A 101,577-nucleotide genomic window follows, 5' to 3' on the forward strand; every position below is an offset into this window, starting at 1 on the left:
GACCAGATAATTATGCGGCGTGGTAGCCGTCGCCTCGCGAAATGCCCGGCTGAAGCTGCGTGAGGAATACCCGAAACGCTGCGCGACACTTTCCAGGTCGATATCCTCGGTGCAATTGTGCCTGAGATAGTTCAGCACATGGCCAAGTCGTGCCGCATTCGGCAGGCCTTTGGCATCGGTCGCGAATTGCGAGCGCGACAGGATGATCGAGAGCTGGTTGAACAGCGCTTCCGACATTGCATCCGAAAGCGGATCGGACCGACGAGCCTCGTTCTCCAGGGCTTCGACGAGCGGCTTTACCTGTGCCAGCACATCCTCCGTCAGCTGCCAGTGGCGTCGCGTCCCCTGCTCACTGTCTGCCGAACACCGCATGATATCGAGAAAGTCATGGCGTCCCGAGGCTCTGTCTGGCCGAAAGAGGATGTTGGTGAGGTAGAGGTCATCGACCTGCTCATAGGCGTGGTGATCTTCGGCCTTGATATAGAAAAGCTCGCCGCAGGTTATGAAATGCGGCTCGTCGTTCAACATATGCCAGCCGTTGCCGGAGAGGACGATCATGATCTCGTGAAAATCATGGTCGTGCATCGGAAACGGTGTCTGAGGAGACCGCTGCTCGACGATGACCGTTTGAGCATCCGAACGGAAAAATTCCTTGGCCAAGAGCTTCATCGAATCAACACCGCATAATCACGCACGGAAAATCAGATAGCGCATCTGAAATCACCGATCTCGGATCTGCATCAATGCGGCGTTCATTCCTCCACCAATACAGCGCGTCACAAGAGTTCAGAAGCGCTGCCATCATCTTCGAATAATGACGCGTATCAGTAAATCTCGTGTCCGCTTCTTCAAGGCGCCGGCCCCGCGGCTACGGCTAAGGTGCTGCAAACGAAGAAGAGAACATGTATGAAAATGCCGGGAAAAATCGCCGCCGTCGATATCGGTGCCAGTAGTGGTCGGGTCATCCTGAGTGAACTCAAGGATGGCGTTTTGTCGCTGACGGAGGCCCACCGTTTTGAGAACACGCTGCGCAATGACGATCCTTCCGGACATCAATGCTGGGATCTCGATTTCCTTGAAGCCGAAATGCGCAAAGGTCTCGCCATCGCCAGCAAGCAGGGGTCTCTGGCAAGCGTCGGGGTGGATACCTGGGGCGTGGACTATGTGCTGCTGGATGAGAAGCTCGAACGGATAGGCCCGGCCGTATCCTACCGCGATCACCGCACCGATGCGATGATGGAGGAGGTTTTCGCGGAGCTACCTCGTGCGGAAATCTATCGTCGAACCGGCATCCAGTTCCTGCAGTTCAACTCACTCTATCAACTGGCGGCAACAGTTCGTCAGCATCCCGAATGGCTGGCTCGCGCCCGCCATTTCCTGATGATCCCGGATTATCTTCACTTCCGGCTCAGCGGCGTACTCTCCAACGAATATACCAATGCGACCACGACGCAACTCTTCAATCTGGATCAGGACGATTGGGATGCGGATCTGCTTGGGGTGGCGGGCCTGTCGAAAGAGGTAATGATGCGGCCGGTCGAGGCCGGCACCATTCTTGGTGAAATGCCATGCCCTCATGGCAGAGACGCGATCAAGGTGATCGCGCCTGCCACACATGATACCGGTTCGGCGGTTGCGGCAGCACCGCTCGCGACCGAGGATGAAGCCTTCATCAGTTCAGGCACATGGTCGCTGATGGGTATCGAAAGCAAAGCCCCCTTTGCCGATGCGCAGGCGCTGGCCGCGAATGTTTCGAACGAGGGTGGTGTCGAGCGGCGTTACCGTATCCTGAAGAACATCATGGGGTTCTGGCTGATCCAGAGGGTCCGGAAGGAACTAGGTTCGCCTGATCATGCAAGGCTCGTGATGGCAGCAGGTGATTGCTCGCCCTGGCAAAGCCTGATCGATCCCCAGGACGCCCGTTTCCTTAATCCTGATAATATGACCGCAGAAATTCAGGCATTCTGCAAAGAGACGGGACAAGCTGTACCGGAAAGTGCAGGCGCACTTTCCCGCTGCATTTTCGACAGCCTGGCACTGTCCTATCGCCGCGTGAAGGAGGAGCTTGAGGCTTTGCGCGGACGACCGGTCAATCGCATCCGTGTCGTCGGTGGCGGCAGCCAGAATGATCTCGTCAATCAACTCTGCGCTGACGCCTGCGGTATTCCGGTGACAGCCGGCCCGATCGAGACGACGGCGCTTGGAAATGTCTGCGTGCAGATGATCGCGCTCGGCCAGCTTTCCGGCCTCGATGAAGCGCGCGCGCTTGTGCGCCATTCATTCCCTCTAACCGAATATGTTCCCCACCAGCGTGTACCCCAATCCGTCTGGGATCGTTTCCAGTCGTTTAGCGCGCTATCAGTTGCAGAAGGACAAGCTTGATGAGCCGATCAGAAACAGTCGAAGCCGCTTATGCCATAGCGCGTGATGTCTTCGCCGCTACCGGTATCGATACGGAGGCGGCTCTCAACCGCCTCGACACCATTCCGATCTCGATGCATTGCTGGCAGGGCGATGACGTTCGCGGCTTTGAAAACCCGGCCGGGCAGCTTACCGGCGGCATTCAGGTCAGCGGCAATTATCCTGGTCGCGCAAGCACGCCTGGCGAGTTGCGTGCCGATCTCGATTTCGCGATGGCGCAGATCCCGGGCCAGAAGCGGCTTAACCTTCACGCCATCTATCTCGAAAGCGACAAGTCGGTTGAGCGTGATGCGATCGAACCCCATCATTTCCAGAACTGGGTCGAATGGGCACAGAAGACTGGCATCGGCCTAGATTTCAACCCGACCTGCTTCTCGCATCGCTTGAGCGAAGATGGGCTGACGCTCAGCCATCCCGACAAGGCGGTGCGCGATTTCTGGATCGCCCATTGCCAGGCAAGTCGCAAGGTCAGCGAATATTTCGGCAAGGAGCTGGGCACGCCGTCGGTGATGAACATCTGGGTGCCGGATGGCATGAAGGATCTTCCCGCCGACCGGTTCGCGCCGCGTGAGCGTCTCGCACAGTCGCTGGATGCGATCATTGCCGAAAAGATCTCGCGCGAATTCCACAAGGATGCAGTCGAAAGCAAGCTGTTCGGCATCGGTGCCGAAAGCTACACGGTCGGCTCCAGCGAGTTCTGCATGGGCTATGCCACGAGCCGCAAAACGCTGCTTTGCCTTGATGCCGGCCACTTCCATCCGACCGAAGTCATCTCCGACAAACTGTCCTCCGTGCTGCAATTCGTCGATGAAGTTCTCCTGCATGTTTCGCGCCCGGTCCGCTGGGACAGCGACCATGTCGTGCTGTTCGACGATGAACTTCAGGCAATCGCCCACGAGCTGATCCGCGGCGACATTCTCGACAAGGTCAATATCGGCCTCGATTTCTTCGATGCCAGCATCAATCGCGTGGCCGCATGGGTGATCGGCACGCGCAATACCCGCAAGGCGCTTCTGCGCGCTCTGCTTGAGCCAGTTGCGACGCTGAAACAGGCGGAAGGAGAACGGGACTTCACGACACGATTGGCGATGATGGAAGAAGCCAAATCAATGCCGTGGTCGGCGGTTTGGGATTTCTATTGCCTCAGCAGAAACGTGCCGGTCGGCATCGCCTGGCTGGACGAAGTCAAAAATTATGAACGCAACGTGCTGAGCAAACGAAAGGCCGCATGATCATGACACTGCATACTGCAAATTCCTGGTTCGTAACCGCCATGGTCAAGGCGACCTCGGACATGTGGCTGAAGGGGTGGGACGAGCGCAATGGCGGCAATGTCAGCCTGCGCCTGCTGCCGGAGGATGTTGCTCCCTATCTGGCACAGTGGCCGGCAAACCGCAGCGCGCCGATCAGCGACCCGCTGCCGGAACTGGCAGGCCAGTATTATATCGTCACCGGTACGGGCAAATATTTCCGCAACGTTCAGCTCGATCCGGCTGCCAACATGGGTGTCGTCCAGGTGGCGCCGGACGGTGCATCGGTGAAGATCCTGTGGGGTTTCACCGATGGCGGTGCGCCGACATCCGAGCTTGCCTCGCACCTGAAGTCTCACGGCGTCCGCCAGAAGGTCAGCAACGGCCGCGACCGCGTCATCATGCATTGCCATGCGACCAATCTTCTGGCGCTGACCTATGTGTTGGACCTCGATTCGGCCAATGTTACCCGCGCTCTGTGGGAGAGCAGCACCGAATGCCTAGTCGTCTTTCCTCAAGGGGTCGGCACGATGGGCTGGCTGGTTCCGGGCACCGACACGATCGGCGATGCGACCGCTAAAGAAATGGCCGATCACACGCTGGTCATGTGGCCCTTCCACGGCATTTTCGGCACGGGCGATACGCTCGATGAAGCCTTCGGCCTGATCGATACGGCCGAAAAAGCAGCCGAAGTCCTCGTCAAGGTCATTTCCATGGGCGGAGCTCGCCAGACCATCACGTCCCAGAACCTGATCGATCTTGGTGCCCGCTTCGGCGTCGTGCCGATGGCGGAAGCGATGGCGGTCGAAAACTGGCGACTGGCCGGGAAATAAGGGAGAAAAGCCATGGTCGCAGTGGAAACGAAGATCCGGAAGGCATTCGTCATGCAGGTCTTTGCCGACAAGCATGACGAATACAAGCGTCGCCATGACGAGATCTGGCCGAAGCTTGCAGAGACGCTGAAGGACCATGGCGCATCCTCTTACGCCATCTATCTCGACGAGGCGCGGAGCCTGCTTTTCGCCTCTGTCGAGATCGTGTCGGAAGAACGCTGGGCTGCCGTCGCAGACACCGCGATCTGCAAGGAATGGTGGGCTTTCATGACCGAAGTCATGCCCAGCAATCCCGACAACAGCCCCGTCTCGCAGGAGTTGAAGGAAGTCTTCTATCTGCCGTGAGCTGACTTAGAGACGGATTTTCGGCGTTTCGCGAAGCCGCGGCGGGTCGGAAGATGAATTACACTCACGTGATTTCGCCCGCCGCGCTGAGATGGCGGGCGAAACCATAATATGGGTGACGTTCGATGCGTCAGTTGACCGGGATCGTGTGAAGCCAGCCGTGGCTGTCCGCAAGCGCCTGGGTCTGGATGCCGACCAGCTTGTTTCGGAGCAGGGTCGTGACCGCTCCCGTCTCGCTGGTGCCGATGGTGAGCGAGCCGCCGCGATGCTTCAGTTCTCCGATACCGGCAACGACAGCCGCCGTACCACAGGCAAAGGCTTCAACCAGACGACCGGAGGCAGCATCCGCCTGCAGCTCGTCAAAGGCATAGGGACGTTCCTCGACCGCGATATTGTTGTCCTTCGCAAGCGTCAGGATCGAGTTGCGGGTAATGCCGGGCAGGATGGTGCCGAGCGGCGGCGTGACCATCGATCCGTCGTTGAAGACGAAGAAGATGTTCATGCCACCGAGTTCCTCGATCCATTTGCGCTCGGCGGCATCGAGGAACAGAACCTGGTCGCAGCCGTGCTTTCCTGCTTCGGCCTGGGCAATCAGGCTTGCTGCATAATTGCCGCCGCATTTGGCAGCGCCGGTGCCGCCAACGGCCGCACGGGTATAGTCTTCGGAAACCCAGATCTTCACCGGCTTGGCGCCGCCCTTGAAATAGGGACCGACCGGCGAAGCGATGACGCAGAAGATGTATTCCTTCGACGGACGGACGCCGAGGAAGGACTCGTTGGCAAACATGAACGGGCGAAGATAGAGGCTGCCGCCATTGCCTTCCGGCACCCATTTTCTATCCACGGCGACCAGCTTTTCGATGGCGGCGAGAAAATCCTCTTCCGGCAGTTCCGGCATGGCGAGCCGGCGCGCCGAGGCGTTGAAGCGTTTTGCGTTCTGATCCGGGCGAAACAGCACAACCTTGCCATCGGCAGCTCGGTAAGCCTTCATGCCTTCGAAAATTTCCTGAGCATAGTGAAGCACGCTGCTGGCCGGATCGAGAGCAAAGGGTGCACGGGCGGTTACCTTGGCAGAATGCCAGCCCTTGTCGGCGCTCCAGTGAATGACGGCCATGTGATCGCTGAACAGCGTTCCGAAACCGAGGTTCTGGAAGGCGAGGGCGCGATCTGCCTCTGCCATCGGGTTGGCGTTTGGGATGATTTCGAATTCCAGCATGGGTCACCTAGAGATATGGATCGGCCGCTCAAACGCGGCTTTGTCGGCGTTGTTGAATCACGGAGACTGTTTTTCGGCAAGCCCCAGCAATCGCCTTGCCTGCTTCAAATGCGGTTTATCGATCATCCGGCCGGCAAAACTGAGGACACCTTGCCCAGGATTGGCGGAAAATGCATCGACGATCGCCTGCGCTTGCGCCAGTTCCTCGGCTGTCGGGGTGAGCGCCGCATTGATGACTGGCAGTTGGCCAGGATGGATCGCCATCATGCCGGTAAAGCCGTCCCGTCTTGCGCGCCGGGCATAGGCGGACAGCCCGTCGAGATCACGAAATGCCGGATAGACCGTTTCGATTGCCTCCACGCCTGCGGCATGGGCGCCGAAGAGCGTGAGCGAGCGGAGCATCTCATAGGGCGGCGTGTAGCGCCCGTCCTCTTCACGTGAACTGATGGCGCCGATTGCGGCCGGCAGGTCTTCGGCGCCCCAGGTGAGGCCAAGGATCAGATGCCGGACGCTGCGATAACTGCCAAGTTCGAAGACTGCCGCCGGTGTTTCAGTGGCAATCGGCAGCACGGGAATGGCCGGTGCGCGTACCGCCAGCGCCTCGACGCTTGCTCCCCCCTCGGCTTTCGGCAGCACGAACGCATCGGGGGCCACGTCTTTTAACGCTTCGAGATCATCTCCCAGAAGGCCGCTGTCGAGCGGATTGAGACGGACGAATAGCTTTTGGCGGCGCTTGGCGGAACGGAGGAATTCGGCCGTCATTTTCCTGGCCGTCGCCTTTGCCTCGAGCGCGACGGAATCCTCAAGGTCGAGGATCAGTGCATCGGCATCGAGCCTGAGCGCCTTTTCCATCCGGTCCGGCCGGTCACCGGGGACGAAGAGCAGCGAGCGCAATGTCATTGCGGCCTCCGGTGAAGAAGGGCGCTGCGCAGGCATTGGCAGACGATTTCGTTGCGCTGGTTGATGAGCTCATGGCGGAACGTGACGATACCGGCCGTTGGTCGCGAGCGGCTTTCCTTCAGCTCGACCACTTCGGTCTCAGCCCGCATCGTGTCGCCGATAAAGACCGGGTTGGGCATGGTGAGCTTGTCGTAGCCGAGATTGGCAACCAGTGTTCCGAGCGTCGTGTCGCTGACCGAAAGCCCCACCATCAGCGCGAAGGTGAACGTGCCGTTGACGATGATCCGGCCGAATTCGCTCGCCTTCGCCGCCTCGATATCCAGATGCAGCGGCTGCGGATTATGGGTCATGGTGGAGAAGAGGAGGTTGTCGGTTTCCGTCACGGTGCGGCGGATCTCGTGGGCGATCCGGTTGCCGATGGTCCAGTCCTCGAAATAGCGCCCGGCCATTATTTGTCTCCTTCGATGCACACGAGCAGGCTGCCTTCCGAGATCTGCGCGCCGGACATGGCCTTGAGTTCGACAACGGTGCCATCGAAAGGCGCGCTCAGCGTCTGTTCCATCTTCATTGCCTCGATCACCACGAGTGGCTGGCCGCAGACGACCCTGTCGCCTTGCGCGACCGATACGGCGATCACGGTCCCGGGCATGGGGGCGATGATCGCGCCATCCGCAATGCTTTGTCCGCCGCCGGCATGATCGGCGCGAGGCGAGCTGAAAGGCCATGCCGCGCCATCGACAAAGACGACATCTTCGGGGCCATTATCACTTCTGCGCCGGGAATGGTCCAAGGTCACGAGATGGGGGCGGCCGTCTACTTGCACGCTCACCAGCCGATAGGTTTCCGCATTCAAGCGGAAGCCGGTAAGCGCGGTCCATGGCTCCTGTGCGCCGGTCGGCAGGAGCGCCGCGGCAGCGGCCTGCAACACGCGCTCGTCGGGTTCTGTCGATGGAACAAGATCGGCAAGATGGCGGGCGATGAAGCCGGTATCGACGGATGCCGCGAGAAAATCCGGATGTCTCAACGTGCGTGCCAGAAAGGCGGCATTGGTGCGAACGGGCCAGATCTCGACGCTCGCCATGGCATGGGCAAGTTTGTTGGCAGCCTGTCGTCGGTCTGGGGCATAGCTGATCAGCTTGGCGATCATCGGGTCGTAATGGGCGGTCACCTCGTCGCCGTGCTCGACGCCGCTATCTACGCGAACGCTTGCCGGAAGATGCAGATGCTCCAACCGGCCGGTGGAGGGAAGGAAATTTTTGGACGGGTTTTCGGCGTAAAGCCGTGCCTCCATCGCCCAGCCATTGATGGAAAGCTCGTCCTGCCGCAAAGGCAGTTGCTCGCCTGAAGCGACCCGGATCTGCCACTCCACCAGATCCTGCCCGGTGATTGCTTCGGTCACGGGGTGTTCCACCTGCAGCCGGGTGTTCATTTCCATGAACCAGATGCGGTCGGCACGTAGCCCTTCGGAGGCGTCGGCGATGAATTCCACCGTTCCGGCCCCGACGTAATCCACCGCTTTGGCGGCTTGGACGGCGGCATTGCAGACGGCTTGGCGTGTGGCTTCGTCCATCCCCGGTGCAGGCGCTTCCTCGATCACCTTCTGATGACGGCGTTGCAGCGAGCAGTCGCGCTCGAAGAGATGGACGACATCGCCGAACATATCGCCAAAAACCTGAACTTCGATATGCCGGGGCGACAGGATGTATTTCTCGATCAGAACCCGGTCGTCGCCGAAGGAGGAAGCGGCCTCGCGCCGGCAACTTTCGAGTGCTGCGAGAAAATCCGAAGCCGTATCGACCTTGCGCATGCCCTTGCCGCCGCCGCCTGCGACGGCCTTGATCAGCACCGGATAACCGATCGCATCGGCCTCCCGCTGCAGCCGGGAGGGATCCTGGTCCTCGCCGAGATAACCCGGTGTGACCGGCACGTTTGCGGCAATCATCCGCTGCTTGGCGGCGTCCTTCAGCCCCATAGCACGGATGGCGGCTGGCGGAGCGCCCACCCATGTCAGCCCATTCGCGATAACAGCCTCTGCAAATTCGGCATTTTCCGACAGAAAACCGTAGCCGGGATGGATCGCCTGCGCTCCGGTCTGGCGCGCGGCATCAAGAATACTGTCATGCCTTAGATAGCTTTCGCGCGTCGGTGCCGGCCCGATGCGGATCGCTTCATCCGCCTCACGCACAAAGGGCATTTCGATGTCTGCGTCGGAATGAACGGCAATGGTGCGGATGCCGAGCCGTCGTGCGGTGCGGATGATGCGGCGGGCGATTTCTCCGCGATTGGCGATCAGCAGGCTTTCAATCACCGGTCATCCTCCTCACATCCTGAACAGGCCGAACTGCGCGCGTTCGGGGATCGGCGCGTTCAGCACTGCGGAAAAGGAAAGGCCCAGCACATCGCGGGTCTGGGCGGGATCGATCACGCCGTCGTCCCACATTCGAGCCGTCGCGTAATAGGGATTGCCCTCATCTTCGTATTTCTGCCGGATCGGAGTTTTGAAGGCTTCCGCTTCCGCCGCACTCCAAGTCTCGGCGTCGCGATGGACGGAGGCGAGGACGGATGCAGCCTGCTCGCCGCCCATCACGGAAATCCGTGCATTCGGCCAGGAAAAAAGAAACCGTGGCTGGTAGGCGCGACCGCACATGCCGTAATTGCCAGCTCCGAAACTGCCGCCGATCAGCACGGTGATCTTTGGAACGGAGGCGGTTGCGACCGCCGTCACCAGCTTGGCGCCGTTCTTGGCTATGCCTTCCGCCTCATATCTGCCGCCGACCATGAAGCCGGAAATATTCTGCAGGAACAGCAGCGGAATTCTGCGCTGGCAGGCAAGTTCGATGAAATGCGCGCCCTTCAAGGCGCTTTCCGAAAACAGCACGCCATTGTTTGCCAGGATGGCAACCGGAACGCCCCAGATGCGTGCGAAACCGCAGACGAGCGTCGATCCATAGAGCGGCTTGAACTCCTGCAGTTCCGATCCGTCGACAATACGGGCGATCACCTCGCGTACATCATAGGGCGTGCGCACATCCTGCGGCACGACACCGTAAAGCTCTGAAGCTTCGAGCAGGGGAGGGCGCGGCGTGGCGATCTCGATATCCAACGTCTTCGGGCGATTGAGGGTCGCGACGATATCCCGGACGATCAGCAGCGCGTGCTCGTCATTCTCGGCGACATGATCGACGACCCCGGATTTTCTTCCATGGGTTTCGGCACCGCCCAGTTCCTCGGCCGAAATCACCTCGCCAGTTGCGGCCTTCACCAGTGGCGGGCCAGCGAGGAAGATCGTGCCCTGACCGCGCACGATCACCGTCTCGTCCGACATGGCCGGCACATAGGCGCCACCCGCCGTGCAGCTTCCCATCACGCAAGCAATCTGAGCGATACCCGCCGCCGACATCTGTGCCTGATTGTAGAAAATCCGACCGAAATGATCGCGGTCCGGAAATACCTCTGCCTGATGCGGCAGGTTGGCGCCGCCCGAATCGACCAGATAGATGCAGGGCAGACGGTTTTCAGAGGCGATCTCCTGCGCCCTTAAATGCTTCTTCACCGTCATCGGGAAATAGGCGCCGCCCTTCACCGTCGGGTCATGGGCGACAATCATGCATTCGCGGCCCGACACCCTTCCGATGCCGGCGATCATCCCAGCCCCCGGTGCTTCATCGCCATACATGCCGCCTGCTGCAAGCTGGCCGATTTCCAGAAGCGGCGAGCCAGGATCGAGCAACCGCTGCACCCGGTCGCGCGGCAACAATTTTCCGCGTGCGACATGGCGTTCGCGATGGCTTTCCGATCCGCCAAGCGCAGCAATCGCAACTTTCTCCCGCAGTTCCCCTGCAAGCGCCTGGTTATGCGCCTCATTTGCCTTGAAGCCTTCGGAGTTGCTATCGAGCGTGGTGCGAATCTGAGGCATCAGCCGTTGCCCCCCGCACCAATCACTTCCCGGCCGATCAGCATGCGGCGCACTTCGTTGGTGCCGGCGCCGATATCGAGCAGCTTGGCGTCGCGCCAGAAACGCTCCACCGGCCAATCCTTCGTATAACCCGCGCCGCCAAGCGCCTGGATTGCCTGTTCGGCAACCTTCACGGCGCTTTCGGAGGCATAGAGGATCGCACCGGCGGCATCCTGCCTTGTCGTGCTACCGGCATCGCAGGCGCGGGCGACGGCGTAGACATAGGCGCGGGCGGAATTCAGCGCCACGACCATATCGGCGACCTTGGCCTGCATCAGCTGGAAACTGCCGATCGGCACTCCGAACTGTTTTCGCTCCCGCAGGTAGGGCAACACGACATCAAGGCAGGCCTGCATGATGCCGAGCTGGATGCCGGACAGCACGACCCGCTCGTAATCGAGGCCGGACATCAGCACTTTTGCGCCGCCGTTCAGCGGTCCCATGAGATTTTCCTGCGGCACGAAGCAGTCGTCGAAAACGAGTTCGGCGGTCGGTGAGCCGCGCATGCCGACCTTGTCGATCTTCTGGCCGATGGAAAAACCGGCAAAACCTTTCTCGATCAGGAAGGCGGTGATGCCCTTGGATCCGGCATCGGGTTCCGTCTTGGCATAGACGACGAGGGTCTGCGCGTAAGGCGCGTTGGTGATCCAGAATTTCGTGCCGTTGAGGCGAAACCCGCCATCGACCCTGTCGGCCCGCAATCGCATGGAAACGACATCCGACCCGGCACCTGTTTCGGACATGGCGAGGCTGCCGACATGGTCTCCGGAAATCAGGCCGGGGAGATATTTCGCCTTCTGCTCAGGCGTTGCCCAGCGTGCAATCTGGTTGATGCAGAGGTTGGAATGCGCCCCGTAGGACAGGCCGACCGATGCCGAGGCACGGCTCACCTCCTCGCAGGCGATGACATGTTCCAGATAACCCAGTCCAAGCCCGCCATCTTCTTCCGCAACCGTAATGCCATGCAGCCCGAGTGCGCCCATTTCCGGCCAAAGCTCGATGGGAAAGCAATCCTTCGCATCGATCTCGGCTGCGATCAGCCTAATGCGCTCGCGCGCAAAACGCTGCGTCGTCTCACGGATCGAAAGGGCGATGTCGCTTAAGCCAAAATCCATCTCGGTCATCAGGCCTCCTCCCAGACAGCCTTTGTTTTTATATATGCAGGGCGTGCCCCATCGCCTTGAGCGCCGCCTCCTGCAGGGCTTCGCTTCGCGTCGGATGGGCGTGGATCGTAGCAGCGATATCCTCCAGCCTTGTCCCCATCTCGATCGCCAGCGAAAATGCCGCCGAAAGCTCGGACACGCCTGATCCGACAGCCTGCAGCCCGAGTACGAGATTGGTATCGGCTCTCGCCACGACACGGACAAAACCGTCTTCGTCCAGCATCGTCATCGCCCTTCCATTGGCGGTGAAGGGGAACTGCCCGACCTTCACCTCATAGCCTTGAGCGCGTGCCTCTGAGGGTGACAGACCGGCGCTGACAATTTCCGGGTCTGTAAAGCAGATCGAGGGGATGCACCGCTTGTCCCAGGCGCGCTTTTTCCCCGCAACAATTTCCGCCACCATCTCGCCCTGCGCAATGGCGCGATGTGCGAGCATCGGCTCGCCGGTGACATCGCCGATCGCATAGACGCCACGCATCGAGGTGCGGCAGCGATCGTCGATACGCAGATATGGACCGGATCGATCGAGATCGAGGTCTTCAAGCCCGGACCCGACGCTGCGCGGCCGGCGGCCGACGGCAACGAGGATATGATCAGCCGGCAGTTCCTGCTGCCCATCCGGTCCTTCGACATTCAGCGCATCGCCGGTCTCGGAAAGCCCGATCGCTTTGGTGTTGGTGAAAACTCTGATGCCGCGGTCCGCCAGCCTGCGTGTCACCGGCTTGACCAGATCGGCATCGTAGATCGGCAGAACCTGCGCCGTCGCCTCCACAACGGTCACGTTAGATCCAAGCTTGGCGAAAGCTGTACCGAGTTCCAGACCGATATAACCACCGCCAACTACAATGAGCCTGTTCGGCACCTCTCTAAGCGACAAAGCTTCGGTCGAGGAGATGACGCGTTCACCGAAGGGCAGGGCGGGAAGTTCGACTGGGTCGGAACCGGTGGCGATCACCACGGTTTCCGCGCGAACGATCTGCTGGCCGGTTTCGGTGTTCACCTCCACCGTCTTGCCGTCGCGAAAACGGGTGCGGCCGGATACGATTTTTACGCGCGCCTTCTGCAAAAGGCCGGAGACGCCGCTGGTCAATCGGCCGACAATGCCGTCTTTCCAGGCCATGGTCCCGGCAAGATCGATCGACGGCGGATCGACGCGAATGCCCATGGCTGCGCGCCCACCTGCCATCTGTCGTGTTGCATCAAAGACCTCCGCCGCATGGATCAGCGCCTTGGAAGGGATGCAGCCGATGGTGAGGCAGGTGCCGCCAGGTTTGGAGGCCTCGACGATGACCGTATCGATGCCGAGCTGGCCGGCGCGGATGGCGCAGGCATAACCGCCGGGGCCGGCGCCGATGACGAGAAGCTTGCAGGAAATCTCTTTCATGGCTCACCCCTCGATGAAGATCAGGGCTGGAGTTTCAAGCAGGGTGCGCAGGCGCTGGACGAAGGTAGCCGCGTCAAAACCATCGATGATGCGGTGGTCGAAGCTGGAGGAGAGGTTCATCATCTTGCGTGGCACGAATTGCACGCCATCCCAGAGCGGGCGGGTGGCGATCTTGTTGACGCCGACGATCGCCACTTCGGGATGATTGATGACCGGCGTCGAGACGATGCCGCCGAGCGCGCCGAGCGAACTGATGGTGATGGTCGAACCGGTCAGCTCGTCACGCGTGGCGGTACCGGACCGGGCGGCCTCCGCCAGCCGGCTCATTTCCGCCGCGCAATCCCAGATGCTGCGCGCTTCTGCGTGCCTGACGACCGGCACCGTGAGGCCTGAAGGGGTCTGGGTGGCGATGCCGATATTCACCGCGCCGGACCGGGTGAGGATGCCTGCATCGTCGTCGAATGTGGCGTTGATATCGGGTTGATCGGTTACCGCCTTGACCATCGCCCGCATCAGGAAAGGCAGCAGCGTGAGCTTCGGCTGATCGGTTTTGCGCGCGCTGTTCATCGTGGCCCGCAACTCCTCCAGCGCGGTCACGTCGACCTCTTCCACATAGGTGATATGAGGGATGCGCGAGGTGGAGAGCGTCATCTTCTCGGCGATACGGCGGCGAAGGCCGGTGAGCTTGATCTCCTCTTTCGAGGTCCTCCTGGCGAAACCCTGTTGCGGGGCCGGGGCGTCCTTGCCGTGGACAAGAAACTGCTCGACATCCTCGCGCAGAATGCGCCCGGCCGGACCCGTTCCGTGTAACTGGCGAAGGTCTACGCCGCTGTCGCGCGCCAGGAGTCGCACCGATGGAGCGGCAAGCGGCTTGTCCATCTCGGGTGAGGGGCGAGGGGTGAGGGCCGGTGCCGGTGAGGCTACAGGCGTGGCGGGCTTTGCTGGTTTTTCAGCAGGCTCAGCATGCTCGGGCTTGGTATCTTCAGCCTTTGCCGGCTCAGGAACGGTGACCTCGTTGCTGCCACCTTCCGTCTCTATCCGGATCAGCGGCGCTCGGACCGCGATCGTGTCTCCGATCTCGCCGCCGAGCCAGATCACGGTTCCGCTGACGGGGGTTGGAATTTCCACCGTCGCCTTGTCGGTCATCACGGCGGCGACCGTCATGTCCTCGCGCACCGGGTCGCCGATCTTCACCAGCCATTCGACAAGCTCGGCCTCGGCAACACCTTCCCCGACATCCGGCATCTTGATGGTGAATTCGCCCATGGCTCAGGCCTCCATGACATCGGTCAGTGCGCGCCCGACACGGGCGGGGCCGGGAAAATAGTCCCATTCCTGCGCATGCGGATAAGGCGTATCCCAGCCGGCGACACGCATGACCGGGGCTTCGAGATGATAGAAGCAATGTTCCTGCACCAGCGCCGCGATCTCTCCGCCGAAACCGGAGGTAAGCGTCGCCTCGTGCACGACGACGCAGCGCCCGGTCTTTGAGACCGACTTTACGATCGCATCGAGATCGAGAGGGAGAAGGCTTCTGAGGTCGATCACTTCGGCATCGATGCTGGTATCTTCTGCGGCGGCGAGCGCCACATGCACCATCGTGCCATAGGCGATCACCGTGACGGCCGAACCTTGCCGGCGCACTTCCGCCTTGCCGATCGGGATCGAATAATAGTCATCCGGCACATCGCCGAGCGTGTGTTTCGACCATGGCGTGACCGGTCGCTCGTGATGGCCGTCGAAGGGGCCGTTATAGAGCCGCTTCGGTTCGAGGAACATCACCGGGTCGGGGTCTTCGATCGCGGCAATCAGCAGGCCCTTGGCGTCATAGGGATTGGAGGGCACGACGACCTTGAGGCCGCAGACATGGGTGAACAGCGCCTCCGGGCTCTGGCTGTGCGTCTGGCCGCCAAAAATGCCGCCCCCGGTCGGCATGCGCACGACGATCGGGCAGGTGAAATCGCCGTTGGAGCGATAGCGGATGCGCGCCGCCTCCTGCGTCAGCTGGTCATAGGCCGGGTACATGTAGTCGGCGAACTGGATCTCGACACAGGGTTTCAGCCCATAGGCGGCCATGCCGATGGCGGTGCCGACGATGCCGGATTCGTTGATCGGCGTGTCGAAGCAGCGGGTCTTGCCGTATTTCGCCTGCAGCCCTTGCGTGCAGCGGAAAACTCCGCCGAAATAGCCGACATCCTCGCCGAAGACGACGACATCCTCATCCCGCCCCATGGCGACATCCATGGCGCTTCTCACCGCCTCGATCATCGTCATCCGGGCCATGTCAGTATCCCGCCTTTTGCCGCTGGCGGCGCAGATGCGGGGGCATCTCGGCATAGACGCCTTCAAAGATATCACGCACCGAGGGCCTGCCGCCGGCATGCATCGTGCCGTGTTCCTCGGCCTTGCGCTGTGCGGCAATCACCTCGTCCGCGATTTCCGCTTCCGCCTGCACATGCCGTTCTTCTGACCAGAGGCCGCGCAGGATGAGATGTTTCTTCAATCGCAGCACCGGATCACCGAGCGGCCAGGCTTCGGATTCCGTCTTCGGCCGATAGGCGCTCGGGTCGTCGGAGGTGGAATGGGCGCCGACGCGGTAGGTCACGTATTCGATCAGCGTCGGCCCGAGATTGCGCCTTGCCCGCTCCGCCGCCCAGCAGGCGACGGCATGCACGGCGAGATAATCATTGCCATCGACCCTCAGCGCCGGAATTCCGAAACCGAGGCCGCGGGCGGCAAAGGTGCCGGAACCGCCGCGGGCGATACCCTGGAATGTCGAGATTGCCCACTGGTTGTTGACGACATTGAGGATGACCGGGGCGCGGTAGGTGGAGGCGAAGACCAGCGCCGAATGAAAATCCGATTCCGCCGTCGAGCCGTCACCGATCCAGGCGGCGGCGATGCGGCTGTCGTTCTTGATTGCGGACGCCATGGCCCAGCCGACGGCCTGCACATATTGTGTGGCGAGATTGCCGGAAATGGTGAAAAAGCCATGCTCCTTCGACGAATACATGATCGGCAACTGCCGACCGCGCAAGGGATCGCTTTCGTTCGAGTAGATCTGGTTCATCATCTCGACCATCGGATAGTCGTCGGCAATCAGGAGGCCTGCCTGCCGGTAGGTCGGGAAATTCATGTCGCCCTTGTTCAACGCCTTGCGAAAGGCGCAACTGACGGCTTCCTCGCCCAGGTGCTGCATGTAGAAGGAGGTCTTGCCCTGCCGCTGCGCCATCAGCATGCGCGCATCGAAGGCACGCAATGTCATCATGTGGCGCAGGCCGGTTCTCAGATCGTCATCGGACAGGAGACCCGCCCAGGGGCCGACGGCTTCGCCGTCCCGGTTCAGCACGCGGATGATCGAATAGGCGAGATCGCGAATGTCCTCGGCTGCCGCATCCACGTTCGGGCGCGGTACGGCACCGGCTCTCGCAATCTTCACGTTGGAAAAATCGGGCTGTCCGCCCGGACGCACTGCAGGCTCCGGCACGTGCAGGCTCAGATGACCTTGCTTTACCATATTTCCTCCCGATCGACCTGCCTCTCCTCAAAGGCGTGTCGATTAGAAAAGAATGGTATTCGCAGCGCCAATGGCAAGCCATGACAGAACTGCTGTGATTATTCGGCCAGTTTTGCCATAGACGAGCCGGCTACAGGCTCATCTGACTTTTTCGAAAGGCTTCGGGGCTTTGCCCCATCCATTTCCTGAATGCCCGGTAGAAGGCGCTCGGTTCGGAATAACCGAGACGAGTGGCGATCTCACTGACGGTCTCAGCCGTATTGGTCAGCATTCCGCAAGCGAGGTCGCGGCGGATCTCGTCCTTGATGCCGGCGTAGCTCTGGCCTTCGTCATGCAGGCGATGGCGAAGCGTCGAAGACGACATGCGCATGTCGTTGGCGAGCGTCGCAAAGCTTGCCCAGTCGGCGGGGCCATTTTGGGTGAGCCGCCGCCTGACCGCCGCGGCCGTTCCGGCGTCATATCGATAACGCAACAGAATGTTTGCCGGCGCTCCACGCAAAAACTGCCGCAATTGCTGCTCGTTGCGCGAGATCGGCAGGGCCAGCATGGCGGCGTCGAACCCAAGCCGGCTGACCGATTGCGAAAAACGGATGGGTGCGCCGAAGAAGAGCCGATGATCGGCGCTCTGTTCCGGCTCGGCGCAGCGGAAATCGACAAGCCGGATCGGGATGCGCCGCCCGACCAGCCAGCAGATAAGTCCATGCAGGATGATCCAGTAGCTGCGATAGGCAAAGGCGGATCGCGGCTCTCCGTCGTCGCTCAGCTGGACTTCTGCGATCCCGTCATGGACCACAAGCCGGCCCGTTGGTTCACCGAGAACGAGGTTGAGAAAGCGCAGCGCCCGCCGCAATGCCCGCTCCAGCGTCGGGGCATGCAGCACACAGTGGCAGAGAAGGGTAAAACTGCCGCGCTGCATCGGCCGGGCGCCGAGGCCGAAACATTCGTCGTCCAGTTCGGCGGCGATCGCCAGCCACAACTGCCCGAATGTCTGTGCCGAAACCGGTTCGGTGACGACGGGTGGCAGACCGAGCTCCTTGAGCAACGGCTCGGTTGGACGCCCGCTACGCCTCAGGCTGTCGAGGGCTTCCTCGACAAAGCTCGGGGCGATCATATGTCGTTCGGACTCGGCCATCACTTCAGCCTATGTGGCAAAACTGGCCAAAATTATGGATCACTTCCGTCATCGCTTGCAACAGTGAAAGCTTATAAAGTGCGATCTGCCATGCGGGTTGAGGAGCGTGCAGGCAAGGGAGGAATGATAAATGCTGATCCGCGATGTCGGGTTCATCGTTACCGGCGGCTGTTCCGGTCTTGGCGCCGCGACAGTGCGCATGCTGGCCGAGGCTGGTGGGCGCGTGATGATCGCCGACCTCGACCGTGACAAGGGTGACGGGATCGCTGAGGAGTTTGCTGGTCGCGTGTCTTTCGTCCGCACCGACGTCACCAGCGCTGGGGATGGCGAAGCGGCTGTGGCTGCGGCGCTGGAAACCTTCGGTAATCTGCGCGGGCTGGTCAATTGTGCCGGCATTGCACCGGCGCAGAAGGTGATCGGCCGCGAAGGGCCGCATGAACTCGAAAATTTTGCTCGGGCGATCAATGTCAATCTGGTCGGCTCCTTCAACCTGCTCAGGCTTGCGGCCAATGCGATAAAAGATGGCGAACCCGATGCCGAGGGCGAGCGCGGCGTGATCGTCAATACGGCGTCGATCGCGGCCTTCGACGGGCAGGTCGGGCAGGCTGCCTATGCGGCCTCCAAGGGCGGCATTGCGGCGATGACGCTGCCGATCGCCCGTGAACTGGCGCGTTACGGCATTCGCGTCATGACCATAGCGCCGGGCGTTTTCGAAACGCCGATGATGGCGGCCATGCCGGAGGAAGTGCGTAATGCGCTCGGTAGCTGCGTGCCGTTTCCACCGCGGCTCGGGAAGCCGTCCGAGTTTGCGGCGCTGGTTCGCCAAATTCTCGAAAACACCATGCTGAACGGCGAAGTCATTCGCCTCGACGGCGCAATCCGGATGGGTGGGCGCTGATTGGCGCACATAGGAGGAAAGATGCGATTGCAGGATCCCGTCGTCATCGTCGGTTCGGCCCGCACGCCGATAGGCGGCTTTCAGGGCGAATTGAAGGACGCGACCGCAGCAGATCTCGGTGCGGCATCCATTCGCGCCGCCGTTGAACGAAGCGGCGTACAGGCGGATGCGGTTGACGAAGTCGTCTTTGGCTGCGTGCTTCCAGCGGGGCAAGGGCAGGCGCCGGCGCGGCAGGCGGCGATCCATGCCGGCCTTCCCTTTGCTGCGGGTGCGACGACGGTCAACAAGATGTGCGGCTCGGGCATGAAGGCGGTGATGATCAGCCATGACCTGATCGCTGCCAGCAGTGCCGCGGTCGCGGTCGCCGGCGGCATGGAGAGCATGAGCAATGCGCCATATCTTCTGGACCGGGCGCGGGGCGGATACAGGCTGGGGCATGGCCGCGTGCTCGACCATATGTTTCTCGATGGGCTAGAGGATGCCTATGACAAGGGGCGGCTGATGGGCACCTTTGCCGAGGACTGTGCCGAGGCATACCAGTTTACCCGCGAGGCGCAGGACGAATATGCCGTCACCTCCCTCATGCGGGCGCAGAAAGCGATCGCGGAAGGCTGGTTCGACGGGGAGGTCGTTCCGGTCCCGGTCAAATCCGGTAGAACCCAGCAGGTGGCGCATCGGGATGAACAGCCCGGCAAGGCCAAACCCGACAAGATCCCGATGTTGAAACCTGCCTTCCGCGACGGTGGTACGGTGACGGCTGCCAATTCCAGCTCGATCTCGGATGGCGCGGCGGCGCTGGTGTTGATGCGGCGTTCGGAGGCTGTACGCCGGGGGCTTGCGCCGCGCGCGACGATTATCGGCCACGCCACGCACTCGCAGGAACCGGCGCTCTTTGCCACAGCACCCATTGGCGCCTTGCAGAAACTCTCCGACCGGACGGGCCTGCCGCTTTCCGATGTCGACCTGTTCGAGATCAACGAGGCCTTTGCGGTCGTCGCCATGGCGGCGATGCGAGATCTCGACTTGCCGCATGACAGGGTCAATGTGCATGGCGGCGCCTGTGCGCTTGGCCATCCGATCGGCGCCTCCGGCGCGCGTATTCTGGTGACGCTGATTGCGGCGCTGGAGCGCTATGACCTGAAGCGCGGCATGGCCGCGCTTTGCATCGGCGGCGGCGAAGCGACGGCCATCGCCATCGAACGGTCCTGAGGGGAGGACGACCGATGATCCTTTCGGAGCTTCAGCAGCAGATCCGCGAAATGGCCCGCAGTTTTGCCCGCGAGCGGTTGGCGCCGGGTGCTGCGGAACGGGACCGCAAACACCGGTTTCCGCGCGAGGAATTGCAGGAAATGGGTGCGCTCGGACTGCTCGGCATGCTGGTGCCGGAAGCTTATGGCGGATCGGATACCGGTGTGCTCGCCTATGCGGCGGCTGTCGAAGAGATCGCGGCTGGCGACGGACCTTGCTCGACGATCATGAGTGTCCACAGTTCGGTCGGCTGCGTGCCGATCCTCAAATTCGGGACCGAAGAACAGAAGGAGCGCTTTCTGCCGCGTCTTGCGTCCGGCGAATGGATCGGCGGTTTTGCACTGACCGAGCCGCAAGCCGGTTCCGATGCCTCGAACCTCAAGACACGTGCGCGGCGCGACGGCGATCATTACGTGATCGACGGCGCAAAGCAGTTTATCACTTCGGGCAAGAACGGGCAGATGATCATCGTCTTTGCAGTCACCGATCCCGATGCAGGCAAGAAGGGCATAACCGCTTTCATTGTTCCGACAGATACGCCCGGCTACGAGGTGATCCGCGTCGAGGAGAAACTCGGCCTTCATTCATCCGACACCTGCCAGATCGCCTTTAACGAGATGCGCATCCCTGCGGACTTGAGGCTCGGCGAAGAGGGAGAGGGTTACCGGATCGCGCTTGCCAATCTGGAGGGGGGCAGGATCGGAATTGCGGCGCAATCGGTCGGCATGGCGCAGGCGGCCTTCGAGGCGGCACGCGATTACGCCCGCGAGAGAAAGGCTTTCGGCAAACCGATCTTCGATCACCAGGCCGTCGCCTTCCGGCTGGCCGACATGGCAACGCAGATAGAAGCGGCCCGGCAGCTCGTCTGGCACGCGGCTGCATTGCGGGAGGCCGGAATGCCGTGTCTATCCGAGGCCTCTATGGCGAAGCTCTTTGCATCGGAAATCGTCGAACGCGTCTGCTCCGATGCGATCCAGATCCATGGCGGCTACGGTTACATGAGCGACTACCCCGTCGAGCGGATCTACCGCGATGCCCGCATCTGCCAGATCTACGAGGGGACCAGCGACGTGCAGCGCCTGGTCATCGCCCGCAACTTGTGATGATGCCTGCCTATTGATTGAAGGCTAAGGCGTTTTCGCTTCACTCGGCATTCGCGGGATGCTTGCCAACAGGGTGCGTGTATAGGGATGGCCGGGGTTGGCCAGAACTGCCTGCGTCTTGCCGCTCTCGACGATGCGGCCGCGTTCCAGAATGATCACATCCTCGCAAAGGGACGATACCAGGCTCAGATCGTGCGATACCAGCACGAAGGTCGTCGTTTTCGACAGTTCCTTCAGCAGCCCGACGATGCGGATGCGCGTCGAGAGATCCAGTGCGCTGACCACTTCGTCTGCAAGGATCACATCCGGCCGGGATACGATCGCACGGGCGATCGCGATACGCTGCCTTTGGCCGCCTGAAAATTCATGCGGATAGCGCTCCGCGGCATCGGCGCTCAATCCTACGGCTGACAGGGCCTGCAGGATGGCTGCCTTTCTGTCCGCCTCAATTCCTAATGAACGGAGAGGTTCTGCGATGATGTCGAAAACGCGCTGGCGTGGATCCAGTGACGAATAAGGATCCTGAAAAACGGCCTGTACGCCGGAGCGGAAGCGCCGCATGAACTCCCGGTTCTTGAGGTTGAGCCGGCTACCTTCAAAGCTGACTTCTCCAGCCGTCGGCTGATTGAGGCCGAGCAGAATGCGCAGCAGCGTCGTCTTGCCGGAGCCGGATTCACCGACGATGCCGAGATTGCGACCTCTCTCGAGAGCGAGGTTCACGTCGTGAAGGGTCTTGTGGTGTCGGGTGTAGGAAAAGGATACATTCCTGACGTCGATGAGGCTCATTCGGCGATCTCCAATGCGTCATCGAATGCACGTGCTGCCGCGACGAGACTTTGCGTATAGGGATGGTTCGGCTGGTTGAACACATCGCCCACCAGGCCGGTCTCGACGATATGGCCATGCTGCATCACCACAAGCCGGTCCACTGCTCCAGCGACGACCGGCAGATCGTGGCTGATGAACAGCAGCGCCATGTCCCGTTCGCTGACAAGGCGCGCCAGCAATGCAAGGATTTCGGCCTGCGTCGTCACATCCAGCGCGGTTGTCGGCTCGTCGGCGATCAGCAGCTTGGGCTTGCAGGCAAGCGCCATCGCGATTGCTGCACGCTGGCGCTGTCCGCCGGAGATCTCGTGCGGCCAGGCATTGATGATACGATCGGGATCCGGCAATGCGACCTGATCGAGCAAGGCTCGCACTTTGCGTGTGATGCTCGCCTTGTCGGTCGCTCCTCGGTCACGTGTTGCGCGACGTTTGACCGCCTCACCGACCTGTCGACCGATCTTCATCAAGGGATCGAGCGCGGTAAGCGGTTCCTGAAATACGACAGCGGCGGCGGTCCCCCTCAGAGGCACCAGATCACGATCGCGCGCGCCAATCACCTGTCGGCCATCAAGCCGAACCGATCCCGAGGCCTTCAGCGCATCCGGCAAAAGGCCGATCGCTGCAAGGGCTGTCAGCGATTTTCCGGAGCCGGATTCACCGATGAGGCCGAGGCGCTCGCCGGGTGAGAGGGAAAAGGAGAGATCCGTGACCAAGGATTTTTCGCCGGTTCGGATTGAAAGGCCATGAATGTCAAGCAGCGGGGTCATCGGCGGCTCCTGCGGGTCGGATCGGCGAGATCGCGCAGGCCGTCCGCGAGAAGGTTGATGCCAATCACCAGGGACACGAGCGCGATACCCGGCGCGATGGCCCCGATCGGGGCCGTGTAAACTGTTGCCTGGGCTTCCTGTAGCAGCCTGCCCCAGGACGCGTTCGGCGGCGGCGCGCCCAAGCCGAGATAGGAAAGCGAGGCCTCGGCAATAACCGCGAGGCCGAATTGAAGGGCCAGATTGACGAGCAGGGTCGGCCATATGTTGGGCAGAATGTGAATCCGGATGACACCGATCCATGAGGTGCCCGATATCCGCGAAGCGGTGATATAGTCCATTGCGAGTACGCGCTTGGTGAGGATCCGTGTCAGCCGCGCGACGATAGCGGAATTGGCGACGCCGATTGCGACGATCGCGGTTTGCAGGCTGGCGCCATCGCTTGCGGCGACGATCAGCATGGCGAGCAGCAGCGTCGGAAAGGCGATTAGGATATCGAGGCCTGCCGCCAGCACATCATCCAGCGTCTTCGACGCAAAGGCAGCAAGCAATCCGATCGTCATGCCGATCAAACCGCCGATAACGATCGCGCCGGTGCCGACGGTCAAGGCTATGCGCGAGCCGGTCATGATCAGCGAAAAGAGATCGCGGCCGAGCCTGTCGGTTCCCGCGAGATGCAGGAATGACACGGCTTCCAAACGCCCGCCCGACAGGGCGGCGGGATCGTAAGGCGTCCAGACCAGTGTCATGAGACCGATTGCGAGATGCAGGCCAACGATGATGGCACCGATCGTGAATGTCCAGGAACGGCGTTTTCGACCTTCCGATGACGCAATGATGGTGTTGGTATCGCTCATCGCGCCGCTCCTCCGCTACGGTCTCTCAGGCGCGGATCGATCAATCGCTGAGCCAGATCGGCGAAGAAGCCGACAAGGAGGACAAGCAGGGTGGAGACGAACAACACGCCTTGGACATTGGGATAGTCACGCTGTTCTATGCCAAGAAGCAGCATCGAGCCGAGACCGGGCAGTGAAAACACGCGTTCGACCACGACCGCACCGAGAAGGGTCGAGGCGAGCTCTATGCCGAGGATGGAGATGACTGGCACGGACGCGTTGCGGATACCATGGCGGATCAGTGCCCCGGTGAAGCTCGCGCCAAGTGCGCGGGCGGTCCGCAGGTAATCGCTGCCCAGCACATCCTGGGTGGCGGAGCGTACATAGCGGATCAGCGATGCAGACATGACGATGGCAATGGTGATGACAGGAAGGACAAGAGCGTCAAACGCTGCCTCGGGTCGCAGCCAACCACGTGGAGGGAAGCCGCCGGATGGGAACAGCCTGAGGTTGACTGCGAAGATTGTGACCAGAAGGATGCCGATCCAGAACACCGGCACTGCAATGCCGAACTGAGAGATCACCGATATCAGCGAGCCATACCAGCGGTTTGACTTGACCGCTGCAATGATGCCGAGCGGCAGTGCGATCGCAATCGCCAGAAGGAAGGCCATCAGCGTCAACGGTACAGTTACGGCCAGTCGCTTGCCGATCTCCGGCAGGACGGGCGTGTGGCTGACGAAGGACGTGCCGAGATCGAAGCGGGCGAGACTGGAGACGAAGCGAATGAATTGCTCGGAAAGCGGCAGGTCTGAGCCCACCTGGCGGCGTGCAGCCTCGATCTGTTCGGGGTCGGCGCCGACGGATACCAGCGCGTTGGCAGGATCACCCGGCAGCAGGCGCAAGAGAACGAACAGGACGGCCGCCGCGATTACGATGGAGACGAGCAGGATAGCCAGACGGCGTAAGAGATAGGAGAGAATGACCCGCGCCTTTCATGGGGAAAGCCGCCCGGAGAGCCGGGCGGCCAGCCTTGTAATGCTGATTGTCGATTGGCCGAGGGCAGGCCGAAGGTCAATCGGCCTTTTTGATGTGGCCCGCGAAAAACTGTGCGTTCAGGCCGTTGAGCGGGTAACCGGTGACGGATTTTGCCGCAACCACGATCTGCGGATAGAGATAGAGCCAGTTGCTCGCCGCATCTTCCGCGATAATCGTGTTGGCTTCCTTCAGCTTGGCCGTCTGCTCATCGGTGGTTGCGCTGGCTTCAGCCTGCTTGATCAGATCCACGACCTTTGGATTGTTGTAGCCCCAGTAGAAATCGGGATTGCCGTAAAAGACGATGTCGCGATGGTTCACATGTTCCTGCAGCGTCGCCTGGAAATCATGCGCCTTGTAGATCTTCGAATACCACTCGTTGGCGGTGATGACGTTGATGTTCACCTTCACGCCGATCTTGGCTAGTTCGGTCTGGAGGAACTGTGCAGCAATCGGGTGCGGGTCGTAGTTCGGCGTGTCGATGGTGAAGGAGAACCCATCCGGATAGCCGGCCTCGGCCAGAAGCGCCTTGGCCCTTTCGACGTCATAGGCGTCGGTCTTGGTCAGGTCGACAAACCATGGATCGGTCGGCGGTACCATGGATCCGATCAGCGTTCCGTAATCGCCCCAGACGGCTTTCAGCAGCTTGGCGTCGTCCACTGCCCGGGCCAGCGCCTTACGAACCTTGACATTGTCGAAGGGAGCGACCCGGTCGTTATAGGCAAGCAGCAGTTTGGTGGTGGATTGACCTTCGGCGACCGTGAAGTCTGCATTGTCCTTGAACTGCGCAAGCGAATCCGGGCTCTGCACGGAAGTGATGATATCGACGGATCCGGTCAGAAGGGCATTGTTGAGGGCCGTCGCTTCCGTGAAATACTGGAAGACGACGTCACCATTATCCGGCTTCTGGCCCCAGTAATCGTCAAACCGGGTCAGTGCCAGCGACGACCCGCGGCGCCAGTCCGCCAGCTCGTAAGGCCCTGTGCCGTCTTCAGTAGAAGTCAGGTTGGTCGCCGTATCGTTGATGATCCAGACATAGCTGAGATTGTAGGGAAGAGAGATGGAGCGGGACGAGAGCTTGATGACGACAGTTGCGTCATCCGGGGTCTCGATGCTGGCAATTGGCTTCAGGCTGTTCTTGCGCGAGCTTTTCGATTCTGCAGAGGTGACCCGTTCGATCGAGAATTTCACGTCCTTGGATGTCAGCGGATCGCCGGAATGGAATTTCACGTTCGGCTGCAGGGTGAATGTGTAGGTGAGGCCACCATCACTTACCTTGAAATCCTTGGCCAATACCGGCTCCACGGCGCCTGAATCAGCCAGACGGAAAAGTCCTTCATAGACGTTGTTGTTGAAGGCCTCGTTGATCCCTTGGCCGGCCCCTGCCGTATTGTCGAGGTTCTGCGGCTCGTAAAGCGAACCGATATTGATCGTGGCGTCCGCGTCGAAGTCGGCGGCCTGCGCAGATCCTGCCGCCAGGGCGGAAAGAAGGATCGCTGCAATGGCGCTGCGCGCACTCGTCTGTCTGTTCTTCAGGGGGGAGCCCGTACGGGTCGTCAAAATGCTCATCTTGAAACTCTCATTCACTGGCGGATCAGCGCCATCATTTATCGCCTGAAGCATAGCGTAGTATCCACTCATCGGAAGGGTGGCGAGGGCAAAAAGGCGCGGCCTGAAGGGAATGTGATGCTCCTGGATCGGTGCACCGGAGAAAATTGTTTCCGCGCTGGAACTTCGTCTTAAGTCCTACTAAGTCCTTCAGATAAATCAGGGATTGGAACAGGACATGAGCGATATCGACAGAAACCGTGCGGCCCGGCTGATGGATGAAGCCGGCATCGACGCGCTTGTACTCTTCCAGCCTGAGGCCTTTCGTTACGCGATCGGCGCACCGGCAGGCGTGGTGACAATGTGGGGGCGGGCCGGAGCTGCGGTTGCGCTCGTACCGGCCCATGCAAATGCAACGCTTGCAGCCATTGTCAGCGATCATGCCGCGTCGGCGGTGCGCAGCAAGGCATCCGATGTCGAGGTGCGAACCCATCGCATCTGGATCGATATGCTCGATGTGACGGGTGCCGAAACAGTGCAGCAGATCGGGGAGGCCTACCGCCGCGCGGGAACCGGAGGGCCGCGCCCGGAAACATTCGATCGGTCTGTAGTTTTCGATCTTCTCGACGATCTTTTGCGCGAACGCGGCCTGAACGAAGCGCGGCTGGGCGTCGATCTCGAATTCATGCCTGCCGCAGACTTCGAAGCATTGAAAGGCAGACTTCCGCAAGTCCGGTGGTCGGACGGCTCGACGGTCCTGCGACGGCTGCGGGCCGTGAAAAATCCGGCGGAGATAGAGCGGTTGCGCAAAGCGTCTCACGCGGCAGAGGCGGGTTTGGAAGCCATGGCGCAGGCGATCAGGCCGGGTGTGTTCCTGCCGGCACTCTCGGCGGCATGGAAAGCCGGTGCGCAGGCTGCTGCCGCCAAGGGAGGCTTCTCGCTGAGCGGGCATTGGGATTACATTTCGGTCGGCGCAGATCTTGCCGACATGGCGGCGGTTGTGGCTCCGGGCGATCTCATCAAGGCGGATGTCGGGACGCTCGTTAACGGATACTCTTCGGACGGGGCAAGAACCTATACATTCGGTCGTCCATCCGGGCTTGCTATGGATGTGTTCAAGGCGCTCGATACGGCGTTTCATGCGGGGCTGGAGCAGATCCGGCCTGGCAATGTCTTCGCCTCGGTCCATGCCGCTATGCTTCAATCGATGCGCAGGGATGGCTTTGCGGAATATTACCGCGGTCATTTCGGTCACGCAGTCGGCGGCAGCGTCGGCATTGAGGAATGGCCGTTCTTTTCCGCCGATAACCAGGAGCTCATCGAGCCGAACATGGTTGTGGCGTTGGAGGCCCCATTCTACGGTCAGGGGCTTGGAGCTTTGATGATCGAGGACCAGTTCCTTGTGACCGCCGGCGGGGCGGAATGCATGAACCGCTTGCCTCGCGGGCTGGTCGACGTATCGGGTATATGAGGCCGCAAAAGCGGCCGGTCAGCCGCTGAAGCCGAGGCTCTTCGAGGCCGTCTGACCGGCATCCAGAAGCATTCGAACATAGGTGGGTTTGCGCGCAGGATCGAAACGGAACAGCGGGAAGGAAATGCTGATCGCCGCGACCGATTTGCCCAGATGGTCGCGGATCGGCACTGCCATGCAGCGTACGCCCACCTCACTTTCCTCGAGTTCCTCCGAATAACCATCTTCGCGTATGCGGTTTAGTTGCTCGCGGAGTGTCGCTTCATCCGTAATCGTTTTGGGTGCCAGTTTCTCGAATGTCATCTTCGACAAGCGCTCGTCGATTTCCGTTTCATCGCGAAATGCCAAAAGTGCCTTGCCAAGCGAGGTGCTGTGCAGCGGGTTGCGCTTGCCGAGCGGCGAGTTCATCGACAGGCTATATATGCTGTCGTATTTATGAATGTAGGCTACGCGCTGTTCCCGATCATCCATGACACCAAGATTGATCGACTCGCCGGTCTCACGCGACAAAATGCCCATGGCGCGATCGGCAACCTGCAGCAACTGTGTCTGGCCGCGCAATGTGCGCGCACCCAGACCGAACAGTTTGAGGGTCAGCCGGTACTTTTCGGTTTCCTCTTCCTGCTCGGCATAGCCGAGATCAACCATGGTCTGAAGCAATCGGTGTGTGGTGGCCTTCGAGGTCATGGCTCGCTGGGCAATATCGCCAAGACTGGACCGACCTTCTTCCGCCAATGTTTCGAGCACCGAGAAGACTTTTAGAACCGCAGCGACATTATCGGATTTGTTGCGGGAGGGGTCGGACATATATGGCTCCAGAAAAAATAGAATTGCATTCTGGAAATATTGTCTATCGCTGTCAATCCGGGAACTCCCGGAATATGCTGCAAAAAGGCGAGAAAACACATAGTTCTTGCGGTTTGGAAGGTTTGGAATGATAAATTCCGAGCTCCCATTGCATTTCATTTTTTTGTATGTTTCCTGTCATTTCGGAATGGAACTGTGTTCCGATTTTATGTTCGGACAAGGAGGTCCGGCATTTCTGGAGGGAAATACCTTTGACTATGCATCCCCTTTTGCAGCAGAAAGAACGCTTCATCGCTCGTGACGAAGTCCGTGAGTTGATCGATCGTCTGACGAATAATTTGATCAATATTAAAGATGAGACGGGCGAATTCCTCCTCCGCCTTGAAGATGGCCGGGTCATCGACACCAAGGGCTGGGCAGGTTGGGAGTGGACCCACGGCATCGGTCTTTATGGGCTGTTCAAATATTACGAACTGACCGCAGACAAAAATGCGTTTGCAATCATCAATGACTGGTTCAAGGCGCGCCTCGCCGAAGGAACTCCGACCAAGAACATCAACACCGTCGCGCCTTTCCTGACGCTCGCCAATCTCTATGAGCACACGCGCGACCACACGTTCATCCCCTATCTGGAACGCTGGGCTGACTGGGTGATGTATGAGATGCCGCGTACCCGTGAAGGCGGCCTGCAGCACATCGTCTACAACAGCGTCAATGACCAGCAGATGTGGGATGATACGCTGATGATGAGCGTTCTGCCGCTCGCCAAGATCGGTATGCTGCTCAACCGTCCGGAATATGTCGAGGAAGCCAAATACCAGTTCCTGCTGCACACGCAGTATCTGGCCGATCGCGAAACCGGCATCTGGTTCCACGGCTGGACCTTTGATGGCAACCACAACTTTGCCAAGGCCCTCTGGGCACGCGGCAATAGCTGGATCACCATTGCCATCCCGGAATTCATCGAGATCGTCGGCCTGAAGGAAGGCGATGCGCTGCGCCGCCACCTGATTTCCACGCTCGAGCGTCAGGCGCAGGCGCTTGCCGAGTTCCAGGACGAGTCAGGCCTGTGGCACACTCTCGTCAACGACAAGACCAGCTATCTGGAAGCATCGGCGACTGCCGGCTTTGCCTATGGTCTCTTGAAGGCGGCCCGCAAGCGCTACATCGGCGAACAGTATGCTGACATCGCGGATCGCGCCGTGCAGGGCATCATCAAAAACATCAATGCCGATGGCGAACTTCTTCAGGTGTCCTTCGGCACCGCCATGGGCTCTGACCTCGATTTTTACCGCAATATCAAATTGACCTCGATGCCATACGGCCAGGCCATGGCGATGCTTTGCCTGTCGGAATATCTGCGCAGTTACATTTGAGGTTGAAAGGCAAGCGATAACAATCGCTTGCCTATATTTACCGAGGAGAAAAGGGTAGGAAAATGAAGAAATTTGCTTTTGCCTTGGCTTTGGCCGCCAGCACCGTGATGTTCATGGGCGGGGCCGAGGCCGCTGATGTCAACTTGCGTTTTGCCTATGCAAGCAACGCGACGCCGACGAAAGAGGCCATGGCCAAGTTCGGCGAACTTGTCGAACAAAAGACCAATGGATCGATCACCGTTAGCTGGTTCCCAGACAGCCAGCTGGGCGGCGAACGCGAACTCGTTGAGATGGTTCAGGGCGGCCTTCTCGACATGACGAAAGTCTCCGGCGGGCTTCTGGAAAGCTTCTCGCCGGTCTATGGCGTGTTCTCGGTGCCTTATCTCTTCGATGGCCAGGAGCACTTTTACAAGGTGATGGACGATCCGGCTATTACCGGTCCGATCTTCAAAGCAACCGAAGCCCAGGGCATGGTCGGCCTGACCTATTACGATTCTGGCGCCCGCAGCTTCTACACGTCCAAGACGCCGATCGAGAAGGTGGCAGACCTGAAGGGCCTGAAGATCCGCGTTCTGCAGAGCCCGACCCTGATCCGGATGATCCAGCTTCTTGGGGCTGCTCCGATCGCCATGAGCCAGGACGAGGTTTATACCTCGCTGCAGCAGGGCGTTCTCGATGGTGCTGAAAACAACGAGTTCGCGCTGACGGTCGCCCGCCACGCCGAAGTCGCCAAATTCTACACGATCGACGTCCATTCCCGCATCCCGGATGTCATGCTGATCAGCAGCAGAACGCTTGAAAAGCTGACCCCGGAACAGCGTAAGGCCGTAGAAGAGGCCGCCAAGGAGTCGACCGAATTCCAGAAGGGCCTGTGGAATGCTGCTGTCGATGCAGCCCGCAAGGAATCTGCCGACAAGTTCGGGGTCAAGTTCATCACCCCGGATATCGCCGAATTCCAGAAGGCCGTACAGCCTATGTATGACGACCTGAAGAACAACAAGGTTCAGTACCCGGTCTTCGAACAGATCCGGGCGGCAAGCAGTCAGGCAAAATGATGCACACAATCCGTATCGTTCTCGATCGGGTCACAGGGGGGCTATGCATGGCCCTCCTGTCGGCAATGATCTTAGTCATCACATGGCAGGTGTTCAGCCGCTATGCACTCAACGATCCCAGCACGTTTTCTGAAGAATCGCTGCGCTTCCTGGTCATCTGGTTGTCGCTGATCGGTTCCGCCTATGTTGCCGGGCAGAACAAGCACATGTCGATGGATCTCCTCAAGGAGTTTCTGGGTGACAAGGCCAAGCAGTGGCTGCAGATCTTTATCCAGTTGGTCTTCATCGCCTTTGCGGTTGCAGTTCTGATCGTCGGCGGCATGCACGCGGTCACGATCGCATCGTCTCAATATACGGCTGTTCTGCAACTGCCGATGAGCCTGATCTATGCAGCGCTGCCGGTCAGCGGTGTCGTGACTGTGATCTACGCCGTGCTCAATCTTATCGATGCGGTTCGCGGCAACTACGTTCCTGAGCCGAGTGTCGATCCAAACAGTGTCATGGGAGAATGACATGGCCGCACAATCCAGTCTTATCCTTCTGACGGTCTTTCTTATTCTGGCCGGCATCGGGGTTCCGCTCGGCCTCAGCATTGCTGCTGCGGCAATTTCCGCCATCCTGCTTGTTGCTCCGTTCGATATGGCGCTGTTCACCACGGCGCAGAAGATGGCGGCAAGCCTGGACAGCTTCTCGCTGTTGGCCGTGCCGTTCTTCGTGCTTTCCGGCGTGATCATGAACAGCGGCGGCATCGCAGTCCGATTGGTGAATTTCGCCAAGCTGATCGCAGGTCGCATGCCTGGTTCCCTGACCCAGACGAATATCGCCGGCAACATGCTGTTCGGCTGCATTTCCGGTTCAGCTATTGCTGCCTCCACCGCCATCGGCGGCGTCATGATCCCCCTGCAGGCGCAGGAAAAGTATGATCGCAACTTCGCGGCTGCAGCTAATATCGCATCGGCGCCGACCGGCATGCTGATCCCGCCGACGACGGCCTTCATCATCTATGCGCTTGTCAGTGGTGGTACCTCGATCGGCGCTCTGTTCCTTGGCGGTGCCGTTGCTGGCTCGCTCTGGGGCATCGGCTTGATGGCGCTGACCTACGTTATCGCCAAGAAGAAAGGTTATGGCGCGGCTGAGCGCTACAATTTCTCCCAGGCGGTGAAGATTACCATCGAGGCCCTGCCGAGCCTGTTCCTGATCGCACTCATCATTGGCGGCATCACGCTCGGCATCTTTACTGCAGTTGAGGCGTCAGGCATTGCGGTCGTCTATACGATGCTGCTCGCGTTCGTTGTCCATCGCACCGTTCCGTTCAGCCGTTTTCCGGCCTTCCTCTTGGAAACGGCGACGATGACCGGCGCGATCATGCTCCTCCTGTCATCCTCGGCGGCGCTTTCCTTCGCCATGGCCTTTACCGGCCTGCCGGCTGCAATCTCAAGCCTGATCCTCGGAATTTCGTCCGATCCGATCGTGGTTCTTTTGGTCATCAACCTGCTGCTGCTGGTTGTCGGCTGCTTCATGGATATTGGACCGGCAATTCTGATCTTCACGCCGATCCTTCTGCCGATCGCCATGAAGGTCGGCATGGACCCGGTCCACTTCGGTGTCGTCCTGGTCTATAACCTTGCAATCGGAACGATCACGCCGCCGGTTGGCTCCGGCCTTTATGTCGGTGCAAGTATCGGCAAGGTCAGGGTCGAGCATGCGGTGAGAGCCCTATTGCCTTTCTACGCAGTGATCTTCGCAATTCTGATGCTTGTCACCTACGTACCGGAACTGACTTTGTTCCTGCCACGCTACTTCGGCCTGTAACCGAATTGATGGGCACGAGATCATTTACTCGTGCCCGTCACAGCCCTTAATTTTATTTCGAACGTACCTAAAGACTTTTCCTCAAATTGGTATCCGAACTACGGGCTTGGTAATTTCCGTTGATTTTAACGTCCTGCGGACCGGATGCTTCTGATAGGCCTCTCTTGGAGGTCCAACGCAGGCAGCGGAAATCTGCTCATGGAACGGTTTTGCTAAGGGGCGGGGAGGCTCAGTGCTGGCGCGCCGTAGGCGCTTTCCGTGCCGGTGTTTCAGCGCGCAGCTTCGTCTCCATCGTCAGGATTTCGTCCGTCGTCAGCAGGTCGTTGCGGCCATTCGGCAGCAGCCCCTTGAGCTGCAGATCGATGTAGCGCAGGCAGCAGACCCTCAGAAACGAGGTGAAATTGCCGAGATCATGCCCTTCATCGATCGACTCGTTATAGAGTTGATGCAGAAGCTGCGGCACGTTCATGTCGTCACGCACGGCGATCTGGTCGAGCACAGTCCAGAACATGTTTTCCAGACGCACGCTGGTCACCATTCCGTCCATGCGCAGCGAACGCGTCTGGCTCTCCCAAAGATGCGAATTCGCACCGATAAACAGTCTGCACACGGCTCTCTCCTCCATAGCCTATGCTCCTTCTCGCTACGATAGGACATGCGAGATGCGAGGAAAAGGGCCGCGATAGTCCGCGACCCCTATGGTTTTCAGATATTGCCGGCCTTCAGTTCCCGGGCGAGATGTTCGGCCTGACGGATGGCGAGTGCGACGATCGTCAGCGTCGGATTGGCCGCTGCGCCCGTCGTCATCACCGAACCGTCAGAAATGAACAGGTTCGGCACGTCATGGGCGCGGCCCCATTTGTCGACGACACCATCCTCTGCCCTGGCGCTCATGCGGCAGGTGCCGAGATTGTGGGTCGAGGGGTATGGTGGGGTCCGGTGGCTGTCGATGGCGCCTACCGCCTTGTAGAGCGCCTGGGCATGCTCATAGGCGTAATTGCGCATGGCGACGTCATTGGCATGATCATCGAAATGCACGTTCGGTGCTGCAAGGCCCCATTTGTCGCGCACGGTTTCCGACAATGTCACGCGGTTGGTCGCCTGCGGCATGTCCTCACCGACGATCCACATGCCGGCGGTATTGGCATAGGCCTCCATGATCTCGGCGAATTCCGGCCCCCATGCGCCGGGGTCGGCGAAGGCGGCGAGGAAGGACGGGCCGAGCGACAGTGTCTCCATGTAATAGCCGCCCACGAAACCGCGTTCCGGCTTGTTGGCCGCCTCATCCGCGATGATACCCGCCATGGTCTCGCCGCGATACATGTGGACCGGCTTGTCGAAGCGGGCATAGACCGAGCCGGTCATGTGCCGCATGTAGTTGCGGCCGACCTGATCGGAACTGTTGGCAAGGCCTTTCGGAAAGCGGTTGCTTTCGCTCAGGAGAAGCAGACGCGGCGTCTCGATGGAATTGCCGGCAACGCAGACGATGCGGGCCGCTTGTTGATGCAGATTGCCGTCCTTGTCGGCATAGACGACGGCGTCGACCTTGCCGGAGGCATCGTGGGTGATGCGCACGACGTGGCTTTCAGGACGCAGGTCGAGAAGGCCAGTCTCCAAGGCGCGCGGAATTTCGCGAACAAGCGTGCTCCATTTCGACTTGTTCTTGTCGCCCTGGAAGTTGAACCCGTCCTGGATCGATGCCGGACGGCCGTCATAAGGCTCGGCATTGGTGGCGTAGGGGCCGGTTGCATAGAGCTTGTAGCCGACGCGTTCTGCGCCATTGGCGAAGACCTTGTAATTGTTATTTGCTGGCAAGGCCGGCCTTCCATGCCGATGGGTGGAGCCCATCGCCATCTCTGCCTTGTCGTAATAGGGCGCCATTTCCTCCAGCGTGATCGGCCAGTCGAGAAGCGTCGCACCGGCGATATCGCCATAGGTGGTGCGGGCCTTGAATTCGTAGTCCTTGAACCGCGGTGTGGCGCCTGACCAATGGGTGGTCGTGCCGCCAACGGCCTTGACGATCCAGGCCGGCAGGGTCGGAAAGTCGGTTGCAACCCGCCAGGAGCCGCTCGTCGTGCGCGGATCGAGCCATGCCATCTGCTGGAAGGCTTCCCACTCGTTGTTGCGATAGTCCTCGTTTTTCAGGAACGGTCCGGCCTCCAGCACCACGCAGGGGATACCGGCCTTCGTCAGTTCGTAGGCGAGCGTTCCGCCGCCCGCACCTGAACCGATGATGACAACCGCCTTCTCGTCGTTGGGGATCTGTTTCATTGGCCCGCTCCCGCATATTCCTCGATACGCGGCTCAGGCAGCCAGTCGAGATCGTTGAACCCGCGCTTGATATAGCCGCCCTTTTCAAAACTCGGGCCTTCGTAGCCGAGCGCTGCCCACACTTCCGGGTCGTCATAGAGCGTGGTGACAGTCGTGCCCTTCACCAGCTTGAAGAACGGGGTCGTCTCGATCTTCTTCAGGCTTGCATAGGCAGCCTTATCGTCGAGCTTCATGAAGCCGCTTTCCTGCAACTCCCGCAGGCTCGTGAGGAAGGCGATCGTTTCGGCAGGTGTCTTTCCTGCCGCCCTGAAGACCGCATCGGCGGTCCGCTCATAGGGAGCGTCGGCAAACTTCTTATGGGGAAACATCACCCTGATCATGCGTACCAGGGTCTTTTTGGCGTCGCTGTCTCCTCCCAGATCCAGCGGCAGTTTGGCAAATGCAATCTTTGCGAAAGTCGACGCCATAAGCGTCGCGGTTGCGCTGCCGATGAGCAGTCTTCGTTTTGTCGTCTCCATTCTTTCCTCCCTAATGGATGCGGCATTTCAATAGATGTTCAGAGATAGCGCCCCTGTTTCTGGATGACTTCGATCTGGTAGCCGTCCGGATCCTGTACGAAGAAGAACCGGGCGATCGGAACATCGCCATTCTTGAAATCCACCAGCTTGCGTGGCGAAAAACCGGCCTGTTCGAAACGCGCGTGTTCCGCGTCCAGATCATCGACGACGAAGGCGGCATGGCCGTAGCCATTGCCCAGCTCATAAGGTTCGGAGCGATCCTTGTTGATGGTGAGTTCGAGCTCGAACGTGTTTTCTGAGTTCGAAAGGTAGATGAGCGTGAATGTCTCGAAATCCAGCCGATCTGCGACCTTGAGGCCGAAGGCACGCGCATAGAAATCGACTGACCGGGCCTCATCCAGAACCCGTATCATGCTGTGAACGAACTTTGCCATTCTCCTCCCTCATTCCGTTTCCTCGTGTTGAACTATAGGGACGGAAAAACAGCGCGGGTATTATTTGGATACTACCTGCACGATTTTGCTACAGATTAGTATCGCGATGCAAAGGCGTTACCTTGACAGGGAATGACGCGGAAAGAGGAGGGATCATGAGACGAGAGGAACTGATTGCTGAAGTGAAGGCTATCGTCGGAGCGTCACATTGCCTTGTCGATACGCGGCAGACCGAAAGGTTCAGGAAGGGGTTTCGTGCCGGTGAAGGGGAGGCGGCAATGGTCGTCATTCCCGCAAATCTGGTCGAGATGTGGGCCGTTCTGAAGCTTGTGATCGCGGCGGATCGCATCGTCATCATGCAGGCGGCCAATACCGGGCTGACTGGCGGCTCTACGCCTTATGGCAGCTATGATCGCGAAGTGGTCATCATCAGCACCCTCAGGCTCGATCGGATCCATATTATCGATGATGGCCGACAGATCGTTTCGCAGCCGGGAGGCACGCTGTTCAATCTGGAGGCGCTTCTCAAGCCTCTCGGACGCCAGCCGCATTCCGTCATCGGCTCGTCGTGCATCGGTGCATCGATCGTTGGCGGCGTGTGCAACAATTCCGGCGGCGCTCTGGTGCGGCATGGGCCGGTCTATACCGAGCTTTCGCTTTATGCTGAAAGGACAGCTTCCGGCGAGTTGCGCCTCGTCAATCATCTCGGGATCGATCTTGGCGAAACACCCGAAGACATCCTCGGGCGGCTTGATCGCGGCGACATTGATACTTCATCCGTACGGCACGGTGCCGGGCGGGCTTCTGACGACGGTTATGCGCAGCGCGTGCGGGAGGTCGACGCCGCCACTCCGGCACGGTTCAACGCCGATCCTCGCGGGCTGTTCGAAACATCCGGCTCTGCGGGCAAGGTCGCCGTTTTCGCCGTCCGCCTCGATACATTTCCGGTCGTTGCGGATCCGAGGGTTTTCTATATCGGCACCAATGATACAGCCGCGCTTGCCACACTGCGCCGGCGGTTGCTGACCGGGCTGTCCGAACTGCCGATCAGCGGTGAGTACCTGCATCGCGACTGCTTCGATATCGCGCATCGCTACGGCAAGGATGTGCTGCTGATGATCCACTGGTTGGGCACGGCCCGGCTGCCGCTGTTCTTTGCCGCTAAAGGCTCGATAGATGCATGGTTGAACAATCGCCGCTTCCTGCCGAGGAACCTGACGGACAAGGTTCTGCAGACGGTTGCCAACCTCTTGCCGGAAGCCCTGCCGAAACGCATGCTCGATTTCAGGCGGCGGTTCGAGCATCATCTCATCCTCAATGTTCCAGGCGCGATTGCACGGGAGACCCAGGCGCTCCTCAGTGAAACCGTCGGGGTCGACGGATGGTTTGCATGTGACCCTGACGAAGCAAAAAAGGCGATGCTTCATCGCTTCGCTGCGGCTGGCGCTGCAGTTCGCTATGGCGCCGTGAAGCCGGGCGAGGTGGAGGATATCCTTGCGCTGGATATTGCGCTTCGCCGCGACGACCGGGACTGGTTCGAAAAGCTGCCGCCGGATGTCGAGGCGCAGATCGACCGAAAACTTTATTACGGTCACTTCCTCTGCCATGTCCTGCATCAGGATTATGCCTTGAAAAAGGGCGCGGACGTTGCATCAATCAAGGCACGAATGCTGGAAATTCTGGACGAGCGCGGGGCCGAATACCCGGCCGAGCACAATGTCGGCCACATATATCGTGCGAAGCCGTCCCTCGCGCAGCACTATCGGTCACTCGATCCGACCAACAGCTTCAATCCGGGTGTCGGCAAGACATCGCGTGAGCGACATTATGGTGGCGCATGCGATTGCGACAATGCGCGTCCAAGAAAGGCGGAGGAGGTGATTGACGTTGTTGCAAACGACTAAGGACCGAATGGTGTCCCCGTCCAACAACTATTTCCGCACCGCTAGCTGGAATGATTGCACTGGAGGGTGCGGATTACGCAAGCCTGTCCGAACGGCAGCGTTCAGAGACGGTCTTTCTGCTCAGTCAGCATACGGCCATGCGGGCCGCCCTCGTGGTCTTCGAACTGATATTCCTGGCCAAACGGAGGTGGCCGAATGGGAAGGCAAGTGACTAGGACGTCACGCATGTGGCGAATACGCTCGACCTCCTGGGTATTGAGTATCTTTCCGATCGTATAGTGACGGAACTCAGCGGCGGCCAGCAGCAGCTTGTTGCGCTTTGCCGACCACTTCACGCCGGTCAGCAGGGCACGCGTTGTCGCGGACGGTCATCCCGAAATCGTCGTACGCAATGAAGCAACCGGAAACGCTTATGGGGTCAAAATTGAAATTGAGCGGAATGTGAAAGGCAATCTGTTCGTCCATGCGGCACTGGGCTCATGTTCTCGTCGGCTGCGTCGAATGTGGCAGCATCGGCTCCGCATAAGCCTGGAGCCTTAATCCGAAAAGTGCGATCAGCATCATGAACCACATCTGTTCGCCGCTCAGGAACGCGCTTTCGAGGCATCCGAGGAACGCTGAAAACAGCCAGCAGCGGATAAAGAGTCGTGTCAGCGCCGGTTCGGTTTTCCGTTTGATGGCGATACTGGCGTGATGGCAAGGCAGGATCACCATCCAGAACACCATGAGCGCCAACAAGGGCCAGCCGCCATGGAGCAGAAGTTCTAGATACCCGTTATGGGCACTTGTAGCGTCCACCGCCCAGTTGCTCATGGAAGCCTCACCGCCATATACGGCACTGGTGCGCCAGAACGATTGGAATCCATAACCCGTCACGGGACTGTTGGATATCGCCGATAGCGCGATCCGCCATATCGCCGCACGATCGGTAAACGTCGGATCGACACCATACGATTTCAGCAGCGCCTGCATCGACGGCGAGACTGCGGCCGAGATCAGGATATAGTTCATCAAACCGAGTGCGCCGCCGACGACGAGAAGGCGGAAAGGGCCAGCGCGTTCGAAGAACCAGGTCGCGACCAGGATTGTCGGCAGCATGGCCGCGGCCGTTTTCCCTCCGGTCTTCCAGAGGAAGAAGGCTGCCAGCGCGATAATAAGCCAGCCGAGCCCGACCGAGTGGCGTGCCCGGATGAAAAGCCCCAGGAACACGCAATAGACCATTGCAGCAGCAGCGGTGTTCTTGTGAAGGAAATAACCACGCCAATCGCCGGCAAGGCCGACTTCGACGGCATCACTCGCCTGATGAACAGCGCGCTGCGGTAAAGCCAGGACCCCCAGATAGCAGAGAGCAAGTATCAACAGCAGGCAAATACCCATCAGTTTTGCAAAATGCACACCGGTGCGCGGCAATAGCAGAATTCCGCAGGCGCATATGCAGATCAGCATGGCATAGGCCGCGCGGCGCAGCACAAACATCGGATCAGGCGCGGCTAGGCCGGTGATCACCAACCAGAGGAAGATAATGAGCAGGAAACCCAGGAATTTGACGGTCAGTCGAACAGCAGGATTAAACGCCAGCATCGCCATCACGGATAGCGAGATGGTGAGCATCACGAACTGATTAAGGGTGTTTGAGCTGTTGAACGGCAGAGATATTGTCGATTCGGCAAGGCTCGAGAAAGGCGAAGGCCCGATCCAGAAATAAAGGATGATGACGACAAAAAGGACAGACGATACCATACTCCCAACGGCGACCTGATGGCTGTCAGAATTGTCGTTCGAGATGTAGCGCTCAGAACTCATAATGTTTGCAAGATCCGTGCTGGTTCTGCCAAAGGCTCAAACGTATGTGTTGCTTTGAGTCGTTGCAAAGCAAACCTTTAATTATCCATAATTGCCGCCTTCATGCCAATACGAATAATCTTGTCCATGGGCGGCCCCTTCGATTGAGATCTTAACAGCTCATTCTGGCACATTTCGATGCCGTTCAGGGGCCGTCCACTCCAACATCAAGGGCAAAGCGACAAAGTTGGCTGACACACTCGACAATTTATTCGCTAACACCGAATTGGCGTGACGAGACACAAAGGCGCGCGAACAGGTCGCTCCCCTTATTCTCCCCCGCGTTCGGCAAGCCTAGCCACGAGATCCGCTGAGCAACCCGTGTAGCCCGCCGTGTCCAGCGTCACCATGTCATAGCTCGCCATTTCTGGGTGCTCTGCGATCGCTTTCGTGAAGGGCACGCCCTCCATGACCGAACGCTGGGCTGCCTCGTAAAGCATGTGATGCGCCTTGTGACGGCCGAGACGGTCGGAAAGCTGCATCATGGCCGCTTCCGAGACAATCAAGCCGTTGGTGATCTCGACATTGCGTTTCATCGCGTCGGCATGCACCACGAGGCCGGTGACAAGACGCGCGAGGGTGGAGGCGACCGAGGCGCCGAGAATGGCGATTTCGGGAACGGCGACATCGGCAACATTGGTGGCGGACGAATCCCCTTCATCCATGCGCACCATCGAGCCCAGCATCAGCGGCAGGCGCGCGGACAGGAGGCGGCAGAGGCTGATCAGCAGAAGTGCGGTCGAGGGATTGCGCTTCTGGGCCATGGTCGAGCTGCCGACCTTGCCCATATGGAAAGCCTCTTCGACTTCGCCGATTTCGGTACGCTGCATGAAGACAACGTCCTGGGCGATTTTTTCAGCCGTTCCGGCGAGCAATGCCAAGGCAGAGAAATAGTCGGTGGCGCGATCGAAGGATGAGCGCATCGGCAGAATTGCCGGCTCAAGTCCGAGGATTTCGGCCATTTTTGCCTCGACCGCCGGCCCCTTGTCTCCCATTGCCGCAAAGGTTCCGATGGCGCCGCCGAGGCAGGCAACGAAGGACGGCACGATGCGATCTTGCAACCTTGCGCGATCGCGGCGGACCTCTTCCAGCCAGCCCGTCACCTTGAAACCGAAGGTCATCGGCAGGGCGTGCTGTCCGTGAGTGCGCCCGGCCTGAAGCGTATCGCGGTGGGCGACCGCTAGTTCCGACAGCGATGTTTCCGCAATCGCGAGGCTGGAATCGATGAGCTTCTGGGTGCGGCGCATCTGCAATGCCACGCCGGTATCAAAAATATTCTGTGTCGTTGCCCCCCAATGGATATAGCCGGCTGCCGGTTCGCCGGCGAACTCCTCCATCTGGCGCAGGACGGGCACGAACGGATGCTGGGCGTGGGCGATATCGCGGCTGAGGCGCTCGGTATCGAAGCGCTCATGCCGGCTTGCTTGCGTAATCGCCGGCACGACATCGGCCGGGATGACGCCGAGCTGGCCCTGAGCCTGTGCGAGTGCGGCCTCGACATCCAGCCAGGCTTGCAGGGTCTGCAGGTCGCTCCAGATTTCCTTCGCCTCTGTGCTGAACCAATGGCGGGTGATGAAGGAGTCGAACATTCCTGCAGTCATGGCAAATCCGGATCTTTATCAATCAATGAAATGAAAAGGCGCTCCGGATTACCGGAGCGCCATGTGCATCAGGCGCGTTATTCCGCGGAGATCGAGGATTCCTCAACGATCTTCTTATAGGTATTCGCCTGTTCGTCGATGAAACCGGTGAACTCGCCGACCGGCATCGGGGCGGCGGCAAATCCTGCATCGGCAAGGCGCTTCTTGACGTCATCCTGAGCCAGCGATTGCGCGATCGCATCGCTGATCTTCTTGGCAGCAGCCTCATCGGTGCCGGCCTTGACGAACAATCCCTGCCAGAGCGGCAGCGCCAGGCCGTTGAAGCCTTCGATCTCGCCGAGAGCCGGCACGTCAGGCAGGGCCGCAGCACGCTCGGCACTGGTGACGGCCAGAATGCGGATCTTGTTTTCCTTGGCGAAAGGAAGTGCCGTCGACGTCGTCAGCACCGCGGAATTGAGAATGCCGGCGAGAAGATCATTCGAAACCTGGGTGCCGCCACGATAGGGCGCATGCAGCAGCTTTACGCCAGCGCGGTGGCCAATCATTTCTCCGACGAAATGCTGGGCGGATCCGATACCCGGCGAACCGAAGGTTACGGTTTCCGGCTGTTCCTTGGCGGCGGCGACGAGTTCTGCAAGCGTCTTGTAAGGCGATTCCGCCGGTACGGCGATTGCCATCGAGGTCAAGGCGGTGCGACCGACCGGAAGTGTCATTTCCTTCCAGTCGATGCCGACCGACTTGTTGACCATCGGCACGGCAACCGTGTCGAAGCCGCCGTAATAGAGCGTCGAGCCGTCGGCCTTGCCGTTGATCAGCTTTTGCAGGGCGATCATGCCGCTGGCGCCGGTTGCGTTTTCCACGACGACGGAACGGCCAAGACGTTTGGTCAGTTCAGGCGCCATGACGCGTGCCGCATAATCGGCACTGCCGCCGGCCGAGTAGCCAACCAGCAGCGTCATCGGACCGCTATCCTGTGCGGATACCGCAATCGGCGATGTGGCGAACGCAAGCGAAGTTACCGCCGCGGCGATGAAAGAACGTCTGAACATTTTTCCTCCTGACCAGATACAATACATATTGTATCGAAAAGATAAGTCATGTAGACAGCTGTTATACCCCGAATAACAGAGTTTCAAGCCGAATTGCGAAAAATCAGATTCCGCTTGATGTATCATATTGTATTGTATTAAGGAGGCATTCATGTCCGAGTCTAGCCGACTTCAATCCTATTTGCGGTCCGTCGCCCTGACGGCGACGCCGGGAGAGCGCCTGCCCACCGTGCGGCAGTTGATGCGCGATTTCTCGTTGAGCCAGCAGAATGTCGAACGCGCATTAAAGGCGTTGAAGGATGAGGGGCTTGTTGCCGCGCATGTCGGTCGCGGCACGTTTTTCACAGGCACGAATATCGAGCCGGTTTCCGCACCGCGCGGTGCAGCCGGCGTGGAAAAGGCTCAACGCAGCGTCATCCTTTTGCGGCGCTCATCCAACAATCTTCGCGGACGTTTCGTTCTGGAAGAGCTGCAGCGGCGGCTTTCCGATGCCGGCCACGTGACGCTTGAAGTCGGCTATTCCGATCCGGAACATGCGAAGCAGGTGCTGCAGACCCTGCCGCGCTTCGATGCCTGCATCGTGCAGAACTCGTTCGATACGATGCCGGTGGACATGATCGCCGCGATCCGCCGCAAGACCGAGACGATCATCGTCGACGGCGCCTGGCTGGTTGGTACCGATATCGACGCGGTCGGGTTCGAGTGGGGACAGTCGGTCGAGACCGCGGTTCAGCGCCTGACCTCGACAGGGCATGACAAGATCCACTTTCTAACCACTTCCAGCTTCTTTCTGGCCAATGAAATGGGCCTTCATCGCTGGCGCAATCTGCGTGAACGCCCGGATCTGGCAAACATCCTGCAGCCGGAAATCCGCGTCGCAACACTGCCGCCCAAGGACTACGAGCATATTGCGGTCAGCGCGGCCCTGCAGGATCTCAAGGATGGGCCGAAAACCGGCCGGCATGCGCTGATCATCTGGGGTGTCGATGACGGCGCCAAGTTCAGGTCGCTCATGGAACAGGCAGGGTTCGCCATTCCGACGGACGTGTCAGTCATCCTTCTCGGTCGCACCGATCTTGCGCCGGAAGCCGGCGGTTTCTTTCACGTGATCGGCTATAGCGCCGCAGATCAGGTCGATGGCGTCTATCGCCGTCTCATCGAGCGCTGGCAGAAGCCGCAGGAGCCTTTCGGGCTCAGGCTTCTGCCGATGACAGAACATCCCGGCCCCTCTCTCGGCGGGCAGGTCTCTACAAAATAACCTTCACACCAGGGAGGAAGGTAAGCATGACGCGGATACGCGGACAAAAGGATCTCGGCATCGGGGTGATCTATCTCGCCCTTGGCCTTGCCGGTTTCATCATTGCCAGGGACTATTCCTTCGGCACGTCGGGGCGCATGGGCCCCGGATATTTTCCGACCATTATCTCCGGTCTACTGATCCTTTTCGGCATCATCGCCATGCTGCGCGGTATTCTGCGCGAGGGCCAGCCGATCGGCCGGATAAACTGGAAGGGAATGGCGCTGATCACCCTGTCGGTCTGCGCCTTCGGCTATCTTCTGGAGACGGCGGGCGTGATCGTCGCGCTCTCGGCGCTGATCCTCATTTCTGCTGCGGCCAGCGAGAGGTTCCGCTTCGAATTGCGCGCAGCACTCGGCCTCGTCGCCTTCATCATCTTCTGCGCCGTTATCTTCATCGAGGGCCTTGGCGTCCCCATGCCGCTCATCGGCGAATGGTTCAAGTGAGGCGCAAGTGATGGATATTTTCGCAAATCTCTGGCTCGGCTTCACCGTTGCCGGCACATTCTACAATCTTTTCTATTGCCTTGTCGGCGTCTTCCTCGGCACTGCCATCGGCGTTCTGCCGGGTCTGGGACCGGTCGCGACGATCGCCATGCTTCTGCCGATCACCTTCGGCCTGCCGCCGGAATCGGCGCTGATCATGCTGGCCGGTATCTATTACGGTGCCCAGTATGGTGGATCGACGACCGCAATTCTCGTTAATCTGCCGGGCGAACCATCTTCCGTCGTGACGGCGCTCGACGGTTACCAGATGGCGCGTCAGGGGCATGCCGGCCGCGCGCTTTCGACGGCTGCCATCGGCTCTTTCATTGCCGGCACGATCTCGACCATTCTGATTGCAGTATTTGCGCCGGCGCTTGCCGCCGTCGCGCTGCAGTTCGGTCCGGCCGAATATTTCTCGCTGATGGTTCTCGGCCTGATCGCCTCGATCGTCATGGCGTCCGGCCCGCTGCTCCATGCGCTCGGCATGATCCTTGTCGGGCTTTTGCTCGGCATGGCGGGTACCGATGTGAATTCTGCCGTGCCCCGCTACACATTCGGCATGCCGCTTCTGTCTGACGGGCTCGATTTCGTCGTTATCGCCATGGGCATCTTCGGTCTCGGCGAGATCATCGCCAATCTCGAAGACGAAGCGGACCGCTCGGTGATGACGAAACGGGTCACCGGTCTGATGCCGTCCAAGGAAGACTGGAAACGCATCATTGCTCCTATCCTGCGCGGCACGGCGCTCGGTTCGCTGCTGGGCATCCTGCCGGGCGGCGGTGCGGCACTCGCCTCGTTCGGCTCCTATTCGCTCGAGAAGAAATTCGCCAAACATCCGGAAGAATTCGGCAAGGGTGCGATCGAAGGCGTTGCCGGGCCGGAATCGGCCAACAATGCCGGTGCCCAGACGTCGTTCATTCCCATGCTGACGCTCGGCCTGCCGTCGAATTCAGTGATGGCGCTGATGATCGGTGCGATGATTATTCAGGGCATTCAACCCGGCCCCTCCGTCATGACCGAACAGCCCACGCTGTTCTGGGGCCTGATCGCATCCATGTGGATCGGCAATGCAATGCTGCTTGTCCTCAATCTGCCGCTGATCGGGCTGTGGGTGCGGATGATCGCCATTCCCTACAACTTCCTCTTCCCGATCATCATCGTCTTCTGCGCGATCGGTGTCTTCAGCGTCAACAACAACGCCTTCGACATCTATATGATGGCGATCTTCGGTGTGGTCGGCTACGTCTTCCGCAAGCTCGACGCGGAGCCGGCACCGTTGCTGCTGGCTTTCATCCTTGGCCCGATGATGGAGGAGTTCCTGCGCCGGACACTGCTTTTCTCGAAGGGCGATCCGAGCGTATTCATTACTCGCCCGGTAAGCGCCGGCCTGCTGATCGTCGCCGCTGTGTTGCTGGTCGCCGTGCTGCTGCCAGCCGTACGCAAGGGACGCGAGAAGGCGTTTCAGGAAGAGTAAATGTTTTTTCATCCGGACAGGAACATGCTGCCTGTCCGGGTATCCGTTTTGAACCGAAGAATATTGTTGGTACTGCGGGTTTTCGGTTCAACTCCACCATTTCCAGCCACATCACGCGAATTGCCGGTAACGTCTAACTGCAGCCGACGATCACATCCAACGACATCGATTTACAGTTGGTCATGAAATCGGACTGGATTTCGACAGACATGCCCTGTTTTTCAGGACTGATCGACACTATGCCTCAAGTTCCATGAGGTTGCCCGAACGCTGAATTAGACTGCGTGGAAAATAGTAAATGGCTTTAGCTTCAGGTTACCTGATCCTGCTTTGCAGGAGCTCACCCGGTTGTTCCAGAACCGGATATGCGGTTGCTGCGACCAGATGTGAATTCAATTGCTTGAGGTCGCGCAGCAAATCGAGATGGAGCGAACTTGTTTCCGAGGCATCGAAATCTCCTTTCCGAAGTAGCTCAAAATGTGCCGTGGTGCCGTCTCGCTCGACCTTTCTGAAAACGACCTTTCCTTCCGCCAGCATGCGGGCCAGGCGCTCGTCCTGCGACATGAACAGGGCGGCGGCGGTTTGCAGATTGGTCGCGAGGCGGTCGAAAAGAGTGTTCAGTTCGCTTCTGGAGTCTTTTGAGAAGGTCATGCCGCGCCGCGGACGCTTGGCGAGGTGTGGAAGCACATTCTGATCGAGCACATCACCCGCATGTTCCAGCCCGGTCGAAAAGATCAAAATCTCTTCCAGCCTGCGTTTGTCGGTATCGCTGAGTTCGTCGGGATCGATGGAGGTCAGGTAGATCTTGACGGCGGTGTTGAGCCGATCGAGCACCCTATCCTGCTTGCGCAGCGCCGACAGCGCCCGGCGATCGTTCGACGAAAGCGCTGCTTTGGTGCCCGCCAGCATCTCGTCCTGAATATCGACGATCCGCAACACTTCGCGGGCTGTCGCCTGCAGCGCGACGATCGGCGTTTCCTTGGCCGAGGGGTCGAGATAACGCGGCTGGCCTGGGTCGCTTTCATCGATGCGCTGCGGCATGAACCGGACCAGCGCATTCGCGAATGGCGTCAGGAAGGGCATGAACAATGCCGTCACGACGGCTTGAACACCGTGTGGAAATTGGCCACCATGCGGCCGTCGCCGCTTGACCACGCTGCCATCAGGCCCGTCGCCGTGCTGCTTTGCAGAACGGCCGTGACCCACATTCCGGCCAGAAAGGCCTTCATGCGGTTGCTCAGCGCATGTCCTAGAAAAGAGCGCAGCCCGGGACCGAAGGCGCGCTGTATGCCGGTCTGCACCATGCGCGTCCCCCAGAGAAGAAGCGCGATATGACCGGCGAGCGCGATCATGGCAAGGATGACGGACATATCGGCATTCCACTTGCAGGTAGAAGATATCGATTAGCTGGCTAACGATATCCCCCGTGTCTGGTAATCAACCGCCGGCCGGAAATTTCCCATCGTTCCGGACCATTCATCCCTGCAGGCGTTTTCCGTCGCCGTCGAAAAGATGGAAGCGATCCGCAGCGGCGGTCAGTTCCTTGCTTTCTCCAATGCCTATCACCGAGCGGCCGGGAACGCGAAAAACCACCGTGCTGCCATCCTCTGTCGCTCCATGAACGTAACTTTCGGCGCCGACAAGTTCGACTGCAATCACCTGCACCTTGATGCGGAAACCATCGGTGGATGAAGCGTCGGCGATGACAAGATCCTCGGGTCGCACGCCGATCATCGCCACGTTGGACGGCCAGCTGACGCCAGCACCGTGACTACCGGCCGGTTTCATCAGGTTCATTGATGGAGAACCGATAAAGGTGGCGACGAATGTGGTGGCCGGCTTTTCGTAAAGCTCGATCGGCGTACCGACCTGCTCGATGCGCCCGGCGTTGAGCACCACCAACCGGTCGGCCAGCGTCATCGCCTCCATCTGGTCGTGGGTGACATAGATCGATGTTGTTTCGAGCGAACGCTGAAGCCTGCGGATTTCCACCCGCATCTGCACGCGCAGCTTTGCGTCCAAGTTGGAGAGCGGTTCGTCGAACAGAAAGGCCGATGGTTTGCGCACGATGGCGCGGCCCATGGCCACACGCTGGCGCTGGCCGCCCGAGAGCTGTCGCGGTTTTCGTTCGAGAAACTGCTCGATTTCCAGCGCTCGCGCCGCTTCCGTGATGCGCCGGTCGATCTCGTCTTTTGGCGTGTTGCGGTTTTTCAGGCCATAAGCGAGGTTTTGACGCACCGTCATATGCGGATAAAGCGCGTAGTTCTGGAACACCATGGCGATATCGCGTTCCGATGGTTCCAGAGTGTTGACGCGCCTCCCTGCAATCGTCACGTCGCCAGAGGTGATGCTTTCGAGGCCTGCGACCATGCGCAGAAGGGTCGATTTTCCGCAGCCGGACGGGCCGACCAGCACGATCATCTCGCCATCGGCGATGTCCAGCGACACGCCCTTGATCGCCTCGATATTGGTGCCATAGACCTTGCGGACGTCTTTCAGTTCAATCGTAGCCATTATTTTTCGGTCTCCACCAAACCCTTGACGAACCAGCGCTGCATCAGCACCACGACGATGACGGGAGGAATGATCGCCAGGATCGCCGTCACCATCACATAGTTCCACGGCGTCGAGGCATCTGCGAAATCCACCATGCGGCGCAGGCCGATGATGATCGTGTTCATGTCGGCCCTGTCAGTGACGAGCAGCGGCCAGAGATATTGCGTCCATCCGTAGATGAAGAGGATGACGAACAGCGCCGCGATATTGGTCATCGACAGCGGCAGAAGAATATCCTTCATGAAGCGGAACGGACCGGCATTGTCGATCCGCGCGGCTTCCACCATCTCGCCCGGTATAGTCAGGAAAAACTGCCGGAACAGGAAGGTCGCCGTCGCCGATGCCATCAGCGGCAGGGTGAGGCCCGCATAGGTGTTCAAGAGGCCAAGATCGACGAGCACCTTGTAGGTCGGCAGGATGCGTACTTCCACCGGCAGCATCAGCGTGATGAAGATCATCCAGAAAAAGCCCATGCGGAACGGAAAGCGAAAGAACACGATCGCAAAGGCCGACAGGAAGGAGATGACGATCTTGCCGATGGCAATGGCGACCGCGACGACAAAACTGTTGAACAGCAGCCGTTCGAGACTGACACCGACGACACGCTCGACACCGCCGGAAATGGACTCTGAATAATTCTCCATCATGTGGCCGCCGGGCAGAAGCGACAGCGGCGGCCTGATTATGGCACCGGATGGCGCCGTCGAGGCGATGAACGTGTAGTAGATCGGGAAGGCGACGATAATGATGCCGAGGATCAGCATCAGATGCGCTATGAGGCTGGCGATTGGTCTGTTTTCGATCATCTTTACACCTCACCCATAATGCACGCGCCGCTCGACGAAGCGGAACTGGAAGGCGGTCAGCGCAATGACGATGATCATCAGGATGACCGACTGGGCGGCCGACGAGCCGAGATTGAGGTTCACGAAACCGTCGTTATAGACCTTGTAGACCAGCGTTTCCGTGGCCTTGGCGGGTCCACCACCAGTCACCGAATGGATGATGCCAAAGGTGTCGAAAAACGCGTAGACGGTGTTGACCACAAGCAGGAAGAAGGTGGTGGGCGCCAGCAGCGGAAACACGATCGTCCAGAAGCGGCGCGATCCGCGCGCGCCATCAATGGACGCGGCCTCAAGCAGCGACTTCGGAATGGCCTGCAGGCCGGCGACGAAGAACAGAAAATTGTAGCTGATCTGTTTCCAGGCGGCGGCCACCACGACCAGCGCCATCGCCTGATCGCCGTCCAGGAGCGGATCCCAGGCAATGCCGTTGCGGCGCAGGATATAGGCGAACGTGCCCATGGCCGGGTTGAACATGAACAGCCACAACATGCCGGCGACCGCGGGCGCCACCGCATAGGGGATGATCATCATCGTGCGGTAAAACCCTTTTCCGCGCACGACGAGATCGGCGGCGGTTGCCAGCAGCAGCGCGATGCCCATGGAGAGCACGGCAGTGGCTATACTGAAGACGACGGTGACGCGCAGCGCATGCAGATAATTGGCGTCCGACAGGATCGTCGTGAAATTGGCAAGGCCCACAAAGGTGCTCTGCAGCCCGAACGGGTCTTCCCGCATGGCCGATTGGTAAAGCGCCTGGCTGGCCGGCCAGAAGAAAAAGACGATGGTCAGCACGATCTGTGGCGCGACCAGAAAATAGGGAAGGATCTTGTTCGGAAAGACGGTGCTTTGCACGGGCAGGCTCCTTGAGGATCAGGAAAGCCGCCCGCATGTTTGTGCCATGTGGGCGGCGAAGACCGATGTCAGTTGCCGAGCGCCTGCTGGATTGCCGCATTGCCGCGTTCGACGGATTTATCGAGAGCAGCCTTGGCGTCCTGCTTGCCGGCGAGCATGGCCTCGAACTCCTCGTTCATGATGTCACGCACCTGCGGCAGGTTGACGAGGCGCACGCCCTTGGAGTTTTCGGTCGGTGCCTTGCCCATCATCTGCAGGAGCGGCGTCTCGCGGCCCGGGTTCTTGTCGTAGAAGCCGGATTTCTTGGTATCTTCGTAAGCGGCCATCGTCACCGGCATGTAACCTGAGACCTGATGCAGGCGGGCCTGGATCTTGGTCTGCGACAGGAAGTTGAAAAAGGTGGCGACGCCTTTGTATTCCGCATCGCTCTTGCCGCCGAAGACCCACAGGCTCGCTCCGCCCGGAATGGTGTTCTGCGGGCGGCCTTCACCCTCATAATAGGGCAGCTGGCCTATGCCGTATTTCATGCCGGATTTGATGATATCGCCGAGCCCACCGGAGGATTCCGTCAAGATGCCGCATTCGCCGGAGGTGAACAGCTGCTTGGCTTCCGACGTGCGGCCGCCATAGCGGAAGGTGCCATCCTTGGCGAGATCGGCGATCGACTGGAAATGCTTGACGAAGGGCTCGGAGTTGAAGGCGAGCTTGACGTTGGTGCCGCCGAGACCGTTTTCATCGCTCGCATAGGAGAGGTTGTTCCAGGCGGCGAAATTTTCCGTCTGGATCCAGGTCAGCCATGTGGAGGTGAAACCGCAATTGGCGGCGCCGCTGGACTTGATCTTCTTGGCGGCCTCAAAGACTTCCGGCCATGTCTTTGGTGGCGCATCGGCGTTCAGTCCGGCTTTTTCAAATACGTCCTTGTTGTAATAGAGGATGGGTGAGGACGAGTTGTAGGGAAAGGACAGCATCGTGCCATCAGGCTTCGAATAATAGGCGACGATGCCGGGCAGATATTGCGCCTTGTCGAACTTGAAGCCGCCCTTTTCCAGGACCTCGGCCACGGGCACGATGGCACCCTGCGCGCCCATCATCACGCCGGTTCCGACATCAAAAACCTGGATGATGGCAGGTGGCTGCTTGGCACGGAAGGCGGCAATGCCGGCGTTCAGCGTTTCCGGATAGGTGCCCTTGAACACCGGCACGATCTTGAAGTCGGACTGGCTTTCGTTGAACTCCTTGGCCAGCTGGTCGACGACCTCGTTATTGGCGCCTGTCATGGCGTGCCACCACGAGATTTCCGTGGCGGCGAGCGCGCTCGATGCCATAAGTGTCAAGGCTGCGGTTGAAAGAACTGATGCAAAAGCGGTTTTCATGGTCGATTTCCTCCCTTTCCATGAATTGGCCTGCCGCCATCTGGCGGTATGTTGCGAGACCCTCCCCGGTCTCGCCATTGCTGACGGGTGTTGTCGCCAGTGCCTTCAGGCGGCGGCGACGCCTGTCTTGCCGATCCCGGCGATCCTGCGCAGGTCGTCTATCGCGCCCGGTCCCGCCGCCAGGACGGGAGCGCCTTTCGTGAGCCGCTCGCCATCGCAGGGAAACGGCAGAAACCAGCCGCCCGCCTCGCGCACGAGGCAATAGCCGCCAAGGCAATCCCAAGCGTGCATGTAAGGCTCATAATACCCCACAAGCCGGCCGGCGGCGACATAGGCGAGCATCAATGCGCCCGAGCCCAACCGCACGAAATTGCCACCGCTTGCCAAAAGGTCCTCAACGATCTTTCCAACCGATGCCGGCGTGACATGATGGTTGGCGCCGATGCCGGTGACGGCGTTGCGAATTGTCTTGATGCTCTCGAGCTTCAGCGACCTGCCATTCAACGTTGCGCCCATGCCGGATGCGCCGGAATACAGTTCGTCATGGCAGGGCACATGGATGACGCCCACCACCGGCTCGCCCTTGTAGAGAACGGCAATCGATACGCACCAGTTCGGCATGCCGTGAACGAAGGGGCTGGTGCCGTCGATCGGGTCCACCACCCAGGTAAAACCGCTGTCGCCTGCGGTCAGCCCGTATTCCTCGCCGAGAAAACCATCGGCCGGAAACGCCTCTCCCGTCCTTTCCCGGATCAGGTCCTCCACGTTGCGGTCGGCGATCGAGACGACATCCTGCGGATCGCCCTTGATCTCGATCACCAGCGTATCACGGCGCCGGTAATAACCGAGCGCCAGCTTACCGGCCTCGACGGCAATGTTTTCCGCCAGTTTGTGGCGTTTGACGATCTCATCCTGTTCCGATGTCATGGGGAAAATCCTCACTGCGCGATGATGGCGATGCCGCGGTTTTTCAGGCCGATGGCAACCCGCGTGCCGGGGGCAAGTGGGCGGTCGACCGACGGGTCCACGATAAACAGGGTCCCGCCACTCGTTTCCGCCTCGTATTCGATATGATCGCCGAGATAGGCCGCATGGCTGATGCGCCCCGGAAAGGCTGCCGTTTCAGCCGGTTCCAGCGTGATCGCGCTCGGCCGCACGGCAAGCTGGCTCTTGCCGGGCCGGGCACCACGCGCCGGTACGACATGGTGCAGGCCCTCGATGCTGATCGTCGCCTCGCTGCTGCTGATGCCGATCACCTCGCAGGGCACGACATTCGCTTCGCCGATAAAATCGGCAATGAAAGGCGAGGCCGGTGCTTCGTATAGTTCGCGCGGCGAACCCTGCTGGGCGATCTCGCCATCCTTCATGACAATGATCTGGTCGGAGACGGCCAGTGCCTCATCCTGATCGTGCGTTACGTAAACGGCGGTGAACTGCAGCCGCTGCTGAAGCTCGCGGATTTCCGTGCGCACCCGGCGGCGAAGGCGGGCGTCGAGATTGGAAAGCGGCTCGTCGAGCAGCAGGACCTGCGGTTCGAGAACCAGCGCGCGGGCAACGGCCACACGCTGCTGCTGCCCACCCGACAGTTCTGCCGGAAGCCGCCCGCCCATGCCGGCGAGGCCGACGAGTTCGAGCCCGTGTTCCGCCTTCTGTCGCGCTTCCTTTTTTGAATAGCCGGAGGATTCCAGCCCATAGGCAACATTGTCGAGCGAATTCATGTGCGGAAACAATGCGTAGGACTGGAACACCATGGACACGTCGCGCTCGTTGGCGGGCAGCATGGTCACATCCTTGCCGCCGATCAGGATGCGGCCGGAAGTCGGATGTTCGAGGCCAGCCAGCATGCGCAGCGTCGTCGTCTTGCCGCAGCCGGAAGGGCCGAGCAGCGTCACCAGCGTTCCGGGCTGAACCGTCAGCGACAGGTCATGGATGGCCGTGAAGGAACCAAATGATTTGCGGACATTCTGGAACGTGACCGAACCGGCGCTTCTGGTCATGCGGTTTTCTCCTCGGAAATGACGGGAAGGGTCGTCTGATTGAGGCCGGCAACACGGTTTTCACGCCGCAATCGCCGCTCGCCGACCAGAAGCTGGAAACCGGTGATGACGGTGATCATCACCACGATCAGCATGGAGGAATAGGCGATGGCCACGCCGTACTCGCCGTTTTCGACCAGTCCGACGATATAGGATGTCGCCATGTTGTATTGCGCGCTGACGAGGAACACGACGGCGCTGATCGAGGTGATGGCGCGCACGAAGGAATAGACGAGAGCTGCCGTGATCGCCGGGCGCAGCAGCGGCAGGATGACCTTGCGGGCGGTGCGGAAACTGGTGGCGCGCAATGTCATCGAGGCTTCGTCGAGGCTCTTGTCTAGCTGGCTCATCGCCGCGATGCCGCCGCGCACGCCGACCGGCATGTTCCGGAAAACAAAGCAGGCGATCAGGATCAGCGCCGTGCCGGTCATTTCTAGCGGCGGCAGGTTGAAGGCCATGATGTAGCTGATGCCAATGACCGTGCCGGGAATGGCAAAACTCATCATCAGTGCGAATTCGAAAAGTTCGCGGCCCGCGAATTTCTGCCGCACGATCACGTAGGCCGTGGCAAGCCCGACGGCCGCCGTCAGCGGCGCGGCGATCAGCGCGATTTCCATCGTTGTCCAGAAAGAGTTCCAGGCGACGCCGGTCCAGACCAGCGAACCATCGCGCAACGTGATGGAAAAGGCCTTGGTGTAGTGCGCAAGCGTCAGGCTGTTGTCGAGGCCCCAGGTTTTGACGAAGCCGCCGAACAGGATCATGCCGTAAACGACAAGGGTGAAGATCATCCACGGGATGACCACGGCATGCACACCGATCGACAGCGGCCGAGGGAGCGCGACATGCGCCCCGCTATCGCCCTTGCCGGTGACGGTGGCGAAATTTTTGCCGGACAGCCAAATGCGCTGGGCAAGGAAGGCCGACAGGGTGAAGGCAAGCAGGATCATGGCAAGCACGGCGGCGCGGGCCGGATCATTTTGCGAGCCGACCACGGCGAAGAAAATTTCCGTCGACAGCACACCGTGGCTACCGCCGAGCACGAGCGGATTGCCGAAATCGGCCATGCTTTCGATAAAACCGATCAGAAAGGCGTTCGCGAGACCAGGTTTCATCAGCGGCAGAGAGACACGCCAGAACGTGCGCCAGCGGCCGGCGCGTAAGGTCTGCGAGGCCTCTTCCATCGAGGGGCTGACACCTTCGACCACACCGATCAGCACAAGGAAGGAGATCGGCGTGAATGACAGGACCTGTGCGATCCAGATACCGGTCAAGCCATAAAGCCAGCGGCTCGGTTCGATGCCGAACGTGGTGGAGAGGCCCTGTGTGACGATGCCGGCGCGGCCGAAGAGGAGGGTGAGGGCAAGGCCGATCACGAAGGGCGGTGTGATGATCGGCAGGATGGTGAGGAGCCTCAGGCCCTTCTTGAAGGGAAAGCGCGTGCGGGTGGCGACCAGCGCAAAGGCAAGGCCGAGCGCGGTCGAGCCGGCCGCCGTCATGATGGCGAGGAACAGCGTGCGCCAGGCCACGCCGCAGCGTGCCCCGCCGATCACGCAATCGAGGCTCCAGATCGACGGATCGACGATGTTGCGGGAAAACCCTTCGAAACTGACTGAGCCGTCGAAATCCTGAAAGGCGCCGATAAACATCGAACCGATCGGATAAAACACGAAGACGGCGACGAGAAAGACCAGCATGGAAATGGTGGCGACCACGAAGGCATCGCCGCGCATGACGCCGCGTTCGGCAAGGCCGAAGGCAAACATCAACACGAAGCAGATGGCGGATAGAATAGCGCCTGCCCCCATCGACGGCTGACCGTCGGCAAGCTGGCCAAAGATGGTTTCGCTAATCGTCCAGGTGAAACCGGTGATCCCGATCGCAAGCCCCTGCAGGGCAAGGGAAGCGACGCCGAAGGCGCCGGCAAGGGCGAGCATTTTTCCCCGCCGCATCGGATCGGCAGTGAAACGCGCGGCAAGCGCAAGCCCGTAAGCGCAAAGAACCGCGACCAGCCAGACATGGCCATGCAGAAAAATCTGCAGGAAACCGGGTGCCGCCGCCGGTTCGCCGGGGAAACCGGAGAGCCACGTGAAGGCATAAAATCCCTGTTCGATGCGATACCAGGGAAGGAGCAGCATCGCGGCAGCGCCAAGCGCCAGCACGATATCCAGTCTGCGATTGCGATTGTTCATGGTTGATGCGACCTCATCACGTGACAAGTCGATCATGCCGCGCCCCGGCTACCGAAGCGCGGCAGAGACGGATGGGATCAGTTGGCGTTGGCGCCGATTTCCTTGTCCCAGCGTTCGAGCAGTTTCTTGCGCTCGGTCGGGTCGCCATAGGTCTTGAAGTCGTAATCGATCAGCTTGATATCCTCGAAGCGCGGCGATTCCTTGGGAACCTCGGCCATCTTGTTGGACGGAAGCTGGAAAGACTTTGCGTCCTTCATGTGCGACTGGACCTCAGCCGTCAGCGCCCAGTCATACCATTTCTTGGCGCTGTCCAGGTTGCGGGCACCCTTGACGATCGACATCGAACCGATCTCGTATCCGGTGCCCTCGCAGGGCGCGATCGACTTGACCGGAAACCCCTCGACTGTCTGGGCGACGGCATCATGCATGAAAACGATGCCAAGGCCGGTTTCGCCGCGTGCCGCCGCCTTCACCGGCGCCGAACCGGATTTGGTATATTGCGAGACATTGGCGTTGAGCTGTTTCAGGTATTCGAACGCCTTGTCCTCGCCCATGATCTGCACGAGCGACGCCAGCGCCGTGTAGGCGGTGCCGGACGAATTCGGGTTGGCCATCTGGATTTCACCCTTCAGGGAAGGGTCCAGAAGGTCGGCCCAGCATTTGGGCTCCTTGTAGTTTTTCTGCTTGAAGAGATCGGTGTTGTAACCCCAGCCGAGTGCGCCGGCATAAACGCCAACGGTCTTGTAGCCTGAGCTTTCCGCCTGCTTTTTCGCCCAATCCTGCAATTCGTCGAGATGCGGCGACTTGTATTCCTGCGTCAGCCCCTCGGACGCGGCCTGAAGATGCGGGTCACCGGTGCCGGCCCACCAGATATCGGTTTTCGGATTGCGGGCCTCGGCACGGATCTTCGCATAGGTTTCGCCGGACGACAGGCGCACCATGTTTACCTTGATGCCCGTGTCCTTTTCGAACATCTGCTGCATCATTTCGCAGATCACCACATCGGCGGAACATATGAGATTGAGGTCTCCGGCAGCCTTCGATGCCGGTGCATTCATCAACAGGCCGGCAACCGCGACCGATGCCATCAAAGCAAGACGCATGATAATCCTCCCAGATTTTTGGACGACGCCTCCACATCGTCCCCGCTCTTGCAAGCGTGTGCAATGGTTTCATGCGTATATGCGGATTGTCAACTCAAAATCGCAAATCGCCTTCTATTGCTGCAGTGCGGTCGTCACGAAGCTGTTGCACTCGCTTGCAAAAAAGTGCAGTGAAGAATGGGGAGTGAACCGCCGTGAACCAAAAAATCTTCGTGAGTGCCAAGGAAGTGGCGGATCGTGCCGGGGTGTCACGTTCGGCGGTGTCGCGCACGTTTACGCCTGGTGCGAGTGTTTCGGAAGAAACCAGGCGGCGCGTGATGGAAGCTGCGGAGGCCTTGGGCTATCACGTCAATCATCTCGCCCGAGGATTGATGCGCAATGAGAGCGGTCTTGTCTGTCTGATCGTTTCGGAGATGGACACACCTTATCGGTCCAGCCTCATTCGCGCGATTTCCCATCAGTTGCAGTCCGTCTCCAAGGTCGCCATGCTGATCAACACGGATCGTTCCGACAAAAGCGTCGATGATGCGCTCAGGCTGGCGATCAGCTATCGCGCAGATGCGTCCATCATTCTTTCCGGCATGCCGGACAGATCGATCACCGACCTTTGCATGAAAAGCGGTCAGCGGCTTGTTCTCATCAATCGTGACGAGGAACGAGAGGGTGCGCTGATGATCAATCTGCATGACCGCGAAGCCGCACGGCGCGCATTGATCGCGTTTCAGCGAGCCGGATGCAGTCGCCTTGCCTTCGCAAATTCCGATGTCGGAACACCAAGCCTTATGGCTCGTGAGGAAGGATTCGTGGAGGCGGCTGATGATGCCGGAATCGATGTCGTGGTAGAGCGTTTCGGCCCTACCCGTTATCAGAGTGGCGTTGTTCTGGCACAGCGACTTCTCACGCGGGAGGCGCGGCCTGAGGCGATTTTTTGCGCCAACGATCTGCTCGCCTGCGGGGTGCTGGACACGGCTCGACATCAGTTCAAGCTTGCCGTGCCCGAGGAACTTTGCGTCATCGGTTTCGACGATATCGAGCAATCCTCGTGGTCATCGTATGAGCTGACGACATTCGCGCAGCCGGTCGATCTTATAGCGAAGGAGGCAGTCGCATGGCTTACACATCCGGCGCCTGCCGACGGTACAGCGTCCCGTATCCGAGCAGACTTGATCTGGCGCGGATCGGTTCGGGGTGGGTAGCGAATTCGCCTTGCACTATGCAGATAAATTATTGTCTTACAAGGAGCACCAAATCGTGTTTGTGAGCGAAAACAGGAAAATTTCCTGACGCTTAGCCATATTGCTTCTTCGGCAATGTGGCGCCTTTGCAGCCACTTAACGATTCCATGCTTGATGGATGAAGCTGGGTCGCCGGTTCGTACTCGCTCAAGTGCTAAGGAATTTACAAATCTCGCTGCGTTCAGGCCCCCGCAACAAATATTTCAAAAAGCGATGTGCTTGGGCAGTGGCCCCATAAACGGGGTTCATCTTGTGGACGGCATTTGATTCAATCTCCTTGAAAGGAGCTTCCCATGCGCCGTCACGAATTGAGCGACGAAGAATGGGCTATCATCGCACCATTTTCCGTCTAATACCCATGGAATTGAACGTGTCGATTGCCGCCGGGTGATCAACGGCATCCTGTGGCGTTTCAGGACTGGCTTTTCCTGGCGAGGCCTGCCGGAGCATTATGGCCCGCGCACGACGCTTTACAATCGGTTTTCCCGCTGGTGCAAGGCGGGCGTCTGGGATCGTCTTCTGGACGCCGTTTCAAAGCGTTACGATGGAGACATCGTGATGATCGACAGTTCCGGCGTTCGTGTTCACCAGCATGGTGCCAACGCAAAAAAGGGGGCTCTGCCGATCCTTGCATGGGACGTTCGCGCGGCGGCCTGACGACAAAAATTCATGCTCTTGTCGATGCGGATGGCAGACCGGTTCGGCTGGAACTTACCGCCGGCCAAGCTGCCTATGCATCGATGGCCGAGAAGCTGTTGAGCGACCTGCAGCCTGGCGCGATGATTCTTGCTGACAAGGCATACGACACCGATGCCATTTGAAACTTTGCCAAGCCTTGCGACAGCTTCCCTTTTATGCAGCCTGGATCCGCAGCGACTGCGGGAAATCAAAAGGGCGGCCTTGCGGTCGCCCTTTTGTCTATCTGCTTGCGAGCTCTTTAAGGCCGTCTATAGCCAGATCGGTGATCTTTTCCGGTGTATTGTCTATATTCACAACGACGACGCCGGTTTCCTCATCGGGCCGCTCCAGTGTCGCGAGCTGGCTTTCCAGAAGACTGGTCGGCATGAAGTAGCCTTCGCGACTGCCCATGCGCTGGGTCAGAAGCGCCTTGCTGCCGTCCAGAAACACAAAGGCGAGCTTTCCGCCCGCCGCAGCGCGCAACCGGTCGCGATACACTTTCTTCAGTGAAGAGCACGTCAGGACGATGCCGCTTGTCGCATGATCGGCCAGAATTTCGCCAATACGATCGAGCCAGGGCCAGCGATCATCGTCGTTGAGGGGGGTACCCGCCGACATCTTGGCGACGTTCGCCTGAGGATGAAGATCGTCGCCTTCCTGATAGGGGAGGGAGAGCGCTTCCGCCAGGCGCGTGCCGACCGAACTCTTGCCGCAGCCGGCAACGCCCATTACGATGATGGGCCGCCGGATGGGATGTGCCTCAGAGGCTGATGGTGATGCCGCCGTCGACATAAAGCGTGTGTCCATTGACGAAAGAGGAGCCCTTGCCGGAGAGGAAGACTGCTGCGCCGACGAGTTCATCGACATTGCCCCAGCGGGCAGCCGGGGTGCGCTTTTCCAGCCATGCGGAAAATTCCGGATTGTCGACCAGCGCCTGGTTGAGCGGTGTCTTGAAATAGCCGGGTGCGATGGCGTTGACCTGCAGGCCGTGCTTTGCCCAGTCGGTGGACATGCCCTTGGTGAGGTTTTTGACCGCACCCTTGGTGGCCGTATAGGGGGCAATACCCGGACGGGCGAGTTCGCTTTGTACGGAGGCGATATTGATGATCTTGCCGTGACCGCGGGCAATCATGTGGCGGGCGACAGCCTGGCCGACATAGAAGACGCTGGAAATATTGGTGGTCACAAGCTGCTGCCACTTGTCGGCCGGAAAGTCCTCCAGCGGCGAGCGGTGCTGCATGCCGGCATTGTTGATGAGGATGTCGATCGGGCCGATTTCCGTTTCAATGCGGGCGACACCGGCGGTGACGGAAGCATGGTCGGTCGCATCGAATGCGACGGCGTGGACGGTAAAACCGTCTGCGCTCAGCTGCTTTTTCGCGCTATCCAGTTTTGCTTCATCGCGACCATTGAGAATGATGGTGGCGCCGTGTTCGGCAAGGCCACGCGCCAGCGCCAGGCCGATGCCCTGGCTGGAGCCGGTGATCAGCGCGATTTTGCCCGTCAGATCGAAAAGCGGAAATGACATCAGAAACTCCTCCCGGTTCAAAAGGTTGTTTGACGTTGACATAGGTGTTATCGATAACATATGCAATAAAAATGTAACATTGGGAGTGAGAAATGAAGCCGCAAATCCTCGTCATCGGCCCCTATCCGGAATGGGATATGGTCGAGCTTGAAAAGAGCTACGATGTAAAGAAACTCTATGAGGCGAGCGACCGCGACGCCTTCATCGCAAACGAGGCCAGCCAGGTAACGGCGATTGCCACGCGCGGCGAACTCGGCGCATCGGCGGAACTGATTGCCAAGCTGCCCAACCTGAAGATCGTATCGGTCTATGGTGTCGGCTATGATGCGGTCAATCTGGACGCCTGCCGCACCCGTGGTATCCGGGTCACCAATACGCCGGATGTCCTCACCAACGATGTTGCCGATCTCGGCGTTGCGATGATGCTCTGCCAGTCGCGCGGCATGATCGGCGCCGAACAATGGGTGAAGGACGGAAGCTGGGCTGCAAAGGGTCTTTACCCGCTGAAGCGCAAGGTCTGGGGCCGCAAGGCCGGTGTTCTCGGCCTGGGCCGCATCGGTTTCGAGGTCGCCAAGCGCCTTCGCGGTTTCGATATGGATATCGCCTATAGCGACGTCTCCGAAAAGTCCTATGCCGAGGGCATGACGTTCATTGATGATCCGGTGGCACTTGCCGACCATTCGGATTTCCTGTTTGTGACGCTGGCGGCTTCCGCAGCCACGCGGCATATCGTCTCGAAGCCTGTCATCGAGGCTCTTGGCCCGGAAGGTATGCTGATCAATATCTCTCGCGCTTCCAATATCGACGAGGCGGCGCTTCTGGACGCGCTTGAAAATGGCAGGCTCGGTTCGGCGGCGCTTGATGTGTTCGATGGCGAACCCAATCTCAACCCGCGTTTCCTAAAGCTCGAAAACGTGCTGTTGCAGCCGCATCATGCGTCGGGCACGATCGAGACGCGCAAGGCGATGGGCAAGCTCGTGCGTGACAATCTGACGGCGCATTTTTCCGGCCAGCCCCTTCCCACTCCCGTCATCTGAGGTCCTGCCATGAAAGCTGTCGTCATTCATTCCGCCAAGGACCTGCGGGTCGAGGAGCGGGAGGTTGAGACTGCCGGTCCCGGGCAGGTGGATATCGCCATCGAAGCCGGTGGTATCTGCGGTTCCGACCTGCATTATTATCATCACGGAGGCTTCGGCACGGTTCGCGTTCGCGAGCCGATGATCCTCGGTCACGAGGTCGCCGGACGCGTTGTCGCGCTTGGAAGCGGCGTTTCGCATCTTTCCATCGGCGATCGTGTCGCCGTCTCGCCGAGCCGTCCTTGCAATGCTTGCGACTACTGCCTCAAAGGTCGGCAGAACCATTGCCTCAATATGCGCTTTTACGGCAGCGCCATGCCCATGCCGCATATCCAGGGTGCTTTCCGTCAGCGCCTGGTGGCCGAAGCATGGCAGTGCCACAAGGTCAACGAAGGCATTTCCATCAACGAGGCCGCCTTCGCCGAACCTTTCGCGGTAACTCTGCATGCCGTCTCCCGCGCCGGTTCGCTTCAGGGCAAGCGGGTGCTGGTTACCGGCTGTGGCCCGATCGGTGTCCTGTCGATCATCGCTGCCCGCCTGCATGGCGCACGCGAAGTGGTTGCGACCGACATTATGGATGCCGTGCTGGAAAAGGCGAAGGCCATTGGCGCCGACCGCACCATCAATACCGCGTCGCATCCCGATGCCCTTGGCGCCTACACGGTCAACAAGGGGTATTTCGATGTTCACTTCGAAGCCTCCGGCAATGAACGCGCCGTGCGTTCGGGTCTGGAAGTGCTCAAACCCCGCGGCATCCTCGTCCAGCTCGGTCTCGGTGGCGATATCTCGCTGCCGCAGAATACGATCGTCGCCAAGGAAATCGAGGTGAAGGGCACGTTCCGCTTCCACGAGGAATTCGGTCAGGCGGTTGATCTCATCAACCAGAAGCGCGTCGATTTCTCGCCCCTCCTGTCGGAGATCTACCCTGTTGCGGATGCCGTGAAGGCGTTCGAGGTTGCGGGTGATCGCAGCCGTTCGATGAAGGTCCAGCTCAGCTTCTGAACCCTGAAAAGCTATCAGGTGCTGCCGCGCAGCAGCACCTGATAATTTGTCCTGATGGTCGTCGCAGCACTGCGATCTTCAAGCATGGCGATCATCTGCCCGGCGGCCTGTTGGCCGATCCCGTAAGCATCGACATTGACGGTGGTGATGCCGGGCTCGGATATCGAGGCGATCTCGTAATCGCCGAAGCCGGCGATGGCGATGTCGCCCGGCACGGAAAGCCCCATTCTGCGGCATTCCATCATAGCACCGAATGCGGGAAGGTCACCCACACAGACGGCAACATCCGTGTCCGGAAAATTTCGAAGCAATTGGCGAATTGCTTCTGCGCCATGCGCCATGCGCATCGGCGTGGACTCTACCGACACGACCCTATTGTTGCTCAGGCCATGCCGCAGCAAGGCGCGGTCAAAGCCGATATGGCGCTGACGCCCGCGCGCATCGGAAGCCACGGTCCCGATGATGAAGCCGAAACGCGAATAGCCCTGGGTCACGAGACTGTCGACAAGTGCTTCCACCGCATCGGCGTTGGAGAAACCGACGACGGCATTGATCGGGGTCTCCGGCACGTCCCAGGTTTCGATTACCGGGATACCGGCATTGGCGAGCATTGTGCGCGCGCGCGGCGTATGTTCTCCACCTGTCAGGATGATGCCTTCCGGCCGACGACGCAGCATGGATTCGATCAGCTCTTCCTCGCGCGCGACCGAGTAGTTCGTGTAACCAAGGAGCAACTGCATGTTCGTTTGCGCCAATGCATCGGTAATGCCGCGAGCCGTATCGGCAAAATTCGAGTTGTCGATCGAGGGAACGATGGCGGCGATGAAGCCGCTGCGGCGCGACGACAGGCTGCCGGCCGATTGGTCCAGCACATAGCCGAGTTCATCGACTGCCGAAAGTATGCGCTCCAGCGTGCCCTTGGCGATGTGGGCATTGCCCTTGAGCGCGCGCGACACCGTCATCGCAGACACGCCGGCAAGCCGTCCGACATCCGCCATTGTCGGCGGTCCATTGCCAGCTTCGGTTGGCCGCGGCTCCTGTTCGCTCGGCATCTTTTCTCCTGTCACGGGATGATCCGACTGAAAACGTGCTTCCGGCCGCGCGTCAAGGCAGGCATGTCCAATGCCCCTCCTGGCCCAGCGTCTTTATCACCGATGTCAGAATGTTCCGCACCTCGATCATCGCGCGGGTCGGGGGGTGGTTGACCGGCATGTCTAGGATGAGACGGCGCGAAAGTTCGGGGGCGGAGAGGGGAATTGCTGCAAGATTTCCCTGCTGCATGTCCGCATAAATCGCGCCCCTGCCGAGAATGGCAAATCCCAGCCCTGCACGAATGGCAGCCCTTGTGCTGGCCAACCCTTCGATCTCGCGCACGATATTGAGGTCGCGGCCCAGCATCAGGGCTTGCCTTTCTATCAATACGCGAATGCCGTGACGGCGGGTCGGCATGATCAGCGGCAGAGAAAGTGCATCCTCGACCGACATCTGCCCGGTTATGTCATCAAAGCTGCCGATCCTCCCCACCGCATAAAGCCGTTCGTCGAAAAGGGGCAGGGAACTTGCCTTGGCGACATCGACCAGGTTGATGGCGAGATCGTGTAGATGCGTGTCGATCGCCGCCCTCAAGGTCTGGCTGTCGCCCTCGCTGATCGTCAGGCGGATCTGCGGAAAGGTCTTTTCGCATATTTCCAGCACGGGGACTGCAAGAATCGGGGAGAGCGAACTCAGCATGCCGAGCGAGACATCTCCCCTCGGCGTCCGATCCTGTTGCCTCGTTTCTGCTTCTGCCTGCTCGACGGCGCGCAGGATCGACTGTGCGTGGGAGAGGAGCGTCTGTCCCGCATCGGTGAGAACCACTCCGCGCGATGTTCGGTTGAGGAGCTGGACGCCGAGATAGTCTTCCAGCGAGCGCATGTGCAGGCTCAGCGGCGGCTGCGCAACACCGAGCTCCCGCGATGCCCTGGTAAAGGATCCCACCTCAGCGATCTTGGCAAAATAGCGCATCTTCAAGAGATCGAGAACCATCTGCTCCCCCTTCTTATATACCGTAAAGATATAGTACGTATCTGCAATATATATTTGTTCGAATATCGAGCTTGTCATAGGTTTTCCACGCAGCGAGAGGAAGCGCTGTTAATGGAGGACACTATGAAATTTGCTCGTCTCATGACGTTGGCCGCGATCGGGGCTGCGTTGTTTTCGAATGTCGCTGCCGCTGAGCAGCTGGATGACATCAAGAAGGCTGGAGTTCTGAACTGCGGCGTTCTGACAAACTCGCCGCCGCTCGGTTTCCAGGACCCCAAGACCCGCGAGCCGAACGGCTACGAGATCGAGATTTGCGGCATGTTCGCCAAATATCTTGGCGTCAGCGCCAAGATGACCGCCGTCTCGCCACAAACCCGCATGGCCGAATTGACCCAGGGCCGCGTCGACATCCTGTCCTCGCTTCTGAGCTACAGCAAGGAGCGCGCCGAGCAGGTGGATTTCAGCGGCGCCTATATTGCCGAGGACTTCAATTTCGTCGTTCTCGATCAGTCCGACATCAAGACCGTTGCCGACCTTTCAGGCCAGCGCATTGGGCTGGTGAAGGGCTCCGTCCTGATCCCCCTGACGGAAAAGCGCCTTCCGGATGCCCGCATCCTCTCGTTCGAAACGAGTGCAGCATCCTTCCTCGCCCTGCAGCAGGGCAAGGTGAAGGCGACCGTCTACCGTTATTCCGAGGGCAAGGCCGTGCAGCGTAATGCCGGCTCCGAGATCAAGGGGCTGCGCTTCCTTGATGAACCGCTTCTCTCCATGCCGTCCGGTTTCGGCTTCCGCAAGGGATCGCCGGAACTGGTCAAGCAGGCAAATGCGTTCCTTGCCGAGTTGGAGACCAATGGCGAAGGCCAGAAGCTTTACGACAAGTGGCTGGGCAAGGATTCCGATCTGAAGGCCACACGCAAGTTCGAGTTCGGCAGGCCCCAGGAAACCTGGTTCACGAACTAACCTTCTCCGCATACTGCATACAGGTCAACTTTGATGGGTTACCAATTCGACTTTGGTAAGGTCCTGCAGGGTGAGTATCTCGAACTCATCCTGGAGGGTCTCCAGGCCACGATGGTGGTCTTCGTTTTCTCCTGGGTCATCGGTCTCGTGCTGGCTGTGGTTCTCACTGTCATTCGGGCGGTCGAGTTCAAGCCGACGCAATTCCTTGTTGCGGCCTTCGTTGAATATCATCGCAACATACCGATGCTGATCCAGCTATTCGTCTGGTATTTCGGTTTTGCCGTCGTCCTGCCGGATGCGGTCAACGATTATCTGAACGATATCGGGGCGGAGATCGGATACGCCATCGTGGCGCTGGCCCTGAACAAGGCGGCCTATATGTCCGAGGATTTCCGCAGCGGTCTGCGGTCGATCCACCCGGCACAGATGGAGGCGGCGCGATCGATCGGCCTGACTTATCTCGGTGCCATGGCCTGGGTGATCCTGCCGCAAGCCTGGCGCCTGGCGCTTCCGGCGCTGCTCGGACAGACCCTCATTCTCTTCAAGGGTACCAGTCTTGCCGCCGCCATCGGCGTCGCCGAACTCAGCTACCAGGCCCGTTATATCGAGGAACAGTCGTTCCGCATCTTCGAGGCCTACGGCATCGCCACGGCGATCTACATGCTCATCTCTTTTGCGATCATGTGGCTCTCGTCGATCCTCTCCAAGCGATATGAGCTGAGGGTGAAGTAATGCTGGAAATCATTCAGAACTACTGGCTCCTGTTGCTGATCGGCGAATATCCACACGGCAAGCTCGGCGGACTGGCGATGACCCTGATCATCTCCTTCGTCAGCCTCATCGTGACATTTCCCTGCGCGGTTCTTATCGCGCTCGCCAGAACCGGAAAACCAGGCATCATCCAGTCGATCGCGAACGGCTTCGTTCACAGTGTTCGTGCCATCCCGCTGCTGATGCTGATCTTCTGGGCCTATTTCGCCGTACCGATGATCATCGGCTTTCCGATCGATGCCGCCTTCACCCTGATCGTCGCCATTGTCATCTATCAGACGGCCTATCTGGGCGAGATCATTGCGGCCGGTATCACGGGCCTACCGAAGGGCCAGCGGGAAGCCGCCGCCGCACTCGGCCTCGGCTATGTCCCGACCATGTTCAGGATCATCCTGCCGCAGGCGATCTTCAACGTCATTCCTGGCATCGTCAATCAGCTGACGACGATCATCAAGGAGTCGTCGCTCGGTTCGATCATCGCTGTCTCGGAACTCTCCTACGTGATGCTGCAGGTCAATTCGAACGAAGTGACCAAGCCGCTACAGATCTTCGGCATCCTTGCTGCGGTCTATTTCGTCCTTTGCTTCGCGCTTAGCCAAGCAACGAACTGGCTGGAGCGCCGCATTTCGTCCCGCAGAACGGGGCAGGTCGTTGTGGAGGCAGTGGCATGATCGAGTTTCAGAACGTTTCAAAGTGGTTCGGCGCCCTGCAGGTTCTGCGTGATGTCAACGCGACGGTGGCCAAGGGGACGACGACCGTTCTCTGCGGTCCCTCCGGCTCCGGCAAGTCGACACTGATCCGCACCGTCAATCGGCTGGAGCCGATCCAGAAAGGCAAGATCACGCTGGCCGGGCATGACATCTACGCGAAGGACATCGACGTCAACGTGCTGCGCAGCGGCATCGGTTTCGTCTTCCAGCAGTTCAACCTGTTTCCGCATCTCTCGGTCGTAGAAAATGTGATGTTGCCGCTGTTGCGGATCCGCAAGCAATCGCGTGCCCAAGCTCGGCCTGTGGCAATGCAGATGCTGGAGCGCGTAGGACTTGCCGACAAGGCGCATTCTCTTCCAGCCGATATTTCAGGTGGCCAGTCGCAGCGTGTCGCGATTGCGCGCTCGTTGATCCTGAAGCCCGAGGTCCTGGTTCTCGACGAGCCTACCAGCGCACTCGATCCGGAAATGGTCGGCGAAGTGCTGAAGCTGCTGCGCGAGCTCTCGGCCGACGGCATCACCATGATGTGTGTCACCCACGAAATGGGATTTGCCCGGGAAGTGGCGGACCGCATCTGGTTCCTGCGCAACGGCACGCTGACTTTCGATGCCGAGCCAGCCGAATTCTTCTCGGATGAAGCCCATCAGGATGTTCGCAACTTCCTTTCGGCAGTTCGTAAAAATCGCTAAAATCACAGGAGGAAAACATGGTTCATATCAAGGATATTCCCGCTCGCCCGAGCACGTCGGATATCGAAGCACTGGCGAAATTCTCGCCCGCCACCATTCATGAAGCGCAGGGTCGCCGTGGTGCATTGTCGTCACGCCTCAAGCCGGTCGATTATCGGATGAAGCTCTGCGGCCCGGCCTTCACGGTGAAGTCTTCGCCGCGCGACAACATCATGCTGCAGCTGGCGATCAACTATGCCAAGCCCGGCGATATCATCGTCGTTTCCGCCGGTGAATACGAGGAAGCCGGCTCGTTCGGCGACGTGCTGGCCAATGCGTGCCTCGCCAAGGGTATCGGCGGTCTTGTGACGGATACCGGCGTGCGTGACACGCTGCAACTGCGCGAACTGGGCTTCCCGGTCTTTTCGCTCAGCGCCTGCATCAAGGGCACGGTCAAGGAAACGATCGGCACGACCAACGACTCGATCATCGTCGGCGGCGAGATCATCAATCCGGGCGATGTCATCGTCGGCGACGCCGATGGTCTGGTCGTCGTTCGCCGCAGCGAAGCCGCCGAAGTGGCAAAGCTGTCCCAGGCGCGCGAAGATGCCGAGGCCGGTTACATTGCGGCCTACAAGGCGGGCAAGTCAGTGGTCGAGGTCAGCAATCTTGAACCGGTCCTCAAGGCCAAGGGCCTCGTGGTCGAGGCCTGAACATCCGCTGAGATATAATATCGTCTGGATTTGATATGAGCGCAGCACTGAAGAACATGACCGTCTCCTCCACCGACGTCGCGGTCGAAATCATCGGCATGAACAAGTGGTACGGTGATTTCCACGTGCTGCGCGACATCAATCTGAAGGTGATGAAGGGCGAGCGCATCGTCATCGCCGGACCGTCCGGTTCCGGCAAGTCGACGATGATCCGCTGCATCAACCGCCTGGAAGAACATCAGTCGGGCAACATCCTCGTCGACAATATCGAGCTGACCAACGATCTGAAGAAGATCGACGAAGTGCGCCGCGAAGTTGGCATGGTGTTCCAGCACTTCAACCTCTTCCCGCATCTGACGATCCTGGAAAACTGCACGCTGGCGCCGATCTGGGTTCGCAAGATGCCGAAGAAGGAAGCCGAGGAAGTGGCGATGCACTACCTCAAGCGCGTGAAAATCCCGGAACAGGCCAACAAATATCCGGGCCAGCTTTCAGGCGGTCAGCAGCAGCGCGTGGCGATTGCCCGTTCGCTCTGCATGAAGCCGAAGATCATGTTGTTCGATGAGCCGACCTCGGCGCTCGACCCGGAAATGGTCAAGGAAGTGCTCGACACGATGGTAAGCCTTGCCGAAGAAGGCATGACCATGCTCTGCGTCACCCATGAAATGGGCTTTGCCCGCCAGGTCGCCAACCGCGTCATCTTCATGGACCAGGGCCAGATCGTCGAACAGAATTCGCCGGCCGAATTCTTCGACAATCCGCAGCATGACCGCACCAGGCTGTTCCTCAGCCAGATCCTGCACTAATTGGTCGTAAGATAATTTCGCATCTTGGCTTCAGACGCTCGAAGGAAGTAGCTGCATGCCAAGTCGAAAGACCAGATGGGACGAGCCTGTCGAAATGGCGTTGAACTCGGACCTCCAGAAAATTGAGGGGCCGTTCGATGCTTTAAAATATCTGACCGAGAGCTGGCCTGCTGATCGAGGGATGTCTTTCGTAAAAGCCAGGAGCGCATGCCGTGCTGCATTGGCGGGGATAAAGCGGTTGAGGAGGCGCGTGTTGCTTTCCAGGCTGCAGCAGCTGATGCGGACTACATTTTGGGAACTAATCAGATCGTTAAGTGATCTGGCCCGCGAGTTCTCCATGCGACGAACCAGTTTGATATGGCGGAGTGAGGTTGAGAAAGGTGGAATGACGTCTGCTGTCCGCGGTCACCTCACCAAACATTGCAAGCCTGATTTCGGCCAAGGATGAAACGCTTGCTGCAAAATAAATCGAATGCTTGAGATGATATCTCAATGGGTTATCTTTTATCACGATTACGGAGGCATTAAATCCAATCAGTGCAAGAGCTTTATGGTGCCATTCTCACCGTTTGACAAACTTTGCCATCGCTGAGTATCTTGAAGCATCAAGGAGACTCGAATGGCTACGATGAATGTATCTCTGCCGGACCCCATGAAAGACTGGGTTGAATCACAGGCAAGAACGGGTCGATACTCGAACGCGAGCGATTATGTCAGAGACCTGATCCGCAGAGACCAGGCCCGCACGGACAAAATCGCCGAGATGCAGCGTTTTGTCGACGACGGGCTCAAGAGTGGCGTAGGCAGCCGTTTGAAAGACGAACTATTCGCTGTCGCTGTCGCGCGAGCAGAGATCAACACTGGACGCGATTAATGCCCTTCAATCTGTCTGCCGAGGCGGAAGAGGATATCGTCTCGATTGCCGAGCAAGGCATTCGCAGCTTTGGCCCACATGTCGCCAAACGATATCACGATGAGCTTTTCGCGATATTCGAGCTGATTGATTCAAACCCGCGAATGGCTCGAGAGCGTCACGAAATTTCTCCGCCGGTCAGGATCCATCCCTTCAAGGCGCACTTGGTTGTCTATCAGATCAACGATGACGGGAGCATTCTTGTGATCCGTATTCGTCATGCGCACGAAGATTGGGCCGGAGATGCTTTCTAGCGTCCGCAGAATGCCAGTAGATTGGCAACCGGCCATCCTCCTACGGCCGGCTGCCTGACGGGTTGAACCTCCGCTCAGGAAAAGTTCTCCAATACCGCCAGGCGCTGCGCCGCGCGATATCCGGTCGCTGACTATCCCGAGGGATGCCAAGCATGCCATGCTGTCGGTTATCCGGCGAGTGTCGTGCCTATCTACAATCAGAAGCTACCAGTTTTCGCTCCGGACAAGGCACGAAGGGGGATGTGCAGCTTCTCGCCGTGGCTGACCTGTTCCGCAATTGGCGAAGGTTCTTTTGTCGTAGCCCGAGGTGCAGGCCAATTCGGTGTAACAGGAACGACCTGACGGCCTCTGCCGCCGACCGCGGATATCTGTGCTCATCCGGCATGCGTTCAAGAATCTCGTCCGTGATCTTCCGATATTCCGCTAATGGACTTTCGGCCTCGAGGACGCACATGATTGACTCGAACGGGTCACGATGGACGCGCATGACACGTTGGATTTCCTTCGATCGGTTGGCTGCGTGCCGATGAAATGCGTCACAGGCGCCATGCCAGTCGCGAGCTGCGAAGTCGATTTCTTCCTGCTCAATCAAACCCGCAATAGGCCTGACGTTATGGAGCAACTCCGGGGGCTGTCGGATCCAGCCGACATTAGCATGCGAGAGGGCCTGGGCAACCATCAGCATGTCTTCTTCCCATTTTGTATAGAAGCCACGGCGTTGTTCCCGCCACTGCAGATACCAGTCCCAAACACCAGGAAAGATAAGAAGACCAAAGCTCAATCGGCTGAGTGGTACGCCGTAGCCCTTCAGGGCGCTATTCGGTGACGCGGCCAGTGCGCCGAACATCAAACCAAGATGCTCAATTTTCTGAGAAGCCGTTTCTTCTCCCCAAACACCATTCCGCTGAAATCCAATCGCCGTCAGTGTCGAGGTTTTGAAACGAATGAGATCGGCCATTTCCATGGCAAGCTGCGGCGGCGCGTCGACGACGCCTGAAAGCAGATCAGGATCATCGAAATCGGCCTCAATATTCTGATTTGCTCCAACTGCGGATGCCAAGGATCTGGCCGACAGTGCGCTCCCGCCATAAGTGACACCGGGAAAGCGGATGGCATAGCGTTGCTTGCTGGCCGCCGCCTGGTATCGACGATACTCCGTCGATCCCGAAGTGATCACACGGCGCACCCAATCAAGGATTTCTTGGCGCTTGGTGAAGGGCAGACTGCTGAAGTCATCTGGAAGATGCAGCGAGATCCTGCGCCGCTCGGCCGGGCTAATATCACCGAGTTCGTGACCATAAAGCGAACGTACCTGATGCGGCAGCTTCTCTTTGAAATATCCCTCCGGAAGTCGGTAGCGTCGCTCAATGCGGCGGAGGATATCGAAACTCGCAACAGATCGGGGTACGCGCGAGCCCTGGATCCAGGATAGAAGCGTCTTGTTGTCGAAGGTCTCATTGAGATGAACAACGGCTCGGTAGAGCTGCCAATAGCTGTCGCCGAACCGGCGCATATGATAGACCAACGCATCCTGAAAACTTGCCGGATCCTCTGTCGCTTCGAATAGCGGTTCCGGGAAAGGACTGATCGGCTTCGGTGCCGGACCTCGTGGTGTGGACCCAGACCGCGCAAATGTACCGTCGGTTGTCGCGCGTTGAAGCTTTCTGGTCGAGGATATGGAAGCTACCTTCTTTGCAGACACTATTTTGTTCGGGCGGGTCTTTGGCTTTGGGGACCGTCGCTCTTCGGCTGCCGGTGGTGCCCCGAGCCATCGGATGATTGCATCCAAGCCTGGCCGGAGTTGCTTTTTCAGTTCCGCCGTCAATTCGACTTCTATCCCACAGGACTGACCGATTGTCGCCCAATCGACATGGCCATTCAGAAACGGCGGCGATTTTCGGTAGATGATCAAGCTTAGGAGATAAGGGCGGACGTTCTCCAGCACTCGTTTGGATGTGAATGGCGCGATACGCAGCTCGCAGAATTCGGATATCTTTCGCTGAAAATTTCGTGATGAAAGGTCTTTTTTGGTCATGCTTATTCCGTTTCTCTCGGCACCAATGCCGAGGGCGAGCGGAAGTAGGAGGGGAGCTTTGAGAAAAGATGTACCGGACGCGGTACCGTTCACTCAGCTTAGTCATCGCATTTTACTCCCATGCCAATTACTCTGGATCAGGGTTCGGGAGCTCGATGTCCGAACGTTAATTAAGCGCGCTTATCTAAGTCTGAGCCTTAATTAAATGGAGTGCGTCTTGTTTAAATAAGGTGCGCGGTTGATACTGGGGCATGTCTGATTCCCAATCCAAACATCGCCTGGGTCGTTTCGTCGAGACGATCGCTGCCAGTGAAACAGTGCGGGCGTTCGTGCCTCCGCCATTGCCACCCGAGCCGGCGATTGATGTGCTTTCATTGCTGGAGCGTCTCAGCCTGGCAGAGCGCGCGCTGGGACGCTTGGATGGTATAACAATGCTGCTGCCGCGACAGGAGTTGTTTCTCTATATGTACGTCAGAAAGGAAGCTGTTCTTTCCTCGCAGATTGAAGGGACGCAGTCGACACTTTCCGATCTCTTGCGGTTCGAGACCGAAGCTCAAGCTGGACAGCCGGTTGATGATATCCGTGAAGTCTCCAACTATGTTGACGCCATGATGTATGGTTTGGAACGACTGGAAACGCTGCCCATGTCGTTGCGCCTGATCCGAGAGATGCACGCCAGGCTCCTGCACAGTGGGCGAGGCGGCACCAAGGATCCAGGAGAGTTTCGCCGCTCGCAAAACTGGATTGGTGGTACGCGCCCCGGTAATGCACTCTTCGTGCCGCCACCCGTCACTGAGATGGCCGATTGCCTCAATGCATTCGAACGCTTTATGCATGATGAGCAATCCCAGTTGCCGGCACTAATCAAAGCTGGCCTGCTGCATGTGCAGTTCGAAACGATCCATCCGTTTCTCGACGGCAATGGCCGTATCGGCCGCCTGCTTGTAACCCTGTATCTGTGCATGAACGGCGTTCTGCGAAAGCCGCTGCTCTACCTCAGCCTCTATCTAAAGTCCCATCGGAGAGAATATTATCGGTTGCTGCAGGAGGTTCGCGAAAACGGAAACTGGGAAGCCTGGTTAGACTTTTTCCTCGCCGGCGTCGCCGACACTGCCAATCAGGCATTTGAGGCTGCCACTCAGATCGTTGATCTCTTCAAGGAAGATCGGGAGCGGATCACGATGGAAAGTGATAGAGCAGGATCTGCTCTTCGCATTCACGAGCTTTTCCAGCAGAATCCTTTTCACACGGCGAACCAGATCGTTCAGATCACAGGTCTGTCCGCACCAACAGTCAACGCTGCACTCGCAGATCTGGAGCGATTGGGCATCGTTGATGAGGTAACCGGCCGCAGGCGTGGCCGTGTGTTCAGTTATCGACGATACCTTGCAATCCTAAGCGAAGGCACTGATCCTCTGCCTCTCAGTTCATGACGAATAAATGAGCCAAAGGTTCGATCTTCATCAAGACCTTAGATGTCAGAGTGCCAAAGCATAGCTTACCCTTGGCGTTGGCGTGCCACACATTCCCGGGCTATCCTTTTCCCGGGAAAGCGCTCTTATTCACGTGCTGCGTCTACCAACGTGTCCGCGAGGCGAACGACATCTTCATGTCGGGTGCGTCATGATGACAGACTGATGCGGAAGGCGGTCCGGCCTTGCGGTCGGCTTGACGAGGGCAAGCCGCGCCGCGTTGACGAGGTGACGGGTCTCAGGTGTCGATGGAGCATGGACCGGGATCAGGTCGGCATTTTTGAAGATCTCGTCGAGTTCAGCACGTCGGTTGCGAAGTGATCGAAAACCAGCACGTCCATCGCCGAGGCGACGCAACGCCTAGCCATAGCACACCCGATCCGCCCCAATCCTATAATGCCGGCAGTGCGCCCCCACAGCCCCTGATGGAATCCGTCGAAGAACCACTTGCCGCTTTTGACCATGGCATCACGCGGGCCGATGCGGCAAGCAAGCGTCAGTGCCATAGCAACAGGAATGTCAGCCTTGGTCGGCGCCTTGACGTCGACCTTGTCGTATCCGACGCCCCAGCGAGCGACGATTTTCAGATGAGGTGCAGTTTCAAGAACACGAGCCGTATAGGGCTCGCCGCCGGCGATCGTGGCGACGACACCATCCTTCAGCTTTTCGATCAGTTCTTCCTCGCTCGGAAGGCGGAAGGTCTCGTTGACCTCGACGGTATAACCAGCCTCAACCAAGCGGGCGAACAGGGCATCGCCATTCTTGAACTGTTCGGTGTTGACCAGGATTTTTCGTGGTTCAGTCATGTCTGAATACTCGTTTGTAAATTAAGTCCGGGCAGTGGTTGTGTCGTTGGTTGTAGGTCGGCTGTTTGCGACCCTGGTGATGAAGATCACCAGGACCGCTTCCACACCCTGCATCGAAGCCTCGCTGCGCAGGAGCCTGTCCGCGGCGATCATCAGCAGCGGCGTCAGCGCCATGGAGAAGATCACCACGGTGGTGAACAGCGCATTTTCGCGCTGATCGATCACCCCGCCGGCGGTTGCTGCTGCATAGAGCACGAAGGCGAACTCGCCGCCCTGCAGGAACATCGAGGTGCGGTGCACTGCCTGATGGCTGGAGCCACCGAACAGGCGGGCAACCCCATAGACTACCGCGCCCTTGGCGATGGTGAAGGCGACCAGCATGACGATGAGCAGCGCCCATTCGGCGGCTACGACAGAAAGATCGAGCGACATGCCAACGGCCATGAAGAACAGGCCCATCAGCAGTCCGCGAAACGGCTCGATATCGCTTTCGATCTGGTGGCGATAGCTCGAACTCGACAGTATCACGCCAGCGAGGAACGCGCCCATCGCCATGGATAGCCCGGCGCCGGCCATCAGCAGGGCCGCGCCCAGCACCACCAGCAGCGCGCCAGCCGTCATCACTTCCCGCGTTCTTGCCCGCGCCAGAAGCGCGAAGAACGGGTTCAGGCCCCATTTCGACACGCCAAGAGGAATGAGCAGAGCACCGAGCGCCATGCGACATCCATCCATCCCGACTGCCCGTCGGACAGTGGCGAGAGGAAAGCGACCACCGCCAGAAGCGGCACAATCATCAGGTCCTCGAAGAGCAGGATGGAGATCGACTTCTGCCCCTCGGGGAAGCAGCACGCCATCCGGATTGGGGAGTTCGATGCGGACCTTCGTTGTCCGCGTCTGCGTATCGACCTGCGGGTAGATGAGATCAATCGTGCCTTGAAACGTCCGCCCGGGCAGGCTGCGAACGGTCAGTCGCACATTTGCACCGAGCCGCACGGAGGCTAGATCATATTCCGAAAGATCAGCCAGCACCCACAGATGCGACATATCCGCGATGCGAAACAATTCTGGCTGATGTGGTGGCTCGGGTTCAATGCGTCGGTTGCGGGGGCCGTCGGTTTCATCGCCTTGGCGGGGGTTGCCGCGGAGACCGGTGTTATCATGCTGATCTATCTCGACCACGCCTTGAAGGAGCGGCGTGCTCTATGCGCCAATGAGGGGCGGCGGCTGACGAGAGAGGACCTTCATCGCGCCATCATGGTCGGGGCTGTCGAACGGGTTCGCCCGAAGATGATGACTGTGGCGGCGATCATGGCGGGACTCCTGCCGATCCTGTGGAGTAGCGGGACGGGAGCGGAGATCATGCAGCGTATCGCGGTGCCGATGATCGGTGGCATGGTGTCCTCGACGCTGCTGACCCTGATCGTCATTCCGGCGATTTATGCCCTGGTGAAGGGGAGGGGGCTGTCATGATCTACGTGCAAAACTGATCCTGCTAATTTCGACGCCACGGTCTCGAAACTTACTGTAGATCGGTGTGGCAAGCAGATGGGGAAAGATTACCAACGTTACAGATTCTGTTCCCATCAAAAGTTTAAGGCGTCGTGCAGCGTTTCCGCTTTCCGGCTAGTAATTTTACATCCACGAACATCTATAGCAGGTGTTGTGGTATGTCAGCGGCGCTTAAGCCTCGTTTCTTCCATTACGACCGTGGCTTGCTCGTTGCGGTATCATTTCTCATTTATCTAGTAGCCGCAGAATGCCTGCTTCTGCGGTATTTCTTGTGTTTTTGGCGGGTATGTATTACATAGCTTATCGAAAACTGGTGGTGATAGCGATGTCTAGCGTTGCTATTAAGGTACTGTCGACGGTGAACGCCCCTTACGGGACGAACCTTTCGGCTGAGCAACTCGCTTCGAAGATTTCGGATTTCGCGAGCGTTGAGAATTTCGATGCTTCAGCATTCTCGTTCTATTCCGAAGTGAAAGCCGACCTCCAGCACAAGTTTCTGGATGAGATGAAAATCGACCACGGAGCCGCATCCGAGATTGCCCAGAAATTCTCGCAACTAGCCGGATATCCCCTCGCCTTGGCCGCCTGAGGGCTGTCCTGATGAGCCAATGGGAAAGTCTTTTCGACCAGTCTGTGTCGATTATCAATCAGGCAAACTCTTCTTTTAAACTTCTCGATAGCTGGACTTTCGGCGGCGGTACCGCCCTTATGCTCCAGATAAGCCATCGCGAAAGCTTTGATATCGACATCTTCATCGATGATCCACAGGTCCTCCCATATCTCAACCCGACGACACATTTGTCACTGACGGCGCGTCCGAACGATGAGCACGGTCTGGCCTTTACGGCACTGTCTAGGTGGGTCACGCGTCTCTCGGGACAAGGGAAGAGCGATTTCTTAGGAGATAGCTGCCGCGTCCCTTCTGCTGGGTGAGCAGTCCGTCCTTCACAATAGTCTCGCCACCCAAGAGCAGGTGCACCGGCCAACCACGCACTTCCTGCCCCTCATAAGGCGTATAGTCGGCGCCGTGCTGCAGGATATCATTCGTCAGGGTAACTCTTTTGTCCGGGTCCCAAAGGGCAATGTCAGCATCGGCCCCGATCGCAATCGTGCCTTTGCGCGGGTAAAGCCCGTAAAGCTTGGCATGGTTGGTAGAGGTGACTGCAACAAACTGGTTGATGTCGATCCGACCCTTCATGACGCCTTCTGAAAACAGGATCGGTAGGCGCGTCGCCACGCCGGGAATGCCGTTCGGAATCCAACGGAAATGCCGCTTGCCTTTCTCGTTCAACTTTCCTTCCGGGGCATCGAAGCGGAAAGGGCAGTGATCGGATGAAAACAGATCGAACACGCCCTGTTCCAACCCCTCCCAGCAGGCTTCCTGGCTCGTCTTGTCACGCGGCGGTGGGGAGCAGACGTATTTGGCGCCTTCCATCTCTGTCTGGTCGAGATCATCGGCGGTCAGCATCAGATATTGCGGGCACGTCTCGCCTGCGATCTTTTGACCCCGCTGGCGGGCACGGCGGATTTCTTCCATCGCCTCGCGGTTCGAAACGTGGACGATGACGATCGGCACATCCACGATTTCGGCAAGCGAAAGCGCCCGGTGGGTGGCTTCGCGCTCGGCGGCGACAGGCCGCGTCGTGGCGTGGAATTTCGGCGCGAACTTGCCCTCCTCCTCATGCCGGCCGATCAGGTAGCGGATCGCATCCTCGTTCTCGCAGTGAACCATGACGAGGGCGCCGGTGCGGCGTGCCGTATCCAGCGTCGCCAGGATTTCGTCGTCGCGCAGCCGTAGGCCTTCATAGGTCATGAAGACCTTAAGCGAGGTGTAGCCGTCCTCGACAAGCGCTGGCAGTTCCTGGCCGAGCACTTCAGGGGTTGGATCAGTGATGACTAAATGGAAGGCAACGTCGACATGGCATTTGCCCTCCGCCTTGGCGTGATAGATCTTCAGCGCCTCTCGAAGTGACTGTCCCTTTTCCTGCATGCAAAAGGCCAGAACCGTGCTGTTTCCACCAATGGCAGCCGAGCGAGTGCCGCTGTCGAAATCGTCGGCCATCACGATGCCATCGCCGGAGGGCTGGTCGAGATGGACATGGCTGTCGATACCGCCGGGCATCACGAAGAGGCCGGTGGCGTCGATCACCTCGTCGGCATCGGTCAGTTCGGCGGCAAGTGCGACGATACGACCATCCTTGATGCCGACATCGCTGACGAATGTGTCGCTTGCCGTCACCACGGTTCCGTGCCTGATCACCGTATCGAAACGCATCATTCCATGTCCTTGTTGCCGTTCACAGCTCAGCTTGCTTTCGCAAATCCCGCATCACCAGCCAGAATACGGTCAAGTGCTGCCGTGAAGCGATCGACCTCGTCCAGCGTGTTGTAATGGACCATGGAAACGCGCAGCATGCCGCCATGGTCGGTCAGCCCAAGATACTCGGCAAGCCGTCTCGAATGGAAATCACCGAAACGCATGGCGATGTTTTCGCCGTCCATTGCCTTGCAGAGTTCGCCAGCTTCACGGCCATCGAAGCGGAAGGCAATTGTTGGCACGCGTGTTTCGTCCTGGTTGGCCTGCCCGACGATCCGGCAATCGTTTCTGGTGCGTAGGTAACTCAGGAGCCGTTCCGTCAGAAGGTTTTCCTGGGCGGTAATGGCTGCAAAGGCAGCTTCGATTTTCTGGCGCACCGTGCCGGTCTCGCCCGCCTGTTCGCCGAGTGCGGTTAGATAATCAACGATGCCGCAGGTGGAGTAGGCCAGTTCATAGTTGGGATTGCCCGGTTCCAGCTTACCTGGCACTTTGTCCTTGCCGTAGAAATAATGGTAGAGCGTGTCGAGCTCGAGCAGCAGATCATATTTGCCATACATCAGCGCGTAATGTGGACCGTAGGTCTTGTAGAGGCTGAAGACGTAGTAATCGACGTCTAAGGCCTGCACGTCCACGGCGCGGTGCGGGGCATAGGCCACGGCATCGACGCAGATCTTTGCGCCACGCGCATGCACGAGATCGGCGATCTTTCGGATCGGATTAATCGATCCGAGAATGTTGGAAACGTGTGTTACGCAGACCAACTTGGTGCGATCGCTCATCAGCGGCGCCAGGTCGGCGAGATCGAGCGTCAGCGTGTCCTTGTTGAGCGGCCAGATCTTCAGTGTGATGCCGGCCTCTTTCAGCCGGTCCCAAGGGCCAATATTGGATTCGTGATCGCTGACCGTGACGACGATCTCGTCGCCTGGCGAAAGCTGGCTCTGCATCGCGCGGGCAAGGTTCTGCAGCAGTGCCGTGGTGGAATTGCCGAACACGATTTCTTCCGGGCGCGAAGCATTGACCAAGTTCATGGCAGCTGTCCGCGCTTCGTAGAGTGCTGCAGCTGCCGCCTGCGATACGGCGTAGGAGCCGCCGATCTGCACGTTCTTTTCGATCAGAAACGTATTGATGCGCTCAAGCGCGCCTTTCACGATTTGCGATCCGCCCGCATTGTCGAAATAGGTCCAGCCGCGGGACAGGCCCGGAAACTGGTTGCGCACGTAATCGAGGTCGAGCGGTGATGAGGTGGTCATTCCTGGGTCTCCCGAAAGGTCTTTTATTCAGTGATTGAGAACGGCGCGAAGGAAGCCGCGCGTCCTTGCCTCTTTTGGATTGTCGAAAATGTCTGAAGGCTTGCCGGATTCGACTAACCTGCCGCCATCCATGAAGATGACGCGGTCTGCCACCTGGCGGGCGAAGCCCATCTCGTGCGTGACAATCACCATGGTCACGCCGGTGCCCGCGAGCTTGCGCATGACGTCCAGCACTTCGCCGACCATTTCCGGATCGAGAGCCGATGTTGGCTCATCGAACAGCAGAACCCTTGGCTCCATGGCCAGCGCCCGGGCAATGGCCACACGCTGCTGCTGACCGCCCGAGAGTTGGCCTGGAAATTTCTCTGCCTGCTCGGAAATGCCGACGCGAGCCAGAAGCTCGCGCGCCTTGCGTTCGGCGTCCGCTTCCGGCGTCTTTCGCACCCGAATGGGGGCGATCATGACGTTTCTCAAAACGGTCATATGCGGAAACAGGTTGAACGACTGGAACACCATGCCGACTTCGGCACGCACCTTGGCAAGGGCCGGGCCCGGTGCAACGCGAATGCCATCTACGGTGATGCTGCTATCTGGCTGAAACGCTTCCAGATGATTGATGCATCGAATGAGCGTCGATTTGCCTGAACCGGAAGGGCCGATCACGCAGACGACCTCGCCTTCGGCCACATCGAGATCAATGCCGTGCAGCACGGTGAATGTGCCATAGGCTTTAGTCAGCCCGCGGATGGAAATCAGCGGGGAGGTCGTCTTTTCCATCAACGTTTCCCCCGATTGAAATGTCTTTCGAGACGGGTCACGACGGCAACCATCGGCCAGAGCAGCGCGATGTAGATGAGGGCTGCACCGATCAGCGGCGTGGGGTTGGCGTTGAGCGCCTGGGCTTGCGTTGCCTGTTTCAACAAGTCTGGCATGGCTACGACCGAAGCAAGGGCGGTGTCTTTCATGACATTGATGCAATTGTTGGTAAGCGGGGGAATGACGATGCGGATAGCCTGCGGCAGTATGATATCCACCATCGTGTTGCGGTTGGAGAGGCCAAGCGCTGCGGATGCTTCGAATTGCCCGTGGGGTACAGCCTCGATGCCAGCGCGAAAGATTTCGGCGGTATAGGCGGCGGACACCAAAGACAGCGCTGTGACGGCAGATAGAAACGGCGACAGCCGGATACCGACGAACGGAAGCGCGTAATAGACGACGATCAACAGCACCAGCAACGGGATAGACCGGAAGATGTCGATATAGACGCGGATCAGCAGCGTGAAAGCGGAGGGGGCATAAAGGCGTGCCACCGCCAGAAACAGACCGCCGACAAGACCGCAAAGGATGCTGGTAATCCCGATCTGAATGGTGACAACCAGCCCCCAGAGCAGCTGGGGCAGGCTGTTGAGAAATACGGGAATATTGAAGAAGGTATTGATGAGGTTCATGCCGGACAGGCCCCCTTGGCAATCTGGCGGGACACGAGTAGTCCCGCCGGATGCAATGCAAGCCTTACTTGGCCTTCGGCATGTCAAGGACGGCAACGGTCGAGGTCGTGTCCTCGGCCTTTGCGCCGAACCAAGTTTCATGCAGCTTGGCGATGAAGCCTTCGCCCTTCAGCGTGGTAATAACCGTGTTGACCTCTGCGGCAAGTGGATCGCCCTTGTTGAACATGATCGAGTATTTTTCGCCTGTCGGAATGCGCTCGACAACCTTAGCTCCGGCTTGTCCTTGGCGTAATAAAGCAGTGCTGGAATATCGGAGATGTAGCCATCGACACGGCCGGCTACGAGATCGAGCATGGCGGGCTGCAAGCCTTCGAATTTGCGGATTTCGCCAAGCTTGTAATCACCCTTATGGGCTTCTGCCCACATATCTCCCGTCGATCCGGTGTCGACACCGACGACCTTGCCACCCATGTCCTTGAGGCCGGTGATGCCGGAAGCGGCTGTCACCGTCAGAGACTGGTCACTATCGTAATATGGCTGGGCGAAGCTGACTGACGCCAGGCGCTTTTCAGTGATGGTGATCGATGAAATCGCCATGTTGATGCGGCCGGACTGGACAGCCGGAAACAGACCGTTGAACGGCGTGTTGACGAACTCCACCGACTTGCCGAGGCGCTTGGCGATTTCGTTGACGAGGTCAACTTCGAAGCCAACGACCTTGCCGCTGGCATCTTGGAACTCCCATGGAACGTTGCCGATATTCGCACCGACGGTCAGATCGGCAGCCTGTGCGTTGAAGACGCCGAGAGCCGAGATCAACCCGGCGATAAACGTGCTTTTCATGCGCGAAACGTGAAGCATTTGAGAACCCCTTGTTTTATGATTCAAGCCAATCTACGTTGGTCTAACTGGTCAGACCAGTACGACCAGACAAGCACGCGCTTTAATCCTTTGCAAGATCTCATTTGAAAAATGTATCGAAAGAGGCAGTGCAGGTTTCAGGGAACAGGGATCGGATGCTCAATAAGACGCTCTTGCCACAATCGGTTGCCCGCGAAATCCAGGCCATGATCCAGACTGGAAAATTGAAAGCGGGTGAGAAAATCCCTTCACAGCGCGAGTTCTCCCAGAAATTTGGCATCAGCCGGGCGTCGTTACGCGAGGCCCTACTGACGCTCGAGACATTGGGGTTGCTTAAAACAGAAGCCGGGCGAGGGACATTCGTGGCCGCCGCTGATGGGACGGCTGGCCAAATGGGCAACATGGCGCCGTGGCGTTATTCCGAAAGTTATTCTGTTTTTGATGTCTTCCAGACCCGTATCCTGCTCGAGGGCGAGATTGCGCGCCTTTCCGCCGGACGGCTGTCCCAAGCACAGCTGGATAAGATGGAAGAGGCGACCAAAACCATGGAGGATTGCTGGGCCAATCAGGACCTGCTCGCCAATGTGGATGCCGATCTGGAGTTTCATGGCATCATCGTGTCGGCCTGCTCCAACACCATGCTGAGAGCGCTTTACCAAACAGTACGAGATCAGGTGACTGAAACCCAGCGCCAGCCAATTCCGATCACGGACCCGGAAAGAATGCGGCAATCCATTGCGGAGCACCGCCGCATCATAGCTGCTCTGAAGGCCAATGACGCAGATGGCGCATGCAGTGAAATGGAGGCGCATATCCGAAACACCGCACGCTGCGCGGGATTGCAGCCATAAGGAAGAAAAAGATCCTACTGCGCGGGACCGAGCTCCGCTTCTTTGCAAGCTGTAAGTCCGTTACCCCCTCCCTACCTCCGCGATATTACACTCCCTCCTCTGTTGTATGTAATCGTGGGTCGCAGGTTCGACCCTGTTCAAGAGCTTATCGGCTGTGTGAAAAATTGCGGGATGCCTGGATAAACGCACTGAAGGCAGCAGGCGGATTCTTCCTGCCGGGATAATATAGCGCCAGAGGTTCCAAAGAGGGTGTCCAGTCCTCAAGAACGCGCACCAGTCGCCCGGCCGCAATGTCCTCGCGCACATCCGCCTCCATGACGTAGCCGAGCCCAACACTATTCTGAGCCGCTATTCTGACAAGGCTCGACTCGTCGAGCGTGATCGCGCCCTGTACGTCGATCTGGACGGCATTTCCGTCCTTCTCAAATTTCCATCTGAACAAAGCATTGTTGGGAAGACGCGCGCGAATACACCGAAACCTGTACAGGTCGGCCGGAACAATTGGCGTACCGTGCGTGCGCAGAAAGTCCGGCGAAGCAACCACGGCGTTACTGCGCTTTCGACCGAGTGGCACGGCGATCATATCGTGCGGCACCAGGTCGACAGGCCTCAGGCCCAGGTCGAACCCGGCCGCTACGATGTCGACGAGCCGTCCCTCGGTCACAAGGTCGATGTGTACCTGCGGGTAGCGCTGCAGAAAAGGCAAGATCAGCGGCTCCATCACCTCGCGTGCTGCCGTGGCAAATGCGTTGATCCGTAGTGTTCCGATCGGGATCTCCTGCAGCGACTGAGCCGCCAGCATGGCATCATGGATGTCGGTCATTGCCGGTCCGATCCGCTCGACGAAAGTCGTGCCGGCGTCGGTGAGCGAGACACTTCGTGTCGTCCGATTGAACAGCCGAATGCCCAGGTTCTTTTCAAGCTTTGCGATGGCATTGCTCAGCGCTGTCGTAGACATGCCGAGCTCGAGCGCAGCAGCCCGAAACGAACCGCGACGAGCGATGCTCAGGACGGCATCCAGATCGGTAAGAACAGACCGCGTCATTGTCCCTCTTTTCGTGATGTCTCATCCTATTTCGTCCCGCTTATCGCGTCAATCGCGCTGAAGTAAGTTAGCGCCCATCGACCCAGCGAGGCCGAAACCCGCAGTTGGCGGAGACCGAAACATGATTGGAGAGCCAAGATGACTGTCAAACTACCGAAGGCAATCGAGGCCTATTTCGAGGCCGACCGGACGGGTAGCCCGGAAGCAATTGCAGCTGCATTCACCGAATATGGCATCGTAAAGGACAAGGGCCAGATCCACAAAGGTCGTGATGCCATCCGCGCCTGGATGGCTGATGAAGCCCAGCAATACAGCTACACGGTGGAACCGTTCCTCATCGTGACCGAGACCGGGAAAAGCCAGGTCACGGCCCATGCCGTTGGCGATTTCCCGGGCAGCCCGATCGACCTGCGCTTCATCTTCGTTCTCGCAAACGAAAAGGTTGCCGAGCTGGAGATCACCGTATGACACAGTTTCTCAGTTTGCAGGGGCGTCGTGCCCTGATCACAGGCGGCACGTCGGGTGCGGGCGCTGCAACGGTGGCGCTATTCAAGGAACTCGGTGCCCGTGTGCTGACCACCGCTCGCAAGAAGCCGGCAGACCTCGCTGGTGCGGCGTTCGTCGAAGCCGATCTGACCACCAAGCGCGGGGTAGAAACTGTCGTCGACGCGGTGAGCCAAAAACTCGGTGGCCTCGACATCCTCGTGAACGTGCTGGGTGGCTCCTCGGCCCCCTCGGGTGGCTTCGCCGCGCTGACCGACGAGGAGTGGGAAAAGGAATTCGACCTCAATTTCTTTCCGGCCATCAGACTGGATCGCGCTCTCATCCCCGGCATGATCGCGCAGGGAAGCGGCGTCGTCATCCATGTGACGTCCATCCAGAGAAACCTTCCACTACCGGAGGCGACAACTGGCTATGCATCGGCCAAGGGCGCACTCAATACCTACAGCAAGAGCATCTCCAAGGAGGTCTCTCCGAAAGGCGTGCGGGTGGTCCGCGTTTCTCCCGGCTGGATTGCCGATCCGGGTGCCAATGGTCTGGCTCTTCGCATAGCCGAGGAAGCCGGCATCAACTACGACGCGGCGGTCCAGGTGATCATGAATTCGCTCGGTGGCATACCGCTCGGCCGGCCGGCAAAACCGGAGGAGGTGGCCGACCTCATCGCCTTCCTGGCATCGGATCGAGCGTCTTCGATCACGGGCACGGAGCATGTGATCGATGGCGGGACCGTTCCGACCGCTTGAGCATTCAGACCATGGACACCATCGTAGCTCAGGCGGGTGCATCCCACCCGCCGATCTGGGAATAGATCGCATCGCGCAGGTGGCGGACATCGCGGTTGAGAGACGCTAGTTCCTTTGGCGTCTGGGTCGACGCCGCGAGCAAAGTGTCGCTGAGGCAGCCCGCTTTGTGCTGCAAGGCACGGCCTTCGTCGGTCAAGGCGATGACGACCTGCCGTTCGTTGCTCAGGTTTCGTGTCCTGCGCAGCAAGCCGGCGGTCTCAAGTCGCTTCAGGAGCGGTGTCAGGGTGCTGGATTCCAGGGCAAGGGCGTTGGCAATGGCGCCGACCGTCTGCCCATCCTCGCTCCATAGCACGTTAAGAACAAGATACTGCGGGTAGGTCAGGCCCAGCTCGTCGAGAAGGGGCTTGTAGGCCCGCTGGATTGCAATGCCTGCGGTGTAGATCGCGTAGCAAAGCTGGTCGTGCAAGGGCGGTGGATCATTGTGGTTTTCGGTCATTCTGAGCTCCTGTCCTTGTAAAAGGTAACGCCTCAAACGACGAAAAACAATATCGCGATAATAATTATGTTGACGTGTTTATCGACATCTGGCAGCTTGAGCATATCGCGATAACAGTTATCGCAATTGGAAAAGGAGAAAGGCATGACACGCAAGACCCCGACTACCGTCGCTGCAATCGCGGCAGCAGCCGCACTGACTGCCGCTCTGCCGGCAAACTCCGCCGACACCATTCCTCAGGACCAGTCCGTCAGAAATGTCGTCCTCGTTCATGGAGCTTTCGCTGACGGCTCCGGCTGGAAGGGTGTGTACGACAATCTGACCAAGCGCGGTTATCGCGTTACCATCGTCCAGAACCCGCTGACGTCTCTCGCGGATGACGTTGCCGCGACCGCTCGTGCGCTTGAGCGGCAGGACGGTCCGGTCATTCTCGTCGGGCATTCCTGGGGCGGTACCGTCATCACCGAGGCCGGTATCGATCAGAAAGTTGCAGGGCTCGTCTATGTCTCCGCACTTTCCCCGGACGCCGGCGAAACGACGGCGCAGCAATATGAGGGATTTGCTCCTGCGTCGGAGTTCGTCATAGAGACGACGAAGGACGGCTTCGGATATGTCAGCCCGGAAAAGTTCAAGGCCGGGTTCGCGCATGACGTCAGCGATGCGGATGTCGCATTCATGAGGGATTCACAGGTCCCGATCAATATGTCGGCCTTCGGCACGAAGCTCAAGCATGCCGCCTGGCGGACCAAGCCCAGCTGGGCCGTCATTGCCACGGAAGACAAGGCCTTCGACCAGGCCATGCTGATCCATATGGCTGAGCGCATCGGTGCGAAGATCACCAAGGTATCGGCGAGCCACGCCCTGTTCATGACGCAGCCGGCGATCATCGCCGATACGATCGATCAGGCCGCGAAGACCGCGTCGGCAAAAAAGCAGTGATCGATTTCGCGCTATCGGGACGGTCGAGCACCCTCCCGATAGCGCCGGCAAAATTTCCTTCAACTGCTCGCCTTTGGGAGAAGCGAGATATCGGCCGCACTCCGGATCCCTGACCCACGTCGGGGGAATTCTCGCCTCTTGCGACCCAAGCATCAGCAAATTCACCTGAAACAATTCACGGAGGAACTCACGTGGAACTGCCGACCCATGACCAAAACCCAACTGAAAATGCCGCACCTGCGCGGAGCGAAGCCTGCGATGTCTTCGACTTCATCGTCTGCGGCGCCGGGTCCAGCGGCTCGGTCGTCGCTGCACGACTGGCAGAAGATGAAAACGCCAGCGTGCTGTTGCTTGAAGCCGGCGGAGACGATCAATCCGAAACCGTATCGAACCCCGCTCAGTGGCCCCTCAATCTCGGTTCCAGCCGGGACTGGGGCTTTGTCGGGCAACCGGCACCTGGCCTGAATGGCCGGCGCCTTCCTCTCAACATGGGTAAGGGACTTGGCGGCGGCTCGAGCATCAACGTCATGGTCTGGGCGAGAGGGCACAGGGAAGACTGGAATCATTTTGCCGAGGAGGCAGGTGATACTGCCTGGGGATATGAAGCTATCCTCCGCTACTATCGGCGGATTGAAGATTGGCAGGGTGCGCCGGACCCGGTTCGTCGCGGTATAGGCGGACCCGCCTACGTTGCGCAGCCTCAGTCTCCACAGCCCGTGGCGGAGGCGCTTTTGAGCGCTGCGTCAGCTATCGGTGTTCCAGTCTTCGATTCAACGAACGGCGAGATGATGGAGGGGGCCGGGGGCGCTTCGATCGCTGAACTGCGGATTCGTGATGGCAAGGGCCATCAATACGCCGAAGGTTCTCATGCAGTCCGGTATCGGCCCGGAAGACGAGCTGCAATCGCATGGCATTCCGGTCGTGCAACATCTGCCAGGTGTCGGCCGAAATCACCAGGACCATCTCGCCTTCGGCTGCACCTGGGCATATCGAAAGCCTGAAGCAGTCGGCGGTAGCGGCTGCGAGGCGAATATCTACTGGAAGAGTGATGCACGCCTATCTCAGCCGGACATTCTGCAGTGCCAGTTGGAGTTCGCAGTTCCATCTCCGCCTGAGACCGGTCTCGAAACGCCTGAGCACGGCTGGACGATGTTCAATGGTCTTGCCCAGCCGAAAAGCCGCGGTCGGTTGCGTCTTTCAGGTCCTAATGTAAACGACCCTATCCTAATTGAGCCGAACTCCCTCAGCGAGCCTGAGGACATGGCCGCCGCTCTGGCCGCAGTCGAGTTGTGCCGTGAGCTTGGAAACAGCAATGGGTTTTCCCCGCTGGTGACAGGCGAAACAGCTCCAGGTGTGCGCGACAGATCAGGCATGATCGATTTCATCCGGCGATCGGCCGTCACCTATTGGCATCAAACCTCCACTGCCAAGATGGGACGAGACACCATGTCGGTGGTCGACAATGAGCTCAAGGTCTACGGCATCGAGGGTCTTCGCATTGCGGACGCCTCGATTATGCCGCGGATTACGACTGGCAACACGATGGCGCCATGTGTTGTAATCGGTGAGCGGGCAGCCGATCTGATCGGAAAGTCACATGGTCTGAGCGCTCAGCACGAACCCGTTTCTTCCGTTGGCTGATCTAAATGGTCGAAGCTTAGCGCTTTGCATCGCATGGCGCCGAGCATCCGAGCTCTCCTGAAGAATTGCAGATAGCGAGTTCGGTTCCGCTCAAAGGCTTAACAGCGTAAACAATCCGAAGTTGCGGCGGATTCCAGGGCCGTCCGCGCTAGTGCAAAAGTCGCTTTGGGGGGCAGGCGGTTCGTTCGCTGCTTAGAACCAACATGTAACACTCTGTACCGTGTCGCGCCGCCGATACTTGCAGCTACGAATCGGTACCAGGCTGGAAAATTGGAGGTACAACTGCTCGCTAAAACTGGGTCAATATCGTTCGAGCCGGAGACCCTTTAAATGACCACCGCAATGTCAATGCTCATGATCCGTAAGGCCCTGAACACGTTTTGTGAGGACCATGAGCTGTCGATCAAGAGTGCTGCCGCTGCCGATGCTGCGAAGTATCTCATCAAAATCAATTCTGATGAAATACCCTCTATTACAAAGTTGCGTTCATTGCTCGAGGCTTGGATTGAGGAGCGGGCACTTTCAGCATAAATTGCAGCCGACCACCAAATCCCACAGAATGATCGAAGTGAGAATGCGCGATCTACTAGACCGCGCTTCAGTATCTTTTCAACGCATCTTCCGGAAAGCGTCACGCAACTCTTCGGAGAAGATTGCAGGCTGTTCCCACGCAGCGAAATGACCGCCATGATCTGCCTGATGATAATAATTCAACGTCGGGTAAGCTTGCTTGCTCCAGCTCTCCGGAGCTTGATAGATCTCCTTGGGAAAGACACTGATGGCGACCGGAATGTTAATTTCCTTCGTCTTCTGCGCGTCCGAGCTGAAGTTGTTGTTGTTGTTCTCCCAATAGAATCGTGAGCCGGATGCCCCGCTGTTGGTCAGCCAGTAGAGCGTGATGTCATTCAACATCTCATCCTTGGTGAGGACTCGTTCCGGTTCACCATCGCTGTCGCTCCATTGTGCGAACTTTTCGTAGATGAAGGACGCGAGACCGGCCGGTGAATCGGACAAAGAGTATCCGATGGTCTGAGGCCTCGTGACCATCATCGCACCATAGGCTGCGTTTCTGCCGAAAAAGCCGCTCAGGGAATTGTAGGCGTCGCGTTCGGCCGGAGATAAATCCGCCGGTGCCGGATCGCCGCTGTTGATCCCCTTCATCAATCCGCCGGGAACGGTTGCCGGCATATTCAGATGAATACCAAGCAAACCTTTCGGCGCCTGCCGGGCCAACGCATCGGAGATGACAGAGCCATGGTCGCCGCCTTGGGAAACATACCGAGTGTAGCCCAGACGCTTCACCAGCGTGTCCCAGGCTCGCGCGACGCGATCGGGTCCCCAACCAAGCTCGGCTGGATGGCCGGAGAAGCCATAGCCCGGAATAGACGGGATAATGACGTCGAATGCGTCTTCCGCCTTTCCACCATATGCCGTGGGGTCAGTCAGTGGTCCTATGACCTTCGTGAACTCGAAGATGGAACCAGGCCAGCCATGGGTAAGGATGAGGGGGAGGGCATTGGGATGGCGGGAGCGAACATGTATGAAATGAATATCGACGCTATCGATCTTGGTTACGAACTGCGGAAGAGCGTTAAGCTGATCCTCTGCTTTTCTCCAGTCGTAATCTGTTCCCCAGTAGCGCACGAGGTCCTGCACGCGTGCCAGCTGGATGCCCTGAGAGATATCGTCTACGGTTTCCTTGTCTGGCCAGCGCGTACTCCTGATCCTGTTTTTAAGATCGTCGATCTGTGCCTGATCCACGTGGACACGGAACGGCCGGATACCTTCATCGGCGCTGGAGGCAGCGGACTGCGCCGGCTCTGCCGATACACGTTGGATGCAGGCAAATGATATCAGGGCCGTAGAACCGAGGGCAAACGCTGCTCGGCGGCCCCATCTTTCGATCTGCAAAGCGTGCTTCATGTTTCCATATCCTTCTCAAAAGGTTCGCGACGATCGCGCGGCTCCGACACATAGGTGTCCATCGTGTCCGGGGTGTTTCTTCGGACAGGCGGTTGTGTTGCGCTGTGTTGTCTTTCAGGGAATTGACACGCACTGATACAGAGCGCCGTACCTTCGTGCCGGTTCAAGGGGTAAGGATCGCCCTCGGTTCGAGCATTCCGTCGAGACCGTAAGCCCCGATCTCGCGACCGATGCCGGATTGCTTAAAGCCTCCAAACGGCGCTCGCGGATCGTGGGGCGCGCCATTGACGATGACCCGGCCGGCCAGCAAGCGTTCCGCGACCCGTAACGCGCGGCTTTGATCGGATCCGAGGACATATGCCTGGAGCCCGTATTCGCTGTCATTGGAAATCTCAACAGCTTCCTCCTCATCGTCGTAGGCGATGAGGCATAGGACGGGACCGAAAATCTCTTCACGTGCGATGCGCATGTTGTTAGTCACGCCCGTGAATATGGTCGGGCGAGCAAACCAACCTTTTTCCAGCCCCGTGGGCCGGCCTGTTCCACCGGTCAGAAGGGTGGCCCCTTCTTCGACGCCCAACCGGATATATGTCTGGATCCTCTCCCATTGGGCGTGGCTGGCCAGCGGACCAATTCGTACTTGAGGATCCTGAGGATCGCCGACCTTGAGGTTTTCGATTTCCACTCGCAGTTTCTCTGAGACTTCCGTCATCCGAGACCGCGGCGCCAAAATCCGGGTTCCCGCAACACAGGCCTGGCCGCTGTTTGCGAAACCGGACATCAAGGCAATCGGAATTGCTTGGTCGAGATCAGCGTCTTGCATGATGATCGTAGGTGCCTTGCCGCCGAGCTCCAGGATAACCCTCTTCATGCCGTCGATTGCAGCTCTCTGGATGATTTTTGCGGCCTGTGTGGACCCTGTGAAGCTGATCGTTGCGACATCGGGATGATTGGTGAGTGCAGCGCCGACAATGGGGCCCGTGCCGTTGACGATATTCAGGACGCCAGAGGGCAAGCCTGCCTGATGGAGCCGCCTGGCGAACACTTCCGTCTGCAACGCGCTCTGTTCGGCCGGCTTGATGACGAGTGGCGAGCCAGAGCCAATCGCATGAGCGAGCTTGGTTGCGATAAAACCGAAGTTGCTGTTCCAAGGTGTGATAGCTGCAAGCACTCCGCGAGGAAGCATCCGTATCGCGCTTTTGCCGACGAGCCGATCAAATTCGTATGCGGCGACTGCTTCCGCCATGACATCAAAGATCGATGCCGCATTCTGCACTGAAAACGCCGTGAAATAGGAGGGAGCGCCATATTCCTCCGTCATGGTCCGTACGAGCTCATCCGGTTTTGCAGCGATCGTATCCCGCAGACTATGAAGCATGTCGATCCGCTCTGCCTTCGTCGACGATGCGAGTGAAGGCAATGCGCGCTTGGCGGCTGCTACAGCCGCTTTAACGTCGTCTTCATTGCCCAGGCGCACATCGCCGATCTTTTCTTCAGTGGCAGGATTGATCAGATCCAGACGATCCTCGCCGCATGGCACCACGAATTCGCCATTGATGTAAATGTGTTCGATCGATCTCATGATCAGGCCTCAAAAACTTTACGGGTTAGGGTCTTGGTTGACCGCGGGGTCATCCAGCTATGCGGCGTGTCGGAGCGAGGACCGTGACAGTCTCGCCGCGGCATTTATCTCTTCTGCTTCGGACGAGCTGAGTTCGAAAAGCTCCTGTTGCGGGAGTGAGCCGAGAACCAGTTTGGAACATCTCCATCTGTCGATCTTGCTCGTAACAACTCCCCTGCACGTCACCGACGACCGCAATTTATGCTTGACCCATTGAATGGATAAGCCGATCAAATCTGCGCAGGCTGGTAAGGAAACGCGGACAATGATGAGGGGATCTCTTTCTGAACTGGAATCTGTCGTGGCGGTCGCTGCGCGTGGTGGCTTTCGCGCCGCCGCTCGCGATCTTGGCATCTCACCATCAGCACTTAGCCAACAGATAATGACTCTGGAGGCTCGTCTCGGCGTGCGACTTTTCAACCGCTCGACCCGTAGCGTTGTTCTGTCGGCCGCCGGCGAGCGATTTGTCTCCGAGATCACCCCGGCCCTTGCCGCGATCCGAGGTGCAATCGATCAAGTGGATGAACATCGGCTCGAGCCCGCGGGGACGCTGCGAATAAATAGCTCTGTTGGCGCGATCAGGATGATTTTGGCGCCGGTGGTGATCGAGTATATGCGACGATTTCCTCAAGTGACTGTGGAAATCGTAACGGAATCCGCGTTCGTAGACATCAATGCCCAAGGATTTGATGCGGGGATCCGCCTGCGGGAGACGGCGCCTCCCGACATGGTTCTCGTGCCCATCAGCGACAGCATTCATCCTGCGATCGTCGGATCGCCGGAATACTTTAACAAGCAGGGTCGTCCCATCGTTCCTGTGGATCTCAAGGCTCATCAATGCATTCAGGCGCGAATGGCAAATGGCGGCTTGTACAGCTGGGAATTCGAACGCAGGGGGCAGCAATTCAGTATCGCGGTGCCAGGCAAGCTCACGCTTGATGACAGTGACCTGATGTTGAGGGCGGCCCGCGAAGGAGTCGGGCTGGCCTATTTGAATGATTGGCAGGTATCGGATGATCTGGCGAGTGGACGGCTGCAAAGAGTGCTCAACGACTGGACAGCGCCATATCCGGGCCTTTGCCTGTACTATCCTGGCCGGCGGCATGTGCCGGCAAAGCTGCGAGCTTTTGTCGAGCTGATCAAGGCTGTCAGGCGAGGGAAGATTTAAGGAGGACGGCGGCCTTAGGGCGAGCCGTTCTCCATTGTTGTCATAACGTCGACGCGGCGGTCACAAAACCGACCAGCGGCGAGGGCTCCTTGGATGCGACGTCATAGATACATGGTGCTGCGAATATCGCTGCAGCTACGACCAGAATGACAATTGCCCGCCCGCTGAGAATTGCGCTAGACGACTTTGAGCTCAACATGGACATTTCCTCTGGTGGCTTTCGAATACGGGCAGATCTGATGAGCATCCTCGATAATCGCATGTGCGACGTCTCGTTCAACTCCTGGAACAATGACAGTAAGGCGAGCTTGCAGAAAGAATTCGCCATCCGTCGTGCCAAGATCGACTTCCGCATCGATAGCGGTGTCCGCCGGCAACCTGACCTGGTGCTTTGCGGCTGCACGAGCCATTGCACCGAGGAAGCATGCCGACCAGCCCGCAGCAAAAAGCTGCTCGGGGTTGCTGCCAGTTTTTCCGCTTCCAGGAGGAGAGAGCTTGATGTCCAGCATGCCATCATCACTGCGTGACGCCCCCTCGCGACCTCCCATCGTATGCGTCTTGCCGGTATAAAGAACTTTGTCGATCGTGGTCATATTGGGCTCCTTGACTTGGCCGCCCGATGCGGCGCTGCTTACCCCTTTGTTCTGACGCATCGGCGTATCCGGCATATTTCTCAAAACTGCTCAACTGTATCGCAACGTAGCCGCAGGAGGCGGGCCTTCTTCATTGTGAGTAGTATCAGCGAAAGCTCACCTCGGCTGCGAGCCCGCCGCCAAGCCGATTGTAAAGCCGCACGGACCCGCCGATGGTCGCTGCGAGTTGCTGGGCTATCGCAAGCCCAAGTCCAGTTCCCCCGGTGTCACGGTTTCGCGAAGTCTCGATCCTGAAGAATGGTTGCATGGCTCTATCCAGCATATCGGGAGGTATTCCCGGTCCGCGATCCAGCACGGTCACGATGACATCGCCTTCATCGCCTCGTCTGACAGAGATTTCGGCGCTGCCGGCAAATTTGATGGCGTTGTCTATAAAATTCGTCAGGATTCTGCGAAGCGCATGCGGTTTCGTAATCGCTATACCTTGCACAACACCGAGCACCGAGACGGCCTTTCCAGTGTCCTGATAGTCATAGGCGATGCTGTCGATGAAGGAAGCAAGATCAATGCGGGACGTCTTTTCTCCGTTGCCATGTGAACTACGCGCGTAGGCGACACCATCCTGCACGAGCCGTTCTATCTCGCGCAGGTCGCTGACCAGTTTTTCCTTCTCCGGAGTGTCATCGGCCATATCGGCACGCAGCCGCATGCGCGTGATCGGTGTCTGCAGGTCATGCGAGATTGCTGCAAGGATCTGTATCCGCTCCTCCAGATAATGCGCAATCCGGTTGCGCATGGCATTGAAGGCACGGGCGGCATGGGCGACTTCGGTTGGTCCGCTCTCACTCATCGGTGCTCCCTGCTTACTCGGATCGAGTGCCTCTGCAGCTGCTGACAAGACACTCAGAGGGCGGATTGCCTGCCGTACCGCGAACCACGTGCACAGAAGCAGAAGCGCCATTTGCGCAGCAAATACGTAGGGCAACCATTCGGCAAGCGGCATCACACCACGAGGTGTAAGGTCGATCGTTAGCGGCGCGCCATCAGACAGTGTTAAATGTGCTTGAAGTCTTTTGCCGTCTCCCGGGATGGATTGAACTCTGAGAGGGAACTTGTGACCGGCAGCTTCCTCAATCCGTTCTGCAATTTCCGCCCCCCGGCCGGACATGTCGGACACGCCCGGAAGGCCTGGACCAAGAACGAGCCGGTAGTTACCGCGGCTCAGGCGATCGACCCAGTCGGATCGCTCTTCGGCGGGTAAGCGATCAATGACAGCGATCGAGGTCGCCAGATCGCTTTCCAGGGTGCCAAGCATCACGGCCTTAGCCGACATGTAGCGTTCTGCAAACAAAATGCTGAAGGACAGGCCATATGCAATGGCAAGGCCAGCAAACAGGATCAGGAAAAGTCGAGATCGCAGCGAACGCGGCCAACCGACGATTTGGTGATGCCCCTTGCTCATGCCCTCGGCTCCGTTATCTCGACGGGAACCGAGAAGACATAACCTTCGGCGCGCACCGTCTTGATATAGTTCGGTTCGCGGGCGTCGTCGCCCAGCCGTTGGCGTACGCGGCTCACCAGAAGATCGATCGATCTGTCAAAGATCTCGGCATCGCGCCCCTGAGTGAGGTTGAGCAACTGGTCGCGATTCAGAACGCGCTGAGGGTGGTCTATGAAGACACGTAACAGACGGTATTCGGCACCGCTAAGCGCAATCTCGGTCCCTTCATTGTCGATGAGGTGACGACCGATCGTATCGAGACGCCAGTCGCCAAATCTCAAAAGCTGACCTGCCTCGCTGATTTGAAGGTTTGGCGGGAGCATCCGGGTTCGGCGCAACACCGCCTTTATCCGGGCAAGAAGCTCGCGCGCCGCAAATGGTTTCGAAAGATAGTCGTCGGCGCCCATTTCAAGTCCGATGATGCGGTCCATTTCGTCGTCACGAGCAGTGAGCATGAGAACCGGGGTGGCTTTATGCTTGCTGGCCCGCAATTCGCGGCATAGGACCAGGCCGTCATCGCCCGGCATCATCACATCGAGCACGATCAGATCGACCGTATTGCCCTCCAGGAATGTTCTCATCTGTCGGCCATCGGCCGCCACCGATGCCCGCAGGCCGTTCTTTTTAAGGTAGCTTGAGACGAGTTCCCGGATTTCTCTGTCGTCATCGACGACAAGAACATGATCGATGTGTTCCATTGGAAGCCTTCAGTTTTCCCCACGTCAAGAAAGAGCCCGCGACAGCGAAACTTACCGGGCCGATCCAGTAAGATAGCTGTTCGCGGGCCTCGGCAAGCTTAAAGCTTGGCTACGTCCAGAACGGCCTTGGCGAAAGCTTCCGGTGCTTCCTGCGGCAGATTGTGGCCGATGCCACCGGTGACATCGCGATGTTCGTATTTGCCGGAAAATTTCGACGCATAGGCGGACGGAGCGGGATGAGGCGCACCATTAGCATCGCCCTCCATCGTGATTGTCGGTATGGTGATCACCGGAAGTTTCGAAAGCTGGTTCTCCAAAATATCATATTTCGCTTCACCCTCTGCCAAAGCAAGTCGCCAGCGGTAGTTGTGGATGGTGATAGCCACATGGTCTGGATTGGCGAACGCAGATGCGGAGCGATTGAAGGTCTCATCGCTGAACTTCCAGGTTGGCGATGCCGTTTCCCAGATCAGGCGGACAAAGTCGAGAGTGCTGGCCGCGTAACCCGCACGGCCGCGTTCCGTTGCGAAATAGAACTGGTACCACCAGGAAAGCTCTGCCTTGGGAGGCAGAGGCTTCTTGTTAATCTCTTGGCTGCCGATGAGGTATCCACTCACGGAAACCAAAGCCTTGCAACGTTCGGGCCAAAGAGCGGCCATGATGTCGGCGGTGCGCGCTCCCCAGTCGTAGCCTGCCACGACGGCTTGTTTGATCTGCAGCGCATCCAGAAATGCGATCATGTCCGAGGCGAGTGCTGCCTGTTGGCCGTTGCGCGGCGTGTCATCGGAGAGAAAGCGGGTCGTGCCATAGCCGCGCAGATAGGGGATGAGCACCCGATATCCTGCCGAGGCGAGGATTGGCGCGACATCGACATAACTATAGATATCGTAAGGCCAACCATGCAGGAGCAGGATAGCCGGACCGTCCGCGGGCCCGGATTCGGCGTAGCCAATGTCGAGAACGCCAGCGTCGATCTGCTTCAATGAGCCGAAGGACGTGTGCGCCCCTGCCATGGATGGTGCTGAAGTCGTTGTGGCGGGCGTTTTGGCATTGGCCAATCCGGTGGCGCCGATTTCGACGGCTGCAACAGTTATCGCTGCGATGCCGAGGAAACGGCGACGCTGAAGATCAATCTCAGTGCTCATGGGGTTCTCTCCGATCCGTGTTGATATGATCGGCAAAAAGCCTGGCGCATGTATCTTTGATGTGTCTTGAGCAAATCCATTGTGAATACTTCTGTAACAGGAAGCTCCTCAGATACGCTTTGATACAATTTTCTAGCCTCCCTGAGAGTAGGCGCCTCCTGCTTGCCCGGCATTTTGTCCAAGCGTCCCTTCTACATTCGGATACAAATCCAGCCGAGACCGGACACACCCTAGATACGCGAGATCCGCACGCTGGCAACATTGCTGGTCGCGCCATCGCCGCCCAGCGCCCGAAAATCTTCTTTCAAAGGAAAAGATGATGACGCTCGTGATCATTGCCTATCTTGGAGGGGCGCTGACCATCCTCAGCCCCTGCATCCTGCCTATCCTCCCCTTTGTCTTTGCGCGTGCGGGACAATCATTCGTCTGCAGCACACTGCCTATGCTCACAGGCATGGCGGCCACATTTGCCGCCATTGCTACGCTTGCCGCGGTTGGGGGCAGCTGGGCAATCAACGCGAATGAATATGGACGGCTTGCCGCCCTAGCTTTGTTGGCCGTCTTCGGCGTAAGCCTTATCTCACCCCGTGCGGCGAGCATCGTCACCCGACCGGTCGTTGAGTTGGGCAACCGTCTGGCGAATGCCACCGGGAGGCCCGGGGCTATTCCGACTCTCGCAGGCTCCCTAATCCTGGGAATTGCCACCGGTCTTTTGTGGGCGCCCTGTGCGGGGCCGATCCTTGGCCTGGTGCTCACGGGCGCAGCACTCAAGGGGGCCAATCTCGGAACAAGCTTGTTGCTTGCCGCCTATGCCGGCGGCGCAGCCACCTCGCTTGCAATAGCCCTATTATTCGGAGGCAAGGTTTTTGCCAGCTTGAAGCGATCCCTCGGGTTCAGTGAGCGCGTACGTCAGCTTGTCGGTGCAGCTGTTCTTACGGGTGTTACGGTTATCGCACTTGGACTGGATACCGGCGCTCTCGCGCGGCTTTCCTACTCCAGCACCGCATCGTTTGAGCAAGCCGTTCTTGATCGTTTCCACGCAAATCAGGATGCTGAACCCGCAACTGAAGTCGCGAGCAATTCGAGTGCTCTTCCGCCGAGTGCCGCCTCGTTCACATCGGGACTGCCTGTCGAAGGTCGCGCACCATCCCTGGATGGGGCCGTTGAATGGCTGAACTCGACGCCGCTCACCACCGAGCAATTGCGCGGCAAGGTCGTGCTCGTAGACTTCTGGACCTATTCCTGCATCAATTGCATCCGCACCATCCCCTATATCCGTGCCTGGGCGGAAAAATACAAGGATCAGGGACTTGTCGTAATCGGGGTCCACGCTCCTGAATTCGCCTTCGAGAAAAAGGTCGACAATGTCAAGCAGGCCATTGGTGACTTCAATATTGAATACCCGGTCGCCGTCGATAACGACTACAGGATCTGGCGCGCATTTGATAACAGCTACTGGCCGGCGCATTATCTGATCGATGCAAAGGGGCAGGTCCGGTATCATCACTTCGGTGAGGGCAACTATCGACAGACTGAGCAGGCCATCCAGGATTTGCTGCGCGAAGCTGGCAGTGCCGCAGCTGAAAGCGCACCGGTCACGCCAGAGGCAAAAGGTGCGGAGGCCAGCCCGGACCTGAAACACATCCGCTCTGGCGAGACCTATATCGGCTACCGACAAGCCACCGGCTTTGCATCGAATGAAAGTCTGCGCGCAGACCAGTCCCGCGACTATTCCGTCGCGACCCCGGGGCTGAATAAGTGGGGGCTTTCCGGCATCTGGACGGTCGGCGCTGAAGCCGCGTCACTCGACGGTCCAGATGGAGGGATCACCTACAAGTTCAATGCTCGCGACCTGCATCTGGTGCTTGGGCCGGGTGCCGCAGGTAAGCCCGTTCGGTTCCAGGTTACGATCGATGGTCACCCGCCCGGTGCGGATCATGGCGCCGATACCGACGCCGACGGCAACGGCATCGTCACGTCCACTCGTCTTTACCAGCTCGTCCGCCAGTCCGGCGCGATCGAAGCCAAAACCTTCACCATTCGCTTCCTCGATCCTGGTGTGCAGGCCTACGCCTTCACCTTCGGCTGACGCTGCTTAATCACATTCGGAAACCCTTAAGGAGAACCCTATGAAACGGCTCTTGTTTACGTTTGCTCTCGCTTTTTCAACCAGCATCATCGCCATCACAGCTCAGGCCGCGGAAGTGAAGAATATCGTCATTGTCCATGGCGCGCTTGCTGACGGTTCCGGTTGGCGCAAAGCCAGCGAAATCTTGGAGCGCCGAGGTTTCAACGTCACCATCGTGCAGGAACCGATCACGTCGCTTGATGATGATGTCGCCGCGACCAATCGGGTGCTCGATCTTCAGGATGGCCCCAGTCTGCTCGTGGGCCATAGCTACAGCGGTATAGTGATCTCGGAGGCAGGCAATAGGCCAGATGTGGCTGGACTGGTGTATGTCGCCGCATTCCAGCCTGAAAAGGGCGAAAGCCTCCTCGACCTTGCGGGATCAAAGCCACCCGCGGGAAACTCGATCAAGCAGACCAGGGACGGGAAATTCCTGTACTTGGATCCCGCGGCCTTTGCGCAGGATTTTGCTGCTGATCTGCCCAGGGAGGACGCGACCTTCCTCGCGAAAAGCCAGGTCTTTGCCGCCAAGGATGCCTTTGCGGCAAAGGTGGGTGAGCCAGCATGGAAGACCAAAAAGAGCTGGTCAATTGTCGCGACAAAAGATCGCTCGATCAACCCGGAGCTGGAACGCGATATGGCCAAACGCGCAGGCAGTCAGGTCACGGAAATCGATGCAAGCCATGCGGTCTTCATGTCTCAGCCAGAGAAAGTGGCAGCTGTGATCGAAGGGGCTGCTCGCCAATCCGCGAAGTAGCGGTGAAGATTAAGAGAAAACTCGGCCGCCCTTTCGGAGCGGCCGAAAGATCAGTCGTTGAAGAGGCGTCGGTCAATTCCTGAATAGGAATGTCTCGTCGTGCCTGACCATCAAAAATGGTTCCATAATAGGCCTTTTGCCGGCCGGAACCGAACCTCCGAGAACATAGGCAAGCCCTGCTCGCAATGCCTCTCCTTAGACAGTGATCCGGCATTTGGCAGACCGGGCTCAGCGCGGACATGAACCGGGCGAGTGCAGCCCGACACTCATTCTGTTTCGTGTACAGAACCGATGTCAGTCGATACGTCGTCGGAAGGAGTAATTCGCCGGCTTGCAGTTTGCACAGCATGGTTTTACTCTCGTCATTGCGGCCGACCTGGCCGCCGCGTTACTGACCGAAACGAAGGTTGACCTCATTGAGGACAAACCGACCGTCAGGCGTCGATCATGAAAAGTGAGACAGGGCAATCGGGTGAGGGATGGGTATGATATCCCCGATATGGCAAAACTGTTCGGCCTTGTGATCGGGATCAAGGCCATGACGCAATATCCTACAGGCGTTGCCCAGAGCAGAGCCTCACGCCCGAAAAGCGGCATGATCTTGTCAGCTGTCAGTGAGCATAGCGTGTGAAGACGTAGTCGTGATCCTTCACATTGCCCACGTGGCACGCAAGACAGGTCTCATGCTGCGCAGCGTCAACCGGCTTGCCATCTATAAAGCGGCCAAAGCCCCAACCATGGCTGTCTGGGTATTTCTTCGAGTCTTTGACCATCACCTGAACCGTCGTCGGAGCTCCAGGCACTGTTGCCGGCGAGAATTCGGTTGACTGTTGCCGTTTGTAGGCGAGTTTCACGAGGACAGAACCATCCGGAAAGGGCAGCGCTGCCTCTTTGTAGGCCTCGACTGCAATATCGTTGGCCAAGACGGCGCGTAACTCATCCAGGGGAGGCGCTTCCTGCGCGGGCGCGATGAATTTCCAATCGCGGTAACCCTCGGGAAGCGTGACACCATAAATTGGCGATGCAATCTCCGGCCGAGGTTCTGCGGATGCTACGTGAGCTGCAGCCATGCCTACGCCTGTGATCGTCAATGCGATAGCAAAGAAAGGGGAGCTCTTCATGATAAACCCTACCTGCTGACAATGATGAGGCAGTTATTACCCGAAGGGTGTCTGAGTTATTTCATAAAACCACTTTTACGTATCGCATTGTAGGTGCCTCGGAACTGTTCGCCATATTCGGCCACCGGTTCGAAGCGAAGCAACGTGAATGTGGTCCGCTTGGACCCGATCTCGCCTTTTCGACGAGACCGGATTTTATTCTTAGTGGACGCTTACGTTCTCAGCCTTCGACTTTCCCGTCGTCCGGTCTTGGCCCACATCGTAGCTGACCTTTTGACCATCGCTCAGGGAAGCGCCGAAGCCTACCTCGCGTGAGGTAAACTTGGTGAGCGTCGTTCCAAGACACGTTTGTCAGCCTCCGGACCAAATCGTCATTCAGCGGCCGACTAAGTAGGAGCCGATACCAGATAGCCTCGTGGACTGCCTCCGCCACTCTCTCGACATCGGTGCTCTCCGGGAGTTCGCCGCGCTCAACAGCTAGTCGGAGGATAGCCCCAACCGCGTCATCGACGGCCCGGGCAAAACGTTCCTCAAGCCGATCGCAAAGACCTCATCGGCCGAAGCGATGGGATTACGGAGATACGGCCTATGCTCCAAGGCCAAAACCGTCAGTGCCCAAATGGGTTAGGCTGGAGTTGCCCCATAAAAACCGGACAGGATCAGTTTTCTGTTTGACGGTTTAAGAACTCGCGCGGTGAGCGATATCCCAAAGCTTTGTGCGGGTGAAGCATGTTGTAATGCTCGAACCACAATGGCAGTTGGGCGATGACGGTTTTGGCGTCCGGAATGGAATTGACCGAGACGTAATCGCGCTTGAACGTCTTTACGAAGGCTTCAGCCATTCCGTTGGACTGTGGGCTGCGGACCGGCGTCGTGCGAGGCTCCATGCCGATATCCAGCAGCAGCGATTTCGTGCCTGACGCAATGAAGCACGATCCATTGTCAG

93 protein-coding genes and 10 pseudogenes (1 of these 103 cut by a window edge) are annotated in these 101,577 nt (G+C 58.7%); 42 read left to right on the forward strand and 61 right to left on the reverse strand.

All coding sequences use genetic code 11. From position 1 onward, the window contains the following. Positions 1-669 carry the 5' portion of a helix-turn-helix domain-containing protein gene (locus JNB91_RS14095; RefSeq protein WP_220326147.1) on the reverse strand. Its footprint begins 174 nt before the window's first position, so the window shows 669 of its 843 coding nt (coding positions 1-669); its start codon is at positions 667-669; its stop codon lies off the left edge, out of view. Positions 670-906: 237 nt separating this feature from the next. Between JNB91_RS14095 and rhaB the strand changes: the two genes are divergently transcribed. Genes rhaB through rhaM form a run of 4 tightly spaced genes read left to right on the forward strand, consistent with a single transcriptional unit; the run spans position 907 to position 4,849 of the window. After that, positions 907-2,382 carry a rhamnulokinase gene (gene rhaB, locus JNB91_RS14100; protein WP_220326148.1) on the forward strand — a complete coding sequence of 492 codons (1,476 nt, stop codon included), beginning with the start codon at positions 907-909 and terminating at the stop codon, positions 2,380-2,382. Next, on the forward strand, positions 2,382-3,653 hold the full coding sequence (locus JNB91_RS14105; protein WP_220326149.1) for an L-rhamnose isomerase: 1,272 nt from the start codon (positions 2,382-2,384) through the stop codon (positions 3,651-3,653). Before rhaB ends, JNB91_RS14105 begins: the two co-directional genes overlap by 1 nt. A gap of 2 nt (positions 3,654-3,655) precedes the next feature. Next, the gene (gene rhaD, locus JNB91_RS14110) at positions 3,656-4,504 is read left to right on the forward strand and encodes a rhamnulose-1-phosphate aldolase (protein WP_220326150.1); all 849 of its coding nucleotides are present in this window, start codon (positions 3,656-3,658) and stop codon (positions 4,502-4,504) included. A gap of 12 nt (positions 4,505-4,516) precedes the next feature. Further along, entirely contained in the window at positions 4,517-4,849 is a 333-nt protein-coding gene (gene rhaM, locus JNB91_RS14115; RefSeq protein ID WP_223218176.1) for an L-rhamnose mutarotase, read from the forward strand. A 130-nt stretch (positions 4,850-4,979) separates the two neighbouring features. On the opposite strand, the gene JNB91_RS14120 is transcribed toward rhaM, so the two are convergent. From JNB91_RS14120 to JNB91_RS14170, 11 genes are all read right to left on the reverse strand, one after another. Continuing rightward, positions 4,980-6,065, reverse strand: coding sequence for a branched-chain amino acid aminotransferase (locus JNB91_RS14120; RefSeq protein WP_220326151.1), 1,086 nt, complete (start codon positions 6,063-6,065; stop codon positions 4,980-4,982). A gap of 57 nt (positions 6,066-6,122) precedes the next feature. Continuing rightward, positions 6,123-6,965, reverse strand: a complete 843-nt coding sequence (locus JNB91_RS14125; RefSeq protein ID WP_220326152.1) for an HpcH/HpaI aldolase/citrate lyase family protein — start codon at positions 6,963-6,965, stop codon at positions 6,123-6,125. After that, positions 6,962-7,414 (reverse strand): MaoC family dehydratase, encoded by a 453-nt coding sequence (locus JNB91_RS14130; RefSeq protein WP_220326153.1) that lies wholly within the window; start codon positions 7,412-7,414, stop codon positions 6,962-6,964. Before JNB91_RS14130 ends, JNB91_RS14125 begins: the two co-directional genes overlap by 4 nt. Further along, complete coding sequence (locus JNB91_RS14135; RefSeq protein WP_220326154.1) at positions 7,414-9,273, reverse strand: ATP-binding protein; 1,860 nt, start codon at positions 9,271-9,273, stop codon at positions 7,414-7,416. Before JNB91_RS14135 ends, JNB91_RS14130 begins: the two co-directional genes overlap by 1 nt. 12 nt (positions 9,274-9,285) lie before the next feature. Next, positions 9,286-10,881, reverse strand: coding sequence for a carboxyl transferase domain-containing protein (locus JNB91_RS14140; protein WP_220326155.1), 1,596 nt, complete (start codon positions 10,879-10,881; stop codon positions 9,286-9,288). Then, positions 10,881-12,044 carry an acyl-CoA dehydrogenase family protein gene (locus JNB91_RS14145; protein ID WP_220326156.1) on the reverse strand — a complete coding sequence of 388 codons (1,164 nt, stop codon included), beginning with the start codon at positions 12,042-12,044 and terminating at the stop codon, positions 10,881-10,883. The genes JNB91_RS14140 and JNB91_RS14145 overlap by 1 nt, the downstream gene beginning before the upstream one ends. 28 nt (positions 12,045-12,072) lie before the next feature. After that, positions 12,073-13,467, reverse strand: a complete 1,395-nt coding sequence (gene lpdA, locus JNB91_RS14150; protein WP_220326157.1) for a dihydrolipoyl dehydrogenase — start codon at positions 13,465-13,467, stop codon at positions 12,073-12,075. Positions 13,468-13,470: 3 nt separating this feature from the next. Then, a complete protein-coding gene (locus JNB91_RS14155; protein ID WP_220326158.1) occupies positions 13,471-14,733 on the reverse strand; it encodes a dihydrolipoamide acetyltransferase family protein in 1,263 nt (420 codons plus the stop codon). Between the two features lie 3 nt (positions 14,734-14,736). After that, a complete protein-coding gene (locus tag JNB91_RS14160; RefSeq protein WP_220326159.1) occupies positions 14,737-15,750 on the reverse strand; it encodes an alpha-ketoacid dehydrogenase subunit beta in 1,014 nt (337 codons plus the stop codon). Position 15,751: 1 nt separating this feature from the next. After that, entirely contained in the window at positions 15,752-16,984 is a 1,233-nt protein-coding gene (locus JNB91_RS14165; RefSeq protein WP_220326160.1) for a 3-methyl-2-oxobutanoate dehydrogenase (2-methylpropanoyl-transferring) subunit alpha, read from the reverse strand. A gap of 130 nt (positions 16,985-17,114) precedes the next feature. Next, entirely contained in the window at positions 17,115-18,116 is a 1,002-nt protein-coding gene (locus JNB91_RS14170) for an AraC family transcriptional regulator (protein WP_220326161.1), read from the reverse strand. Positions 18,117-18,246: 130 nt separating this feature from the next. Between JNB91_RS14170 and JNB91_RS14175 the strand changes: the two genes are divergently transcribed. The 3 genes from JNB91_RS14175 to JNB91_RS14185 are packed head-to-tail and all read left to right on the forward strand — an operon-like array spanning position 18,247 to position 21,365. After that, a complete protein-coding gene (locus JNB91_RS14175) occupies positions 18,247-19,014 on the forward strand; it encodes a 3-hydroxyacyl-CoA dehydrogenase (RefSeq protein ID WP_220326162.1) in 768 nt (255 codons plus the stop codon). A 21-nt stretch (positions 19,015-19,035) separates the two neighbouring features. Then, positions 19,036-20,223, forward strand: coding sequence for an acetyl-CoA C-acyltransferase (locus tag JNB91_RS14180; RefSeq protein WP_220326163.1), 1,188 nt, complete (start codon positions 19,036-19,038; stop codon positions 20,221-20,223). A 14-nt stretch (positions 20,224-20,237) separates the two neighbouring features. Then, positions 20,238-21,365, forward strand: a complete 1,128-nt coding sequence (locus JNB91_RS14185; protein ID WP_220326164.1) for an acyl-CoA dehydrogenase family protein — start codon at positions 20,238-20,240, stop codon at positions 21,363-21,365. Positions 21,366-21,389: 24 nt separating this feature from the next. On the opposite strand, the gene JNB91_RS14190 is transcribed toward JNB91_RS14185, so the two are convergent. The 5 genes from JNB91_RS14190 to JNB91_RS14210 all read right to left on the reverse strand — a co-directional run bounded on the left by JNB91_RS14190 (position 21,390) and on the right by JNB91_RS14210 (position 26,394). Next, positions 21,390-22,151 (reverse strand): ABC transporter ATP-binding protein, encoded by a 762-nt coding sequence (locus JNB91_RS14190; RefSeq protein ID WP_220326165.1) that lies wholly within the window; start codon positions 22,149-22,151, stop codon positions 21,390-21,392. After that, on the reverse strand, positions 22,148-22,957 hold the full coding sequence (locus JNB91_RS14195) for an ATP-binding cassette domain-containing protein (protein WP_220326166.1): 810 nt from the start codon (positions 22,955-22,957) through the stop codon (positions 22,148-22,150). The genes JNB91_RS14190 and JNB91_RS14195 overlap by 4 nt, the downstream gene beginning before the upstream one ends. Next, entirely contained in the window at positions 22,954-23,703 is a 750-nt protein-coding gene (locus tag JNB91_RS14200) for an ABC transporter permease (RefSeq protein ID WP_430736283.1), read from the reverse strand. Before JNB91_RS14200 ends, JNB91_RS14195 begins: the two co-directional genes overlap by 4 nt. A 104-nt stretch (positions 23,704-23,807) precedes the next feature. Further along, positions 23,808-24,773 carry an ABC transporter permease gene (locus JNB91_RS14205; RefSeq protein ID WP_220326249.1) on the reverse strand — a complete coding sequence of 322 codons (966 nt, stop codon included), beginning with the start codon at positions 24,771-24,773 and terminating at the stop codon, positions 23,808-23,810. Positions 24,774-24,864: 91 nt separating this feature from the next. Then, entirely contained in the window at positions 24,865-26,394 is a 1,530-nt protein-coding gene (locus tag JNB91_RS14210) for an ABC transporter substrate-binding protein (protein ID WP_220326168.1), read from the reverse strand. A 217-nt stretch (positions 26,395-26,611) separates the two neighbouring features. On the opposite strand from JNB91_RS14210, the gene JNB91_RS14215 reads away from it, so the two are divergent. After that, positions 26,612-27,844, forward strand: coding sequence for a M24 family metallopeptidase (locus tag JNB91_RS14215; RefSeq protein ID WP_220326169.1), 1,233 nt, complete (start codon positions 26,612-26,614; stop codon positions 27,842-27,844). 18 nt (positions 27,845-27,862) lie between these two features. Here JNB91_RS14215 and kdgR read toward each other — a convergent pair whose 3' ends face one another. Then, positions 27,863-28,651 carry a DNA-binding transcriptional regulator KdgR gene (gene kdgR, locus JNB91_RS14220; RefSeq protein WP_220326170.1) on the reverse strand — a complete coding sequence of 263 codons (789 nt, stop codon included), beginning with the start codon at positions 28,649-28,651 and terminating at the stop codon, positions 27,863-27,865. A 257-nt stretch (positions 28,652-28,908) separates the two neighbouring features. On the opposite strand from kdgR, the gene bglB reads away from it, so the two are divergent. From bglB to JNB91_RS14240, 4 genes are all read left to right on the forward strand, one after another. Next, positions 28,909-30,027 (forward strand): beta-galactosidase BglB, encoded by a 1,119-nt coding sequence (gene bglB / locus JNB91_RS14225; RefSeq protein WP_220326250.1) that lies wholly within the window; start codon positions 28,909-28,911, stop codon positions 30,025-30,027. Between the two features lie 62 nt (positions 30,028-30,089). Continuing rightward, positions 30,090-31,082, forward strand: coding sequence for a TRAP transporter substrate-binding protein (locus JNB91_RS14230; RefSeq protein ID WP_220326171.1), 993 nt, complete (start codon positions 30,090-30,092; stop codon positions 31,080-31,082). A gap of 47 nt (positions 31,083-31,129) precedes the next feature. Beyond that, the gene (locus JNB91_RS14235) at positions 31,130-31,594 is read left to right on the forward strand and encodes a TRAP transporter small permease (protein WP_220326172.1); all 465 of its coding nucleotides are present in this window, start codon (positions 31,130-31,132) and stop codon (positions 31,592-31,594) included. Between the two features lies 1 nt (position 31,595). Continuing rightward, complete coding sequence (locus JNB91_RS14240; RefSeq protein WP_220326173.1) at positions 31,596-32,894, forward strand: TRAP transporter large permease; 1,299 nt, start codon at positions 31,596-31,598, stop codon at positions 32,892-32,894. Between the two features lie 229 nt (positions 32,895-33,123). On the opposite strand, the gene JNB91_RS14245 is transcribed toward JNB91_RS14240, so the two are convergent. From JNB91_RS14245 to JNB91_RS14260, 4 genes are all read right to left on the reverse strand, one after another. Further along, on the reverse strand, positions 33,124-33,504 hold the full coding sequence (locus JNB91_RS14245) for a ribbon-helix-helix domain-containing protein (RefSeq protein WP_220326174.1): 381 nt from the start codon (positions 33,502-33,504) through the stop codon (positions 33,124-33,126). A gap of 95 nt (positions 33,505-33,599) precedes the next feature. Beyond that, entirely contained in the window at positions 33,600-35,165 is a 1,566-nt protein-coding gene (locus JNB91_RS14250; RefSeq protein ID WP_220326175.1) for a GMC family oxidoreductase, read from the reverse strand. Then, on the reverse strand, positions 35,162-35,683 hold the full coding sequence (locus JNB91_RS14255; RefSeq protein WP_220326176.1) for a hypothetical protein: 522 nt from the start codon (positions 35,681-35,683) through the stop codon (positions 35,162-35,164). Before JNB91_RS14255 ends, JNB91_RS14250 begins: the two co-directional genes overlap by 4 nt. A gap of 38 nt (positions 35,684-35,721) precedes the next feature. Continuing rightward, the gene (locus JNB91_RS14260; protein ID WP_220326177.1) at positions 35,722-36,117 is read right to left on the reverse strand and encodes a VOC family protein; all 396 of its coding nucleotides are present in this window, start codon (positions 36,115-36,117) and stop codon (positions 35,722-35,724) included. Positions 36,118-36,272: 155 nt separating this feature from the next. Here JNB91_RS14260 and dld point away from each other — a divergent pair, with 155 nt between their 5' ends. Then, entirely contained in the window at positions 36,273-38,021 is a 1,749-nt protein-coding gene (gene dld, locus JNB91_RS14265) for a D-lactate dehydrogenase (RefSeq protein ID WP_220326178.1), read from the forward strand. A gap of 101 nt (positions 38,022-38,122) precedes the next feature. Here the strand turns inward: dld and JNB91_RS14270 are convergent, their stop codons facing one another. From JNB91_RS14270 to JNB91_RS14290, 5 genes are all read right to left on the reverse strand, one after another. Then, positions 38,123-38,356 carry a hypothetical protein gene (locus JNB91_RS14270; protein ID WP_220326179.1) on the reverse strand — a complete coding sequence of 78 codons (234 nt, stop codon included), beginning with the start codon at positions 38,354-38,356 and terminating at the stop codon, positions 38,123-38,125. Next, positions 38,310-38,486, reverse strand: a complete 177-nt coding sequence (locus JNB91_RS14275) for a hypothetical protein (protein ID WP_220326180.1) — start codon at positions 38,484-38,486, stop codon at positions 38,310-38,312. Before JNB91_RS14275 ends, JNB91_RS14270 begins: the two co-directional genes overlap by 47 nt. 12 nt (positions 38,487-38,498) lie before the next feature. Next, positions 38,499-39,608 carry an O-antigen ligase family protein gene (locus tag JNB91_RS14280; RefSeq protein ID WP_220326181.1) on the reverse strand — a complete coding sequence of 370 codons (1,110 nt, stop codon included), beginning with the start codon at positions 39,606-39,608 and terminating at the stop codon, positions 38,499-38,501. Positions 39,609-40,132: 524 nt separating this feature from the next. Next, the gene (locus tag JNB91_RS14285; protein WP_220326182.1) at positions 40,133-41,464 is read right to left on the reverse strand and encodes a class-II fumarase/aspartase family protein; all 1,332 of its coding nucleotides are present in this window, start codon (positions 41,462-41,464) and stop codon (positions 40,133-40,135) included. Between the two features lie 77 nt (positions 41,465-41,541). Next, positions 41,542-42,513 (reverse strand): Bug family tripartite tricarboxylate transporter substrate binding protein, encoded by a 972-nt coding sequence (locus JNB91_RS14290; RefSeq protein WP_220326183.1) that lies wholly within the window; start codon positions 42,511-42,513, stop codon positions 41,542-41,544. Positions 42,514-42,664: 151 nt separating this feature from the next. On the opposite strand from JNB91_RS14290, the gene JNB91_RS14295 reads away from it, so the two are divergent. The 3 genes from JNB91_RS14295 to JNB91_RS14305 are packed head-to-tail and all read left to right on the forward strand — an operon-like array spanning position 42,665 to position 45,769. Then, positions 42,665-43,771 (forward strand): GntR family transcriptional regulator, encoded by a 1,107-nt coding sequence (locus JNB91_RS14295; protein ID WP_220326184.1) that lies wholly within the window; start codon positions 42,665-42,667, stop codon positions 43,769-43,771. 26 nt (positions 43,772-43,797) lie between these two features. Then, positions 43,798-44,256 (forward strand): tripartite tricarboxylate transporter TctB family protein, encoded by a 459-nt coding sequence (locus tag JNB91_RS14300; RefSeq protein ID WP_220326185.1) that lies wholly within the window; start codon positions 43,798-43,800, stop codon positions 44,254-44,256. Between the two features lie 10 nt (positions 44,257-44,266). Then, the gene (locus JNB91_RS14305; RefSeq protein WP_220326186.1) at positions 44,267-45,769 is read left to right on the forward strand and encodes a tripartite tricarboxylate transporter permease; all 1,503 of its coding nucleotides are present in this window, start codon (positions 44,267-44,269) and stop codon (positions 45,767-45,769) included. Between the two features lie 315 nt (positions 45,770-46,084). On the opposite strand, the gene JNB91_RS14310 is transcribed toward JNB91_RS14305, so the two are convergent. The 10 genes from JNB91_RS14310 to JNB91_RS14350 form a co-directional block, all read right to left on the reverse strand. Next, the gene (locus JNB91_RS14310) at positions 46,085-46,852 is read right to left on the reverse strand and encodes a Na/Pi cotransporter family protein (RefSeq protein ID WP_346269330.1); all 768 of its coding nucleotides are present in this window, start codon (positions 46,850-46,852) and stop codon (positions 46,085-46,087) included. Between the two features lie 11 nt (positions 46,853-46,863). Next, positions 46,864-47,139: a hypothetical protein gene (locus tag JNB91_RS31430; protein ID WP_346269331.1), complete on the reverse strand. Its 276-nt coding sequence runs from the start codon at positions 47,137-47,139 to the stop codon at positions 46,864-46,866. A 106-nt stretch (positions 47,140-47,245) separates the two neighbouring features. Then, the gene (locus JNB91_RS14315) at positions 47,246-48,283 is read right to left on the reverse strand and encodes a sn-glycerol-3-phosphate import ATP-binding protein UgpC (protein WP_220326187.1); all 1,038 of its coding nucleotides are present in this window, start codon (positions 48,281-48,283) and stop codon (positions 47,246-47,248) included. Then, a complete protein-coding gene (ugpE, locus tag JNB91_RS14320; RefSeq protein WP_220326188.1) occupies positions 48,283-49,131 on the reverse strand; it encodes a sn-glycerol-3-phosphate ABC transporter permease UgpE in 849 nt (282 codons plus the stop codon). Before ugpE ends, JNB91_RS14315 begins: the two co-directional genes overlap by 1 nt. Positions 49,132-49,140: 9 nt before the next feature. Then, complete coding sequence (gene ugpA, locus JNB91_RS14325) at positions 49,141-50,022, reverse strand: sn-glycerol-3-phosphate ABC transporter permease UgpA (protein WP_220326189.1); 882 nt, start codon at positions 50,020-50,022, stop codon at positions 49,141-49,143. Between the two features lie 68 nt (positions 50,023-50,090). Beyond that, on the reverse strand, positions 50,091-51,395 hold the full coding sequence (gene ugpB / locus JNB91_RS14330; protein ID WP_220326190.1) for a sn-glycerol-3-phosphate ABC transporter substrate-binding protein UgpB: 1,305 nt from the start codon (positions 51,393-51,395) through the stop codon (positions 50,091-50,093). 105 nt (positions 51,396-51,500) lie between these two features. After that, complete coding sequence (locus JNB91_RS14335) at positions 51,501-52,322, reverse strand: inositol monophosphatase family protein (protein WP_220326191.1); 822 nt, start codon at positions 52,320-52,322, stop codon at positions 51,501-51,503. An 11-nt stretch (positions 52,323-52,333) separates the two neighbouring features. Continuing rightward, positions 52,334-53,392 carry an ABC transporter ATP-binding protein gene (locus JNB91_RS14340; protein WP_220326192.1) on the reverse strand — a complete coding sequence of 353 codons (1,059 nt, stop codon included), beginning with the start codon at positions 53,390-53,392 and terminating at the stop codon, positions 52,334-52,336. Then, positions 53,389-55,620, reverse strand: coding sequence for an ABC transporter permease (locus JNB91_RS14345; protein WP_220326193.1), 2,232 nt, complete (start codon positions 55,618-55,620; stop codon positions 53,389-53,391). Before JNB91_RS14345 ends, JNB91_RS14340 begins: the two co-directional genes overlap by 4 nt. Positions 55,621-55,697: 77 nt before the next feature. Continuing rightward, the gene (locus JNB91_RS14350) at positions 55,698-56,723 is read right to left on the reverse strand and encodes an ABC transporter substrate-binding protein (RefSeq protein ID WP_220326194.1); all 1,026 of its coding nucleotides are present in this window, start codon (positions 56,721-56,723) and stop codon (positions 55,698-55,700) included. Between the two features lie 194 nt (positions 56,724-56,917). On the opposite strand from JNB91_RS14350, the gene JNB91_RS14355 reads away from it, so the two are divergent. Both JNB91_RS14355 and JNB91_RS30725 read left to right on the forward strand, forming a co-directional pair. After that, entirely contained in the window at positions 56,918-57,919 is a 1,002-nt protein-coding gene (locus JNB91_RS14355) for a LacI family DNA-binding transcriptional regulator (protein ID WP_220326195.1), read from the forward strand. A gap of 332 nt (positions 57,920-58,251) precedes the next feature. Then, positions 58,252-58,776: pseudogene (locus JNB91_RS30725) on the forward strand (IS5 family transposase); the annotation flags it as partial. Positions 58,777-58,876: 100 nt separating this feature from the next. On the opposite strand, the gene JNB91_RS14370 reads toward JNB91_RS30725, so the two are convergent. Both JNB91_RS14370 and JNB91_RS14375 read right to left on the reverse strand, forming a co-directional pair. Next, the gene (locus JNB91_RS14370) at positions 58,877-59,428 is read right to left on the reverse strand and encodes a gluconokinase (protein WP_220326198.1); all 552 of its coding nucleotides are present in this window, start codon (positions 59,426-59,428) and stop codon (positions 58,877-58,879) included. After that, positions 59,397-60,164, reverse strand: coding sequence for an SDR family oxidoreductase (locus tag JNB91_RS14375; RefSeq protein WP_220326199.1), 768 nt, complete (start codon positions 60,162-60,164; stop codon positions 59,397-59,399). The genes JNB91_RS14370 and JNB91_RS14375 overlap by 32 nt, the downstream gene beginning before the upstream one ends. A 92-nt stretch (positions 60,165-60,256) precedes the next feature. Between JNB91_RS14375 and JNB91_RS14380 the strand changes: the two genes are divergently transcribed. Further along, a complete protein-coding gene (locus tag JNB91_RS14380; protein ID WP_220326200.1) occupies positions 60,257-61,201 on the forward strand; it encodes a 2-hydroxyacid dehydrogenase in 945 nt (314 codons plus the stop codon). A gap of 9 nt (positions 61,202-61,210) precedes the next feature. Continuing rightward, positions 61,211-62,242 (forward strand): L-idonate 5-dehydrogenase, encoded by a 1,032-nt coding sequence (locus JNB91_RS14385; RefSeq protein ID WP_220326201.1) that lies wholly within the window; start codon positions 61,211-61,213, stop codon positions 62,240-62,242. A gap of 14 nt (positions 62,243-62,256) precedes the next feature. Here the strand turns inward: JNB91_RS14385 and JNB91_RS14390 are convergent, their stop codons facing one another. Both JNB91_RS14390 and JNB91_RS14395 read right to left on the reverse strand, forming a co-directional pair. Then, positions 62,257-63,294: a LacI family DNA-binding transcriptional regulator gene (locus JNB91_RS14390; RefSeq protein ID WP_220326202.1), complete on the reverse strand. Its 1,038-nt coding sequence runs from the start codon at positions 63,292-63,294 to the stop codon at positions 62,257-62,259. Between the two features lie 52 nt (positions 63,295-63,346). Then, on the reverse strand, positions 63,347-64,267 hold the full coding sequence (locus tag JNB91_RS14395; protein ID WP_220326204.1) for a LysR family transcriptional regulator: 921 nt from the start codon (positions 64,265-64,267) through the stop codon (positions 63,347-63,349). Positions 64,268-64,390: 123 nt separating this feature from the next. On the opposite strand from JNB91_RS14395, the gene JNB91_RS14400 reads away from it, so the two are divergent. From JNB91_RS14400 to JNB91_RS14440, 9 genes and pseudogenes are all read left to right on the forward strand, one after another. After that, positions 64,391-65,227: a transporter substrate-binding domain-containing protein gene (locus tag JNB91_RS14400; RefSeq protein ID WP_220326205.1), complete on the forward strand. Its 837-nt coding sequence runs from the start codon at positions 64,391-64,393 to the stop codon at positions 65,225-65,227. 33 nt (positions 65,228-65,260) lie between these two features. Further along, on the forward strand, positions 65,261-65,959 hold the full coding sequence (locus JNB91_RS14405; RefSeq protein ID WP_220326206.1) for an amino acid ABC transporter permease: 699 nt from the start codon (positions 65,261-65,263) through the stop codon (positions 65,957-65,959). Continuing rightward, a complete protein-coding gene (locus tag JNB91_RS14410) occupies positions 65,959-66,669 on the forward strand; it encodes an amino acid ABC transporter permease (RefSeq protein WP_220326207.1) in 711 nt (236 codons plus the stop codon). Before JNB91_RS14405 ends, JNB91_RS14410 begins: the two co-directional genes overlap by 1 nt. After that, complete coding sequence (locus JNB91_RS14415) at positions 66,666-67,397, forward strand: amino acid ABC transporter ATP-binding protein (RefSeq protein WP_220326208.1); 732 nt, start codon at positions 66,666-66,668, stop codon at positions 67,395-67,397. The genes JNB91_RS14410 and JNB91_RS14415 overlap by 4 nt, the downstream gene beginning before the upstream one ends. 17 nt (positions 67,398-67,414) lie before the next feature. Further along, positions 67,415-68,089 (forward strand): 4-carboxy-4-hydroxy-2-oxoadipate aldolase/oxaloacetate decarboxylase, encoded by a 675-nt coding sequence (locus tag JNB91_RS14420; RefSeq protein WP_220326209.1) that lies wholly within the window; start codon positions 67,415-67,417, stop codon positions 68,087-68,089. A 35-nt stretch (positions 68,090-68,124) separates the two neighbouring features. Continuing rightward, a complete protein-coding gene (locus JNB91_RS14425) occupies positions 68,125-68,895 on the forward strand; it encodes an amino acid ABC transporter ATP-binding protein (protein WP_275957786.1) in 771 nt (256 codons plus the stop codon). 55 nt (positions 68,896-68,950) lie between these two features. After that, positions 68,951-69,213 (forward strand): annotated as a pseudogene (locus tag JNB91_RS14430) (DUF982 domain-containing protein). A gap of 301 nt (positions 69,214-69,514) precedes the next feature. Beyond that, entirely contained in the window at positions 69,515-69,769 is a 255-nt protein-coding gene (locus tag JNB91_RS14435) for a type II toxin-antitoxin system ParD family antitoxin (protein WP_220326210.1), read from the forward strand. Then, entirely contained in the window at positions 69,769-70,062 is a 294-nt protein-coding gene (locus tag JNB91_RS14440; RefSeq protein WP_220326211.1) for a type II toxin-antitoxin system RelE/ParE family toxin, read from the forward strand. Before JNB91_RS14435 ends, JNB91_RS14440 begins: the two co-directional genes overlap by 1 nt. Before the next feature lie 193 nt (positions 70,063-70,255). On the opposite strand, the pseudogene JNB91_RS14445 reads toward JNB91_RS14440, so the two are convergent. Continuing rightward, positions 70,256-72,097, reverse strand: a pseudogene (locus JNB91_RS14445) (hypothetical protein); the annotation flags it as partial. 251 nt (positions 72,098-72,348) lie between these two features. Here JNB91_RS14445 and JNB91_RS14450 point away from each other — a divergent pair. After that, positions 72,349-73,530, forward strand: a complete 1,182-nt coding sequence (locus tag JNB91_RS14450) for a Fic family protein (RefSeq protein ID WP_220326213.1) — start codon at positions 72,349-72,351, stop codon at positions 73,528-73,530. Positions 73,531-73,704: 174 nt separating this feature from the next. On the opposite strand, the pseudogene JNB91_RS14455 reads toward JNB91_RS14450, so the two are convergent. After that, positions 73,705-74,375: pseudogene (locus JNB91_RS14455) on the reverse strand (NAD(P)-dependent oxidoreductase). A gap of 21 nt (positions 74,376-74,396) precedes the next feature. Then, positions 74,397-75,419 carry a cation:proton antiporter domain-containing protein gene (locus JNB91_RS14460; protein WP_430736281.1) on the reverse strand — a complete coding sequence of 341 codons (1,023 nt, stop codon included), beginning with the start codon at positions 75,417-75,419 and terminating at the stop codon, positions 74,397-74,399. A gap of 21 nt (positions 75,420-75,440) precedes the next feature. Here JNB91_RS14460 and JNB91_RS14470 point away from each other — a divergent pair. The 3 genes and pseudogenes from JNB91_RS14470 to JNB91_RS31435 form a co-directional block, all read left to right on the forward strand. Further along, positions 75,441-75,845 (forward strand): annotated as a pseudogene (locus tag JNB91_RS14470) (efflux RND transporter permease subunit); the annotation flags it as partial. A gap of 364 nt (positions 75,846-76,209) precedes the next feature. Then, complete coding sequence (locus tag JNB91_RS14475; protein ID WP_220326214.1) at positions 76,210-76,473, forward strand: hypothetical protein; 264 nt, start codon at positions 76,210-76,212, stop codon at positions 76,471-76,473. A gap of 11 nt (positions 76,474-76,484) precedes the next feature. Then, positions 76,485-76,784, forward strand: a pseudogene (locus JNB91_RS31435) (nucleotidyl transferase AbiEii/AbiGii toxin family protein); the annotation flags it as partial. On the opposite strand, the gene hydA reads toward JNB91_RS31435, so the two are convergent. The 5 genes and pseudogenes from hydA to JNB91_RS14505 form a co-directional block, all read right to left on the reverse strand. Next, complete coding sequence (hydA, locus tag JNB91_RS14485; RefSeq protein WP_220326252.1) at positions 76,747-78,159, reverse strand: dihydropyrimidinase; 1,413 nt, start codon at positions 78,157-78,159, stop codon at positions 76,747-76,749. The pseudogene JNB91_RS31435 and the gene hydA overlap by 38 nt on opposite strands. Positions 78,160-78,188: 29 nt before the next feature. After that, positions 78,189-79,451, reverse strand: coding sequence for a cysteine desulfurase-like protein (locus tag JNB91_RS14490; RefSeq protein ID WP_220326217.1), 1,263 nt, complete (start codon positions 79,449-79,451; stop codon positions 78,189-78,191). 27 nt (positions 79,452-79,478) lie between these two features. Beyond that, positions 79,479-80,228, reverse strand: a complete 750-nt coding sequence (locus JNB91_RS14495) for an amino acid ABC transporter ATP-binding protein (RefSeq protein WP_275957787.1) — start codon at positions 80,226-80,228, stop codon at positions 79,479-79,481. Further along, entirely contained in the window at positions 80,228-80,899 is a 672-nt protein-coding gene (locus JNB91_RS14500) for an amino acid ABC transporter permease (RefSeq protein WP_220326219.1), read from the reverse strand. Before JNB91_RS14500 ends, JNB91_RS14495 begins: the two co-directional genes overlap by 1 nt. A gap of 64 nt (positions 80,900-80,963) precedes the next feature. Continuing rightward, positions 80,964-81,760 (reverse strand): annotated as a pseudogene (locus JNB91_RS14505) (ABC transporter substrate-binding protein). Between the two features lie 155 nt (positions 81,761-81,915). Here JNB91_RS14505 and JNB91_RS14510 point away from each other — a divergent pair. Then, the gene (locus JNB91_RS14510; protein ID WP_220326254.1) at positions 81,916-82,611 is read left to right on the forward strand and encodes a FadR/GntR family transcriptional regulator; all 696 of its coding nucleotides are present in this window, start codon (positions 81,916-81,918) and stop codon (positions 82,609-82,611) included. A 145-nt stretch (positions 82,612-82,756) separates the two neighbouring features. Here the strand turns inward: JNB91_RS14510 and JNB91_RS14515 are convergent, their stop codons facing one another. After that, a complete protein-coding gene (locus JNB91_RS14515) occupies positions 82,757-83,656 on the reverse strand; it encodes a LysR family transcriptional regulator (RefSeq protein ID WP_220326220.1) in 900 nt (299 codons plus the stop codon). Positions 83,657-83,794: 138 nt separating this feature from the next. Between JNB91_RS14515 and JNB91_RS14520 the strand changes: the two genes are divergently transcribed. Both JNB91_RS14520 and JNB91_RS14525 read left to right on the forward strand, forming a co-directional pair. Further along, positions 83,795-84,124 carry a nuclear transport factor 2 family protein gene (locus JNB91_RS14520; protein ID WP_220326222.1) on the forward strand — a complete coding sequence of 110 codons (330 nt, stop codon included), beginning with the start codon at positions 83,795-83,797 and terminating at the stop codon, positions 84,122-84,124. Next, complete coding sequence (locus JNB91_RS14525) at positions 84,121-84,900, forward strand: SDR family oxidoreductase (RefSeq protein ID WP_220326224.1); 780 nt, start codon at positions 84,121-84,123, stop codon at positions 84,898-84,900. Before JNB91_RS14520 ends, JNB91_RS14525 begins: the two co-directional genes overlap by 4 nt. A gap of 28 nt (positions 84,901-84,928) precedes the next feature. Here JNB91_RS14525 and JNB91_RS14530 read toward each other — a convergent pair whose 3' ends face one another. Then, complete coding sequence (locus JNB91_RS14530; protein WP_220326225.1) at positions 84,929-85,396, reverse strand: MarR family winged helix-turn-helix transcriptional regulator; 468 nt, start codon at positions 85,394-85,396, stop codon at positions 84,929-84,931. Between the two features lie 144 nt (positions 85,397-85,540). Between JNB91_RS14530 and JNB91_RS14535 the strand changes: the two genes are divergently transcribed. The 3 genes and pseudogenes from JNB91_RS14535 (at position 85,541) to JNB91_RS14545 (ending at position 88,507) form a co-directional block, all read left to right on the forward strand. After that, on the forward strand, positions 85,541-86,335 hold the full coding sequence (locus tag JNB91_RS14535) for an alpha/beta fold hydrolase (RefSeq protein WP_220326226.1): 795 nt from the start codon (positions 85,541-85,543) through the stop codon (positions 86,333-86,335). Between the two features lie 191 nt (positions 86,336-86,526). Then, a pseudogene (locus JNB91_RS14540) lies at positions 86,527-87,976 on the forward strand (GMC family oxidoreductase). 330 nt (positions 87,977-88,306) lie between these two features. Continuing rightward, positions 88,307-88,507: a hypothetical protein gene (locus JNB91_RS14545; protein ID WP_220326227.1), complete on the forward strand. Its 201-nt coding sequence runs from the start codon at positions 88,307-88,309 to the stop codon at positions 88,505-88,507. A gap of 78 nt (positions 88,508-88,585) precedes the next feature. On the opposite strand, the gene JNB91_RS14550 is transcribed toward JNB91_RS14545, so the two are convergent. After that, positions 88,586-89,899 carry an epoxide hydrolase family protein gene (locus JNB91_RS14550; RefSeq protein WP_220326228.1) on the reverse strand — a complete coding sequence of 438 codons (1,314 nt, stop codon included), beginning with the start codon at positions 89,897-89,899 and terminating at the stop codon, positions 88,586-88,588. 163 nt (positions 89,900-90,062) lie between these two features. After that, a complete protein-coding gene (locus tag JNB91_RS14555; protein ID WP_220326229.1) occupies positions 90,063-91,481 on the reverse strand; it encodes an aldehyde dehydrogenase family protein in 1,419 nt (472 codons plus the stop codon). Between the two features lie 307 nt (positions 91,482-91,788). Here JNB91_RS14555 and JNB91_RS14560 point away from each other — a divergent pair, with 307 nt between their 5' ends. Next, complete coding sequence (locus tag JNB91_RS14560) at positions 91,789-92,688, forward strand: LysR family transcriptional regulator (protein ID WP_220326255.1); 900 nt, start codon at positions 91,789-91,791, stop codon at positions 92,686-92,688. Positions 92,689-92,864: 176 nt separating this feature from the next. Here JNB91_RS14560 and JNB91_RS14565 read toward each other — a convergent pair whose 3' ends face one another. The 4 genes from JNB91_RS14565 to JNB91_RS14580 form a co-directional block, all read right to left on the reverse strand. Further along, complete coding sequence (locus JNB91_RS14565; protein WP_220326230.1) at positions 92,865-93,281, reverse strand: organic hydroperoxide resistance protein; 417 nt, start codon at positions 93,279-93,281, stop codon at positions 92,865-92,867. A gap of 145 nt (positions 93,282-93,426) precedes the next feature. Further along, a complete protein-coding gene (locus JNB91_RS14570) occupies positions 93,427-94,743 on the reverse strand; it encodes an ATP-binding protein (protein WP_220326231.1) in 1,317 nt (438 codons plus the stop codon). Next, on the reverse strand, positions 94,740-95,480 hold the full coding sequence (locus JNB91_RS14575) for a response regulator (protein WP_220326232.1): 741 nt from the start codon (positions 95,478-95,480) through the stop codon (positions 94,740-94,742). Before JNB91_RS14575 ends, JNB91_RS14570 begins: the two co-directional genes overlap by 4 nt. A 98-nt stretch (positions 95,481-95,578) precedes the next feature. Next, on the reverse strand, positions 95,579-96,625 hold the full coding sequence (locus JNB91_RS14580; protein ID WP_220326233.1) for an alpha/beta fold hydrolase: 1,047 nt from the start codon (positions 96,623-96,625) through the stop codon (positions 95,579-95,581). A 316-nt stretch (positions 96,626-96,941) separates the two neighbouring features. Here JNB91_RS14580 and JNB91_RS14585 point away from each other — a divergent pair, with 316 nt between their 5' ends. Both JNB91_RS14585 and JNB91_RS14590 read left to right on the forward strand, forming a co-directional pair. After that, positions 96,942-98,714, forward strand: coding sequence for a cytochrome c biogenesis protein DipZ (locus tag JNB91_RS14585; protein WP_220326234.1), 1,773 nt, complete (start codon positions 96,942-96,944; stop codon positions 98,712-98,714). Positions 98,715-98,754: 40 nt separating this feature from the next. Beyond that, positions 98,755-99,510, forward strand: coding sequence for an alpha/beta fold hydrolase (locus tag JNB91_RS14590; protein ID WP_220326235.1), 756 nt, complete (start codon positions 98,755-98,757; stop codon positions 99,508-99,510). 611 nt (positions 99,511-100,121) lie between these two features. Here JNB91_RS14590 and JNB91_RS14595 read toward each other — a convergent pair. From JNB91_RS14595 to JNB91_RS14605, 4 genes and pseudogenes are all read right to left on the reverse strand, one after another. Beyond that, entirely contained in the window at positions 100,122-100,631 is a 510-nt protein-coding gene (locus JNB91_RS14595; protein WP_220326236.1) for a cytochrome P460 family protein, read from the reverse strand. 201 nt (positions 100,632-100,832) lie between these two features. Further along, positions 100,833-100,937 (reverse strand): annotated as a pseudogene (locus JNB91_RS14600) (cold-shock protein); the annotation flags it as partial. A gap of 55 nt (positions 100,938-100,992) precedes the next feature. Next, positions 100,993-101,163, reverse strand: a pseudogene (locus JNB91_RS31635) (TetR/AcrR family transcriptional regulator C-terminal ligand-binding domain-containing protein); the annotation flags it as partial. A 127-nt stretch (positions 101,164-101,290) separates the two neighbouring features. Further along, positions 101,291-101,577 (reverse strand): integrase core domain-containing protein (locus tag JNB91_RS14605; RefSeq protein WP_220326237.1); only part of this gene is annotated, 287 nt, incomplete at its 5' end.

Source organism: Aliirhizobium wenxiniae, assembly GCF_019511445.1.
Classification (GTDB): Bacteria; Pseudomonadota; Alphaproteobacteria; order Rhizobiales; family Rhizobiaceae; genus Neorhizobium; species Neorhizobium wenxiniae_A.

Bases quoted from the DNA above. Each gene is read 5' to 3' on its own strand.
- rhaB (WP_220326148.1), top strand. From the start codon at position 907: ATGAAAATGCCGGGAAAAATCGCCGCCGTCGATATCGGTGCCAGTAGT.
- JNB91_RS14105 (WP_220326149.1), top strand. From the start codon at position 2,382: ATGAGCCGATCAGAAACAGTCGAAGCCGCTTATGCCATAGCGCGTGAT.
- rhaD (WP_220326150.1), top strand. From the start codon at position 3,656: ATGACACTGCATACTGCAAATTCCTGGTTCGTAACCGCCATGGTCAAG.
- rhaM (WP_223218176.1), top strand. From the start codon at position 4,517: ATGGTCGCAGTGGAAACGAAGATCCGGAAGGCATTCGTCATGCAGGTC.
- JNB91_RS14120 (WP_220326151.1), bottom strand. From the start codon at position 6,065: ATGCTGGAATTCGAAATCATCCCAAACGCCAACCCGATGGCAGAGGCA.
- JNB91_RS14125 (WP_220326152.1), bottom strand. From the start codon at position 6,965: ATGACATTGCGCTCGCTGCTCTTCGTCCCCGGTGACCGGCCGGACCGG.
- JNB91_RS14130 (WP_220326153.1), bottom strand. From the start codon at position 7,414: ATGGCCGGGCGCTATTTCGAGGACTGGACCATCGGCAACCGGATCGCC.
- JNB91_RS14140 (WP_220326155.1), bottom strand. From the start codon at position 10,881: ATGCCTCAGATTCGCACCACGCTCGATAGCAACTCCGAAGGCTTCAAG.
- JNB91_RS14145 (WP_220326156.1), bottom strand. From the start codon at position 12,044: ATGACCGAGATGGATTTTGGCTTAAGCGACATCGCCCTTTCGATCCGT.
- lpdA (WP_220326157.1), bottom strand. From the start codon at position 13,467: ATGAAAGAGATTTCCTGCAAGCTTCTCGTCATCGGCGCCGGCCCCGGC.
- JNB91_RS14155 (WP_220326158.1), bottom strand. From the start codon at position 14,733: ATGGGCGAATTCACCATCAAGATGCCGGATGTCGGGGAAGGTGTTGCC.
- JNB91_RS14160 (WP_220326159.1), bottom strand. From the start codon at position 15,750: ATGGCCCGGATGACGATGATCGAGGCGGTGAGAAGCGCCATGGATGTC.
- JNB91_RS14165 (WP_220326160.1), bottom strand. From the start codon at position 16,984: ATGGTAAAGCAAGGTCATCTGAGCCTGCACGTGCCGGAGCCTGCAGTG.
- JNB91_RS14170 (WP_220326161.1), bottom strand. From the start codon at position 18,116: ATGGCCGAGTCCGAACGACATATGATCGCCCCGAGCTTTGTCGAGGAA.
- JNB91_RS14175 (WP_220326162.1), top strand. From the start codon at position 18,247: ATGCTGATCCGCGATGTCGGGTTCATCGTTACCGGCGGCTGTTCCGGT.
- JNB91_RS14180 (WP_220326163.1), top strand. From the start codon at position 19,036: ATGCGATTGCAGGATCCCGTCGTCATCGTCGGTTCGGCCCGCACGCCG.
- JNB91_RS14185 (WP_220326164.1), top strand. From the start codon at position 20,238: ATGATCCTTTCGGAGCTTCAGCAGCAGATCCGCGAAATGGCCCGCAGT.
- JNB91_RS14190 (WP_220326165.1), bottom strand. From the start codon at position 22,151: ATGAGCCTCATCGACGTCAGGAATGTATCCTTTTCCTACACCCGACAC.
- JNB91_RS14195 (WP_220326166.1), bottom strand. From the start codon at position 22,957: ATGACCCCGCTGCTTGACATTCATGGCCTTTCAATCCGAACCGGCGAA.
- JNB91_RS14200 (WP_430736283.1), bottom strand. From the start codon at position 23,703: ATGACACTGGTCTGGACGCCTTACGATCCCGCCGCCCTGTCGGGCGGG.
- JNB91_RS14210 (WP_220326168.1), bottom strand. From the start codon at position 26,394: ATGAGCATTTTGACGACCCGTACGGGCTCCCCCCTGAAGAACAGACAG.
- JNB91_RS14215 (WP_220326169.1), top strand. From the start codon at position 26,612: ATGAGCGATATCGACAGAAACCGTGCGGCCCGGCTGATGGATGAAGCC.
- kdgR (WP_220326170.1), bottom strand. From the start codon at position 28,651: ATGTCCGACCCCTCCCGCAACAAATCCGATAATGTCGCTGCGGTTCTA.
- bglB (WP_220326250.1), top strand. From the start codon at position 28,909: ATGCATCCCCTTTTGCAGCAGAAAGAACGCTTCATCGCTCGTGACGAA.
- JNB91_RS14230 (WP_220326171.1), top strand. From the start codon at position 30,090: ATGAAGAAATTTGCTTTTGCCTTGGCTTTGGCCGCCAGCACCGTGATG.
- JNB91_RS14235 (WP_220326172.1), top strand. From the start codon at position 31,130: ATGGCCCTCCTGTCGGCAATGATCTTAGTCATCACATGGCAGGTGTTC.
- JNB91_RS14240 (WP_220326173.1), top strand. From the start codon at position 31,596: ATGGCCGCACAATCCAGTCTTATCCTTCTGACGGTCTTTCTTATTCTG.
- JNB91_RS14250 (WP_220326175.1), bottom strand. From the start codon at position 35,165: ATGAAACAGATCCCCAACGACGAGAAGGCGGTTGTCATCATCGGTTCA.
- JNB91_RS14255 (WP_220326176.1), bottom strand. From the start codon at position 35,683: ATGGAGACGACAAAACGAAGACTGCTCATCGGCAGCGCAACCGCGACG.
- JNB91_RS14260 (WP_220326177.1), bottom strand. From the start codon at position 36,117: ATGGCAAAGTTCGTTCACAGCATGATACGGGTTCTGGATGAGGCCCGG.
- dld (WP_220326178.1), top strand. From the start codon at position 36,273: ATGAGACGAGAGGAACTGATTGCTGAAGTGAAGGCTATCGTCGGAGCG.
- JNB91_RS14275 (WP_220326180.1), bottom strand. From the start codon at position 38,486: ATGGACGAACAGATTGCCTTTCACATTCCGCTCAATTTCAATTTTGAC.
- JNB91_RS14280 (WP_220326181.1), bottom strand. From the start codon at position 39,608: ATGGCGATGCTGGCGTTTAATCCTGCTGTTCGACTGACCGTCAAATTC.
- JNB91_RS14285 (WP_220326182.1), bottom strand. From the start codon at position 41,464: ATGACTGCAGGAATGTTCGACTCCTTCATCACCCGCCATTGGTTCAGC.
- JNB91_RS14290 (WP_220326183.1), bottom strand. From the start codon at position 42,513: ATGTTCAGACGTTCTTTCATCGCCGCGGCGGTAACTTCGCTTGCGTTC.
- JNB91_RS14295 (WP_220326184.1), top strand. From the start codon at position 42,665: ATGTCCGAGTCTAGCCGACTTCAATCCTATTTGCGGTCCGTCGCCCTG.
- JNB91_RS14300 (WP_220326185.1), top strand. From the start codon at position 43,798: ATGACGCGGATACGCGGACAAAAGGATCTCGGCATCGGGGTGATCTAT.
- JNB91_RS14305 (WP_220326186.1), top strand. From the start codon at position 44,267: ATGGATATTTTCGCAAATCTCTGGCTCGGCTTCACCGTTGCCGGCACA.
- JNB91_RS14310 (WP_346269330.1), bottom strand. From the start codon at position 46,852: ATGCCCTTCCTGACGCCATTCGCGAATGCGCTGGTCCGGTTCATGCCG.
- JNB91_RS31430 (WP_346269331.1), bottom strand. From the start codon at position 47,139: ATGTCCGTCATCCTTGCCATGATCGCGCTCGCCGGTCATATCGCGCTT.
- JNB91_RS14315 (WP_220326187.1), bottom strand. From the start codon at position 48,283: ATGGCTACGATTGAACTGAAAGACGTCCGCAAGGTCTATGGCACCAAT.
- ugpE (WP_220326188.1), bottom strand. From the start codon at position 49,131: ATGATCGAAAACAGACCAATCGCCAGCCTCATAGCGCATCTGATGCTG.
- ugpB (WP_220326190.1), bottom strand. From the start codon at position 51,395: ATGAAAACCGCTTTTGCATCAGTTCTTTCAACCGCAGCCTTGACACTT.
- JNB91_RS14335 (WP_220326191.1), bottom strand. From the start codon at position 52,322: ATGACATCGGAACAGGATGAGATCGTCAAACGCCACAAACTGGCGGAA.
- JNB91_RS14340 (WP_220326192.1), bottom strand. From the start codon at position 53,392: ATGACCAGAAGCGCCGGTTCGGTCACGTTCCAGAATGTCCGCAAATCA.
- JNB91_RS14345 (WP_220326193.1), bottom strand. From the start codon at position 55,620: ATGAACAATCGCAATCGCAGACTGGATATCGTGCTGGCGCTTGGCGCT.
- JNB91_RS14350 (WP_220326194.1), bottom strand. From the start codon at position 56,723: ATGCGTCTTGCTTTGATGGCATCGGTCGCGGTTGCCGGCCTGTTGATG.
- JNB91_RS14370 (WP_220326198.1), bottom strand. From the start codon at position 59,428: ATGTCGACGGCGGCATCACCATCAGCCTCTGAGGCACATCCCATCCGG.
- JNB91_RS14375 (WP_220326199.1), bottom strand. From the start codon at position 60,164: ATGTCATTTCCGCTTTTCGATCTGACGGGCAAAATCGCGCTGATCACC.
- JNB91_RS14380 (WP_220326200.1), top strand. From the start codon at position 60,257: ATGAAGCCGCAAATCCTCGTCATCGGCCCCTATCCGGAATGGGATATG.
- JNB91_RS14385 (WP_220326201.1), top strand. From the start codon at position 61,211: ATGAAAGCTGTCGTCATTCATTCCGCCAAGGACCTGCGGGTCGAGGAG.
- JNB91_RS14390 (WP_220326202.1), bottom strand. From the start codon at position 63,294: ATGCCGAGCGAACAGGAGCCGCGGCCAACCGAAGCTGGCAATGGACCG.
- JNB91_RS14395 (WP_220326204.1), bottom strand. From the start codon at position 64,267: ATGGTTCTCGATCTCTTGAAGATGCGCTATTTTGCCAAGATCGCTGAG.
- JNB91_RS14400 (WP_220326205.1), top strand. From the start codon at position 64,391: ATGAAATTTGCTCGTCTCATGACGTTGGCCGCGATCGGGGCTGCGTTG.
- JNB91_RS14405 (WP_220326206.1), top strand. From the start codon at position 65,261: ATGGGTTACCAATTCGACTTTGGTAAGGTCCTGCAGGGTGAGTATCTC.
- JNB91_RS14410 (WP_220326207.1), top strand. From the start codon at position 65,959: ATGCTGGAAATCATTCAGAACTACTGGCTCCTGTTGCTGATCGGCGAA.
- JNB91_RS14415 (WP_220326208.1), top strand. From the start codon at position 66,666: ATGATCGAGTTTCAGAACGTTTCAAAGTGGTTCGGCGCCCTGCAGGTT.
- JNB91_RS14420 (WP_220326209.1), top strand. From the start codon at position 67,415: ATGGTTCATATCAAGGATATTCCCGCTCGCCCGAGCACGTCGGATATC.
- JNB91_RS14425 (WP_275957786.1), top strand. From the start codon at position 68,125: ATGAGCGCAGCACTGAAGAACATGACCGTCTCCTCCACCGACGTCGCG.
- JNB91_RS14435 (WP_220326210.1), top strand. From the start codon at position 69,515: ATGGCTACGATGAATGTATCTCTGCCGGACCCCATGAAAGACTGGGTT.
- JNB91_RS14440 (WP_220326211.1), top strand. From the start codon at position 69,769: ATGCCCTTCAATCTGTCTGCCGAGGCGGAAGAGGATATCGTCTCGATT.
- JNB91_RS14450 (WP_220326213.1), top strand. From the start codon at position 72,349: ATGTCTGATTCCCAATCCAAACATCGCCTGGGTCGTTTCGTCGAGACG.
- JNB91_RS14460 (WP_430736281.1), bottom strand. From the start codon at position 75,419: ATGTCGCATCTGTGGGTGCTGGCTGATCTTTCGGAATATGATCTAGCC.
- JNB91_RS14475 (WP_220326214.1), top strand. From the start codon at position 76,210: ATGTCTAGCGTTGCTATTAAGGTACTGTCGACGGTGAACGCCCCTTAC.
- hydA (WP_220326252.1), bottom strand. From the start codon at position 78,159: ATGCGTTTCGATACGGTGATCAGGCACGGAACCGTGGTGACGGCAAGC.
- JNB91_RS14490 (WP_220326217.1), bottom strand. From the start codon at position 79,451: ATGACCACCTCATCACCGCTCGACCTCGATTACGTGCGCAACCAGTTT.
- JNB91_RS14495 (WP_275957787.1), bottom strand. From the start codon at position 80,228: ATGGAAAAGACGACCTCCCCGCTGATTTCCATCCGCGGGCTGACTAAA.
- JNB91_RS14500 (WP_220326219.1), bottom strand. From the start codon at position 80,899: ATGAACCTCATCAATACCTTCTTCAATATTCCCGTATTTCTCAACAGC.
- JNB91_RS14510 (WP_220326254.1), top strand. From the start codon at position 81,916: ATGCTCAATAAGACGCTCTTGCCACAATCGGTTGCCCGCGAAATCCAG.
- JNB91_RS14515 (WP_220326220.1), bottom strand. From the start codon at position 83,656: ATGACGCGGTCTGTTCTTACCGATCTGGATGCCGTCCTGAGCATCGCT.
- JNB91_RS14520 (WP_220326222.1), top strand. From the start codon at position 83,795: ATGACTGTCAAACTACCGAAGGCAATCGAGGCCTATTTCGAGGCCGAC.
- JNB91_RS14525 (WP_220326224.1), top strand. From the start codon at position 84,121: ATGACACAGTTTCTCAGTTTGCAGGGGCGTCGTGCCCTGATCACAGGC.
- JNB91_RS14530 (WP_220326225.1), bottom strand. From the start codon at position 85,396: ATGACCGAAAACCACAATGATCCACCGCCCTTGCACGACCAGCTTTGC.
- JNB91_RS14535 (WP_220326226.1), top strand. From the start codon at position 85,541: ATGACACGCAAGACCCCGACTACCGTCGCTGCAATCGCGGCAGCAGCC.
- JNB91_RS14545 (WP_220326227.1), top strand. From the start codon at position 88,307: ATGACCACCGCAATGTCAATGCTCATGATCCGTAAGGCCCTGAACACG.
- JNB91_RS14550 (WP_220326228.1), bottom strand. From the start codon at position 89,899: ATGAAGCACGCTTTGCAGATCGAAAGATGGGGCCGCCGAGCAGCGTTT.
- JNB91_RS14555 (WP_220326229.1), bottom strand. From the start codon at position 91,481: ATGAGATCGATCGAACACATTTACATCAATGGCGAATTCGTGGTGCCA.
- JNB91_RS14560 (WP_220326255.1), top strand. From the start codon at position 91,789: ATGAGGGGATCTCTTTCTGAACTGGAATCTGTCGTGGCGGTCGCTGCG.
- JNB91_RS14565 (WP_220326230.1), bottom strand. From the start codon at position 93,281: ATGACCACGATCGACAAAGTTCTTTATACCGGCAAGACGCATACGATG.
- JNB91_RS14570 (WP_220326231.1), bottom strand. From the start codon at position 94,743: ATGAGCAAGGGGCATCACCAAATCGTCGGTTGGCCGCGTTCGCTGCGA.
- JNB91_RS14575 (WP_220326232.1), bottom strand. From the start codon at position 95,480: ATGGAACACATCGATCATGTTCTTGTCGTCGATGACGACAGAGAAATC.
- JNB91_RS14580 (WP_220326233.1), bottom strand. From the start codon at position 96,625: ATGAGCACTGAGATTGATCTTCAGCGTCGCCGTTTCCTCGGCATCGCA.
- JNB91_RS14585 (WP_220326234.1), top strand. From the start codon at position 96,942: ATGATGACGCTCGTGATCATTGCCTATCTTGGAGGGGCGCTGACCATC.
- JNB91_RS14590 (WP_220326235.1), top strand. From the start codon at position 98,755: ATGAAACGGCTCTTGTTTACGTTTGCTCTCGCTTTTTCAACCAGCATC.
- JNB91_RS14595 (WP_220326236.1), bottom strand. From the start codon at position 100,631: ATGAAGAGCTCCCCTTTCTTTGCTATCGCATTGACGATCACAGGCGTA.